This is a genomic window from Telluria sp. RB2R28 (genome assembly GCF_059685835.1).
Map to the genome: position 1 here is coordinate 1 of NZ_JCASIK010000007.1, position 115,343 is coordinate 115,343.

A 115,343-nucleotide genomic window follows, 5' to 3' on the forward strand; every position below is an offset into this window, starting at 1 on the left:
TGCCCCGCGCTGCCGTTCGACTTGCATGTGTAAAGCATGCCGCCAGCGTTCAATCTGAGCCAGGATCAAACTCTTCAGTTCAATCTCTGTTTGTTGGCATTTCTGCCACCCTACCTTGCGGCAGGGGTCGCTCACTCAAAATACTGACCGTTATCTCATTGCTGAGACAACGTATTTCTTTTTTGTGAACATTTGATAATTTAAGTAATCAAGAACCGAAGTTCTTGGCACCTTCATCAAACGCCCACACTTATCGACTGTTAATTTTTAAAGAACTTTATCTGGTACTGCCTTGCCGCATGGTGCGAATCGTTTTGTTCGCTGCAGCAGAGAAGAGAGATTATGCTGCAATCCTACAATCTCGTCAACCCCTTCTTTTCGCTTCGTCTCAGATTTCTCTGTAGACCTTGCTCTCGTAACCACTTGATTACGTTAACATTTTCGGTCAGTGCCGAAGCGGAGGCGAACTATACCAAACCTGTCGTGCAGTCCGCAAGGGACTACAAGGAAAAGATTTTGTCCTACAAAAGCCAGTCGATCGGCAGCCAGCCCAAACCACGTACGACAGCCCGCTTCCACCACGTCGTTCCCGGCTCGACGTCATGCCGGACGATCTTGCCGTCACGGCCCTCGAGCCAATAGATATTCCCCTTCTCATCCAGCAGCACTTCATAGGCGCGCATCGGCAAGGTCTCGTCCAGCGTCGTACTCAGCCGATGGGCCAGCTCGACGCTGTCGATCACCATCCCCATTTCGGTATTCAGGTGAATCGAGCGCTGGTCGAAGTTGAACGAGCCGACGAAGATGCGGTTACCGTCCACACCAAACGTCTTGGCATGCAGGCTCGCATCCGAACTGCCAAAGCCGGCGCCACTGCGCTTCTTTTGGCGCGATGGCTCGTCGGTCGATGCACGCCGCAATTCATACAACGCCACGCCGGCCTCTAGCAGCGGTTTGCGCCACTTGGCATAGCCCGCATGGACGGCAGAAACGTCGGTTGCCTCGAGCGAATTGGTAAGTACCCGGATTTTTGCGCCCTTCTTGGCCATCTCGATCATTGCGGCCGCCCCATCCTTGCCCGGCACGAAATACGGCGAGACCAGGTCCAGATTGCGTTCGGGCTGGCCAAACAACACCGCCAGTCTGGCCGCAATATTCTCATCCGGCGACGACTGGTTCAGCACCTTGGCCGGATCGTCGCTCAAGAAGCGCGCATGCGCCCATTCCAGCGGCAGCGTCCCGCTCATGACTTTGTTCAGGAATGCCGATTGTCCGATCGCATCCAGATATTCTTTGGTCTCGGCATCGACCGTGGCAGGCGGCGGCGCCTTCGCATCCTTCACCATCAGCGCCAGCGGATACGCCGACGGACAATTCCAGTACAGGTCGAAATCTGTGGAGACTTCCTTTACTACCGGACCGGTAGCGATCACGTCGAGGTCAGCGAACGAGATATCGCCGGCCGCGCCGAAATACTCGTCGCCCACATTCCGTCCGCCGATGATCGTGACCTTGTTATCGGCGGTGAACGATTTATTGTGCATGCGCCGGTTCATGCGCCAGAAGTCGGCGACCATGCCCAGCGGGCGCATCGAGCGGATACCGTTCGGATTGAACAGCCGCACTTCGATCTGCGGATGGGCGTCGAGCTGGGCCAATATCGCGTCGAGGCCACCCGTGTTGTTATCGTCCAGCAGCAGACGCACCCGCACGCCACGGTCGGCCGCCTTGCGCAAGGCGTTGAACATCAGCATGCCGGTCGTGTCATTGCGCCAGATATAGTACTGAACGTCCAGGCTGCGATCGGCCGCCTGCGCCAGCACGGCGCGCGCGGCGAACGCATCGCGCCCGTCGGGCAGGCTGTGAATGCCGACCAGGCCGGGATGCGCCGTGGTCAGTGGCAACAGCGCCTGGCCGAGCCGGGTATTGTCCGTATCGGTCAGGGCCGTGCTGGCAACGCGCCCCTCGAGCGGCGGCAGCGTTGAGCAACTTGACAGCGTCAATGCGCCTGCAAGCAGCGCCGCTGGCACCAGCAGCCATAATTTGGCGCGCTTCTTCATGGTTCAATGTCCTTCGAAGTCAGGTTTGCGCTTTTCAAGGAATGCCGACATGCCTTCTTTCTGCGCAGGGGTGCCGAAACCGGCATGGAAGTAGCGGCGTTCGTAGGCCACGCCCTGGCTCAGCGTCATCTCGTAGGCCTGGTTGACGCAATCCTTGATCTGCATGGCAACCGATACGGGCATGTCGGCAATGCCCTGGGCGATCTTGATCGCCTCGTCCATCACATCGGCCGCCGGATACACGCGCGAGACCAGCCCGGTACGCTCTGCCTCGGCGGCGTCGATCATGCGCGTGGTGAGCAGCATGTCCATCGCTTTCGACTTGGAAATCGCGCGCGGCAAGCGCTGGGTGCCACCGGCGCCCGGCGTCACGCCGACCTTGATCTCGGGCTGTCCGAACTTTGCGCTGTCGGCGGCGATCAAAAAGTCGCACATCATCGCCAGCTCACAACCGCCACCCAGGCAATAGCCCGAGACCACGCCGATGACCGGCTTGCGGATATCGAGGATGTGTTCCCAGTTACGGCCAATATAGTTATTACCGTAGGTTTCCTGGTAATCGTATTGCGCCATGGCAGCAATGTCGGCGCCGGCAGCGAAGGCTTTCTCGCTACCCGTCAACACGATGACGTTGATCGCCGGATCCTGGTCGAACGCACGCAGCGCATGGCCCAGCTCGTTCATCATATTGTCATTGAGCGCATTCATCGCCTTCGGACGGTTCAGCCGTACCACGGCGACCTTGCCGTGGTTCTCGATCAACAGGTCAGCATATTCCATGGGACACCCTCATCTGGTTGGATAGTATCGTCGCGATTGTAGCGCTTTCCGTGTACGTCAACTACAGCGGCCCGATCGACCGGCATGCATGCGACGTCGCCCATCACGGCCCTGCAGGCGGCAGCACGACCGGCAATTCCGGGCAGCCCATGGCCTGGCAACCATTGGGCAATGTCCGCAGCCAGGTCACGATCGACTCCACTGACACGGTCTGGATCCTTCCCTTCCAGCGCAAGCTGGACGGATGGTCGTCAAACGCAATATTCGCCTTCGAGATCCGCGCGCCCAGGCGCGTCATCGTGCCCAGCGCCAACTCGGTTGGCTGGTAGCCGTTCGACGCCAGCCAGGCCTGCGCCGTGGCGCGGGTCGTCGTGGCACCCTCGGGTGCGATGGCGTAGGCCAGCATTTCCAGGATCCAGCCGTTCGAATTCTGGTAGCGCGTGCTGAACGGATAGGCAGCCAGGCTGTAGTGGGGCTCGTGGTAGTCGCGCGCCTTCGTGCCAAGCAGTGCATTCTTGAGCCGGGCTTGCACGGCGGGCGCCAGGCGCCATAGCCCGGCCTGGTAACGCACTGGCGCGTCAGAGAAGAAATTGATCAGCCCTTCGTCGTACAGCGCCGATGTCGTCGTACCGCACGCATTGAGCTTGTGCACCACCGACCAGGCGCCGGCCGGATGCGTGCGCACGGCGAACGCCGCGTGCGAATAGGTCAGCCGGTAGGCCGACAGATCCTGCCCCACGCGCGCGATCAGCACGACGTCGTCGCCGATGCCTTCGAGCGCCGTGCGTGTGAGATCGGCCATCTGCATGCTGCGCACCACCAGTTCTGGCGAAGCGACCTCCTCCTCGCAAGGCGTGCCGGCCAGCGCCACCGGCACCGCCAACGCCAGTGCGGCCGCAGCAACGGCGCGGCGCATCCTAGCTGCGCGGGCGCGAGTGGGCCATGCCGGTGCCTGGTTCGGCCAGCAGGGCAATCGTCGCCTTGCCTTTCTTGACGGCATAGCCCGCCTTGCCGATCGCTTCGATATCAATGCGATCGCCGGCCATGAGTGCCTCGTTCTGCGCGATCCGGGTCTGGATCGCCATATCGATTTTCAACTGCTGGTCGTCGCTGCGTAGTTCGAGCGCAGTCTTGTCGCCCTCGGGCCCGACCGCCGCGACGCTCCAGCGTTTGGAGACATCGATTGCGGCCTGCGAGCCTTCCGCCACTTGCTTCGCGCTCAGATAAACCACACTGAACGGCACCAGCAGCACGATGCTGCCGACCGACAACACGGCATCGGAAGGACCAGGCGCGGCGGCCTGGCTGGGCGCGGCGATGGCAGCGGCAAGGGTAATGGCAAGGAAGGAATGCAGACGCATGGGTAAAACCTGTCAAAAATGAAAGCACCACCACGTCACCGCGCATCAACCACAGCGAAAAATTGCAACGTGGAAATTGAATCAAAAGTCAGAGTAGCCCGATTCCCCTATTAATGCAACGACAGGTTCACTTCGGCAACAACACCCACATCGTTCCGCTCTGTTTCATCAGCCCGGCATTTTCCGTTGCCTCCGCCCCGAAGCCGAAGAAGAAATCGGCCCGCACCGCGCCGCGAATCGCGCCGCCCACGTCCTGCCCCATCACCAGACGCTGCAGGGGCGCGCCATCCTTCGGCATGGTCGTCGACAGCCACACCGGCGCACCCAGCGGCAGGATGGTGCGGTCGATGGCAATCGAGCGGCCCGGCGTGAGAGGCACATTGAGCGCGCCGCGCGGCCCGACGCCCGGGTCGGCCACCTTGGTCTCCGTAAAGAAGATATAGCTCGGGTTCACATTCAACAGTTCCTGGCGTCGCGACGGATTGGCCGCAATCCAGGCCCGGATCGACTGCGCCGACACCTGGTCCGGCGTCATGATCCCCTGCTCCACGAACCAGCGCCCGATCGCTTTATAAGGATGACCATTCTGGTCGGCATACCCCACGCGCACCGTTTCGCCGGAATCGAGCTTGACGCGACCCGAACCCTGTACCTCAAGGAAGAACGCATCCACCGGATCGCTTACCCACAGCAACTCCTTGCCGCTCAATGGCGCGCGGTCGATGTCGGCGCGGCTCTGGTACGGAATCACGGTCTTGCCGGACAGCCGGCCCCGGAGGCGCCGGTTTTGCAGATCGGGATAGATGCTGCCCAAGTCGACCGTGACCAAATCGTCCGGCACCCGGTACAGCGGCGTCTGGAACGCCCCGCCCCGCTTGCGCGCGCCATACAGCATCGCTTCGTAATAGCCGGTGATGAGGCCGGTATCGGCGCCATCCGGATTGCGGACCTGATTCGGCACGAAATAGGTCTCGAAGAAGCGGCGCACGGCTGCGGCGTCCTTCGCGTCAACCGCGCCGGCCGCCGCGCACGGCGTCTTCCACGGCGCCTGGCGCGACGCCAGCACGCTGCACGATTGCAGGAAGGCCGGCCAGGCCTGACGCACGTCGTCCTGCTGCCAGCCCGGCAGCGCGGCAAAGGTGGTGGGCGTAAGCGGTACTGTCGGCGCTGGCGGCTGAACCGGCGGGGGCGCCACCACCACCGGCCCGACCGGCGGCGGCATCGTGACCGGCGGCGGCGCGGATGGCGCCGTCGGCTTCGGTTCGGTCGAACAGGCGCTCAGCAGGCTGACGAGCGCGATCAGGACGGGTACACTGCGGCGTATTGTATACATGGGAACCATGGGGACCGATATGTGGATCTTGATGGTGGAAGCCGGCGTCGCGCTGTTCCTGTTCGTGTTCATCGTCTGGTGGACCATGTTCGCCGGCCGCAAAGACAGCGACCGGGACGACGGCGACGACACCCCCGCCCCGTAGGATCAGTGCAGGGAGCGCGGCGGCGACAGCACGAATTCGGGGATGGTCGCCTCGAAGCGGTGGCCATCTTCGGCCACGCAGAAGTATTCGCCGCGCATCGAGCCCTGCGCGGTGCCCAAGTGCGTGCCGCTCGTGTACTCGAACTGCTCGCCAGGCGCCAGCAATGGCTGGTGGCCAACCACGCCCAGCCCTTTGACTTCCTGCATCTGGTTATTGGCGTCGAGAATCACCCAATGACGGGAAATGAGCTGGGCAGGAATACTGCCGGTGTTCTTGATCGTGATCGTGTAGCTGAACACGAACTGGCTCCGGTCCGGGTCGGACTGCTCCGCCAGGTATTGCGTTCTGACGGTGACAGCGAAATCGTAGGCGGGCATCGAGGTTCCTTGCGTGATCGTGGACCCGGCCGCTGCGCCATTCGCAGGGGCCGGCGCGCCATGTGGCGCAAATAACAATCATACCGCCTGTGGCCGCCAAGCGCCGACGCGCCACAGCGGCGCCAACGCTGGAGGCGCCAGCGCGACCGGCGTAGAATAGCGGATTCCCATCAAAACACGCATCGTCGCCCCATGACCACCTACCGCATCGCTCCCAGCATCCTGTCCGCCGATTTCGCCCGCCTCGGCGAAGAAGTGCGCAATGTCGTTGCCGCCGGCGCCGACATCATCCACTTCGACGTGATGGACAACCATTACGTCCCAAACCTGACCATCGGCCCCCTAGTCTGCCAGGCGATCCGCCCGCACGTGGACGTGCCGATCGACGTGCACCTGATGGTCAAGCCGGTCGACCGCATCATTCCCGATTTCGCCAAGGCCGGTGCCAACATCATCACCTTCCACCCGGAAGCCTCCGAGCACATCGACCGCACGCTGCAGCTGATCCGCGATCACGGTTGCAAGGCCGGCCTGGTCTTCAATCCGGGCACGCCGATGCACTACCTCGAGCACGTGATGGACAAGATCGACATGATCCTGATCATGTCGGTCAATCCAGGCTTCGGCGGCCAGTCGTTCATCCCCGAAGCACTGAAAAAAATCGCCATCGCGCGCCGCCTGATCGACGAGTCGGGCCGCGACATCCTGCTCGAAGTCGACGGCGGCATCAAGGCCGAGAACATCGCCGCCGCAGCAGCTGCCGGCGCCGACACGTTCGTGGCCGGCTCGGCCATCTTCGGCAAGCCCGATTACAAAGCCGTGATCGACGCCATGCGCGCCGAACTGGCCACGGTCGCGCGCTGATGCGGGCCGGCGCTGCAGGTATCCGGGCCGTCATCATCGACCTCGATGGCACCATGCTCGACACGGTGCCCGATTTCGAGGCGGCACTGAACGGCATGCGCCATGACCTCGGCCTGGCGCCGATCAGCCAGGCCATCATCAAGCCGCTGGTCGGCAAGGGTTCCGAAAAGCTGGTGCGCGACGCGCTGCTGCTCGACTGGGATGCCGCGCGGGTCGATGCGGCGTACGCCGACGCGATGGCCGGCTACCAGCGGCATTACCTGGCCATCAATGGCGACCGCAGCACGCTGTATGACGGTGTGCTGGACGGCCTGGCGGCGATGCAGGCGCTGGGCCTGCGCCTGGTCTGCGTGACCAACAAGCCAATTGCATTCGCACTGCCGCTGCTGGCCCAGAAAGGCCTCGCGCCGTATTTCGAGCACGTGTTCGGCGGCGACTCGTTCGCCAAAAAGAAACCGGACGCCATGCCGATGCTGGGCGCCTGCGCGGCGCTGGATATTCCGCCAGCGCAGGTGGTGGCGATTGGCGACTCGTCGAACGACGCCGAAAGCGCCCGCGCCGCCGGCTGTTTCGTGCTCACGGTCCCGTACGGCTACAACCACGGCCGTCCTGTACAAGAAATTCAATCCGATGGTATAGTGGATTCGCTGCTGGATGCAGCACGCCGCATCGGCGCGCACAATGCAACGGCCAGCCTAACCAACTAACTTCTCTCACCATGTTTTTCACCAAAAAACTCACTGTCAACCAAACCGGCGCCCCTGAGGCCTGGGTCTGGCGACGCTGGCAATCCTGGGCTGACTAAGCCGTACCGATTGCTGCCGGGTGTGCGTGCGACTGCACGCCACCGGCGGGTTTTTTGAAGCACACCACCGCCCTCTTCCCCCGTGGCGGTCTGGAGAAAACATGACCGAACTCGAATTCAAGTCCCTGGCAAACCAGGGCTACAACCGCATCCCCCTGATCGCGGAAGCCTTCGCCGACCTCGAAACCCCGCTCACGCTGTACCTCAAGCTGGCGCAATCGCAGAACACCGGCAAGAACACCTTCCTGCTCGAATCGGTGGTGGGCGGCGAACGCTTTGGCCGCTACTCGTTCATCGGCCTGCCAGCCCACACGCTGCTGCGCACGACCGGCAACCTGACCGAGATCGTGAAAAACGGCGAAGTCATCGAATCGCACGAAGGCAATCCGCTCGACTTCATCGAGCAATTCCAGGCCCGCTTCAAGGTGGCGCTGCGCCCTGGCCTGCCACGCTTTTGCGGCGGCCTGGCCGGCTACTTCGGCTACGACACGGTACGCCACATCGAACACAAGCTGGCCTCAACCACCCCGCGCGATGAACTGGGCCTGCCCGACATCCAGCTGATGGTGACCGAAGAACTGGCGGTGATCGACAACCTGTCGGGCAAGCTGTACCTGATCGTGTACGCCGACCCGGGCCAGCCCGAAGCGTATTCGCGCGGGCGCCAGCGCCTGAAAGACCTGCGCATGATGCTGCGCCGGAGCGTCGACGCGCCCGTCACGTCGGCCTCGGTGCGAACCGAATCGGTGCGCGACTTCAGCAAAGAGGATTACCTGAAGGCGGTTGCCAAAGCCCACGAATACGTGATGGCCGGTGACCTGATGCAGGTGCAGATCGGCCAGCGCATCCGCAAGCCGTACGTCGATTCGCCGCTGTCGCTGTATCGCTCGCTGCGCTCGCTGAACCCGTCGCCGTACATGTACTACTACAACTTCGGCGACATGCAGATCGTCGGCTCGTCGCCCGAGATCCTGGTGCGCAACGAGACGCTGCCCGAGGGCGGCCGCAAGGTCACGCTGCGCCCGATCGCCGGTACGCGCGGTCGCGGCGCGACGCCGGAACGCGACGCCGCACTGGCAGCCGAACTGCTGGCCGATCCGAAGGAAGTGGCCGAACACGTGATGCTGATCGACCTGGCGCGCAACGACATCGGCCGTATCGCCGATACCGGCAGCGTCAAGGTCACCGACCGCATGGTCATCGAAAAATACTCGCACGTGCAGCACATCGTCTCGAACGTCGAGGGCAAGCTGAAAGACGGCATGTCGAACCTGGACGTGCTGCGCGCGACCTTCCCGGCCGGCACCCTGACGGGCGCGCCGAAGGTGCGGGCGATGGAAGTGATCGATGAACTCGAGCCAGTCAAGCGCGGCATCTACGGCGGCGCCTGCGGCTACCTGAGTTTCGGCGGCGAGATGGACGTGGCGATCGCGATCCGTACCGGCGTGATCAAGGACGGCAACCTGTACGTGCAGGCCGCCGCCGGCATCGTTGCCGATTCGATCCCCGAGATGGAATGGCAAGAGACCGAACACAAGGCGCGCGCCGTGCTGCGCGCGGCCGAGCAAGTGCAAGATGGCCTGGATGGAGAGTTCTGACATGCTGCTCATGATCGACAACTACGACTCGTTCACCTACAACATCGTGCAGTACTTCGGCGAACTGGGTGAAGACGTGCGCACCGTGCGCAACGACGAAATCACGCTCGAAGAGATCGCGGCCATGAAGCCCGACCGCATCTGCATCTCGCCGGGCCCGAAGGCGCCGAAGGATGCCGGCATCTCGCTCGACGTGCTGCGCGAATTCGGCGGCAAGCTGCCGATCCTGGGCGTGTGCCTCGGCCACCAGGCCATTGGCGAAGCGTTCGGCGGCAAGGTCATTCGCGCCAAGCAGGTCATGCACGGCAAGACGTCGACCATCGCGCACATCGGCGAAGGCGTGTTCCAGGACCTGCCCAGCCCCTACACCGTGATCCGCTACCACTCGCTGGCGATCGAGCGCGCTTCACTGCCGGCCTGCCTCGAAGTGACCGCATGGACCGACGACGGCGAGATCATGGGCGTGCGCCACAAGACGTTCGACATCGAGGGCGTGCAGTTCCACCCCGAGTCGATCCTGTCCGAGCACGGCCACGCGCTGCTGAAGAACTTCCTGACGCGCTGATGCGCCCATGCATGCGCGCCGCATCCGGCGGCGCCATGCCCAAACCACGTTTGCACACTGGACCCATCATGGCGATCACCCCACAAGAAGCGCTGCTGCGCTGTATCGAACACCGCGAAATTTTCCACGACGAGATGCTGTCGCTGTTCCGCCAGATCATGTCGGGCACGATGTCACCGACCATGGTCGCGGCGCTGACCGTCGGCCTGCGCGTGAAAAAAGAAACCATCGGCGAAATCACCGCCGCCGCGCAAGTGATGCGCGAGTTCTCGACCAAGGTGCCGATGGCCGACACCACGGGCCTGCTCGACATCGTCGGCACCGGCGGCGACGGCGCCAACACCTTCAATATCTCGAGCGCAGCGATGTTCGTCGCCGCCGCCGCCGGCGCACGCGTGGCCAAGCATGGCGGGCGCAGCGTCTCGTCGTCGTCCGGCAGCGCCGACCTGATCGAGGCGTTCGGCGCCCATATCGACCTGACGCCCGAACAGATCGCGCAATCGATCGCGCAGACCGGGATCGGCTTCATGTTCGCCCCGAACCACCACGCCGCGATGAAGCACGTGGCGCCAGTGCGGCGCGAGCTGGGCGTGCGCAGCATCTTCAACATCCTGGGCCCGCTGACCAATCCGGCCGGCGCGCCGAACATCCTGATGGGCGTGTTCCACCCCGACCTGGTCGGCATCCAGGTGCGCGTTCTGCAGCGCCTGGGCGCCCAGCATGCGGTCGTGGTCTGGGGCCGCGACAATATGGACGAAGTCTCGCTGGGCGCCGGCACCATTGTCGGTGAACTGGTCAACGGCGAGATCCGCGAATACGAAATCCACCCGGAAGACTTCGGCCTGCAAATGGTCTCGAGCCGCAACCTGAAGGTGGCCAACGCCGAAGAATCCAAGGCGCGCGTGCTCGAAGCCTTGCGCGGCGAGCCCGGTCCGGCCCACGACATCGTCGCGCTCAATGCCGGCACCGCGCTGTATGCCGCCGGCGTGGCCGACTCGATCGGCGCGGGCCTGGAGCAGGCACGCGCCGCCATCGCCTCGGGCGCGGCGGTCGCCAAGCTCGAACAGTTCGTCCAGGTCACGCGCCAGCTCGGCGCGGCCAACTGATACCGAAAGCACCAGCATGTCCGACATCCTCGACAAGATCCTGGCCGTAAAGGCCGACGAAGTGGCCGCCGCGCGCAAGCACCGCGATCTGTACAGCCTGCGTAATGAGGTGGAAAGCGATGGCGATGCGCGCCGCAGCCTGCGCGGCTTCGAGCAAGCCTTGCGCGCGAAGATCGCCGCAGGCCAGGCCGGCGTGATCGCCGAAGTCAAGAAAGCCTCGCCATCGAAGGGCGTGCTGCGCGCCGACTTCCAGCCGGCCGCCATTGCGCAAAGCTACGCTGAACATGGCGCGGCATGCCTGTCGGTGCTGACAGACGTGAATTTCTTCCAAGGTTCGAGCGAGTACCTGCGCCAGGCGCGCGCCGCCTGCGAGCTGCCGATCCTGCGCAAGGATTTCATGGTCGACCTGTACCAGGTCTATGAAGCGCGCGCGATGGGGGCCGATGCGATCCTGCTGATCGTGGCGGCGCTCGACCACGGCCTGATGGCCGAACTGGAAGCCTGCGCGCTGGAGCTGGGGATGGACGTGCTGGTCGAAGTGCACGACGGCGCTGAACTCGACGCGGCCCTGCAACTGCGCACGCCGCTGGTAGGCATCAACAACCGCAACCTGCGCACGTTCGATGTCACGCTCGACACCACGCTCGGCCTGCTGTCGGCGATCCCGCCAGAGCGCCTGGTGGTTACCGAATCGGGCATCCTCGGCCCACAGGACGTGCAGCGCATGCGCGATGCAAACGTGCACGCCTTCCTCGTTGGCGAAGCATTCATGCGTGCCGAAAACCCGGGTCAGGAACTGGCGCGCCTGTTCGCGTAAAAAATTGTAGGATGAACGGGTTCAACGAAACTTGGTGCGCCACGAATCAGGCTAAATCAAACGCGTGGGCGGCACAGCCGCCCACGCTTCGAACACTGTTCGCGTAGGGTGGACGGGTCTCCCGTCCACGCGTTCAACTAAACGATGAGCGCTCAGCGAACATTACACGGCGCCGGCGCCGCGTGACTACCATCATGCTGCGTACGCGTCGTGCAACGCTTGCAGAACCGGCGGTTGCGCAGGTGCGCGTAGAGCAGCATGAAACCGCTGAGGACAGCGACAGCCGCTTCGGCATGCTCGCCCAGCAACGGGCTGACAATAAACACGGCCGCCAGAAACAGCGCCAGACCGGCGCAGCCGATCAGCAGCGTCGTCTTGTCGCGGTGCCGCAGATAGCCGGGCACCAGCGCCAGCAGCACCGGCAGCGTGATGGCTGCGATCAGCGTGTCGTGGAACGTATCGTGCGCGTGCGCGAGCCCCAGCATCGGAAACGCCAGGATCACGAGCGGCATCGCCAGGCAATGCAGCAGGCACAGGACGGATGCCGTCATGCCGGCGATATCGCCGAATTTGATCAGTGCGGTCTTGGTCAGAGCGTTCTTGCCTGGGTGATTCATAGCCCTGTTCCAATCATTATTAGAATCTAATGATAACCCATTATCGTTAGCGATTCAACGTGCATGACGAATCGTGCGTGCGATACCAGAGCCCAAAAGACAAACGGCGCGCGGCAGATTCTGCCGTGCGCCGCTGTGAGCTATGCAATCAGCGTCAGAACATCACGCGAATCCCTGCCGTGATATTGCGGCCGGTAAGGGGCGCCGCATTCTTGATGAACGACGTGTGGCTGAACGCCAGCTCGTCGGTCAGGTTGTTCAGGCGCGCATAGAACTGCGTCGGCACGCCGCCGATGCGGGTCGAGTAATGGGTGCCGACATTGAGCATGTTGTAGCCGCCCGTTTCGGTCTCGTACTCGGCCAGCTTATCCTGCTTGCCGACGCGGTACAGCTCGACCATGCCGTGCCAGCCGTTCCAGTCGCCATCGAACTTCACGCCGATGCGGCTGGCCGGGATGCGCGGCAGGTTGCGGCTGCCGTCGCCACCATCGAAGCGGGCGCGCACGTAGTCGCCGAACACCGTTGCGCTCAGGCTGGACGACAGCTTCTGGCGAAGTTCGCCTTCCACGCCGGTAAACAGCGCGTCGCGCTGCGTGTACTGCACCAGCTGGAAGCCGTCCTGGCTGTCCAGCGTGCGCGCATAGATATAGTTGTCGACCTTGTTGCGGAACGCGCTCACCGAGAACGTCGTGTCGCCGTCAAACTTGCGCAGCGTGAGGTCGACGTTGTTCGAGGTTTCCTTGTCCAGGTCCTGATTGCCGATCTCGTAGGTGGCCGTGGCCAGGTGGGCGCCGTCCGCATACAGTTCCTCGGCGGTCGGCAGGCGATGGCTGCGCGAGAGCGACGTGCCCAGCGAATAGCCCGGCGTGAGCTTCCACACCGCGCCAACTGACACCGACGTGCCGCGCGCATCGGTGTCAAGCAGGCCTGGTGCATCGACCTCGATGTCCTGCCACTCGTGGCGCAGGCCAGCCTCGAAGCGCCAGTCCTGCAGCTTGTATTCCTCGGTGAGGAACGCCGCATGCTTTTTGGTGAGGGTCGGAGGCACGTACGCTTCTTCGCCCAGCGCCGAGAAATCGCGGCGCGTGGTCTGCAGGCCGAACACGCCGCGCACACCGGCGATCGGCGCGTGCACCGCCTCGAGGCGGGCATCGATGCCCTTGTTGCGGAACGAGGTCGAGACCACGTTCTCTTCCAGCTCATCGTGGACGTACTCGGTGAACGAGACACGCATGCGCACACGCTCGATGCCGGCCACCGGATTGCGGTACTCGCCGCGCACGTCCCAGCGCTCGCTGTCGAGTTTCACGACCGGCACTTCACTGTGCTCGTGTTCGTGCTCATGGTCGTCGTCATGACCTTCTTCCTCGTGGTCGTGACCCTCTTCTTCTTCATGACCGCCGCAGTGCAGCTGGGCGCCATGCGGATGGCAGCCTTCGAATTCGTGGTTGTGGCCCGGGATCCCGTATTCGGTGCGCTCTTTGGTGAAGGCCGCGCCAAGGTAGCCGTTCTTGCCGATCCACGACAGGCCGACCGTGCCGGTCTCGCCTTCCTTGTAGCTGCCCAGCACGCGGCGGCCATCGACCCAGTCCTTGCCGACGCGGTAGTCGCCCGCATCGCGCTTGACGCCTTCCAGGTGCAGCGCGACATTGCTGCCGGCCGCCGTGGTGAATTCGAATGCACCGGTCTTTTCGCGCGCCGCCGAATTGGCGCGGATTTCGGCGCTGCCTTCCAGGCCGTTTTCCGGCATCGCCGTCGGGATCTTGCGGTCGATGATGTTGACGACGCCACCCACCGCGCCGCCGCCATAGGCCAGCGCCGACGGGCCGCGCAGCACTTCGATGCGTTCGGCCAGCACGGGCTCGAACGCAACGGCGTGATCGGGGCTGATGGTCGAGGCATCCTGGATCTCGGCGCCATCCGACAGGATTTTCACGCGCGGGCCATCCATGCCACGGATCACCGGGCGGCTGGCGCCGGCGCCGAAGTGGCTCGACGTGATGCCCGGCTGGTGGGCCAGCGTTTCGCCCAGCGTCGATTCGCGTGCGCGCACCAGTTCGGCGCCGCCGAGCGAGGTCACCGGCGTGATCATGTCGTCGTGTACCACGCCCAGGGCGCTGGCCGACACCACCACGGTTGGCACGCTGTCCGGATCGGCCGCCATGCGGCCAGTCGTCTGGGCGTGGACGGCCAGCGGCGCGCTGAAGGCCAGCATCAGCGCCAGGGTCAGTGGCGTGCGCTTGCAGGTGAAATGCGACATGGTGAAATCCTTGATGATGAGATGAACGGCAGGCGGCAGGTCACCGGGCGCGAACGCGTCTAGTGATAAGCCATTATCATTAACGTCGAGATGATAGGCCATTATCAATAAGGATTCAACCCCCTTCTGGCCGAAGAGTCGCGCTTTAAGGTATTCTTCGGCTATGCAACGCAATACACGTCAAAAATCAGCCATCCTGCACGCGATCGAGCATGCGCGCCGCCCATTGTCGCCACAGGAGATCCTGGCGGAAGCCAGCCAGGCCGTCAGCCAGATCGGCATGGCCACGATCTACCGCAACCTCAAGTCGCTGGTGGACGACGGCGCGCTGAAGGTCGTCACGCTGCCGGGCGACGGCGCCCGCTACGAATCGACCAGCGTGGCCGAACACCATCACCATCACTTCCAGTGCACCAACTGCCAGCGCGTGTTCGACGTGCACGCCTGCCCGGGCGACATCGACCACATGGCCCCGAAAGGCTTCAGCGTCGAGCGCCACGAACTGACGCTGTACGGCCGCTGCGCCGATTGCATCAAGGCCGCGCCGTAACAGCAGCGCGGCCCGTGAAGGGCCGCGTCATCCTTCTTATTTACCCAGCACGTTCAGCACCGCCAGCGTCATTGCCTGGGCGCTCGTCTTGATCGACGGCTCCGGCACCGGCGCGTAGAACGGCGAGTGGTTGAAGGCGATCGGCTTGCCGCCGGCCTGTTCGGCCGCGGCGACATCCTTCGGGTCATACACGCCCGTAAAGAAGAACATCGATGGCACGCCTTCGTTCGCGTACAGCGAAAAGTCTTCGCTGGCCGTCATGGCCGGCATGCGATGGGCCTTGTCGGCGCCGAACGCTTCCTTGAATATCACTTCGGTCTTGTTGACCAGTTCCGTGCTGTTGACGATCGCCTGGCCGCCACCGCCGATCTGCATCTCCGGCTTCGGTGCGCCCGCCATCGCGGCCGACCCTTCCGCCACGCGGCGCACGCCTTCGAGCAGCTTGGCCCGTACCTGCGGGCTGTATGAGCGGATGGTGCCGCGCACCTGGACGCTGTCGGGGATGATGTTGCCCACGGTGCCGCCCTGAATCGAACCGATGGTGACGACGCCGAATTCCTTTGGATCCTTTTCACGGCTGACGACCGTCTGCACATCGACGACGAAGCGCGCCGCGATGGCGATCGGATCGACGGTCTTGTCGGGCGCCGAACCATGGCCGCCGCGGCCCTTGAAGGTGATCTCGAGCGAGTCGGAATTGGACGACACCGGGCCGTCGTTGTAGCCGATCGTGCCATGCGCCAGCGGCCACGAATGCAGCGCGAACGCGTAGTCGGGTTTCGGGAAGCGCTTGAACAGGCCATCGTCCAGCATCGCCTTGGCGCCGGAGACGATTTCTTCGGCCGGCTGGCCGATGAACACGAGCGTGCCCTTCCACTGCCCTTTCAATTCGACCAGCGTGCGCGCGGTGGCGAGCCAGCTGGTCATGTGGATGTCGTGGCCGCAGCTGTGGGTCACGAAGCTGTCGCGGCCTTCGCTGGTGGTGCGGGCGCGGCTGGCGTACGGCAAGCCGGTTTTTTCTTCCATCGGCAAGCCATCCATGTCGGTGCGCACCAGGACCGTGGGGCCAGTGCCGTTCTTGAGCACCGCGACGATGCCGGTCTTGCCGACCTTCTCGGTGACGGTGAAGCCGAGTTTGCGCATCTCGGCGGCCAGCTTGCCGGCGGTACGCACTTCCTGGAAGGCGATCTCGGGATGCGCGTGCAAGTCCTTGTAGATCGTGTCGAGCCACGGATACATGGCGTCCACGCGCGTGACGACGTCGTTCTTGAGCGGCGCGGCCGGTTGGGCCAGGGCGGAGGTTGCGGACAGTGCCAGGAGCGTCGTACAGGCTGCGGCGGCGATGCGGGTCAGGATCGGCATGGGCTCTTGCGGTCGTGTTGAACAGGCCACAACGATAGCATGCTGCGCTGCGATCCGATGCGGGCGGCGGGTCGTGCCCGCCACCCGGTGCGACTAGACGGCGCTCGGTCGCTTGAGCGCTGCCGGCTTGCGCCCTGCCGCTGCCTGCGACAGCGTGATCACCGGCACGCGGTCGCCCTGCAGCGTGACGTCGAACGCCATCAGTTCATCGCGCCGGAAAGCGTGCACCGGCACCCGGTCGCCGACGCGATAGCGCGCCAGCAGCGCATCGACATTCGACGGATTGCCGTTCACGCGCAGCCCGTCGATGGCAATGACCACGTCAAGCGCCGACAACCCGGCCAGGTGCGCGGCGCCGCCTTCATGCACCTGCGTGAGCCTGGCGCCCAGCGGATCGCGCCCGATGCCGGCGTCAAGCGACGCCTTGCCGGTCTTGCGTTCGTCAACCAGCTTGACGCCGAACGGCGCGTACAACTTGGCCAGCGGCAGGTCTTCCACGCCGCGCACATAGCGCTCGAACAGGTTCCTGAGTTTCAGGCCGCTGACTTCATCGAACAGCGCTTCGACTTCGTGCTCGGTCACGCCGCGCCCGACGCTCGGATAAAAATCGCGGCCGAAACGCTCCCACAACGCCAGCATCACGTCGTCGAGTGACTTCGCCCCGCCCGTCTTGGCGCGGATCGTCAGGTCGAACGCCAGCGCAATCAGCGAACCCTTGGTGTAGTAGCTGATGATCGCATTGGGCGAGTTCTCGTCCTGGCGGTAGTACTTGCTCCAGGCGTCAAAGCTCGACTCGGCCACGCTCTGCTTCAGGCGCCCGCTGCCGCGCAGCACGCCACATATGGATTTGGCCTGCAGCTTGAAATACGTCGTTTCACCGATGATCCCGGCGCGTACCAGCATCAGGTCGTCGTAGTAGCTGGTAAAGCCCTCGAACAGCCACAGGAGCGGCGTGTAGTTCTCGACCTGCAGGTCGTACGGCGCGAACACGGCCGGCTTGATGCGCTTGACGTTCCAGGTATGGAAGTACTCGTGGCTGCACAGGCCCAGGAACTGCAGATAGCCTTCGCCCGGTTCGCCGGGTTTCTGGTTCGCCGTGGTGGGCAGGTCGGCGCGCGCGCAGATCAGCGCGGTCGAGGCGCGGTGTTCGAGGCCGCCGTAACCGTCGCCCACGGCCATCGTCATGAACACGTAACGTTCAAGCGGGGCGCGCTTGGTCAGTGGTTCGAAGAAGACGATCTGGGTTTCGCAGATGGCTTTCAGGTCGGCCTGCAGGCGCGCCATGTCCAGGTTGGGCACGCGGCCCGTGATGACGATGTCGTGCGGGATGCCGTGCGCCTCGAACGTCGCCAGTTCGAAGTCGCCCATCTCGACCGGGTGGTCGATCAGCTCATCGTAGTTGGCCGCGCCGTAGGTGCCGAAGCCGTAGCGCTTCGCGCCCGCTTCTTTCATCGAGGTCGCCACGCGCCAGGTGCGCGCAGCTGCATCGGCCGGTCGCTGGATGTCGACCTGGTGCGCCGTCGCTTCCTGCCCCACCACGCGCAGGAACACGCTGGTGCCGTTGAAGAAGCCGTGGGTCTGGTCCAGGTGCGCGGCGCGCACCGACAGGTCCCATGCGTACACCTCGTAGTGCAGCGTCAGCGGGCCGGCGCCTGGTGCTGCGCGCCACGTGTGCTTGTCGAGTTTTGTCAGCGCCACCGCGGCCCCGGCCCGCTCGGCGCGGATACGCACGATATTGCGCGCGAACTCGCGGATCATGTAGCTGCCCGGGATCCAGGCCGGCAGCGCGAAGGTCTGCCCGTCAGGATCGGGATTGGCCACCGTCAGCGTGACGTTGAACAAGTGACCGGCCAGGTCCCGCGGGACGATGGTGTAGAAAATTGCGCTCTGTTTTTTTTGCGATGGCTTTTTCATGATCTGGGGTTGGTCTCGGGTCGCGCCGTATGGACAATAGTGTAAGCGGATTCAGGCTGGCAGATCGCCTTGGGTATCGATGTCGCGCAGGATGCCGGGGTCGGGCACGGCGACTGTGGTCACCGGCCTGCTCGCGAGCAATCGCCGCGCGCCCTGGTCGCCGTCCAGCGCCAGCAAGGCCTCTTGGTGGATCGCGCCAAACGCGACCGGATTGCCACGACGGCCATCGAACAGCGGCGCCGCAATCCCGGCGCCTTCATCAATTGCGCGCACCAGCGCCTGCAGCGTGGCTTCAGTCACGAACGGCATGTCACCCAGCGCCACCAGCCAGCCGCCAGCGCCATGCGTATCAAGAGGCGCATGGCGGATCGCATGCGCCAGCGACAGGCCCATGCCGCTGTCGGCGTCCGGGCACACGGTGACGGTGCAGCCAAGCGCGCGCAGCGCATCGGCCACGCCGCCATCGCTTGGTGGCACCACCGCCACCACATGCGGCAGCACCGCCAGCAGCTTGCGCGCGCTGGCCACGACGACGAAGTCGCCGCCCGGCAAACGCTGGAGCAGCTTGTTGCGCACACCGGCCGGATCGAAACGCCGGCCGCGCCCTGCGGCCAGCAGGATGCCGGTGAGCGTGCTGCTGTCGCGCGGCGGCACGCCGGTTACTTCCCGGCCTTGCCTTCGAGCGAATCGAACTTGCCTTCGAGCGCCTTGAGGTCGATCGCGCCCGGGATGCGCGAGCCATCGGCGAAGAAGATCGCCGGCGTGCCGGTGATGCGCAGCTTCTGGCCCAGGGCGAGCACCTTCTCGTTCGGCGATTCGCACGCAGCCGGCGTGGCCGGCGGCACTTTACCGGCGATCATCCAGTCATCCCAGGCCTTGTTGCGGTCGGACGCGCACCAGATGTTCTTCGACTTCACCGACGAATCCTCGGACAGGATGTTGTACATGAAGGTGTAGATCGTGACGTTGTCGATCTCCTTGAGCGTGGTCTGGCGCAGGCGCTTGCAGTAGCCGCAGTTCGGATCTTCGAACACCGCGATCACGCGCTTGCCGTTGCCCTTGACCTGCTTGAGCGCCATCTCGAGCGGCAGGTCAGAGAACTTGATCTTGTTGACTTCATCGATGCGTTCGCGCGTCAGGTTGCGCGAGCTTTTCACGTCGTACACCTGGCCGATGACGAGGTACTCGCCCTTCTTGTCGGTGTACAGGATGTCGCCCGCGACGCGTACTTCGTACAGGCCCGAATACGGGGTTTCCTTGACGGACTCGATCTTCGCGCCGCTCAGGCGTGGCTCGAGCGCCTTCTTGATCGTCGATTCGACGTTGGTCTGCGCATCGACGCACGATGCGAGAAGGCCAGTCGCCAGCAGGACGGCGATCTTCATTTTAAGCATGCTTGTATTCCTCAGATTGATGACTTGCCCATGGCATGGGCCATCAGGCGCCGCTTCAGTGCCGGCATGTTATTGAGCAGGTTCAGGCCGATATTCCGGACCACGCGCAGCGGTTCCAGGTTCGCGCCGAACAGGCGTTCGAGTCCGTCGGTGGCCAATTGCATCAGCAGGACATCTTCCTTGCGCTTGCGGGCGTAGCGCGCCAGCACCCGCTCGTCGCCGATGGCGCGCCGCTCTTCGCGGTCACGCACGATGGCCAGCAGGTCGACGATGTCGCCAAACCCCAGGTTCATCCCATGGCCGGCCAGCGGATGCACGGCGTGCGCAGCGTCGCCCACCAGCGCCACGTGCGGCGCCACCATCGCATGCGGCTTGATCAGCGCCAGCGGCACGGCGGCCACGGCGTCGGGCTGCAATGGCCGCAGCGTGCCGAGTTTGTCGTCGGCGTATTCGCCAAGCCGGATCGCCAGCTCGCCCAGCGACTCTTCCATCAGCGTGGCGGCCAGGGTTTCCGGCGCCGACCACACGAGCGAGACGCGGTTGCCCGGCAGCGGCAGCAACGCGATGATGCCGTCCGAACCCGTGAACCACTGGTGCGCAACGCCGTGGTGCGGCTTGTCGCAGGCGAAGTTGGTGACGATGGCGCTCTGGTGGTACATGCGGTAATCGACGCCGATATCGCACTGCCCGCGCACCCACGATTCGCGCCCGTCCGCGCCGACCAGCAGCGCGCACTCGACACGGCGCCCGTCTTCGAGCCGCACGGCGGCGCCGCTGTCGCTGCAGGTGAGCTCGCAGGCACGGCCTTCGACCCGCTGCACATTGTGCGCGAAACGGAGCGCGGCATCGAGCGCGCCATTCAGGTTCTGGTCTTCGACGATCCACGCGAGCGTGCCGACGCGGGCGCCGAAGGCATCGAAGCCCAGGCTGCCGCCATCGGCGCCGTCGCCATGCACGTCCATCGCATCGACCGGCGCGATGCGCGCCATGTCGAGGGCGTCCCATACTTTCAGTGACGACAGCAGGTCGTGCGCCGTGTGGTTGAGCGCATACACGCGCACGTCCCACGGTCGCTCGGCTGCCGGTGGAGTCGCTGCAGCGGGCGCCTGCCGGGCCGGCGGCGCCAGCAGCGTCACGCTGTGGCCGGCCTGGGCGAAGCCGAGGGCTGCCGTCTTGGCGATAGCGCCATTGCCGACGATGCAGACGTCGGTCCGGATGGTAGAGGTCGTGGGCGTGGTCATGAAGGCATTATAGCGATATGCCGGTGCCGGGGGCCGGGCGGCGGGCTCGCACCCGCGCAGGTGAGCGGGACAGGCCGATGCGCCCGACAGCGACGCACAGACAACGTTTGCGCTGCCGCGCGCGCAAGAGCACTTGCGCAACTGAAAAACGCTGGCTATAATCGTGCCTCTCTTGGCCTGGTAGCTCAGTTGGTAGAGCAGAGGATTGAAAATCCTTGTGTCGGTGGTTCGATTCCGCCCCGGGCCACCAAGAATTCAGCAACACGCAAAAAACGCCACCACCGAGTGGCGTTTTTGCATTCCAAGGCCACTCATGCATACCCTTCCGCCCTGCCCCCTCTGCCAATCGGCCTACACCTATGACGACGGCGCCGGCCAATACGTCTGCCCGGAATGCGCGCACGAGTGGCCGATCGCGGGCGCAGCTGCCGCTGAGACCGTGCGCGTCTACAAAGATGCGTCGGGCAACATCCTCCAGGACGGCGACACCGTCACCGTGATCAAGGACCTCAAGCCAAAAGGCTCGGGCGGCGTGATCAAGCAGGGTACCAAGGTCAAGAACATCCGCCTGGTCGATGCTGACCACGATATCGATTGCAAGATCGATGGCTTCGGCGCCATGAGTCTGAAGACGGAGTTCGTGCGCAAGGTGTGATGGCGTGGCGCTATAAACCATGCGACACCATTGCGGCTTTGTCATTATTCTGGGAGCCTTCAAGATCACAAGAGGTTCCCATGTTTGCCAAGTCATCGTTCCTTGCCGCGTGCGCTACGCTCGCCCTGTCCGGCCTCTGCGCCGGGTCGGCATTGGCTGCTGACGCCGCCAGGCCATTGCAGCCGATCGAATCGCTCGCGGTGCCCCGCTATATGGGCGTCTGGTACGAAATCGCCAAGTTCCCGAACGAATTCCAGAAAAAATGCGTGGGCGACACCAGCGCCACCTATAACCTCGACAAGGACGGCCGGGTCAAGGTCATCAACCGCTGCCGCACGGCAGACGGCAAGATCGATACAGCCGAAGGCGTCGCGCGCCAGCCGGGCGCGGCCACGTCGCCCAAGCTCGAGGTGCGCTTCGCACCGGCGATCCTGTCGTTCATCCCGATGGTGTGGGGCGATTACTGGGTGATCGATCTGGACAACAAGTACCAGCTCTCCGCCGTCAGTGAGCCCAAGCGCGAATACCTGTGGATCCTGTCGCGCACGCCCCAGGTCGCCCCCGCCGAATACAACGCCTTGCTGGCACGCCTGAAGGCCCAGGGCCTGGACACCTCGAAACTCGTGCTCACCCCGCATACGGTGGCGCCGCAAGCCGCGCAGTGACCGGCCGGTGAAGCGATTGGTCATGCGCGCGGCCCTGTGCGGGCTCGGCCTGCTGACATCGATCGCGCCAGCCTGGGCCCAGCCCCTTGCTGCCGATCCGCTGGCAGCGCTGATCAATGCTTACCGCGCCAACCCGGCCGACTGCGACGGCGCACCCGTCGCACCCGTGACGCCGCTGGTCGCCGAGCCGGCCCTGGCGCAGATCCGGATTGGCTTCGGGACCTTCATTGAATCAGCCCTGGCGCAGGCCGGCTACGCCGCCGATAACGCGGATTCCGTTGACGTCACCGGTCCGGAAGATGCCGTGGCCGCCATGAAGGTGCTGCAGCAGAAGTACTGCAAGGTGCTGCGCAGCGAACAATTCTCGGCCGTGGGCAGCTACCGCGAAGGCGCAACCTGGACCGTCGTGCTGGCCCGCCCGGCGCCGCCCTTACCATCGACCACCTACCCGGACTGGCGCGACGCTGGCCGCGCCATCCTTGAGGCGGTCAATGTTGCACGCGCCAGCGCCCGCATGTGCGGCGACCGCGCGTTTGCGCCGGCGCCGCCCTTGCAATGGAACGCGGTGCTGGGCGAGGCCGCGCTGGCCCACAGCCGCGACATGGCCACCCGCCGCTACTTCAACCACTACGCACAGGACGGCAGCGACCCGGCAGATCGCGCCACACGCGCCGGATACCGCTGGCACCGGCTGGGCGAAAACATCGCCTTCGGCCAGCACTCGCCACAGGAAGCTGTCGACGGCTGGATCGACAGCCCGGGGCACTGCGCCAATATCATGCAAGCGGACTTCACCGAGATGGGCGCGGCCTACGGCGTTACGGCCGACCGGCAGGCGGGCATCATTTACTGGACCCAGGTGTTCGGCACGCGGCGGTAACGTTGCACCAACGCGCGCCTGCCCCGCTTTCGACCCTGTTTCAACCCCAGGCGCGCTCTTCGTCAACGCTGCTTCGGCTAGACTTGCCTGCACCATGACCCTGATCGCCACCCAACCACACCTCGGCCTTGTCTGCATCACCGTCTCGAAAGAGGTGCGGTATCGCACGATCACGCGCAAGCGCCTGCTCGACCTGTCCGAAGAAGGTCAGCAGCGCGCGCTGGAAGACATCTACCGCGACAATATCCAGACGCTCGACAACGCGCTGCGCTACTGCGAGCGCGAAGGCATCAAACTGTACCGGATGCCGTCATCGATCTTCCCGTTCGCCGACGAGCCGTTCGGCCTGGCGATTCTGGAAAAATTCAAGGAAACGCTGGGCCGCTCGGGCCGGCGCGCGACCGAACGCGGCATCCGGCTGGTGATGCATCCCGACCAGTTCGTGGTACTGAGCTCGGATTCGGAGAACGTCGTCGCCAACAGCGTCAAGATCCTGCAGATGCACGCCGACATCATGGATTTGCTGGAGCAGCCGCGCTCACCGTGGGCCCTGCTCGAAATCCACGGCGGCAAATCCGACCGCGAAGACCAGCTGGTGGCCCGCATCGCCGAACTGCCCGAGGCGATCCGCAGCCGCCTGTGCCTGGAGAACGACGAATACGCCTACAGCGCCGACGAGATCCACGCCGTCTGCGTGCGCGCGGGCATCCCGATGGTGTTCGACGCCCATCACCACATCGTTCACGAAAAGCTCGACAGCTACGATCACCCGAGCGTGGCCGAGACGCTGGCCAAGGCCCGTGCGACCTGGCCCGATCCCGCGCACCAACTGGTGCACATTTCGAACGGGCGCGAAGGCTTCAACGACCGCCAGCATTCCGACCTGATCTCGGTGATGCCGTCGTCCTACCTGCAGGCGCCGTGGATCGAGATCGAGGCCAAGCACAAGGAAGATGCGATCCGCGGCCTGCACGGCTGGTGCGAGAAAGTCACGCCCGCCACAGCGTAGTCGTTCAGCCGGCGCGCAAGGCTGACACGCTTTCCAGCCACGGCACCAGCACATCGGCCAGCGCCTGCGGCGCTTCGATCGGGATCATGTGGCCGCTGTCCTCGATGATGGCAAAGGTGGACCCGGCAATCCCCGCATGCAGTTCCCGCGATTCTTCCAGGCTGCGCAGGCGATCGTGGCCGGCCGCGACGATCAGCGTCGGGCAGCGGATATGGTCCAGCAGATGCAGGTCGCCGGGGCGCTCGACCATCGACTGGTTACGAAACGCCTCCGCCCCCAGCCGCACACCCATCTGGCGTACACGCTCGATCAGCGCGTCGTCGCCCGCATTTTTACGATGCAGCGACGTGGCGATCGCGGTGCGGCTCAGGCCCGCGAACGACACCGACGGTGCCGAGCGTGCCACCGAGCGCTTGCCTTGTTTGACCGCATCGGTATCGGGCCGGGTCGAGCTGGCGATCAGGGCCAGCGCCTCCACCCGTTCGGGCGCCTGGCGCACGATCTCGCGCGCGACATAGCCGCCCATTGAAAAGCCGATGAGGATGAACGACGGCGGCGCATCGCGCAGCACGCGCGCGGCCATTGCTTCGAGCGACGTGTCGTGGCGCAGGTCGGCATGCACGAGCGGGCCGAATGGCGCGAGCGGTGCGAGCAGGTCGTCCCACAGCGTGTCATCGGCCATGTAGCCGGGTACCAGCAGAATCGTCATTGTCCTGCTGCTCAGGTATTGCGCATCTGCGCCTGCGACACATTGCTGCCCGGCGGGACGCTTTGCGTGAGCCAGACATTACCGCCGATGGTCGACCCGGCGCCGATGGTGATCCGGCCCAGGATGGTGGCGCCGGCATAGATGACGACGTCGTCCTCGACGATCGGATGCCGTGGAATACCCTTGACGAGGGCGCCGCTGTCGTCAACCGGGAAGCGCTTGGCGCCCAGCGTGACCGCCTGGTACAGGCGCACGCGCTCGCCGAGGATCGCGGTTTCGCCGATCACGACGCCGGTGCCGTGGTCGATGAAGAAGCTGCCGCCGATCTGCGCGCCGGGGTGGATGTCGATACCGGTGAGCGAGTGGCCGATATCGGCCACCACGCGCGCCAGGAACGGCACGCCCAGGCGGGTCAGGCAATGCGCGATGCGGTGGTACAGGATGGCGATGGTGCCGGGATAGCACAGCATGATCTCGGCGACCGAGGTGGCAGCCGGATCGCCCGCAAGCGCAGCCTGTACGTCCGACACCAGCAATGCACGTAAACCAGGCAGGCGGGCCGCGAACTCGCGCGTGATCGCGCGGGCACGCTCGGCCAGCACGAGGTCTTCACGCTGGGCATCTGCACCGGACGCGTCGGACGGCGCCGCCGGCGAGAAGCGCAGCGCACGCCGCACCTGCTCGACCAGCCGGTCGAGCGCCACGTTGAGCGTATCGGCAACGTAGTAGTCGATGCTCTCGTCGTTCAGGTCGGGGCGCCCGTAATGCGTGGGAAACAGCGCGGCCGACAGGCCATCGACGATCTGGCGCAGCACCTCGCGCGACGGCAGTTCGCGCACGCGCCCCTGGTGACGGATATTGTGGGTCGACTCGCGCGACGTGCGGAGTGCATCGATGACGGGACCAAGGTGCCACTGCACCGATCCACCTTGGTATGGGAGTTCGCTGTTCATTTGCCGAGCCTAGCGGGTTTGCATGGTGATGCCACGATTTTATGGGTATTTCGGCAAGCGCGTTTGTCGGACTACTTTTTCACCGGGTCAGCAGATCGCGGATCACCACGGCTGACCTTGCCGCGCGGCAGTTTCTAAGGCAACATCAGCACTCGCCCAGCCACTTGTATTGATTGCAACCATGAACCTGCCCTCCCACCAGCTCAGCATGACAGTGCTGATGACGCCCGACACGGCCAATTTCTCCGGCAACGTCCACGGCGGCACCATCCTGAAACTGCTCGACCAGGCAGCCTACGCCTGCGCCAGCCGCTATGCCGGGCGCTACGTGGTGACGATGAGCGTCGACCAGGTGACCTTCCGCCAGCCGATCCATGTCGGTGAACTGGTGACCTTCCTGGCCGCAGTGAACTTTACTGGCCGCAGCTCGATGGAAATCGGCATCAAGGTGATTGCCGAGGACATCCGCAGCAAGGCCGTGCGCCATGTGAACAGCTGCTTTTTCACGATGGTGGCAGTGGGCGACGACAAGAAGCCGGCTTCGATCCCGCCGCTGGTCCCGTCGACGCCGGATGAAGTGCGCCGCTTCGAGGAAGCCAAGGGGCGCCGCGACCTGCGCCTTGCACTCGAGCGGGATCATGCGCGGCGCATCAGCAGCAAGGGTTGAGGATCGGCGCGGGAGGATTGTCTGCTTGCCACAAACGCTGCTATAATTGCGCGCTCTTGGCCTGGTAGCTCAGTTGGTAGAGCAGAGGATTGAAAATCCTTGTGTCGGTGGTTCGATTCCGCCCCGGGCCACCAAGAATATCGTTCACGCAACGCCCACTCATGCAAGTGGGCGTTGTTGTTTCTGGGATCCGCATTCCTTGTAAGCGGTCTATCTTCAGCTAAATCCTAACTACAGAGCAAACGTCCAGTCGTCCGATGATTCCTTCATCGCCTTTGAGTCGCGGCGTCCATATAAGATGATCAAATTGTCTCGACGTCCCGCTGTCGATTCCCCGCTCTGACGTGCGCCAATATTTACTAGATAGATAAACGCCACAAATATATCAAAGGCAACCATGCTATATTTACATCTCGCAATCTTTTGATAAATCTTTGAGGATTCTTCGTGTAAACCTATGTCGACACTACTGACTACAGAGTCCTTAGAAGCGAAGCAAACGCGCCTATGCCAAGCCGTCGAGGCGTATAGGGCAGGTACCGAAATAGTCATCGAAGAAGCTGACGCTATGGAAGCATCTCTTGAGACCGAGGATCATGTCGGATATGTATACATGGTGCGCCATACGCCAACTTGGGACGATGAAACCTATGAGTACGTCGGCGAGACTGCACTCCATATCCAAGTACGCCTAGACCTGCACTACAATGCGGCCTTCTGCCAGAAAACGCAGAAGGCTGGTTTAACTGTCGGCGGACTTCACCATGCCATGATGCGGGAGTACCAAGCAGATGCTGAAAACTACAGGTCGCACTTCACTATCGATCTGATTCGCACTACTACCGGCCCGCAGGCACGGAAAGTTGCAGAAGTAGAAGAAGTTTCCAAACTCAAGGCGCGTACTACCAGGCATTACAACTTGGCCGATGGCGGCGGCAACCGGCCTCCGCATTTGCGACATGGGCAACCAGTTACCCTGGTTATTGGTGCGGAAGTTTTTCATTTTTCATCGAAAACCGCTGTTTGGACTGCTCTAGATGACGCTAACTGCCCATATCACAAGAAGCTCTTAAGACGCAGAGGCCCGGTCACTGTCAAAGCTCGATCCCGCTGGCTGCTGATCGAGAAGGTAGGAGGTAGTAATGCGCAGATGCTTGGGCTTGAGCAGTTGTCACCAGTTTCCCATGCAAAGACAACACCAAAAAGGGTTGCAGGGCAGGCACCGAAAGATATCTGGCAGCGGTTTCACCCGGGATCGCCGTATACCCCACGGGGTGATTTGCGCAATCAGCTTGAACTCCAAGCAAAGTCAGCTGGTATTGCTAATGAGCTTTTGGCAACGCGCACATTGCGTGCCCGCTATAGTGCCGGTATCAGCACGCTCCAGGAAGCGTGGAATCTTCTCTTGGAAGCGCCGCAAAATCCAACGCAAATCGAAATCGAGTTGCCTGGGATGGGGCCAGAATCTCGGACGTTGTTTGAATGGGGTAAGTTTATTGAGCAGTCCTACACTGGCCCGAAGGCTCTGACAATCAGCGCCCATCACATCCAGACTAACTTGCGCAATGCGCTAAAATATCCCAAGACCTTGACAAACGATAGGAAATTGCATGCCTTAGGACTGAAGGTGTTGGCCAGAAGCCGCCGGGCGAAACGCGAGATATTTAATACGAAGGCGCCAACGCCAAGGCACTTCGTCCCAGCAGAGTTCACGAACCCGTTGACTGGAGTAACGGAGCAGTTCGAATCAACAGCTGCGATGTGTGAAAAGTATGGGGTCAATCCGGTGGTTTATTACAGCAGGCGAAAAGATGGCTGGCGCGATGCCGAAGCGTTATACGTGGTAAAGCGCAAACCATTCGTTCGTGCTCGTAAAGATCAACGAGCAGCCTACGAAGCTTGGATTGCCGAACTGTCCTCGCTTGAGCATGCGGCGCTGAACAGAGAAGGTTACTTGTAAGAAGAATCGAAAAATCTTTATTTTTAGAAAACCCGCTACGGTGAATATGCGAGGCGAAGATTAAAAATCCTCGTGTCGGTGGTTCGATCCCGCCCCGAGCCACCAAGAATATTTTTGAGCCAAAGCCCACTCATGCAAGTGGGCGTTCTCGTTTTTGGAGTTGGCAGCTCTCAGCTCTAACCGATTTCGGTATGCCAGCATGGCTCTCGAACATAGGCAACTACTCGAATTGCTGCCGTCCTTGTTGACCTTTAATTCCCCGCTGAAGAGTCTGGAAAATTTCCGTAATTCTATTAGCAGCGAATCGAGGTGGCACTTGAATATTGCATGAACACAGTATCAACAAGCGCAAAAATAATGAGGTCCGTATGTCAGGTGATTAAATTCTACCCCGTGCCATCAAAAAGTGCTTAGAAAAAGCGCCCACTCATGCAGTTTTTTTCACTTCCCGTGTATAAGCTCCTACGGCTTGCTCGCTGTGAAGTGCACGAATATCACCGCTCTGCAGCAACTGTCTAAATCGTCCATTGATTCGATCTCGCCCATATCCCGCACCCGGTCTGTCGCAACGATGCTTCTTAACCGAAAAGGAATCATACCGCGAGCACAAAGTGCCTGAAACCGGACCTCGCCTCACGGCTGTCTTAGCCAAACGGGAATTCAGAATTAGAGCCAAAGTGCAAGGCCCAGCGCATTACTTTGGCCAAAGAACTGGGTGCTGCTGCACACTACCGAACACAGGCTCGACGACTTTGAGTGGCCCCAAAAATGCATTCCATTTTGTAGTCACTGAAAACGCACGTTCAAAGAAAATTTTAGAGTTGCGTCAGCCATGTTGAAATCGCAATCATAAAAAACACCGTAAACCAGAAAAATGTATTGTTCCGGTCGATTTTCGCCAAAAAGCGCGCGGCCTGTATTGGGAACACTACTGCAAAAACAGAAATCAGAAATACAGGGACTGTGACGGCCCAAGTGACGACGTAGTAAACGCTAAAAGTGGCAAGAAATATTAGAGAAATAGCACCGCCGATAGCAAGTGGGCTTGACACCTCCGGAATGCTGAAGTGAAGCGTTGCCGCTAGCTGCACAAACGGAAGAGATAGTATTTTCGCAAATGGCGTACGAAAAATTAGATCAAAAATACCTAAGATAAGTGGGCCAAAAATTATCAGCGCATTTTCTCTCAAAAACTCCACAACGGTATTTTTGTGATCGATAACCCACTTTATGGAGAACCAACCCATAAAGAAAAAAGAAAACCCCCAGAATAGAGGAAAAATTGTCTTTGGGTGTGACTGAGAAAATCGTTGAACAAAAAAAAGACAGGCGAACAGAAATACGCTTCCCCACCCATAGAATTTACGAAGAAACTGAAGTCCGTTCTTGATTGTGGTGTCTTCAAGTCGGTTATTCAGTTTTGAGTAATGTCCTTCGATTGCAGATAAAAATTCATCAATCTTTGGATTCCTTCTGGCTTTTTCGCCAACCCAATAAACACTGATTAGAACGACTAGAAGAGTCAGAGCAATCTTTAGCATAAAAATTAATCGGTTAAATTATAGTGGACACTATGTTGGCATTCATAAATTTTAACATGCCGCCCCATAAAAATTCGAATGAGCCAACTGCCAAACGATTTATTGGAGTTGGCAGTTAGCATTAGAGCGAGATTCCCATAACGTTCTAGTGATCCGTCGTTCGACTGGATCATTGAGTGGCGCGGCAAAACGCGCTGCTATTCGATACGATAACGGTCGTTCATACATTAGCACAATAACGCTGCGCTGGGCTGGACTGGGCAGTACCCGCAACGCTTTCATCCAACCTGGTTAGCCTCAGCAAGATGCTTACGTGGAGCGCTACATCAGGACGGTTCGCCACGATTGGTTTGCCCATCATCTGTTCGAAATGCTCGACGAAGTCCAGAACTTTGCTACTCGCTTTGTGAAGCAACAATAACAGTAAACATTGCCCTCGACGGTATCACAAAAAAACAGACACTGGTACTCTCCGCATAATCTGTGCTCTCAGCGTACTCAAATATGGATTGCCGGGACTTTGATGTTTGTAAGGGGAATACGGTATGGGCCAGCAGAACAGTTGGGCGATGTGCCAACGTGTCTGCCCGCGTGTTGTATCAGCGACGCTCCATGGCGAACCAGCAGGCTGTAAGAGAGCCTCGGCCCAGCAAACTGCTGGTGTGGTGACAGATGCGACGCGACGCGGAGATCGAAAATCCTTGTGTCGGCAGTTCGATTCTGCCAAAGCCACTAAGAACAGTGCTTACCTAACGCCCACTCATGAAACTGGACGTTTTTTTCTTACTGTCGAATTCTCCGTGTCCGGTCTATTTTCGGTTGACCTCTTTCTGCTGGGAGTGACTTGACATTCAGGACTCGGTCTAGTCCGGCATCCTGCCAATCTTTTCCAACAGAAAATCGATAAAAATCCTGATCTTTAGGGTAAGGAAATTCGATTTCGGCTAGACGAGCCAAACGGCTGTCTGCCCGTCGACCTTGAAGTCGGGCAGGACACGCACCAGTGAGACATGGCTAATTTCCTTGCGAATGATCCGTAGCACATGCATGGAAATACCTGCCCCTCCGGTGGTGGGGCTCCATGCTTGGCATGAAGATGGTGAGAGAAGGCTTTAGTGTGGCGGGAGGCGATATCGACATTGAGACGGCAAACCACGTTTGGGCGGCGTGCTCAGAAGAATTCGCAGTGGCTTTCGGCCCCTATTTCGGTAACGACACGGGGCGCTTTCCTCGCCACATGTCGCTGCGCTGGATCTGCAAAACCCTTAGGAAATCATCCGAGTTTTCGCGGCGACGCTAGCCGCAAAGGTCCTACCGCATAGACTAGACCAAGCGGGCTTTCTGGCATCCGCTATCTTTGTGTCAGACGCAAGAAATAATTTCCCTGACCAGTTCCCAAGAGAAACAAATATGCTATCGTGAAATTTCAATGTCACCCCATCGCGCGACCGTCAACCTGTCGCAGCGGCGATGTTCCGTTGGAGAATCGTCATGAGCGAGTTATCGTCTTTTTTTCAAGCAGTAAAGTTGCCCGTCATTTCAGAAGTCGCCCACGCGTTGATCAAAACGCTCGATGACGAGGATGCGTCGGCTACCCAAATCAGCGCGATCATCGCGCGCGACCCTGCCCTCACCGCCAAACTGATGCGCCTGGCCAATAGCGCCCGCTTCGGCGCCGCGCGTGGTGTAACGTCACTCGACGACGCCATCGCGATGGCGGGCCTTGGGCACGTACGCACCCTGGCCCTGGCTGCCTGCTTCGCCGAAACCTTCCCGGACCTGCCGGGCCTCGACAGCGACGAGTTCTGGAAAAGCAGCATGGCCTGCGCCGGCTACGCCAAGTGGCTGGCCGTCTGCCTGGGCGACGATGCCCAGGATGCCTGGCTCGCAGGCATGATGATGCGGCTTGGCGAACTGCTGATCTACCAGGCGGCGCCGACAACCTTTGCCGAGATTGAGGCGCAACCCCACCTGCCGGGCGGCCGGTGGGAACGCGAAACACGCCTGCTGGGCTTTTCGGAGGGGCACATTACCGCCGAACTTTGTCGTCGCTGGAATTTCCCGGTCGTCATCGTGAACGCATTAGAAAGCGCATCCGATCCAATGGCCGCCCACCCGTTCAGCAAACTCGGGGCAATCATCCACCTGGCCAGCCTGCTGGCCGACACGCCGAGCGACGATCCGGCCATTCTCGAGGGCTTGCCGCAAGACGTCGTCACCGCGTTACAGCTGAACCGCGAGTGGATGCACAAAAAGTTTCCATCTCACGCATCCTTCTCGGCCGCGCCATGAATCGCCGGGTCTGGCAAATCGATCGTGGGGGAGACAGCGCGATTCAGGTTGGCGTGTTTCATACCCACGCCGGTTTCGCAGGGTTACTCCCTTGTCACCTCAGCGCCGGATAGGTATAGGTCGAGCCGATACCGAGCGGGATATCCAGCGCCCAGAAGCCGAGCAGGAACATGGTCCAGAGCGTTAGCAATGCCAGCGAGTACGGCAGCATCAGGGCAATCAGCGTGCCGATGCCGGTCGATTGCACATACTTACGGCAGAAGACAATGATCAGCGGGAAGTATGGCAGCAGTGGCGTGATGATGTTGGTCGAGGAATCGCCCACGCGGTAGGCGGCTTGCGTCATGTCCGGCGACACACCCAGTTCCATCAGCATCGGCACCATCACGGCCCCGATCAAGGCCCATTTGGCCGACGCCGAACCAACGAACAGGTTGACCATGCCTGTCAGCAGGACGATGCCTGTCAGCGTCACGCCCATCGGAAAGGCCATTTCCTTGAGCCACAATGCCCCCTTGATGGCGACCAGCGCGCCCAGATTCGACTGACCGAAGGCATGGATGAACTGCGCACAGAAGAAGGCCATGACGATGTAGTAACCCATGCCGCTCATGGCGTGGCTCATCCCCTTGACGATGTCGCGGTGGCTCTTCGCGGTGCCGGCGACGTAGCCATAGACCACGCCAGGGATAAGGAAGAACATGAAAATGAGCGCAACGATCGACTGCATCAGTGGCGCCGACGAGTGGGTCAGTTCGCGCGTATCCGGGGAGCGCCATGCCGAACCTTCCGGCATGAATGAGAACACCAGCAGCGCCAGGCTGGCCAGCATCGCAATACCGGCCCAGCGCAGCCCTTTGATCTCATTGGCCTGCAAGGCATCCATCTTCGGCAGGCCGGCAGGATCGCCGTCGACCGGCGTCGTCTTGTTCAGGCGTGGCTCGATGACCTTGTCGGTCAGGAACCAGCCAATCAGCACCACGAGGAGCGTCGAGGCCGACGTGAAATAGTAGTTGTTGAGAGGGTTGATCACGAGCGCAGCAGCGGCCGGGTCGGACGACAGGCGCGCGGCCACTTGCGTCAGCCCGGCCAGTAGCGGATCCAGGCTCGATGGAACGAAGAAGGTAGCGGAAAAGCCGCCAGAGACGCCGGCGAAGGCCGCCGCAATACCGGCCAACGGATGGCGGCCCGCTGCATAGAAAATCACCGCGCCCAGCGGGATGACGAGTACATAACCGGCATCGACGGCGACATGACTGAGCACGCCGACAGCAACCAGGACCGGGGTCAGCAATACTCTCGGCGTAATCGCCAGGATCTTGCGCAGGCCGGCGTTGATGAAGCCGGTATATTCCGCCACACCCAACCCCAGCATCGCCACCAGAACCACGCCCAGTGGCGGGAAGGTGACGAAGATATTGACCATCTTCGCTGTGAAGTCGGTCAGGGCTGCAGGCGCCAGCAGGTTCTTGACCTGGATTGCCTGGCCAGTGCGTGGATCGATCTCGTTGAAGACCAGGCCGGACATGGCCCAGGACAAGGCCCATACCAGGGTCAGCAGCAGTGCGAACAAAATCGCCGGATCGGGCAGCTTGTTGCCAGCCACCTCGATGACACTCAAAATACGGTTCAACCCACCCGGTTTCTGGGCAGTTATCTGTTTATTCATCGTGGCCCTTAACTGACAGAAATGCCCTGTCGATAATTCGATTCACAGAAGCAGCAGCAAGCAAGCGGGACGGTGCCAGAACAAAGCCTGCCCGTTTTGCATCCCCGACCTATGTTACGCATAAGCTGGACGAAGGAAAAGCACTCTAGCCGCCGCGGCACGGTCGTAACGGGCGGGCGGCTTTGTCAGTATGTATCGCGCAAGTGTATGCTCTTGCCATGCCTACTGTCCCAGGAAGGTGCGCCATGACTGCCCCCACCCAACCATCCCGCCGCGCAGCCCGGCCAGGGCGCACACGACAGCTGATCGGCCTTGCCTGCGTCCTGGGGCTGTCGCTGGCGCTGCTGCCCGCAGCCAGCCACGCGGTCGAAGAACCCGCCTACACCATTGTGCGGTCCTACCCCGCGTTCGAGATTCGCCAGTACGCGGCCTACACCGTTGCCGAGGTGGTGATGCCGCCGCCCGCCGATGATGCGGGGAACCGCGCCTTTCCCATTTTGGCTGGCTACATCTTTGGCAAGAACAAGGGCGAACGCAAGCTTGCCATGACCGCCCCGGTGACCCAGGCGCCGGTCCCGGCCAAGCTGGACATGACGGCGCCCGTGACCCAGAGCACGGGTCCCGATGGCATCCTGGTGCAGTTCGTCCTGCCCAGGGATATCAATATGGACAATGCACCGCTGCCGCTCGATCCGCGCATCAGGCTGCGCGAAGTGCCGCCCGCACAGGTCGCGGTGCTCCGGTATTCCGGCTTCTGGTCGCAAGCCAATTACGACAAGCACCTGGCCGAACTCCAGGCGGCGCTGCGTGCGGCCAATATTCGCTGGACGAGCGAACCGGTGCTGTCGCGCTACAACAGCCCGATGACGCCATGGTTCATGCGGCGCAACGAGATCTGGCTGAAACTCGACTGAACGGCGCCGCGCCAGCGCCTGTTACCGGCGCGCGGGCATGCGCCTCCATTTGACCAGGCCGGCAACAGTGAACACCAGCGCCAGGCCGAGCAGCATGGCAAGCTCCATGCGCACCTCGTGCAGCGAGGCGCCCATCTGGTTGGTGGCGACGAAGCCCTGGATCGCCGCAGTCGACGGCAACAGCGCGCCGAGTGCGCGCAACGGCAGCGGGATGGCGCTTGCCGGCCAGGTCAGGCCCGACAGGAACATGATGGGCAATGAGGTGGCAACCAGCAGTTGCATGCTGCGCTCGCGGGTGCGGAAGAACATGCCGATCAACATGCCCAATGCCGCCACGCTATAGGCGAACAGCAGGGTCAACATCGCCGTGCCGACCAGGTTGCCGCCGCGCGGATAATCCTGCCACCAGAAGACGAAGCCGAAAAAGTACAGCGCATTGAGCACCACGACCAGCGCGAATGCACTCAGGGCGCCGCAATACGAGGCCGTGTCCTGCCCGTAAGGGAAGGATTTGTCGCTCGACCAGCTGCCGAACAACAGCCCGATCCCGAGCAAAAAGGTTTGCTGCATGACCAGCACCATGACCCCAGGCACGACATACGAGGCATAGCCTTCGCGCACATTGAACAGGGGCAGCGCCTCGACGGCCAGCGGCTGGCGCGCCGCCTCGGCCTGCATGCCGGACGGGGTCGCCGCGCCCAGGCGCTTGAGCTCGATACCGGCGGACACCGTGCCGGCGACCTCGGCCAGGCCGTTCAGGACTACCTTGTTCAGCAAAGGATAGGAACCGTGGCCGCTGACCTCCACTTCGGGCGGCATGCCGGCCAGCACCTTGCGGCTGAAGTCGGCGGGAATGAACATCGCGCCTGCAGCCTTGCCCTGCCAGATCAGCGCCTGCGCATCTTCGGGCCGCGTGCTGACGCCGGCCACGACCAGGCCAGGGTGCGCCCCGGCATAGCGGATCAGCTGGCGCGACAGGGCCGACTGGTCCTGGTCGACCACTGCGACCGGCACCCGGCGCACCGTCTCGGTGCTATAGGGCAGCGGGTAGAAAAACGAATAGATGATGCCGGAAATGAAAAACAGCAGCAGCGCCGCCTTGTCCCGCAGGATGGCTTGCCAGGTCAGCATGAACGCGCCCCAGGCGCGGCGCGGGGCGCTCATTGCTTGCCCCAGGTGGCAGGCTGGTGCATGCGACGCGCCAGGCGCAGCCAGGCAGCTACGCCCAGGCCGAGCGTAAAGGCCAGCAGGATCGCCAGGTGTGCCAGGTTGTAGCGCAGCGGCGCGCCTCCTGTCCAGGTGTTGTTCAGCATGTGCAGATAGTGTGTCAGCGGCAGGGATTCGGCCCAGATGCGCGCGCTCAGCGGCATCGACAGCAGCGGAAAGCCCTGGCCGGCGAACGCGAACGCGGGCGCCGTGATGAAGGCGCTGGCCGACAGCGCCGCGCGCAGCGATGAGGTGAAGACGGCGATCGCCGCGCCAAGCGCAAGGCAGGCCGTGATGAAGAGAGCCGTGCCTGCCAGCATGGCCGTGGCGCTCCCCTGCACCGGCCAGCGCAGCATGACGCCGAACAAGACGAACAGCAACAGCGCATGCACGGCGAAGCAGGCACAGGGAATGAGCAATTTTCCTAGCAGGGCCGTAGCAGGCTTGCCGTGGGCGGCGGCCAGCCATTCGGCCACCGTGGCGGCGCGAAATTCGCGGCCAATCGCCGTCACCGCCGCCAGCGTCACGAACATATGCAATAGCGTAAAGGCCACCGGCAGCGCAAGCGACGGGATGTAGCTGCCGTTTTCATTGAACAGCGTGCTGATGCGGGTCTGCACCGGCTCGATCTGCACGCCGGCCTGGCCGGGACCGGCGCCGCGGCGCGCGCGCGCTTGCAGTTCGATGCCCGCCGACAGGGTTGTCACCACGGCGCGCACGTCACGCGTCATGCTGCCCGAATGGGCCGAAAACTGGGCGTTATAGGCCCACTGGAGCTTGGCACCGCGGCCCGCAAGCACCGATTCCTGCAGATCTGCAGGAATCGACACCAGGCCGAATGCCTCGCGCGCGCTGATCAGGCGCAACGCCTCGGCCTCGTTGTCTGCGACGAGCACCACGTTCAGTCCGGGCGAGGCGTCGAGCATGCGGATGAGGTTGCGCGAGACGGCGCTGTGGTCGCGGTCATGCACCACCAGCGGCAGGTCGCGCGCCACGCCGGCCGAGAAGATCCACCATGTCAGCAGATAGAGCGCGAGCGGGATCGCGCCCAGCATGGCGATGTCCCACGGATCGGCGCGCAGGCGCGCCCATTCGCGCCGCAAGGACGATGCGATGGCGTTGCCGGATCGGGTCATCGGTTGGGCTCAGTGATCGAACACGACCGTCATTCCCGGGCGCAGTCCGGGCACCGGGGCAGTCGGGCGCAGCCTGACCTCGAAGGTACGCAGATCGGTGCCGCCCGGGCGCGCCGCGCGCCATGTGGCGAAGGCCGGCAAGGCGGACACCGTGGTGACCTTGAACTGGACCCGTGTATTGAGCGCGGGGATGGTGGCCTGATGCACCGAACCCTGCGCATACGCCTTGAATGCATCTTCGCGCACGGCAACCACGGCCCATACATCGGCCAGGTCGACCAGGGTAATGACGGGAAAGCCCTGCGGCGCCAGCTCACCGGGCTGGATCGCGAGCTTGGTCACCTCGCCTGCGGCGGGCGCCGTGATGCGCGTCTCGTCGAGGGCGGCGCCTGCTTCGTCCGCCACGCCGGCCACCTGCCGCGCCTGCGCCTCGGCGGCCTGGCGGTCTTCGGTGCGGGCGCCCTGGCGCGCCAGCGCGTACTGGGCCCGGGCGGCGGTGGCCAGCTCGCTCGCCGAGCGCGCCTGGGCTTCGGCGTCGTCGCGTTTCTGGCGCGCGACGACACCTTCGGCATACATCGCCCCGATACGCTCGAACGTGACCCTGGCGAGCCTGGCGCCCGCCTCGGCGCGCTCCCAGTTGGCGCGCGCGGCGACGATTTCTTCGGGCCGCGCGCCGGCCTGCACCTTCTGGCTGGTCGCGCGCGCCGCATCGCGGGCGGCTTCGGCCTGCGCCACCTTGGCCCGCACTTCGGGGCTGTCGAGCTCGAACAGCAGATCGCCGCGGGCGACACGCTGGCCCAGCTGCACATGGACCTGGCCAACCCGCCCCGGCACCTTCGAGGCCACATTGATTTCCTGCGCCTCGATCTGGCCCTGGAGCGGATCGCGGACCGGCTGGAAGGCCAGGTACAGGCCCCAGCCAAGCAGGGCGAGAATGACGATGCCGGTGCCGCCGGCAAGCAGGCCTTTGGTGGAAGGTTTTGCCATGGTACTTATTCTTTCGTGAGGTCGACGATGTGCGTGGCGGTCCGGGACAGCGCGCTCAGGCGCTCAGGCTCGCCGCTGGTGCCGAGCAATTTGGCCAGCGCCATGACGTAGTCGTAGCCGGCCTGGGCGCGCTCGAGGGACGTTTTGGTGTAGTTGAGCGACGCATCGGCGACATCGGTCGACGTGGCCTGCCCGTTCTGGAACCCCACCTGCGCCAGGCGCTGCGTCTCGGCCGCCAGCTCGATTGCGGACCCCATCGCCAGGTAGCGCTGGCGGGCATCCTCCATGGTGCGCCACTGGCTTTCAGCCAGGGTCGGGATATCGCGCCCGGCCTGCTCTGCCGCGACCTCGACGCGCTGCTGCTCGAGCCGGGCGGCGGCGGTCATTTTTGCGCGGTCGATGCGCTCGACCAGCGGGACGCTGACCGACACCCCGACCAGCCAGTTGGCGCGGCTGGAGCTGCCACGGTTGAGGTTATAGTTGGCGATCCCGATGACGGTCGGGCTGAATTCCCGGCCCTGCAGTTGCAGGGCGCCGTCCGCCTGTTTGCGCTTGCCTGCAATTTGTTTCCAGGCCGCGTTCGACGCCATGGCCGCATCGATGAACGAGGCCAGCGAGCCCGGCGACTCCGCATGCACGAACAGCGGCGTGGTCGGCGTGACGGCGCCGTGCGCGTCAAGCAGGCGGCGCAGCGCGAGCTGCGCGATCTCGAGGTCGCTGCCCGCCTTGGCCGCTTCCCTGACCGCATTGTCGACGGCGACATCGGCTTTCAGGCGCTCGACCTTTGCGATCAGCCCGCTACGCTCCATCTTGCGCGCCATGCGCTGGTGTTCTTTGGCAAGCTCTGCCGCCGAGCTGCGCAACTGGCTGGCCTTGGCGGCAAGTTGCACTGTGAAATAGCGCTGCGCCAGCTGGATCGACGCATCGTCCACGGCCGCCTGCACGCTCGCGTGGGCTTCGTCCGCGCGGCCGGCTGCGATCTGCTTGACCGCATCGAGGCGCCCGCCCGTGTAGAGCGGCCATACCGTGTTCAGGCCGAGCGAATGCACGTTGAACACGCGGTCGACATTGATGGCCGGCGGGATCTCCGGCAGGTTCAGGGCTGGCAGCGGCGGCAGCGAGTCGAGCACCGGGTTGGCCAGTTGCGTAATGGCGCCAGTGTCGACGCTGAGGGTGGTCGAGACCCGCCCGGCAAAGCCGGACAGACGCACATCCGGGCCATCGATGCGGCGCAGCGCCTCGGCCTGCAATTGCCTGGCCTGGAAATCGAGCCGGGCGCCATTCACCGCACCCGCACTGGTTTGCATCCGGCGCAGCGCCTCGGCATAGTCGATACCAGTATCGGCCCGCGCGGGCAGGGTCAGCGCCACAAGCGCGGCGGCTGCGATTGCCCCGGGCAAAATAGCCTTCACTTTCATGCATTGCTCCGGTGTTCAGTCGTCGATCCGCCCTCGTCGGGGCGGATGCTGTTGCTGGTCATGCATCTTGCATGACTGGCATCATGGACGTAATGATAACGCCTCAAGCGTATTGACGGCTACCTGCTTGCGTTCACCGTTCAGGCTGGCGATTATCCTAACGGACGCAGTCGTTATGCACGCTGCGGTACGCTTGCAGCCTACGCACACCCGTGCGATGGGAGATCGACCATGCATCACATTCGCTGCGGCACCGGCAAACCATTGCTTCTGATTCATGGCCTCGGTGGTCATTGGCAGAGCTGGAATCCCATCCTGGCCGATCTCGCGACCCGGCGTGAAGTCATCGCGGTGGACCTGCCCGGCTTTGGCCAGACGCCAAAGCTGGCCGGCGAAACCTCGATCCGCACGCTGGCGGATGAAACTGCGGCCTTCCTCCATGCCCAGGGCTTGACCGGCATCGACGCAGTCGGCAGCTCGATGGGCGCGCGACTGGTGCTGGAATTGGCGCGCCGCGGTGGCGTCGTTGGGGGCGTGGTGGCGCTCAATCCAGGCGGGTTCTGGCAGGGATGGGAGCGTCATGCATTCTTCAGCTCGATTTACTTGTCGATCCGGCTGCTGCGGCTGCTGCGCCCCGTGTTGCCGGCGGTCTGCGCCAACCCGATTGGCCGCGCGCTGTTGCTGGCGCAATTTTCTTCCCGGCCAACGAAGTTGGCGCCGGACATCGTGACCGATGAATTGTGCAGCTATGTGGCCTCGCCGGTGTTTGACGAAATGCTCGCTCAGCTCGCGTATGGCGAGGAGCAGCAAGGCGCGCCCCGCAACAGCATCACGCAGCCGCTCGTCATTGGTTGGGGACGACGTGACCGGGTCTGTTTCCCATGGCAGGCGAAGCGGGCACTGGCCTTGTTTCCGGATGCGCAACTGCACTGGTTTGATCGCTGTGGCCATTTCCCGCATTGGGATGCACCGGCGGAAGCCGCGCAGCTGATTCTGAGCGCACTGGCCGGCACGCACGCCACTGCTGCTGCCGGACTTGCTTATGCGGGCGATGGGCCCCATCTTGAACAATCCCTGAGTCTGCAACTGCCCGCCCGCTGATGTTTACGGCACGACACGTCGATGTGTCAATCAGCGTCATCCGCGCCGTTGCCGGGCTCCGTTGAATGCAGCAGTGCTGGTGGGCTGCAACGCTGTCATTTGCCAAAAACAGGGCAGGTGCGACGGCGAATGCATCAACGTGGGAAGATAGACGTTATCGACTCATGACTCATCCAAGCAAAGGACATCAATGACACAACAAACTGAAACCGCGATCCTGGCCGGAGGTTGCTTCTGGGGCATGGAAGATCTGCTGCGCCGCATGCCTGGCGTGCTGTCCACGCGCGTCGGCTACACCGGCGGCGACGTACCCAACGCGACCTACCGCAACCATGGCACGCACGCGGAAGCGCTCGAACTGGTGTTCGATCCAAGCCAGATCAGCTATCGCCGGATTCTCGAATTTTTCTTCCAGATCCACGATCCGACTACCCCGAACCGCCAGGGCAATGACCGCGGCATGAGCTATCGCTCCGCCATCTATTATCTCGACGATGCACAAAAGCAGATGGCCGAGCAGACCATTGCCGACGTCGACGCATCCGGCCTCTGGCCCGGCAAAGCTGTTACCGAGATCGCTGCAGCAGGGCCTTTCTGGGAAGCCGAACCGGAACACCAGGATTATCTGGAGCGCATTCCGAACGGATACACCTGCCACTTCATCCGCCCGGACTGGAAGCTGCCCTCGCGCCAGGAATCGACGTAATCCCGGTACCGCCCGGGCATGGAGTTGCCAGACGAGGATGCAATATCCTCGGGTCGGTAACTCCATGGAAAAGCTGATGTAGCGACGTCAAGTTACACCGTATCCGCTTGATCCCGACCATCGGTTGCACGCTGAAGCGGAACTCCAACAGATGAACTTCAGTCCAAAAAGGACGTTCATTCCGGAGGTGCAACCATGAGATCTGTCTTGAAGTGGCTGGGTGCGTTGAGTTTGGCGGTTCTTCTGTCGTCCTGTGGAAGCAGTGACGACGATCTCGGCAATGTGGCCGAGGTCGCTCAAAAAAATGGTTTCACAGCATTGCTGGCGGCAGTGGACAAGGCAGGCATTGCCAGTACATTGACCGCCGCAAATGCCGACCTGACGGTTCTGGCCCCCACCGATGCGGCCTTCGGCGCACTGGCGACACAGCTCGGCTTTGCCAACGCCGGCGCCATGGTGGCAGCCCTGCCAGCGGCCGACTTGGGCAAGATACTGCGCTACCACGTAATCCCCGGCGCCAGATCCTCGGCGGCGCTAAGCACTGCCGGCGCAACCCTGGCGACAGCCTACGTCTTCGACGGCGCAGCTGCCCGGCTCGCACTGAACACGTCATCCGGCGTGGCATTCACCGACGCCGTCCTGGCCAGGGCCAGCGTGACGACGGCCAATGTGTACGCCGACAACGGCATCATCCACGGGATCGACAAGGTCCTGATACCACCCGGCGTGCTCAATGTCGTGCAGATGGCCCAGACCAATCCGGCATCTTTCAGCTCGCTCGTCGGCGCAGTCGTGGCAACCGGTCTGGCACCTGCGCTCAGTGCAAGCGGCCCCTTTACGGTCTTCGCACCCAACAATGCCGCATTCGCCTCGGCGCCCACGGGCCTGACAAGGTCACAGCTCACGTCGGTCCTGACCTACCACGTGTTGCCGGCACAGGTCCTGTCTACTGCCATACCGTTTGGCACGCCGGTGGCCACGCTGGCGACGACAGCCCTCGACGGGTCAACGGTCGCGGCCCAGACCATCACGATCAACCGCAATCTGACGATCACCGACACCACGACGGTGCCGGCCAGCATCCTGGTAACGGACGTCCGCGCCAGCAACGGCGTCATTCATGTCATCGGAAAGGTGTTGATTCCTAGATAGGTGCACGTCCAGCCATGGCAGCGCTGCAGCGGCTAGTCCAGGACCGGGCGCAGACCAATCAAGCAATACAGACTAAGCGGCGTGCCTGTACTGACGCTGCCGGCTGCCAGCGTCCATGACGTTGACGACACCCTTGCGCCCGGCGATACTCGTTGCTCTTCGACCAATGCAATGCACACTGCATGCCTGTCATCGGTCCCTGACGCGAATAACCTGGAGCGCGCATGCCGCCTGTTTCTGCTGCCATGATTACCAACGATGCCGTCGTCTTCGGCATGCTTGCCGCCATACTCGGCACCGTCCTGTGGACCGCAGCGCGTCCGGACGGTTTCTGGAAAAAGTTCTACAGCTATGTACCCGCCCTGCTGCTGTGCTATTTGCTGCCTTCGCTGCTGAACACGCTTGGCGTCATCGATGGCGCGGCCTCAAGCCTCTACCCGATGGCACGCGACTATCTGCTGCCCAGTTCTCTCGTGCTGCTGTGCGTGGCAATCGACTTCAAGGCGATCGTGCGGCTCGGTCCCAAAGCGATCATCATGTTCCTGACTGGCACGGTCGGCGTCATGCTCGGCGCCCTCGTGTCGTTCGAAGCCATGCGCGTGATCCATCCCGAGACGGTGGCCGGCGACACCTGGCGCGGCATGACCACGGTGGCCGGCTCCTGGATTGGCGGCGGCGCCAACCAGGCCGCCATGCGCGAGGTCTTCGATGTGGATGCCACGATGTTCGGCCAGTTCGTCGCGGTCGATGTATTGGTAGGTAATTTGTGGACCGCCGTGTTGCTGTTCCTTGCCAGCCGCGCCCACGTATTCGATCGCTGGACAGGCGCGGACCTCACGGCGCTGAACCGCTTGCGTGACAGCATCGAGCAATACCAGGCGCAGCACGCGCGGATCCCGACCACGGCCGACATCATGGTGATCCTTGCCATCGGCCTGGGCGCGACCGGCCTGTCCCATTTCCTGTCCCAGCCGCTGGTTGCGTGGATCGCATCCCTGCCAGCCGAGTGGCGCCTGCAGGATTACAGCCTGACGTCGGGCTTTTTCTGGATTGTCGTGATCGCTACCACCATCGGTTTGCTGCTCAGCTTTACCAAGGCCCGCACGTTCGAAGGCGCCGGCGCGTCGCGCATCGGGTCAGTGATGCTGTACGTGCTGGTGGCCACGATCGGCATGCAGATGGACCTGAGTGCCCTGGTCGATCGCCCCTGGCTGTTCCTGCTCGGCTTTATCTGGATCGCGTTCCACGGCGGCCTGATGATCCTGATGGCCAAACTGATCCGTGCACCGCTCTTCATGATGGCGGTGGGCTCACAAGCCAATATCGGCGCCGCAGCATCGGCGCCCGTGGTTGCCAGCGCCTTCCACCCGGCGCTCGCGCCGGTCGGCGTGTTGCTCGCCGTGCTGGGCTATGCACTGGGCACCTATGGCGCCTACATCACGGGGATTTCCCTGCGCGCGATTGCTGGCGGGTAAACACGGGCCGCTGGCGCGCGCGGCTTAAGGATGACCTCATTAGCGGGCTGTTAGAATTTGCGACAATCTTTCTCTCTTTATTTGCAGGAGTACTCAAATCCTCGGCTTTCTCGTCAAACTGGCCATCGGCAAGCCAAAACTGGTGCTGGCCCTGGTGGTGGCGCTGCTGGCAGTGTTGGCTGGCACGATCACCTATACCGGCTACCTCGTCATCGGGGTAGTGGCCGGGTATCTCGGCACGGGCCGATTCGTGGCCGGCTTGCTGCTTGGTATTCTGTTTGCCAGGTTTCCTTCGGTTAGCCAGGGCAAGCTGCGCCTCGTTGGCCTGCTGCCCAAGCCTGTCCGCCGGCCACTCATGGTCACCCTGGTCGCACTCTGCCTGCTGCACTTCGTGTGGCAGGGCGACTACGTACCAGCATTGTTCACCGGGTTTGTGACGGCGTTTCTTCTTGCCTTCCCCTGGTTGCGCAAAACCCTGTTCGCTCGGGTGTCTTCGTCGTTCTCCAGGTTCATGCCTGGCCAGCGCCCGCCTGAGCGCAACGACGACATGGTGATCGAGGGTGAGTTCAAGGAGCGCAAGGACTAAGCGGCTGCGCTCCCCCTTGCAAAAGCCGGGAACGCGTTCAGGGTGTGCAACCGCATCCCTGTTGCATGCAACCCGTATGGCCCACAGTGGTATGCTTCGCCCTTAAACTCCGAAGCCAATGCCATGACCAATAAAAAACAGCCTTCCGCCCGCCAGCCAGCCGAGACACCCGCCGGCCGGGTAGAAAACCCCTTCCTGGACGTCGAGTTTTACCAGCGCATGCGCGACTACACCGAGCGCGATGCCGCCTTTTCGAAGGAACTGAAGGCCATCGGCGACAGCGGCGCAGGCAAGCACAGCACCGACATTCGCGAGGCGCCGTCACTGGCATTGCTGCGCGCCGTCGTCAAGAAAGGCTTGTCGCTGGAGACCATGTTGGGCCGCATGACGCAGGGTGTGGAACTGGGTTTGTGGGAACCATGGATGAGCGCCTTCGGCATCGAGATCCGCGGCGTCAACTACGCAAAAGCAGAGCAGCGCAACGCCCGCCTGGCGCTCGACATGAGCCTGGCGTGCAAGGTCAATTCGGTGTTTGCCAATGCAGGCGTCGTCAACTGGCGCAGCCTGGTGGCGCAGGATTGCGCGCAGATCCAGATCGACAAGCCGACCGAGAAGTCCGGCGCCAAGGTGTACGCCATCTTCTTCCTGGATGCGCCAGAAAAATGATTTTTAACAGCGTGATGCGTACCATCTGATCATTCAACCGGCCCCGCCACCAAGAGCCCCCCATGGACCGACGCCACTTTCTGGCCGCACTGGCGGCATGCGCAGCGCCCGTTGCCGGGGCCGCGACATCACCATGGCCGCTGCTGCAGCGCGGTGGCTACGTCATCCTGATGCGCCATGCTGCTACGGTGCCTGGCATCGGCGATCCGCCCGGTTTCAAACTCGGCGTATGCAGCACGCAGCGCAACCTGTCCCAGGCGGGTCGCGCGGACGCCACCAGGATCGGGGCAGCCTTTCGCAAGCACGGGGTGCCAGTCGGCCCGGTGCTGTCGAGCCGCTGGTGCCGCTGCGTCGACACCGCCCGGCTCGCGTTTGGCCGGGTTGAGCCCAGCGAGATGGTCGATTCGATGTTCCAGGACGACGACGCGGCGCGCGAGCGCAAGCTGGCGCAGCTACGCGTCTATCTGGCGGAATACAAGGATCCGGGCAACCTGGTGCTGGTGACCCATGACGTGAACATCCGCGCACTGGTCGGCAAGTACGTGGAACAGGGCGACATCGTCATCGCCACGCGCAGCGCCGATGGCGCCCTGCGCATCGAAACGACAGTGCCAGTGGCGCAGCTGACGGGCTGACAGGCCCTACCAGGGCAATTCGGCGCCGTTGTACGACCTGAACGAACCGCTGTCGGCCGGCGTCAGCGCATCGAGTACCTGCAGCATGTCGGCAGCAGCAGCCTGGGCCGGTCGTCCGATGATCTCGCCCCGAAACGGTTTAGATAGCCGTGAATTCACGGTGCCCGGATGCAGGGCGACCAGCACGCTGTTCTTCTGCGTGCGCGCCACTTCGATCGCCGCGGTTTTCACCAGCATGTTCAGGGCCGCCTTCGAAGCACGGTAGCTGTACCAGCCACCCAGGCGATTGTCGCCAATACTGCCCACCTTGGCGGACAACATGGCCATGATGGCGCGCTCGCCCGCCAGCAACGGCACGAAATAACGCATGACCAGCGCCGGACCAAAGGTGTTCGCCATGAAGGTCGCCTGCATCTGCGGATAGTTCAGGTCGGCCAGACGCTTCTCGGGCATCGTTGCGCCGTCGTGCAGCACGCCGGTCGCATTCACGATCAGGTGGTAGTGCGGGCCGCTGGCGAGCGCCTGCGCCGCCGCGGCGACACTGGCCTCGTCCGCGAAGTCGATCGCGGGCGTCGAATGGCGGTGCAGCCCCCGCACCGAGGCGCAGCGCGGCGACTGTTCCAGCAGATCGACAAAGGCCGTGCCGATCGTGCCCGAGGCGCCGATGACCAGCGCATGAAATTGATCCGGCAAACTGTTCATCATGATGTCGCGCTCCGCCGTTGTCTGTGCATCGAGTGTACCGAAAGCAGGTCGTGCCATCGCCATCATGCGACGACAACGACGGGTCAATGCGCGGGCTGACCCGCGCTGCTGCGCGAATCATGCCCTGGCAGCCCCATGTTATTCTTGCATCGCCCCGACCACCACGAGACCCCATGACCCGCTCGCTTCCCCTGCTCCTGTGCACCCTGGTGTGCGCCGCCCTCCCCGCCATTGCCCAGGTCAAAACGCCGGCCACGCCGGAAAAAATGAACCAGTTGTACGCCGCCTACTGGGAAGACTACCTGCGCGAAAATCCAATCGCCGCGACCTTCAACGGCGACGCGCGCTACAACGACCGCTTCGGCCCCGTTTCGTCGGCCGAGGAGCGCAAGCAAAGCCGCGCGCTGTCGGAAAAATATCTCGCCGCCAGCGCCAAGTTCGATCCGGCGCCGCTGCCGGCCGAAGACCGCATCAGCTATGACCTGCTGCGCTACCGCCTGCAGCAAGTCCTCGACGGTCTGCGCTTTCCGTCCGACCTGGTGCCGGTGGACCAGTTCTCAGGCTTGCACCTGATGATGGCCCAACTGGGTTCCGGCGCCTCGACGCAGCCGTTTCAGACCGTTCAGGATTACGATAACTGGCTGGCGCGCGCTGCCGGCTATGCCCCGGCGGTCGACAACGTGATTGCCGACATGCGCCTCGGGATCAAGCAGGGCATCGTGATGCCGAAAGCGTTGATCAGCCGCGTCTTGCCGCAGCTCGAGAGTGTCGGCAGCGACGACCTGGCCACCAGCACCTATATGGGCCCGGTGAAGAAGTTCCCGGCCTCGTTCAGCGCCGCCGACAAGGCGCGCCTGACGGATGCGTACGGCAAGCTGGTGCGCGAACAGCTCGCGCCGGCCAACCGCAAGCTGCTTGCGTTCATGCGCGACACCTACCTGCCAGCCGGGCGCACGACGGCCGGCATCGGCGCCCTGCCCGGTGGCAAGGAATGGTATGCGTTCCGCGCGCGCCAGTCGACCACGACCGACCTGACGCCGGCGCAGATCCACGACATTGGCCTGTCCGAAGTCGCGCGCATCCGCGCCCAGTTCGAAGAAGCCAAGGTGCGTGTGGGCTTCAAGGGCACGCTCAGGCAGTTTTTTGACCACCTGAATAATGCGCCCGAGCTGCGCTTCAAGTCGCGCGAGGAAATCCAGGCGGCGTATGAAGGCGTGCGGCCGCAGGTCGAGGCCAAGGTGGGCCAACTGTTTGCGAATGTGCCGAAGGCGCCGTTTGAAATCCGCCCGGTCGAAGCGTTCCGCGAAGTGAGCGCGGCGCCGGCGTCGTACCAGCGCGGCTCGGTCGACGGCAAGCGGCCCGGCATCTTCTATTACAACGCCTACAAGCCCGAGACGCGCACCCGCTTCACCACCAATGCGTTCTTCCTGCACGAAGCAGTTCCCGGCCACCACTTCGAGCGCAGCCTGGCGCAGGAAACGACCGGCCTGCCGGCCTTCCGCCGCTTTGGTGGCAGCACCGCGTTTTCGGAAGGCTGGGGCCTGTACAGCGAAATGCTGGGCCAGGAAATCGGCATGTACGACGACCCGTGGCAATGGATCGGGCGCCTGACGGCCGAAATCTGGCGCGGCGTGCGCCTGGTGGTCGATACCGGCATCCACGAGAAAGGCTGGACGCGCGAACAGGCCATCGCCTACTTCATGGACAACGTGCCGCAGAACGAAGTGACGGCCGTGCAGGAAGTCGAGCGCTATATCGCGGTGCCGGGCCAGGCGCTCAGCTACAAGATCGGTGAACTCAAACTGCGAGAACTGCGCGCACGCGCCGAAAAGACGCTGGGCAAGGACTTCGACCTGCGCGCTTTCCATAACGAGGTGCTGTCGCACGGCGCGGTGCCGCTCGACGTGCTGGAAGCGGCGACCGATCGCTGGATCGCGGCGCAGAAGAAAGACTGAAGGACTGGTGCGACGCCGGCCGATGCGCCTCGCTCAGGCGCTGAACTGCAGCTCGACCCGATCGATGACATGGTGTACCTCCTGCATCGGCACGGGCGGGCTGAAGAAATAGCCCTGGCCGATGTGGCAACCATGCTTGAGCATCCAGTTCATCTGGCTCTGCGTCTCGATGCCTTCGGCCACCAGCGTCATTTTCAAGGCAAGGCCCATGGCGATGATGGCCTCGGTCACCTTCTCGGCGTTCGGATCCTGCAAAAGATTTTGTGTGAACGACTTGTCGATTTTCAGGCACTGCAACGGCAACTGACGCAAATAACTGAGTGACGAAAAGCCGGTACCGAAGTCATCCAGCGAGGTCACGATACCATTGTCGTTCATGCCCTTCAATACGGTCTGGGTCAGCTCGAGTTCGCGCATGATGCTCGACTCCGTCAGCTCGATTTCCAGCGCGTCGGGCGCCACGTGATATTCGTCGAGCAATTGCAGCACATAATCCGTCAAGTCGGGCGACAGGATATCCGCGATCGAGAGATTGATCGCGATCGGCAGCGGCGACCGGCCTGCATTCTGCCATTGCGCCTGCTCGGCAATGACAGTGCGCATGACCCAGCGATCGATCCCGATGATCTGGTTACTGCGTTCGGCGATGGGGATAAATGTCGTCGGACCATTCTGGCCGCGTGTAGGGTGGTTCCAGCGCACGAGTGCTTCCAGGCCCACCACTTTATGGGTGGACAGGTCGACCTTCGGTTGATAGACCAGTGCGAGCTGGTTGTACTCCACGGCATCGTGGAGGTCGCGCTCGAGCAGGAACGAATCAAGGTGATGCGACGCCATCGACAGCTCGAACACGGCGCTGCGCGAACGGCCCAGGGATTTGGCCTGGTACAAGGCCAGGTCGGCATGGCGCAGCAATTCGCTGATGGTCGTGCCGTGAACAGGCGGGATGGCGATACCGACGGAGATGCTGAGGCGCAAACGATGCTCGCCGACTTCGAAGGGACGTGTGACGGCCTGGTGCAGCTGCTCCGAAAAAATCATGCTGGACGTGGCGCTGGGGGAAGGAATCTGTAGCAGCAGCAGGAACTCGTCCCCGCCCAGCCGCGCCAGCAAGTCAAATTCGCGGGTGACTGTTTTCAGCCGCAAGCCCAGTTGCTGCAGTACCAGGTCGCCCGTTGCATGGCCGTAGGTGTCGTTGATGTTCTTGAAGTGGTCCAGGTCGAGCAGCATCATGGCGCAGTCGTAGTCACCGTCCTCGAGGCGCTGTGTGATCGCCTCCTCGATCGCGTGCCGGTTATACAGACCGGTCAGATGATCGTGATGGGCGCGCCAATGCAGCTTTTCCTGCAGTGTGCGGTTGACGTGCGCCTTGTGGACTTCGCTCAGAACGCGCAGGAAATCCTGCAGCGCATCGGCTTCGACCTGCGTCCAGGGTTCGGCACGACCCCGTACCAGCTCGCGCCACAAGGCAAAGGAGCGCCGGGGCTGCAGGCGCACCATGCCATCGGGAGAAACCACTGCATCGCCTTTCTCGGGCTTGCCACCCCAGCGCACTTCGTGCCGGTGTTCGGGTCGGCCCAGGCAGGCGAATGTCAGATCGGGCTTGGATCGCTGAACCAGCAGCAGGCCGGCAGTGTCGGGCAGCAAGGCAAGGGCACGTTCCGGCGACGCGAGCAGATCGGTCTCCATCAGAAGGCGGGGGCGGATCGTGGCTTTGCCGAGCTTCTCTTCGATCTCGTCGAGTATGCCCTGCGCAGGGCCGTGCTGCCGTGCGCTGCCGCTGGCATAGGACAGTGCGCCGATCCGCACGCCCAGGCTGCTCGCACCGAAGGCTTGAAGGATTTTGGGGGCCCAGGCATCGAGCACTGCCGGCAGGTCGCCACGCTGGATCGCAGCCTGGTGAAATGCGTTGATCAGGCGGTCGAGGGAGAGGCGCCGCATCATGGCCTCCATGCCCGACAGGGCCTCGATGCGCATGTTGGTGATGTCGCCCAGCAAAGTGCACACCTGGCGCATGCCCTCCCTGATCTGGTGGGGCGGGGTCTTGGGCATGTCGTGATGGCACGCGATCAACCCCCACAATTTGCCATCGCAAACGATCGACACAGTCAGGGTGGCCTGCACCGCCATATTGTGCAGGTAGGCCAGATGCGCCTCGGACGGTCCGCGCAGCATGCAGTGACTCTGGTCGAGCATTGCGCCATCGGGCAGGACGGGCGGCACCAGCCGGTCCATCGGTGCATGGACGTCTGCCACCACCCGCAGCTTGTTTGACAGGTATAGCTGGCGCGCCTGCAGCGGGATATCGCTGGCGGGGAAACGCAGTCCAAGGTACTTCGGCTGGCCACCGGGCGAGGTAGATTCGGCCACCACTTCGCCGCAACCATCCGGCAGGAACCGATACACCACGACGCGATCGAACGCTGTGAACGACTGGACCAGTTCGGCACATTCCCCGAAGAACGTGCCAAGCCTGTCGGCACGACGCAGCCGCGCAATCACGCCGGCGAAGTCGGCAAACATCCGGCTTTCGGTCGAGGCGCTGTCGGTGGCCGGTTGGACAGGCAACCACTCGAGGATGGCCAGTCGACCCCTGCGGTGGCCAAGGCATTCCCACAAAGGTGCTGCAGGCACTGCCGTCTGCGGAGCGCAGGGGCCATCGTGTGCGAGCCGCAGGCGCCAGGGCAGCACCAGTGGCCCGGTTTCAGGCAGTGTGCTGAAATCGGGCATGCCCTGCGGATCCGGAAACAAAACCCAGTCGGCAACCGGCTGCCCGATCAGCGCGCCGGCATCGTGCAGTTGCGGCACATGGCGCACGACCCCTTCCGATACCTGAATGATGCGGCCACTGTCCACAGCCAGCACCATCAGGAATCCGTACGACTGCACGGTGCCCAACAGGTGAATCGGCTCGAGTGCACAGGTCTTTTCAAACTCGTCCGTGATCAAGCCATCAGGGTCATCGGAGTTCATGTTCTCTCCTGCAGCATTGCACCAGGTCGGCGGTGACGCGTGGCATCTGATGTGACACGCCAATCGGAACAGGGGCCAAACATCTTGGATCGGTTCGACAGGTGTTAGTTCTATCGCAAGATCAACGACATGCGTCGGCCGACGTCGCACGCCTGCACACACCTGGCAAGTCCTCGCCTGCGTGCGTACAATCTGCGCATGAAAATGCGGAAAAAATCCGAGCTGCCGTCTAAAATCTGCGCCCACTGCGGGCTTGCGTTCGCGTGGCGCAAGAAGTGGGCGCGCGACTGGGACCAGGTCAAATACTGCTCGGAACGCTGTCGGCGCACGACAACATCGGCAACCCGGCGCGATGGTCAGGATCAGGGGTGAGCGCCGGTCACGCTGCGTGAATCAGTGCGCGAGCTCACCGCGCGCCAGCATGACGGCCACCTCGCGCCCGACCACCGTGCGGCGGCCATCGCGGCCGACCACGGTGGCCGTCACCTGGTAGCGGCCCGGCGCCGAAAAGCCATGCCAGGCCGTTGCCTGGCCTGCGCCCCCCGCCCCGACCATTACGCGAGCTGAGCCGCCGCTGCCGTCGCCCCACGACCATTCGACGCTGTGCGTGCCGACCCGGTCGCCATCGACCCAGGCCACCGACGCCTGCAGCATCGCCCCAACCGCGACACTGCGCGGCACCTCCAGCGGGCCGAGCGTATGCCCGCACCTGCATCCACGATCAGGCCGTAACAGCACCAGTCCGGCATTCGAGGTGGCCACGATCGCGCCACTGTCGTTGATCGCCAGCGCGTGCTCCAGCACCAGGCCGGGCGGCGCATGGCGCAGGGACCGATTCAGGTCGCGCATGCCATTGTCGGCGCGCCACACAAAAGCGCGCATGACCCCAGCCCCATCCTCGGCAAAGCCGACGATCTGCCCCTGTGCATTGACATCCTGCGCTACGGACGTCTGGCCGCCCAGCGTACCCAGCTCGCGCATGCCGCCCTGGCGCGTCCACGACATTGCGCGCTGGCGACCGTCCGCATGGCCGATCGCGCCCGCGATCTGCAGGCCGGGCGTCATCGCATTCACCCATGCCGACGTGCCAGGACCCGTGCCCAGATCGACCATGCCGGTAGAGCGGGTCCACAGGAACGGGCGCTCGCCGGCGGCGTCTTGCGACGCGAGCCGGTTGCCCGCCACTTCGCCCCCTGAGCCGACGGCTACCGGCGACGATTCGATGCTGCCGAGCGTATCGATATCGACCACGCCGCCCGAACGCGTCCAGACAAACACTCGCGTGACGTCGTCGTCGATCGTGGTCACGCCGGCAATCAGGCCGGCATCGTTGAGTACCCGCCCGGCCGCAGGCGCCGGGATGGCGGGCGTGACGCCCAGGTCTTCGAGGCCGCCCGCCATGCTCCAGCGGAAAGGGTGCCCGGCAGCGCCGAACGCGCCGGTCACGACGCCATGGTGGTTGATGGCCCAGCCGTATGAACGGCCACGACCGGGCTCGGCGCGGATATCGACCATGCCGCTGCCTGCGCTCCAGAAGAACGCGCTCTCGATGCCTTCTTCTTTGACCGACGTGCCGGCGATCTGCCCTGCATCATTCAGGCCATTCACATACACAGTATGGCCGCCCGGCGAACCGATCTGCCGCACGACATGGCCATCGTAAAAGAACCCGGATGTGCTGTTGTCGTTGGTGAGCGAGAACGCGACCTGCCCGGCGGCATTGATGTGCGGATAGGCCGCGATTGTCCCTGAGCCCAGATTGATCACGCGGTAAGCGGCCTGCGTGCGGCCGGCATCAGCAGCACCGGATCGCGCCTGGGCTGGCGCCACAACGACGGTCCCCAGCACCGACAGCAGCACCAGCAGACCCGGCCAGGCCCGCAGGGCGGCAGCGCCGGCAATCGACAACAAGATCATTGAAATTCGCATGGATTCTCCGGTCAGTGATGAACGCCTGGCCGCTCGACGGCGCTGTCAGGAACCGGCACCGATCATGCCCGGTGCAGAGCGCGTACGCCAGCGCGCGACAGGAAATGACGTCGCCGTTTGTGCTGGGCCAATGGGCTGTATGAAGACCAATTGATTCCCAATACGACGACAGTACCGTTGCCGCCACATTGCGCCAATCCGTCGCGATCGGATGTCGACTGACGGAACCTCGCACCAATCCAGGTGTCCCACCATCACTTGCGGTCTTCCACACGCCACCACGTTGTTTACCGGTGTTCATTGATTCCTCATATCGCGCTAGCGGGAGGGCACTATGCAGCACATCACGAACTGGAGCGAAGCCATGCTGGGATCGCTCACCGCGGCAGCGTCCATGTTCTTTGCGGCCGTGCCGCGGCTATTCGGCTTTGCCGTCGTCCTGGTCGCGGGCTGGCTCATCGCCTCGCTCATCGAGAAAGGCGTGGTGACGGTGCTGCGCGCCGCGCGCTTCAATGTCATGGCAGAGCGCGCCGGTGTGGCCAGCTTCATCCAAAAAAGCAATATGAAGGGCGACGCCGCCGGCGCAATTGGCGCCATCGCCCGCTGGTTCGTGCGGCTGATCGCGCTGGTCGTGGCGTTCGACGCGCTTGGCCTGGCGGCCATCTCGAACATCCTGCATCAGCTCCTGATGTGGCTACCCAACCTCGTCGTGGCGCTGGTGGTGCTGGGCATCGGTGGGCTGGCCGCCAATACCCTGGGCAATCTGGTCCAGGGCGCGGCAGCCAAGGGCGGCCTGGGCAGTCCCGCCATGCTGGCCAAGATCGCGCGGTATGCCGTCTGGGCATTCGCAGCCATGGTGGCGATCAACCAGCTCGGCATCGCGACGTCGCTCATCAATATTCTCGTGATGACGACCTCCGGCGCGATCGCGCTGGCACTCGGCCTGTCATTCGGGCTGGGCGGTCGCGACACGGCTGCAATGATCGTGCGCCGGTGGTATGACCGTGGCCAGGCGAATGCGCCGCAGATCCGCAGTACAGGCGATGTCGCCGCCAATCAGGTCAACATGCTGGGCCGTGCTCCCAGCGCCGAGCGCCGCACCGCCATGGCGGATCGCCGCGCGGGCAGCCGCGCCTGATGCTGCGTGTGGCCCTGACTGGCAACGACCAATCCTCTGGAGAACACGATGAAAACCTACGGCGCCGAGTTTCTCGGCACATTCTGGCTGGTGATGGGCGGGTGCGGCAGCGCGGTGCTGGCTGCCGCATTTCCCGAACTGGGCATCGGCCTGCACGGCGTCGCCCTCGCCTTTGGCTTGTCTGTGCTCACGATGGCGTACGCGATCGGCCATATCTCGGGTTGCCACCTGAATCCGGCAGTCTCGATCGGCCTGTGGGCCGGGGGCCGCTTTCCCGCGCACGAGCTGTTTCCTTATATCGTGGCGCAGGTCGCCGGTGGCATCCTCGCCGGCGGCGTGCTGTATGTGATTGCCAGTGGCGCCCCTGGCTTTGACAGCGCCAATGGCTTTGCTGCCAATGGCTACGGCGATCATTCGCCAGGCGGTTATTCGCTGCTGGCCGGGCTGCTGAGCGAAGTGGTCATGACCACGTTCTTTTTGCTGATTATCCTGGGGGCGACCGACCAGCGTGCTCCCAAAGGGTTTGCGCCAGTGGCAATCGGTTTCGCGCTGACCCTGATTCACCTGATTAGCATCCCTGTGACCAACACGTCCGTCAATCCTGCGCGCAGCACGGCCGTTGCCGTGTTTGCCGGCGACTGGGCCGTGGGGCAGCTGTGGCTGTTCTGGATCGCGCCGATCGCCGGCGCATTACTTGGCGCCGCGCTCTACCGCGTCATTGGCGCGCAAGCGCCGGTATCTGAACCGGTCGACGCGCCCGCCTACGGTCATGTGGAGCGCCGTCAGCGGCAAGTGCGTGGCGGCGGGGGCGGCCGTGAGCAAGGCCAGCATTTACGTCCGGGTACCTGATCGACCGGGGCGGCGAACCGCCGGGCAGCCAAGCCACGCCGTCTTTCGACGGCGTGGCTTGTTGTTTTTTCTGCACATTTTTTAATGCAATTGGTGCCCGCGCCAGGGGCGTAGCAGGCGCGCATCGGAGGGGGCGCACACGATATGAGGCATTGTCTTACATGATGAAACCCGCATCGCATTTACTGTTAGATTGTTAATACACCTTCACCCCAACTCTTCTATCAGTGCTGCCATGAAAACCTTTCACTGCGACAAATGTTCGCATCAGATCTTCTTCGAGAACACCCTCTGCTTCAATTGCGAAAGCACCCTGGGCTACCAGCCTTCCCAACGCTCCATCAACAGCTTCGAGCAGGCTGAAGACGGCCTGTGGCGTAGCCTGAACCGCAAGGATGAAGGCAAGCTCTACAAGCAGTGCAGCAATTATGTAGAGCACAATGTGTGCAACTGGATGCTGCCGGCCGACGACCCGCATGAGTTGTGCGAAGCATGCCAGCTCAATGTCGTGATCCCGGCGCTCACGTCAGAGAAGAACCGCATCCTGTGGTCGCGCCTGGAAACCGCCAAGCGCCGCCTGCTGTTCTCGCTGGCGCAGCTGAACCTGACCCCGGCCTCGAAAGAAACCCAGCCCGACACCGGCCTGGCATTCCAGTTCCTCGAAGATGGCGTGACTGACCAGTGCGTGATGACCGGCCACGACAATGGCCTGATCACGCTGAACATCGCCGAAGCCGATCCGGCCGAGCGCGAGCGCACGCGCGAACAGATGCACGAACGCTATCGCACGCTGCTGGGCCACTTCCGTCACGAAAGCGGCCACTATTATTTCGACCGCCTGGTGGCCGATACGCCATGGATCGACAGCTACCGCGCCCTGTTCGGCGACGAGCGACAGGATTATGGCGAAGCACTCAAGCGGCACTACGAGAATGGCCCGGTCGCCGATTGGGAAGAGCGCTTCGTCAGCAGCTACGCCGCATCGCACCCGTGGGAAGACTGGGCTGAGACCTGGGCCCACTACCTGCACATGATCGATACCCTGGAAACGGCTCACTCGTGCGGGCTGTCGCTCAAGCCGGCCAAGGCCGACGAGCCGGAACTGGACAAGATCACGCTGCCGACAAAGTCCGGCGCGTTCGAAGAAACGCTGAGCGACTGGTTCGCGCTGACCTACGTGCTCAATAGCCTGAACCGCAGCATCGGCATGCCGGATTCGTACCCGTTCAAGCTCAGCACGCCTGTGCTGGAAAAGCTGGAATTCGTGCACAAGGTCGTGCGTGATCAGATGGGTAAGCCGTCGCTGGCTGCGCAGGCGGCGCAGGCAACAGCGCCTGTCCCGGCACCGGCAGCCTCGGCAGCACCAGCACCAGCCCCTGTCTGATCCGGCGTAGGGTGGACGGCTACGCCGTCCACGCGTTCAAATCAACGTGATTTTGTGGCGCGCCAAGGATCGTTGAACGCGTGGACGGGAAACCCGTCCACCCTACTGGCGGGGGGCACCGTCAACCCGGCGCCCCCTCCAGCAACTCCACCGTCACCTGCATCTCATGCAGCGCCAGCGCCGGCCCGAACTGCGTAAAAATCGCCACATCGGCTGCATCGCGCCCATACCCTATCGTCACGCGGCCGCCGCGCGGCCCATCCTGGCTCGCATCGAACGTATACCAGCGCCCACCCACATATGCCTCAAACCACGCGTGCAGGTCCATCGGCACCAGCCCGTGCAGATACCCGGCCACGATCCGCGCCGGAATGCTCAGCGCGCGGCACAGCGCAATGCCCAGATGCGCCAGATCGCGGCACACGCCTTCGCGGTATTCGTTGACCTCGGTTGCCGCCATCTGGGTGTGATTCGCTGCGGGATTGAAGCGCACCTCGCGCCGGATCCAGTCGGTGATGCAGGCCACCTGGTCGTAGCCTGGCGCAACGCCGGCCACGATCGCGCTGGCCATCTCGGCAAACCGGTCGGATTCGCAATAGCGGCTCGGTAACAGATACAGCAGCACGTCCGCCGGCAAGGTTGGTACCTCGTCGAACGGCGCACCGGGTGCAACGCTGATGACCTGGTCAGTCAGCACGTCGGCCGAGGTCTGGATCGAAAATTCGCCGGGCGGCGCCGTCAGCCGCTGGCACAGGTTGCCATAGGCATCCGTATATTCAAGCACTTGCACGCTTGGCGTGAGCGTATAGGATTCGCGCGCCACCCATTGCTGCGCACCACTGCGGGGACGCAGCATCAGGATGAATGGCGTGGCGTATTCGACGCTGAAACTGAGCTTGCAACCGGTTCGCAGCCACATCGCAGGCCCGCCTTCCTTCGTTAAAGTGTGCGCACCGTCATGACGCACCCTAGCCATGACGGTGCGCCGCGCCATGGTTTGGTGCGCGAGTCGGTCAACGCGTCTGCGACTGGGTCTGCGTCTGCGATGAGGTCTGCGATGACGTTTGCGACTGCGTCTGCGACTGGGTCGGCGCCGGCACAGGCACTGGCACAACCTCCGGCAACTCCGGCGCCACGGGCAGCAGGAAGTCGCGTCCGATGCCGTTGCCCAGCTCGCCAATACAGGCCAGGAACTTGGTCAGGAATTCGTGCAGGCCTTCGTCGAGGATCTCGTTGATCTCGGCCGACTTGAGCGACGCATGCAGTTTTTCCGCCAGCCGCTCGGTATCGTGCGACAGCTCATTGCGCACATCCTGCAGCACGGCCACGACGGCGGCCATGCAGGCCACCAGCGAGCGCGGCATCTTGCCTTGCAAGATCAACAGCTCGGCCACGCGCGTCGGCGTGATCGCGTGGCGGTACACCTTGCGATACGTCTCGAACGCAGACACCGAGCGCAGCAGCGCCGCCAGGTAATAGTATTCGCCCTGCGCGCCTTCCTGGATCGTGTCCGACGCCAGGAACCGGAACTTCACGTCGAGGATCCGCGCCGTGTTGTCGGCCCGTTCCAGAAAGGTACCCAGGCGGATGAAGTTGAACGCTTCATCCTGGAACATTGTGCCCAGCGTGACGCCGCGCGACAGGTGCGAGCGGTACTTGACCCATTCCAGGAACTGGCCAGGATCGCGTTCGAACATGCGCTCGCTCAGGTGCTTTTGCAGCACGAGCCAGGTGGTGTTCTCGGTTTCCCAGACTTCGGTGGTCAGGGTGCCGCGCACGGCGCGGGCATTCTCGCGCGCGGCGCGCAGGCAGCTGGCGATCGACGACGGATTGTCCGGGTCGCGCACCATGAAGTCGATGACGTTCTTCTGCGTCAGCGCGTCGTACTTGGCGTCGAACTGGGCTTCGAGTTCGGACACGCTCAACATCGTGCGCCAGCCCTGCTGCTCGGCCTGGACCGATTGCGGCATCAGCGAATACTGGACGCGCACGTCGAGCATGCGCGCCGTGTTTTCAGCCCGCTCGGTGTAGCGGGCCATCCAGAACAAATGATCTGCGGTGCGGCTCAACATGCTAGTTCTCCAGTATCCAGGTGTCCTTGGTGCCGCCGCCCTGCGACGAATTGACCACCAGGGAGCCTTCTTGCAACGCCACGCGGGTCAGTCCGCCCGGCACCATCGACACGGTCTTGCCCGACAACACGAACGGGCGCAGATCGATGTGGCGCGGTGCAATGCCCGATTCGACATAGGTCGGGCACGCCGACAGCGCCAGCGTTGGCTGCGCGATATAGCCGTCCGGGTTAGCCAGCACGCGGCGGCGGAAGTCTTCGATCTCGGCCGCCGTCGAGGCGGGCCCGACGAGCATCCCGTAGCCGCCGGCCCCGTGCACTTCCTTGACCACCAGTTGCGGCAAGTTCGCCAGTGTGTAGTCCAGATGCTCTTTTTTGCGGCACTGGTAGGTCGGCACGTTGTTCAGGATCGGCTTTTCGCCGAGGTAGAACTCGATCATGTCCGGCACGAACGGGTAGATCGACTTGTCGTCGGCCACGCCGGTGCCGATCGCATTGGCCAGGCCGACGCGGCCGGCGCGCACCGCGTCGAGCAGGCCCGGCACGCCCAGCGTGGATTCGGGGCGGAACGCGCGCGGATCGAGGTAATCGTCGTCGATGCGGCGATAGATGACGTCGACCTGTTTCGGGCCGCGCGTCGTGCGCATGTAGACGGTGTCGTTGCTGACATACAGGTCTTGCCCCTGCACCAGCGCCACGCCCATTTGCTGAGCCAGGAACGCGTGTTCGAAGTAGGCCGAGTTGTGCATGCCGGGCGTGAGCACGACCACGGTCGGATCGTCGCCGCCATGCGGCGCCACGGTGCGCAGATTGTCCAGCAGCAGGTCGGGATAATGGTCGACCGGCGCCACGCGGTTGCGTGCGAACAGCGCCGGAAACAACCGCATCATCATCTTGCGGTTTTCCAGCATGTACGACACGCCCGACGGCACGCGCAGATTGTCTTCCAGGACGTAGAACTCGCCCTCGCCGGCGCGCACGATGTCGACGCCGGCAATGTGGGCGTAGATATCCAGGGGCACATTAACGCCCTGCATGGCCGGCCGGTACTGCGCGTTATTCAGGATCTGTTCGGCAGGAATGACGCCCGCCTTCAGGATGTTCTGGTCGTGGTACACATCGTGCAGGAAGCGGTTCAGCGCGGTCACGCGCTGCACCAGGCCGGCCTGCAGTTTGGCCCACTCGGCGGCGTTGATCACACGCGGAATGATGTCGAATGGGATCAGCCGTTCCTTGCCGGCGTTGTCGCCGTACACAGCAAACGTGATCCCCACGCGTTGGAAGTTCAGCTCGGCTTCCGCCCGCTTCTGCTCGATCAGATGCGGGGGTTGCTGGCCGAGCCAATCCGCGAATGCCTGGTAATGAGGCCGCACAGTTGCCCCATTGGAATACATTTCATCGTAAAAGTTCGACATCATTGCCTCCTGTGCCAGAATACTAACAAGAAACGTGCCAGCCACCCCGTCCGACTCGCAAGTCAAACGAACGCAGGTATGAATCATGCTTAAATGCTTCTATCTTGCGCCCACTCAGTTGTACGCAAATTAACACGACCAAATTCAGTGCGCCGGCATCAATCGCGCCCTCATTGAAAGGCACTACCGCATGGCTATCCGCGTTGCGCTTCATCACAAGACCAGCTACCGTTACGACCGTCTGGTCAATCTGTCACCGCATGAAGTGCGCCTGCGTCCGGCGCCACATGCGCGTACACCGATCCTGTCGTATTCGTTGACCGTCCTGCCAAAAGAGCATTTCATCAACTGGCAGCAAGACCCGTACGGCAATTACATCGGCCGCTTCGTGTTCCCCGAACAAACCGACGTGCTCGAGTTCACGGTCGATCTCGTTGCGGACATGACGGTGATTAACCCGTTCGACTTCTTCGTCGAAAAGTATGCCGAGACCTTCCCGTTCGCCTACCCGGACCTGCTGCAATCGGAACTGAGCCCGTACACCAGGTCGCAAGAGCCCGGACCGCTGCTGGCCGAGTGGGTCGCCGGCGCGCGGCGCGACCTGCTGGCCCAGCCAATGGGCACGAACGACTTTTTGGTGGCCATCAACCAGCGCCTGCAGCGCGATATCGCCTACCTGCTGCGGATGGAGCCGGGCGTGCAGGAGCCCGAAGACACATTGCAGAAGCGCTCCGGCTCGTGCCGCGATACCGGCTGGCTGCTGGTGCAGATCCTGCGCGAGATGGGCCTGGCGGCGCGTTTCGTGTCCGGCTACCTGATCCAGCTCACCGCCGACCAGGAAGCGCTCGACGGCCCGAGCGGCACCACCGTCGACTTCACCGACCTGCACGCCTGGACCGAGGTGTATGTGCCGGGCGCCGGCTGGATCGGCCTCGACCCCACCTCGGGCATGCTGGCCAGCGAAGGCCATATTCCGCTGGCCTGCACGGCCATGCCGTCGTCGGCCGCACCGGTCACGGGCTTTACCGACAAGGCCGAGGTCACGTTCGTCCACGAAATGACGATCACGCGCATTCACGAAGATCCGCGCGTGACCAAGCCGTACACGGAACACGACTGGGACAAGATCAACCGCCTGGGCCAGCAGGTCGATTCAGACCTGGTGAACCAGGACGTGCGCCTGACGCAGGGCGGCGAGCCCACCTTTGTCTCGATCGACGACATGGACGGCGCCGAATGGAACACGCTGGCGCACGGCGACAAGAAGCGCGAGCTGGCGGGCAACCTGATGCACCGCCTGAAGAACCACTTTGCACCGGGCGGCATGATCCATTACGGCCAGGGCAAGTGGTATCCGGGCGAGCCGCTGCCACGCTGGGCGCTGAACATCTTCTGGCGCGTCGACGGGCAGCCGATGTGGTTCGATCCGTCGCTGTTCTCGGACGAGCACATCGACGATGGCTACGGGAGCGAGGATGCCGGCCGCTTTGCCGCGGAGCTGGTCAAATCGCTTGGCCTGCCGGCCGGCAGCGCTATTCCCGCCTACGAAGACGTGCTGCTGCAAGCCCAGCGCGAGCAGGCGCTGCCGCGCAATCTCGATCCGCTGGACGCCGACCTGACAGCCCCGGAAGAGCGCCGTCGCCTCGCGCGCCTGCTCGAACGGGGCCTGGGCCAGGTGACCGGCTACGTGCTGCCACTGAAAGCCCGCGAACACGATCCATCCGTCATGCTTGGCACCAGTTGGCGCACGTCGCCGTGGCCGCTCAAGCGCGAAAACCTGTACCTGATCGAGGGCGATTCACCGATCGGCCTGCGCCTGCCGCTGGCCACGCTGCCGTGGGTGCTGCCCGAAGAGCGCGATCCCGATTTCGATGTCGACCCGTTCGCGCCGCGCGGCCCGCTCCCGGTCGGCAAGAAGGACCGGCGTCCGGTCCTGAGCGTGGCGCCCGGCAAATCGACAAACAAGGCAACGGCTGCACCGGCTGACCCGGAAGCGCGCGAAGTCATCCACACCGCGCTGTGCCTCGAAGTGCGCGCGGGCCGCCTGTACATCTTCATGCCGCCGCAAAAGCGCATCGAGGATTACCTGGCGCTCGTCACAGCGGTCGAGAACACGGCCGCCAAGCTGAAGATGAAGCTGCGCATCGAGGGTTATGCGCCACCGCGCGACCCGCGCATCAAGCTGCTCAGCGTCACGCCCGATCCGGGCGTCATCGAGGTCAACATTCATCCGGCGGCGAGCTGGCATGAGCTGGTCCACAACATGACGACGCTGTATCAGGAAGCGCGCCTGACCCGCCTGGGCACCGAGAAATTCATGCTCGACGGCCGTCACACGGGCACCGGCGGCGGCAACCACGCGACGCTGGGCGGCGCCACGGTCGAAGACAGTCCGATGCTGCGCCGGCCGGACCTGCTGAAAAGCCTGATCACGTACTGGCAGATCCACCCAGCGCTGTCGTACCTGTTCTCGGGCACCTTCATCGGCCCGACCAGCCAGGCGCCGCGCGTGGATGAAGCGCGCGACGACAACCTGTACGAACTGGCGATCGCCTTCCAGCAGATGGACAAGGTGCTGCCGACCATGCACCCCGGCGACAAGCCGTGGATGGTCGACCGCCTGCTGCGCAATATGCTGGTCGACCTGACGGGTAACACGCACCGCTCGGAGTTCTCGATCGACAAGCTGTATTCGCCCGACGGCCCGACCGGCCGCCTGGGCCTGGTCGAATTCCGCGCCTTTGAAATGCCGCCGCATGAGCGCATGAGCCTCTTGCAAATGCTGCTGCTGCGCGCCCTGGTCGCGCGCTTCTGGCGCCAGCCGCTGCAGGCCAAGCTGGTGCACTGGGGCACGGCGCTGCACGACCGCTGGATGCTGCCGCACTTCGTCGCCCAGGATATCCGCGACGTGGCGAAAGACCTGCGCGCGGCAGGCTATGCGTTCGAGGACCACTGGTTCGAGCCGTTCATCGAGTTCCGCTTCCCGCGCTTTGGCACCGTTGTCTACGAAGGCGTCGAGATGGAACTGCGTCAGGCGATCGAGCCGTGGAACGTGCTGGGCGAAGAAGTCAGCGCCGGCGGCACCGCTCGTTACGTCGATTCGTCGGTCGAGCGCATGCAGCTGCTGGTGCGCGGCCTGACCGACGGGCGCCATGTGGTGTCCTGCAATGGCCGCATGCTGCCGCTGCATCCGACCGGCGTGCCGGGCGAATACGTGGCCGGTGTGCGCTTCCGCGCCTGGAGCCCGTGGTCGGCGCTGCATCCGAGCATCCGGGTGCAGGCGCCGCTGGTGTTCGACCTGGTCGACACCTGGAACGGGCGCTCGATCGGCGGCTGCACCTACCACGTCGTGCATCCGGGCGGGCGCAGTGAAACCGGCTCGCCGGTCAATGCCAACGCCGCCGAGGCGCGCCGCTTTGCCCGCTTCTGGCCACACGGTCACACGCCCGGGCCATTCACGGTGTATAAGGAAGACCTCAATCCGAGCTTCCCGATGACCCTCGATTTGCGCTGGCAGCCGATGTAAGCTGGCATTCGTTTCAACCGTAAAGCTGCACGCCAATGCCCAATCAACTGCTTGCCCACTATCTGGCCGCACCGGATGGTTTCGATGAAATGCTGGGCGCCGACAAGGCGCCGCGCGCGCACTGGCGTGCGATGCTTGCCAACCTGGAGCACGAAGCACCGGACATGATGCGCCAGCGTTTCGAGATGGTGGCGCGCCAGGTGCGCGAAAACGGCGTCAGCTACAACGTGCTGGCCGACGCCGGTACCAGGCCGCGCAAATGGGACCTGAACGTGCTGCCCCTGATCCTGCCGCACGAGGAATGGAGCGGCATCGAAGCGGCCGTGATCCAGCGCGCCACCCTGCTCAACAAGATCCTGGGCGACGTGTATGGCGAGCAGGCGATGCTGCGCGAAGGCTTGCTGCCATCCGCCCTGATCCATGGCCACGCGGGCTTTCTGCGCCCGTGCCACGGCATGCGCCACCACGACGACGTGGCGCTGCATTTCTATGCGGTCGATCTGGCGCGCGCGCCCGACGGCCGCTGGTGGGTGATGGCCGACCGCACGCAGGCGCCGTCGGGCGCCGGCTACGCACTCGAAAACCGGTCGATCATCGCCCCCACCTTCCCCGACCTGCTGCGCGAACTGAAGGTGCAGCCGGTGTCGCCGTTCTTCCGCACCATGCACGACAGCCTGGTGCACTGGGGCCGGCTGTGCGCAGCCCATGGCGACAAGCCGGCGCCGCTGCGCGAGGGCGAAATGCCGCTGATCGTGCTGCTCACGCCGGGCCCGCGCAGCGAAAGCTATTACGAACAGGCCTATCTGGCGCGCTACCTGGGCCTGACCCTGGTCGAAGGTGGCGACCTGACGGTGCGCGACGGCGTGGTCTTCATCAAGACGCTCGCCGGGCTGCACCGGGTGCACGTGATCATGCGCCGGGTCGACGACGAATCGTGCGATCCGCTCGAGCTGCAAAATTCGCTGCTCGGCGTGGCCGGCCTGACGCAGGCCGCCATGCGCGGCAATGTGGTGATCGCTAACAGCCTCGGTTCGAGCCTGCTCGAGTCGGGCGCCCTGCTCGGCTTCCTGCCGGCGCTGTCCAAGCGCCTGCTGGGCGAGCCGCTCAAGATGCCCTCGGTGGCGACCTGGTGGTGCGGCGAACCGGCCGCGCTCGAAACCGTGATCGCCCGGCTCGATCGCCTGGTCATCAAGCCAAGCGGCGCGATGCCGGGCCAGCCGGCCGTGTTCGGCCAGGATCTCGACGGCGAGGCGCGCGCGGCGTTCATTGCCAACCTGCGCGCCAATCCCAACCATTACATCGCCCAGGAACTGGTGCGCCTGTCGCAGGCACCGGTGTGGAAGGATGGCCGCGCACCTGGCCTGCAGGCGCGCGCGGTGGGCCTGCGCGTGTTTGCCTGCGCCACGCCGAATGGCTATGTCGTGATGCCGGGCGGCCTGACCCGCGTGGCCACCGGGCCCGATGCGCGCGTGCTGACGATGCAGATGGGCGGCGCCAGCAAGGACACCTGGGTCCAGGCGCGCGCGCGCGTTGAAACGCATCGCCTGCAAAAGAGCAGCATCACGGGCGAAGACCTGGTGCGCGAAGACAGCAACCTGTCGAGCCGGGTGGCCGAAAACCTGCTGTGGTTCGGCCGTCATGCCGAGCGCAGCGACAATATCTGCCGCCTGCTGCGGGTGGCGCTCAATATCCTGTTCAATGTGCGCTTCGACCAGCGCGGCGCCGAGTGGCCGACCGTCGAGGCGCTATGCATCTGGTTCGGTTTGCTGGACCCACAGCGCAAGCCGGCCGCGCCGGGCACCCCGGCCGTGGTGGGCTCGGCCAAATTACCGGGCACGGCCAGCGCCCTGCCGGCCCCGATCTTCACCGATGCCGAGATCGAATCGGCGCTGCTGCTGGCAGTGGTCTCGCCGGCCGTTCCGGGCCTGGCGCGCCAGCAGCAGCAATTGCACCGGATCGCCGGCCAGCTACACGAACGCTTCTCGGTCGACAACTGGCGCGCCCTGAACCGCATGGTGCAGCCGGTCGCACCGCCTGGCGAGCGGCCGTCGCAGTCGGGCGTCATGACGATTCTCGACGATGCCGCCGCGGCGCTGATGACGCTGGCCGGCTTTGCCCTCGACGGCATGGTGCGCGACCTCGGCTGGCGCTTCATGTCGATCGGCCGGCGCCTCGAACGCCTGCAATTCCAGGCGCTCGTGCTGCAGCGCGCACTGGCGATGGACGAAAACGGCAATCTCGACTGGGTGCTCGAACTGTCCGACAGCATCATCACCTACCGCGCCCGCTACCGCGCCCAGCCCGAGTGGCTGCCAGTGCTCGACCTGCTGCTGCTGGACGAAACCAATCCGCGCTCGATCGTGTTCCAGTTGAACGGCATCATCGGCACGCTGGGCAAGGTCACGCAGGCGCAGGGCGCCGGGGGCCTGGACCTGCTGACGCCACTGAAGGCCGAACTGACGGCGCTCGATCCGGGCGTCGATCTGAAACACGGCAACGCGCTACTGAGCGACCTGCTCAGCCGCATCGGGCAAGCCAGCGCGGCCTTGTCCGAACAGATCGGCGTCCAGTTTTTCAGCTATACCGCCAACGGCCGGCAAAGGAACCGTACCTCATGACCGATTTGCTGCCGGGTGCCGTCGGCGCCGATGTGATTGCGCGCTATCGCGTGGTGCACGAGACGCGCTACAAGTACAACAGCATGGTGACGCTGTCGCAGCAATACCTGCATCTGACGCCGCGCTCGTTTTCATGCCAGCAGACCGAGTCGCACCTGATCTGGCTCGACCCGGTGATCAACGACAGCAACGAGGGCGTCGATTACTTCGGCAACATCACGCGCCACGTGGCGCTGACCGTGCCCCATGACAGCCTGCTGGTGCATGCCGAATCGACGGTCTCGCTGCGCGCGCGCTACACGCTGGCGCAGATCGCCGGCACGCTGTCGTGGGAAAGCGTGCGCGACATGATGGGCAAGGAAAAAAGCGCGGCCACGCTGGAAGCCTGCCGTTACCTGTACGCGTCGCCCCATGTCGCGCTGTTCCCCGAACTGGAAGCGTATGCGCGCGAGAGCTACCTCCCGGGCCGGGCGCAGCTCGACGCGGCGCTCGACCTGACGCACCGGATCTTCGACGACTTCGAATTTGACAGCAAGGCCACCGACATCTCGACGCCGCTCGACCAGGTGCTGCGCGGCCGGCGCGGCGTGTGCCAGGATTTCGCGCAGTTGATGATCGGCTGCCTGCGCAGCATCGGCCTGCCGGCGCGCTATGTCAGCGGCTACATCCTGACGCACCCGCCGGAAGGCAAGCCGCGCCTGATCGGGGCCGATGCGTCGCACGCATGGGTGTCGGTGTTCTGCCCGACGCTGGGCTGGGTCGATTTCGATCCGACCAACCGGTGTCTCGTGCAGCATGAACACATCACGCTGGGCTGGGGGCGCGACTTCAGCGACGTGACGCCGATGCGCGGGATCGTGCTCGGCGGGGGCAAGCAGGAGCTTGACGTGCAGGTAACGGTGACGCCGCTGCCGCTGGTAAGTTGATGATCCATAGGTAGCCAAGATCACAGCCGGGGTCAGGTCTGACATTTGGACACGGACTCTTCCTTAATCTCTTCGCCAGGGATCTTATAGATAGGTTTTTGTCGAGCTCGTGTCTGAATGTCAGACCTGACCCCGATTGTGGAGAATGTCAGACCTGACCCCGATTGTGGATTCCAGGGATCTTATAGATAGGTTTTTGTCGAGCTCGTGTCTGAATGTCAGACCTGACCCCGATTGTGGATTCTGTCTGAATGTCAGACCTGACCCCGATTGTGGATTCGATTGTGGATGCGCGGCATCGTGCTGGGTGGCGGCAAACAGGAGCTCGACGTGCAGGTGACGGTGACGCCACTGCCACTGCCGCTGCCACTGCCCGGCGCGGCGCGATGTGAACGCCACAGCGGCCATGCCCCTTGTGGACATGGCCGCTGCAGTCCCTTTACATCGGCAATTCCGTACCGCGGTAGCCGATCACGCCTTCGCCACTGTAGGTCATGCCGCCATGCAGGTTGTTACCCTGGTTGCCGGACGTGACATTGAGCGCCACGCTGTGCTGGCCAGCGCGGCAGCCGATCAGCCAGACGCCGCCCGGATGCCATGCCGACGACGTGTCGCCCCACTGGTTTTCGACCTGGTAGTTGTTGCCGGCGACCGCAGTGGCGCGCACGCGGATGGGGCCTTCGCCCGCATACGTCATGGTGCCGGTCAGTGTCTTGCCGCCATCGATCGACGTCAGGTCGACCGCGAGCACGGCCTGGTCGCGGCAACCGAGCACGGAGATGCCGCCCTGGTGCCATGGCGCGAACCCGCCGCCCCACTGGTTTTCGACAGCGTACACGGCGCCATCGCTCGCCTGGCTCTGGAAACCGATCGGTCCTTCACCGCTGTAGGTCATCGTCCCCTTCAGCGTGGCGCCGTTGTCGCCCGACTCGACATGGATGGCGACCACGCTCTGGCCAGGACGGCAGCCGATGACCCACGTCCCGCCCGGATGCCACGGGGCCGACGAACCGCCCCACTGGTTTTCGACGATATACGTGTTGCTCTGAGTCAGCGTGGCGCGAAAGCCGATGGCGCCTTCGCCTGCGTATTTCATTTGGCCGGTGAGCGTTTTGCCGTTGTCGCTCGACGTGAGGTCGAGCGCCACGACGTGCTGACCGGGCCGTGCGCCAATGATCCACATGCCGCCTTCATGCCACTGCGCCGAAGTCCCGCCCCACTGGTTCTGCACGTGATGCAGATTGTTCATGGCCTTGCTTGTTTTGGACATGCCTGACTCCTTCTTGACCTGCGCAGCAGAACGGCGCTGCCCCGATGATGCGCAGGCTGGCTGCGCCTGACGACCCTGTCGATGGTGTAGTTTTGAAGTGAATAAACATCCTGAGCGGACTTTATTTTGCGCTAGTCAGCTGCCCGAATTGCTATCAGATCAGCAAGCTTTTTCGAAACCGGACTACTCCTACGGATGTCTTTCGCGATTGCCTGAACGGGCATCCCATACACATGACGCCGCACCCGTATTGACACGCCAGATTTCCAGATCAAATGTCATTTAGAATATGTTCATGGAATACACTGTCCGCGCCCCGATTGCCAACTTCACGGACCTGCTGCTCGACGCCGTCTGCATGGTCGACGCCGGCGGGCGCTTCGTGTACGTCAGTGCGGCCGGTGTCAACATCTTCGGCTATACACCGCAGGAGATGATCGGCATGCGCGTGGTCGATCTGGTCGCCCCCGCCGACCGCGAGCGCACGCTCGCTGCGGCGCAGGACATCATGAATGGCCATGTCCATACCGACTTTGAAAACCGTTATGTGCGCAAGGACGGCAGCATCGTCCATATCATGTGGTCGGCGCGCTGGTCCGAGGCCGACCAGCTGCGCGTGGCCGTTGCGCGTGATGTGACCGCGCTGAAGCAGGCGCAGGCGATGCAGTCGGTGCTGTACGCGATTTCAGAAGCGGCTCACGCAAGCGATGACCTGGCAGACCTGTTCGAGCGCAGCCACGCCATTGTTCACGAGCTCCTGCCGGCCTGTTGCTTTGCGGTCGCCTTGTGCGACACGACCGGCCAGGACATCGCCTTCGCCTACCTTGTGGACGACGGCGCCCCGTGTGACGCAGCGCTGATGCCGCTGCTGTGCGAGACAGTGGCGCAGTGTGCTGCGCCACTGCTGCTCGCCCCCGATGCCCAGGATGGTCTGCCGGCGCCATTGCAGGCCGCAGCGGCAACCCTGGCAGGCGGCGCACTGGCCGTGCCAATGACCACGCCCGACGGCGTCGTCGGCGTCATCGCGTTGCGCAATGGCCCGGATGACGCGCCGTACCGGACGCAGGACCGCGATTTACTGGTATTCGTGGCCGATCAGCTCGCCGCCGCCATCGGACGCAAGCAACTGCATGCGCAACTGCGTTTCATGGCCCTGCATGACGAGCTGACCCGCCTGCCCAACCGGCGCCTGTTCCACGACCGCCTCGACACCGCGCTCGCGCATGCCCGGCGCCAGCAGGAGCGCCTGTCGCTGCTGTTCATCGACCTGAACCGCTTCAAGCAGGTCAACGACAGCTTTGGTCACGCCTGTGGCGACCGCTTGTTGCAGGAGGTCGCGCGCCGTGTCTCTGCCTGCCTGCGCAACAGCGATACGCTGGCGCGCCTGGGCGGCGATGAATTCGTCGTTTTGCTGGAAGACATCGTGCTGGCGGCCGATGCCGGGCTGGTCCTGGACAAGATCCACCTGGCGCTGGCGGCGCCGGTCGATCTGGGCGACGGGCACCGGCTGCAGATTTCCGTCAGCGTCGGTGTCGCGCATTATCCCGAGCACGGCGGCAACCGTGAAGAACTCATCGCGCATGCGGACAAGGCGATGTATGCCGCCAAAGCGGTCGTAGCGCTTGCCGGGTCAGCGGCGCATCAGCCGGCCTGATCGGCATCCCTGCGGCCCAGGCCCGGCCCCAGGCCCATGGCCATGCCACCACCGCCGCCACCATCGGCATTGCCGCCGCCATTGCCACCTCCCCGGTTACCGCCCGCCTCGCCCTTGCCGCGCGCTGCGCCGCCCTGGGTGCGCGTCGGCCCCTGCAGCGGAATCAGCACATCGGCGGGCATCGGCCCCAGGTCCAGCGCGCTGCGGATGAAGCCGCGCAGGCTGATCACCAGGTCTGCCGTGTGGATCGGCCGGCCGGCTGCCATGTCGGCCGCAGCCTGCCCCGCCAGCCGGCAATGTTCTTCGGTGCCCAGTAACAGGATGTCCGCCAGCGCGGCTTCGACGGCGTCGCGCATGCGGCGCGACCGTTCGGAGCTGAAGGTTTCCCCGGCCACTGCCGTGTCGGGCTCCCCGGCCCGGGCGCGCTCATGCAGGTCGCGCAAATGGGTCGGGTCGACCGTCAGCTGGCCGGTGAACGAGCCGCCCAGCGTGCGGTAGGCCGCGATCAGCGTCTTGAGCCGCTCGTTGATCTGGCGGTTCATGCGCTCGCGCCGCTGCTGGATCGTCTGCATGATGATGAGGCGAATGCCCACGCCCAGCAAGGTGATGACGGCAAGTCCGATGATGGTCGTCATCGCACCTTGCCACGAACTGAAATCCATGGAACGCATGCTTGCCTCGACAAAGTCTGGAGGATGCCAGTGTACCGATTCGGCGTTCGCCACACGCCGGCCAGCAGTGCGTGTGTGTGACGATCGCGTGGCCGTGTAACCGCGCCGTTGTCATACCCCTGTCATGACAGCATCCGATGATGGTGCACAGTGAGCACCGGCAGGGTTGATATGCCGGTCCGGTCAACGGCATCGGGAGCGCTGCACATGTACAACAGCGATAAACGGCTTCTCATTCTCGACGCGGATGGCACCACCATCGATGCATTTTCCGCGATCGCCATGGCCTTCGGCCAGCACGGCTGCGTGCTCGGCGCCGAAACGGCATTCCAGAAACGGCACCACCTGCTCAAGTACGTGGGCGGCCTGAAGCAATTCCCGTCGATTATCAAGAAAAACCTGCGCAAGAACAGCCGCGCCAAACTGGTCGACACGCTGACCGACATTTACCGGCAAGAAGCCCGGCTGTATGACGGCATCCCCGACCTGATCCGCGAACTGATCGCAGCGCCCGGCATCACGGTGGGCATCGTCACGCGCAATATCACGATCGAGCCCCTGGAAACGCTGCGCCAGCTGTTCCTGCGCCACGATATCGATATCGGCGCACTGGATTTTCTGGAGCATATTCCATTGAAGGACAAGAAGACGGCGTCGTTTCGCGCCGTGCGCGAGCGCTTCGGCGTCAATCCGGCGCGCGGCTATATCTGCGGCGACGAGCACAAGGATTTCACGGCGGCGGCCCATACCGGCATGCACCCGTTCATGGTCTCGTACGGTTTTGAAGACTACGATCGCCTGACGAACAAGTTCGCCATTCCGCCGGAGCTGATTTCGCGCACGTCGGGCGAGTTATGCGATCGCGTGCGCCATGCGCTGGACCTGGTTCAGGCGCCGTACCAGAACAGCACTGCGCTGACGGCGCCGAACAGCCAGTAATCGATCGGCGCACCCAGCGCCCAGCGCTTGTGCCACGCCACGTGCACCTGCTTGAAGCGGCGCCAGCCGAAGGCCGGATTGATGACGAACCACAGATAATCCTCGACGATCCAGAACAGCATGATCGACGCCATGGTCGTCGCCTCGAGCTGCCACGACCACTGGCCCATGAAGAACAGCGGGAAGTGAAACACGAGGCCGATGAACGAGAACATCCACAGGTGGTAGCCGGTCAGCGCGCGGCCGCCCCAGAAAATGTCGAGCAGCAGATGCTCCTCGATGCGCCAGGTTGGCAGGTTCGCAGCCCAGCCGGCCTCGCCTTCGATTTCCACTTCCACGCGCGCGAACAGATACGCCAGCGCCAGCACGGCGCACACGGTCGCCACGAGCCGGGCGCCATCGGCTAATTCAAACATGGGCGACATCACTTTTGCGGGCGGCCTGCACCAGGACGGTTTCGACGACGTGACGCGCAGCCTGCGGGCGGCCAAGGGCGCGTGCACAGGCAGCCATCCTGGCGAGTTTTTCCGGGTGCGCCATCAGGTAGCGGATGCGGTAGCCGAGCGTGGCCAGGTCGACCGCTTTCAGCGCGGCGCCGTGCTCGAGCAGATAATTGGCATTGTGTTCTTCCTGGCCCGGGATCGGCGCGTTGACGATCATCGGCACGCCCATCGCCAGGCATTCGGCCGTGGTCGCGCCGCCCGGCTTGGTGATCACCAGGTCGGCGCACGCCATCAGGCGTTCGACGCGGTCCGTGTAACCCTGCGGCGCCAGCCGGTCCGGGAAGCGCACGGCCAGCTGCTCCAGCGCGGCCAGCTCGGCAGCGTTCTTGCCGGCCAGCGCGATCAGCTGAAAATTGCCCGGAATCGCCAGCAACTGCTGCGCCACACGGTGCAAGCCGCCCAGGCCGGCGCCCCCGCCCATCAGCAGGAAGGTCGGCAGCGCCGGATTCAGGCCCAGTGCTCTGGCGCAGTCGGCGCGGTCGTGGGTGAGGGAAAACGCCGGCATCGTGGGAATACCAGAGACATAGATGGCATGCGCGGCGACGCCCTGCTCGTGCATGCGGAACGCCACCTCGTCGTTGGCGGCAAAATAGCCGGTGACGTGCGGCTGCAGCCACATGCGGTGCAGGTCGAAGTCGGTGACTTGTACCCAGAGCGGGCACGTGAGTTTTCCGGCGGCGATCTGTTGCGACAGTACTTCGGCCGGCTGGAAATGGGTACAGATGATCGCGTCGGGTTTCAGTACCGCGATTTCATCGATCAAGGAGCGGCACGCCTGCCGTTCGATCCGGCGCCGCAGCCGACTGACCAGGCCATCCGGCTTGGCCGCATCGGTCCAGCGGTAGATGTAGCGCCACAGGCCCGGCGCGCGCGTGATCAGGCACAGGTAGAACCCGGTGTAGACCTTGCGCAGCAGCGGTGTGGCAAACGCCATCGCATCCAGGTGAATGACGGTGGCGTCGGGATGGTCGGCTGCGGCGCAGGCACGGATGGCCTCGGCAACCCGGGTGTGACCGGCGCCAGCCGGGACGCTGAGCAGGACGATGGTCTTGCCGGCCATGCTGCGCTGGAGTTCGCCCTCTTTCACGAGGGGCGCTTTCCGGCCTGCGCCAACGCTGCCATCCGGTCAGGCGAAGATTTCTGCTTCATGCACACTCCATCGCAACGTGATGCGACAGAGTGTGAAGGCCGATTATGACCCGGCCATGACGCCTATGCAGTTAGACGACGCTGTTCCACGGCTTGGACAGGCGCATCGCGCAGTTGATCAGGCCAACCATCGAATACGTCTGCGGGAAATTGCCCCACATTTCGCCCGTGTCCGGATGCGTGTCTTCCGACAGCAGGCCCAGGTGATTGCGCGCCGCCAGCATGGCCTCGAATACAGCGCGTGCTTCGTCCTCGCGGCCGATCCGCGCCAGCGCATCGATGCGCCAGAACGTGCAGATATTGAAGGCCGTTTCGGGCTTGCCAAAGTCGTCCGGCGCTTCATAGCGGCGCATGTACGGGCCGTCGCACAGCGACTTTTCCAGCGCGTCGACAGTGGCGACGAAGCGCGGATCCATCGGATCGATGAAGTTGATCTCGGCCATCAGGAGCACGCTGGCGTCAAGGTCGCGCCCGCCCAGGCTTTCGGCAAACGCCTGGCGCTCTTCGCTCCATGCTTCAGTCAACAGACGATTGCGGATGATTTCTGCACGTTCGCCCCAGAACGTGGCGCGCTCGGGCAAGTTCAGTTCTTCGGCGATCTTGGCCAGGCGGTCGCAGGCTGCCCAGTTCATCAGCACCGACGAGGTGTGCACACGGGCGCGCGTGCGCAGCTCCCACATGCCGGCGTCCGGTTCGTCGTACAGGCGGAACGCCTGTTCACCCACGGCTTCGAGTTGCACGAACTCGGCATGCCCCGCACGGCGGAACAGGCGGTGATCGAAGAATGCCTGCGCCGCGCCGAGCACGATATTGCCGTACACGTCGTGCTGGAAGTGCTCCTGCGCCTGGTTGCCCACACGGACCGGCCCGTTGTTGCGGTAGCCGGGCAGGTGCTCGATGATCGATTCGGGCAGCTCTTCTTCCAGCCCGATGCCGTACAGCGGCTGGATATGCCCGCCCTTGGCGCGCGCCACGACATTGCTCAGCCAGCGCAGATAGTCTTCCATCGTGCCGACTTCGGACAGGCTGTTCAGCGCCCGGATCACGAAGAACGCGTCGCGCAGCCAACAGTAGCGGTAATCCCAGTTGCGCTCACTTCCCGGTGCTTCCGGGATGCTGGTCGTCATCGCGGCAATGATCGCGCCGGTGTCTTCGTACAGCGACAGCTTCAGCGTGATTGCGGCGCGGATGACGACATCCTGCCACTCGAGCGGCAAGGCCAGGCGGCGCGACCAGGTGCGCCAGTACGAAATCGTCTCAAGCTCGAAGCGATGCGCGGTGTCCTTGATGCCGTCGGCCAGCGTTTCGTCCGGCCCGAGCATGAAGTTCAGCGGCCGGTCGAGCAGGAAGAACGACTCGGACATCACGTAATTGAGCGACGCGTCGGTGTTCAGGCGCAGCGTCTGGTCGGGACCGACATAGCGGATGTGGTGGCTGCCCTGCGTGATCTCGGGCTTCTTGGCGCCATACTGGAAACGCGGACGCATGATCACGCGCACACGCACCCCGCTGCCCAGCGGACGCACGCGGCGTACCAGCATCAGGGGCCGGAACATGCGGTCGCGGCTCAAAAAGCGCGGCGCGAAGTCGGTGATCTCGATGCCGTTGCCGCCGCTGTCGAACAGGCGCGTGCGCAGCACCGCCGTGTTCGGTTCATACACTTGCTCGCTGCGGGCGAAGTCTTCCAGCTCGACGCTCCACAGGCTGCCCTTCTCGCTCGGATCGAGCAAGGCATTGAAGACCGGGTCGCCGTCAAAGCGCGGCAGGCAGCACCAGACCATGCGGCCCATGCGATCGACCAGGGCGCTGAAGGCGCAATTGCCGATCACGCCGCAATCGAGCGAACCGGTAGGGTCGATCGTGCCCCGTGCTTCGAGGGCGTTCGGTAGTGCTGTACTCATTGTCGACTCGTGGGAATCATCATTCATGGGATATGTCCTTTCCAATGGTTGGCGCGGCGGCCGCTTGCGACAGTACGATGCGCAATTGTTCCGCCGACGCGATGCGGCACTGGGCCACGGTGGGGCCCGGGCCGACCTTCAGGCCGATCCCGCCAATACTTTGTACTTGTGCAAATCCTGCTTCATCGGTCGTGTCGTCGCCGATGAACAGGGGCCGGTAGCCGGCAAACGGCGCTTCGGCCAGGAAGTCGCGGATCGCCGTACCCTTGCTGACGGCGTTCGACTTGACCTCGACGATCATCTTGCCTTCCATGAGCAACAGGCCCGGGCTGGCGTCCACCGCCACGCGCATCGCGTCCGTGCACAGCGCCTGCAGCTCGGGTGCCTGGCGGAAATGCAGCGCCAGCGCGCCGTGCTTTTCCTCGACCCACAGGTCGGGATGACGCACCGCCAGCCCCTGCGCGGCCTGGCGCACCAGGGCGAAGTCGGGCGGTGTCAGGCGGCGCACGACGCCGTCGACGCCACGTCGCTCCATGCCATGCACGCCGGCCGCAGGGAACGTCAGCGGCGCCAGCAGTTTGTCGAGCTCGTTGATGGGGCGGCCGGACACGAGGGCCAGCCGCCCTTTCAGGCGCGCCTGCAGCAGCGGCAGCGCAGCGCGCAGCATGTCGGTGACGATTACCTGGTCGGGCAGCGGCGCGATGTCGACCAGCGTGCCGTCGAAGTCGAGAAATAGCGCGCAATCGGGCGCGGCCAGCAGGTCGAGTGCGGCCTGCAGGTTGTCAGTCGCAGCGGTCATGCTTCCCCCCTGCGCACACGGTCCTGGCTGAGCGAGACGATGCGCGACTTGACGCGCTCGCGCTGGCGCAGCCGCGCTGCATCCTGCAGCATGCGCCCGGCCCAGCGATACACGTTGAAGTCGCGCACCCGGCGGCGCATGCTGCGCATCCGTTCGCGCTGCTCGTCGCGCGGCATGCGCAGCGCCTGGTACAGCGCTTCGGCGCCTTCTTCGATGTGGTACGGATTGACGATCAGCGCTTCATGCAGCTCGCGCGCCGCGCCGGTGAACTGGCTCAGGATCAGCGCGCCGCCTTCATCGTCGCGGGCGGCAATGAATTCCTTGGCCACCAGATTCATGCCGTCGTGCAGACTGGTCACGCTGCAAACGTCCGACGCGCGGAAGTACGTGCGCAACTGGCGCTGTTCGTGGTGCTCGGTTTTCAGCACGATCGGCAGGTAGGTGCCGCTGGCGTAGCGGTCATTGATCCGCTGGGCCAGGGCCCGCACACGCGTTTCCAGGTTCTGGTATTCGTCCAGCGACGAGCGGGTGGGCGCGGCGATCTGCACGAACGTGAACTTGCCGATCATTTCAGGATACAACTCGAACATGCGCTCGACTGCTTCGAAGCGCTCGACGATGCCCTTGGTGTAGTCGAGGCGGTCGACGCCGATGCCCAGCAACTGGTCGGCCGGCAGCGACAGCGCCTGGCGAATCTCGGCGCGGCAGGCGGCGATATCGGGTTCGCCCGGGATTTCGTCGGGCCAGGCGATGGAAATCGGATAAGGCTTCACCTGCGTCAGCTGGTTGCCGTAGCTGACGGTCGAGGCTTCGTCTTCGATGCGGGTTTCCAGGTAGCGGTCGACCGTGTCGAGGAAATTCTTGCGGTGGAATGGCGTATGGAAGCCCAGGATCGTGCTGCCCAGCATGCCGTCGAGGATTTCTTCGCGCCATGGGCAGATGCCAAACGACTCCGGATTCGGCCATGGGATGTGCCAGAACGTGATGATGGTTGCCTTCGGCAGCACCGCACGCACCATGCGCGGCAGCAGCGCGAAGTGATAATCCTGCACCAGCACGACCGGGTTGTCGGAGCGCGCTTCGGCGATCACGGCGTCGGCAAAGCGCTGGTTCACGCGCACATATTCAGCCCAGTCGGTCGAGCGGAACACGGGGCGCACGTGGGCGATATGGCACAGCGGCCACAGGCCCTCGTTGGCAAAGCCATAGTAATAGCCCTGCTCTTCTTCCTTCGACAGCCAGACGCGGCGCAGCGTGTAGCTCGGGTTGTCGGGCGGGACCGGCACGTGGTCGTTGGCGTCGACCGTCTCGCGATCGGCCGAACCGGCGCCATGCGCGATCCAGGTACCGGAGCAGGCGCGCATCACGGCTTCCACCGCCGTAACCAGGCCGCTGGCAGGACGCTGGACTTTCACGCCATTGGGCGTGGCCACGTGGATGTAAGGCTCGCGGTTGGACACCACGAGGATCTGGTCACCGGCCAGGTCCTGGTTCAGCAGCAGCTTGAGCGTTTCTGGACTCCAGGTCGTTGACTCGACCGGGCTGGCGGCCAGCTCGCGCTGGTAATCGTTGAGCATGGCGCGGAACTCGCTGGCCAGCGGCGCCATGTCGCCTTCAACCGGCGCCGCCGGGGCCGCATCGCGGCGTGGCGAGCGCGGCAACAGTTCGCCGCGCAGCATTTCACGCATGCCGGCCACCCAGCCGTGCCAGCTCAGGTGGGCGATGATCACGGTGATCAGCGAGATCGCACCGGCCATCAGCACGAACAGGCCAAGGATGTATTTCTTGGTGTCAGCGCTGCGGCGTTCGATGAAGCTCATGTCCTGCACCAGCACCAGGCGGCCGGCAGAGACGCCGTCCTGCAGCAGTTCGCGCGTGGAGACGTGGACTGGACCTTCCGCCAGGCGTACGACGGGATTGGACGTCGCACCGTCTTCCTCGTTGCTGACCTGCCCGTCACGGCAACCGAGCGTGGCCGGATAGGTGGAAGTCTTGTAGAGCAGGATGCTGTCGGTCGAGCACAGGGCCAGCGCATACAGGCGCTCGTCCTGGATCGCGCGCTCGAACGCGTCGTTGATGCGTTCGCCCGAGCCATCTTCGAGATAGGTCAGCAGAGGCTGTTGCAGCGTGCTCGACACCAGACGCGAGCGCGTGTCCAGGTCACGCACGAACCAGCGCTGGGTGAGGTTTTCCATCCACGGAATGGCAAAGTACCCGAATAGCGCCAGCACCAGGGCGAGGGGGACAATGAACCGCAGGGATAATTGGATTGATCTGAAGCGCATGAAGCTCTTTCAATGGGACGAAGACGCCGACCGATTGATTATAGCTATCTAAAAATTATCTTGTCGCTATGGCATGCAACGGTGTCGAACCGGTTGGGATCGTCCTTCAACCAGCGTCTTGACGGCTAAAATAACGAAAAACATCTTCACTGCCAAAACAGCAATCAAACCTACCTTATAGCAACAAAATAGCGCGTATTCATAAAATGAAAAATAAAGTGTCGTTATTCATGTGGCAATCGTATGAAATTTGTCGGGAAATCTTACAATTGATTACGAAATTTTCATCTTGAAAAATATTCTTCATAGAAATCAACGTCTTGTTTTGCTGGCACGTAATATGCATTGACTCCCATGGTCGTCGAATAATCGTTACGACATCCGATACAGGGGCTGTGACACGAATGCAGCGCCGTTCATCGTACACACTTGGAGCGCATCAGAATGAAGAAAGCACTTGTTGCATTGCTGGTTTCCGGAATGATGTCCTCGGCGTTCGCCGGGGTCGTGATTAAAGAAGGTTTCGATGATGTAAATAGCCTCCAGAGCAAGGGCTGGATTCTGGAAAATAACAGCACTCCTGGCGGCGCAGCGCCGGGCTGGTTCCAGGGCAACACCGGCTTCGTGTCGCAGAATGGCGGCGATTACAGCTACGCCGCGTCGAATTACAACGTTGCCGGTGAAAATGGCATCATCAACAACTGGCTGTACACCCCCGAATTCTCGACCGCGCTGGGCGCAACCGTCTCGTTCTGGCTGAATGCCGTCGACGAAGCCGGCTTCAGCGACAGCTTCTCGTTCGGCTACACCGGCGCCGATGGCGTCCTGGTCAGCCTGATGCCGGCCTTCACCGTCTCGACCGACGGCTGGACGCAATACACCGCGAATATCGCTGCCGCAGCAGGCATGACCCGTTTCGCATTCCAGCACACCGGTGCGCAAGCCACGTCGAACTATGTCGGCCTCGATACGCTGTCGATCTCGGCACCTGACGCCGCCGAAGTGCCGGAACCGGCCAGCATCCTGATCCTGGCCGCCGGCGCCATGGGCCTGGTTGCCGCACGTCGCCGCAAACGCGCCTGAGCGCTCCACGCCACGTTGTCCGCCGAAGCGCGCTGCGCTTCGCACCTTTTGCATCGAACAGGTTTTTCCAGGAGAGTGTCATGTTCCAGAAACAACAAACCGGCCTGCGCGCACTGCGCGCCGCCGGCATTGCCTTTGCCCTGATGGGTTTCGCCGGCCAGTCCGCCCTTGCCCAGGAAGCAGCTGTCGTCTCGAATGAATCGCTGACCGTCGTGCGCGACGCCGAAACCGGCAAGCTGCGCGGCGCCACCCCTGCCGAAGCAGTCGCGCTGAAAGCGCAGTCTGTCAAGGCAATGGCACGCATCGCACCAAAAGCAACCCTGCAAAAATCCCACAGCAGCGGCGCGCGCGGCGCCCGCCTGACCGACGAATTCATGACCACGTCGGTAGCAGTTCGTAATGCCGATGGCAGCATCACCGTCACGCACGGCGACACCCAGAATGCCGATTCGACCGGCCACGTTCACACCATTACGCCTGTCACGGAGTAATCATGCGCACCCCATCCTTCTCGCTTACCGCTGCACGCACCGTGCTGGCCACCGCCAGCATCCTGACCTGCATCGCCGCACAAGCTGCAACCATCACCATCCAGAGCCGCGATCCAGCCGGCTTCGGCTTCAACGATCCGACCCCGGTGGCGCCGGTTGGCGGCAATACGGGCACGACGCTCGGCCAGCAGCGCATGAACGTGTACCGCCACGTTGCCGATATCTGGGAACGTAATCTCCAGAGCAATGTGACGATCACTGTGTCGGCCGGCTGGGAAGCGCTGACCTGCACCGCTACCTCGGCCACGCTGGGCAGCGCTGGCGCCTGGAACATCTGGAATAACTTCCCAGGCGGCAAGCCAAATACCTGGTATCCAGCAGCACTGGCCAACAAGCTGGCCGGCGTCAACCTGACCGCTGGCATTCCTGATGACGGCACCGGTTACGGCAACGTCGACATCAAGACCCAGTTCAACGTGAACCTCGGCCAGCCGAACTGCCTCGCAGGCAGCAGCTTCTACCTGGGTCTGGACGGCAATGCCGGCGGCCAGGTGAACTTCGCAGCAACCCTGCTGCACGAACTGGGCCACGGCCTGGGCTTCTCGGTCGTCAGCGTGCAGACCTCGACTGGCTACCGCATCAGTGCGGATGGCTCGGCGTATGTCGCCAATGGCGGCCTGCCAAGCGTCTGGGAAGAGTTCATGTACGACAACACGGCCCGCAAGAACTGGCTGAACATGACGTCGGCCGAACGCCGCGTCTCGGCCATCAACCCGCTGGGCCTGGCCTGGACCGGCGCCAACTCGGTCGCCGGCGCCAGCATTCTGCGCTCGCAGCCAATCCTGAAAGCGGCAACGCCAACTGGCGTGCTGCCAGGCATCAACTATTCGGCGTCGGCCTTCGGCCCGACCCTGCCAGCCGTCGCCTCGCTGGGCGCACTGGCCACGATCACGCCGCAGGCCGGTGAAGCCGGTCCTGGTTGCGAGCCATTCAATGCCGCCAATACCGCAGCGGTCCGCGGCAAGGTGCCGATCATCAGCCGCGGCGCGTGCGGTTTCGCCGTCAAGGTGAAGAATGCGCAAAATGCTGGCGCGGTCGGCGTTCTGCTGGCCAATAACGTTGCTGGCGACATCGCACCGGGCGGCGCCGATCCAACCGTCACTATCCCGTCGGCCGGCATCACGCAAGCTGCTGGCGATGCGCTGAAAGCCGCGGTCGCTGCTGCCAAGCCATACGGTACGCGTGCGCAGCCTGGCGTGGTGATCGCGTCGCTGGCCACGGATCCAACCCGCAAGGCCGGCGCCGATGCCCTCGGTCGTCCGCTGCTGTACACCCCGTCCGTACTGGCGCCAGGTTCGTCGGTTTCGCACTGGGACGTGACGGCATCGCCAAACCTGCTGATGGAGCCAAGCATCAATTCGGACCTGACCCTGTCGGTGTCGCCACCGCAGGATCTGACGCTGCCACTGCTGAAGGATATCGGCTGGTAATTGACTGTTGACGAACACGGCGCGAAGGCGCCGTGATGTACGGATACAGGCTGCGTGCCATGCGCAAGCGAGTTGAACGCGTGGGCGGGAAACCCACCCACCCTACGGCATCGTAGCACCGACGCACCGTGATATCTGAATACAAAAACGCCACCTTGCAAGGTGGCGTTTTTGTTTGCTGCGAACGATCGTCGATTAGAAGATCAGATACAGAATGACCAGTACAACAACCGGGATGCCCAGGAGCCAGCCAATGAAGAATTTACCCATGATAATGTTCCTTCCGTGTTTGCAGTGTCGATGGATGTATCTTGCGCCCCATGGCGTTTCCGTTCAGTACGCTACTGCACGTCCACCAGTAAATTGATCCATTTGGTATCCGGCATCTCATCAGGCGCGCACGGCAGGAACGCGGTGCGACGTGGATTTTTTGACAGGGCTATACTTAAATCATCACTTGTCGCCAGGCAGGGGACGCGGTCCGATGCTGTGCATCGTTCGTGTTTGCCATTGCCGGCGATGGCCTTCATGCGCATCGCGCCAGCCGGGGCCCAGGCTCCGCAGCGCCAGATGCGCCCACTCACCATTCAATCAGGGGACTCTATGCCTACAACCTGGATTATCGCGGCCAATGCCGGTCGTGCACGTATTTTTGCCGATGCCAAATCTGCCAAGTCGCTGCAAGAAGTGGAAGACATGGTCAATCCTGCTGCGCAGCAGCGCGTGAGTGACATCGTGACCGACCGGCTGAGCCCGCGGGCGGCCGGCAATAGCGGCCACAGTATCGGTGGCGGCCAGGGCGGTGGCTTCGAGCACGCGGCTCAGGCAGGCGCGCCGGGCAGCGACTATCAGCCAGCCGTCACGCCGGCCGAGCACGAAGCGCAAAAGTTTGCCAAGGACGTCGCCGCGTACCTGTTGCAAGGCCAGCAGAAAGGCCAGTACCAGCGTCTGATCGTGTCCGCATCGCCCGAGTTCCTGGGCCTGCTGCGTACGGCAATCGATCCGCAGGTCAAGGCGCTGATCACGCATGAGCTCAACAAGGATTACACGCACTCGAGCGGCCACGAATTGCGCGGCCAACTCGCGGCGCATCTCGAAAAAGCCTGAGGTCGAACGACCGCAAGGTTGTTTCACCCCTGACAGGCCCGCCATTCCGGCGGGCCTGTTGCGTTATGGCCGTGCGTGTTCGACCGGCGAGAAGATCGCGCGCAGGTCGTCGGCCCCGATGGCCGGCGCCAGCTCGGTGTCCCCCGCCAGCAGGGCATTGGCCAGATCGCCTTTGCGGCGCTGCATGTCCTGGATTTTTTCTTCCAGCGTGCCGCGCGCGATCAGCTTGTAGACAAAGACCGGCTGCGTCTGGCCAATGCGCCAGGCGCGGTCGGTGGCCTGATTTTCGCTGGCCGGGTTCCACCAGGGATCGTAGTGGATGACGGTATCGGCCGCCGTGAGATTGAGGCCCACGCCGCCGGCCTTCAGGCTGATCAGGAACACGCCCACCTGCCCCGCCTGGAACGCAGCGACCGGCGCGGCGCGATCGACCGTGCTGCCGGTGAGTTCGACGTAGGCGATGCTGCGCGCGTTCAGTTCATCGGCAATCAGCGCCAGCATGCTCGTGAACTGTGAAAACACCAGCACCTTGCGCCCTTCGCTGATGAGCGTATCGAGCAATTCCATCAGCGCCTCGAGCTTGGCCGAGCCACCGGCTGCGCCCGTCTTGAGCAGGCGCGGATCGCAGCACACCTGGCGCAGCTTGAGCAGCGCTTCGAGAATCACGATGTGGCTGCGCGCCAGGCCCTTGCGGTCGATTTCGTCACGCACCTTGCGGTCCATCGCCACGCGCACTGTTTCGTACAGGTCGCGCTGCACGCCGCCGAGTTCGACCGGCAGAATGATCTCGGTCTTGGGCGGCAGTTCGGTCGCTACCTTGTCCTTGGTCCGGCGCAGCATGAACGGTTTCAGGCGCCGCACCAGCAGGTCCTTGCGGCCCATGTCGCCGCCCTGCTCGATCGGTTTGCGAAACACGGTGTTGAAGCCCCGCTCGTCGCCCAGCAAGCCCGGCATCAGGAAATGGAACTGCGACCACAATTCACCCAGGTGGTTCTGCACCGGCGTGCCGGTCAGGCACAGGCGATGGCGCGCGTCGAGCAGGCGCACCGTCTGCGCCGCCTTGCTGCGGCTGTTCTTGATGTACTGCGCTTCATCGAGGATCAACAAGTGATAGCGGTGGCCGCGCAGCGCCACTTCGTCACGCCCGAGCAGCGCGTAGGTGGTCAGGACGACATCGGCGTTGCCGATGCCATCGAACAGCGCCGTGCGCTCCTTGCCGTGCAACAGCAGCACGCGCAGGCCAGGCGTGAAGCGGGCCGCTTCGGCCTGCCAGTTGGGCATCAGGCTCGTGGGCGCCACGACCAGTGCCGGGCGGTCGAGCCGCCCCGCTTCTTTCTCGACCAGGATGTGGGCCAACGCCTGGATCGTCTTGCCCAGGCCCATGTCGTCGGCCAGGATGCCGCCGAATTCGTACTCGCGCAGGAACTGCAGCCAGGCCAGGCCGCTGCGCTGGTAGGGCCGCAGGTCGGCCTGCAGGCCAACGGGCAACGCGACCGGCCGGATGCCGTCGAAATCGTTGAGCTTGCGGCCCAGTGCACGCAGGCGCTCGCCGCCCATCCAGCGCAGGTGCGCGGCGCGCTCGAGTTCGGCCAGGCGCGCCGCATCCATCACCGGCAGGCGCACCCGGCTGCCCATGCGCTCATTGAAATACAGCTCGCCCAGCGTGACCAGGATCGGCTTGATGCGGCCCCAGGTCACGGCCACGCGTGTCTCGTCGTCGAGCTCGATCACCAGGTCGCCCTCGTCGGCGCGCGTGGCCAGGACCACCGGGTCGAACTCCTGCGGCGCGGCGCGGATCATCTTGAGCAGCAAGGGCAGCAGCGCGTGCCGCTGGCCATTCACGACAATGCCCAGCTCGAGCGCGAACCAGGCTTGCCCGCCCTCGCCTTCCTCATCGAGTTCGGCATACCAGTCATCCACCTCGGCCAGGTGGTAGCGATAATCGCCTTCGATCTCGACCTGCCAGCCGGCCGCCTCCAGGCGCGGCAGCGCGTCGCGCACAAAGCCGACCCAGGCCGCCTCGTCGGCAAGCTGCAAGGCGCCGGGCAGCTCCAGCAGTGGCGAGTCGGGTGGCGGTTCGGCAAACCCGAGCCCGGTCAGCAGCGCGCGCGCCGCTGCCTCGAGCGCGGCATCGCGCACGATGAGCTGGACCCTGGTGTTCTCGACGCGGCGCAGCACCGGCCCGTCGTCTGGCTCCGCGATCCAGCCATCGTAGTCGAACATCAAGGTGGCATGGTCGTACCAGCGGTAGTCGCCGCGCTGTCTCGCCAGCATGCTGTCGAGCACCAGCAGGGGCACCGGCGCCACGTCGCTGCGCTCATTGGTTTCCAGCACCTGCGGCAGCGGGAACACCCCATCCAGACCAAGCTCGGCCATGCGCGTCGCCACGCTGGCGCGCTGCTCCGGCCACAGCAGCGGCGCCTGCTCCACCGCGCCGAGCAGCATCTCCAGCGGCAAGGGCGCCAGCAAGGCCGGCAGCGTCAACTCCCCGATCAGGTCGCCATCGATGTAACAGGCCGGCTCGGTTGGCAGTACCTCATCGGGAATCTGCTGTTCGCGCGCGCCGCCGCCGGCAAATTGCCAGCTCAGCTGAAGCGCATCGGGATCGCCGTCCAGGGGATGCCAGTCGATCACGGCCGCGCGCTTCGGGCCGGCCAGCAGCGGCGCCACCCGGCCACGTGCCAGATCCTCTGGCGTGTGGGCACGCAGCAGCCGGTCTTGTGCAACCAGTTGCGCCAGCAGGCGGGCGCCCAGCGCGCCTTGCGGCCGCGCGACGCCCAGGCCGCCCGACGCAGCCGCCAGGCCGGCAAACTGCCGCAGCAGCTCGACGTCGCCGGTCGCGATCCAGGCTGGTGGATCGCGCAGCAGGCCGTGATGGTTGACGTCGCTGGAGCTGGCGCCGATGCCGCCGCGCTTGCCCTGGCGGCCCTTGCGCAGATGCAGCCGGGAGTGGCCGTGCAGATCCGGCACCAGGACCCAGGCCAGTATGGTCACTGCGCCCGTGCCCGACAGCGCCGGCTGCGTGATCTGGCTCAGCTGCGAGAGCTGCATGAGCCAGTGCTGCGCGACGGCGTTGGCCGCGCCGGGCGCCTGCCGGGCTTCGCGTTCGCGGCACTCGATGTCCTTGATCAGGACTGACACCACGTGCTTGCAGTTGTAGCCGACGGGGCAGGTGCAACGACCGTCGAAGTTGATTTGCTCGCGGCGCGTGAACACGCGGATGGTCTGATGGTAGGTCGCCCCGCCGCTGCCGGCGACTTCGCCAACCAGCCGGTCGGCCTGCCACTGCGCGACCAGGACATGGCCGTCATCGGCGTAATCGTGGCCACGCTGCAGGGCGCCGGGGTCGAAGTTGTGCGTCAGGTCGGCGTAATCGTAATGCATGGGCAAATCGGTCAATCATGGCGGCGAAGCCACCATTATCGCCCGAACACGTCAGTTCTTACTGCGCGACGACCTTGATCTGCTCGACGTCCACGGTGGCGTCGCCGAACATCTCCTTGTCGAACTCGCCGGTGAGTTCCACCAGCGTGTTGTGATCGACCGTCACGCCGGCCGGAAATCGATCAGCGTCGATCTCGACGGTGATCTTGCCGCTGGCATCGGTGAACTCGTAGTTCTCGTCGCCCTTGTGGCTGGTGAGCTTGCCTTTGAGCCGCACGTACTGGTCGTCCTTGCCGTTGGCCAGCAAGTCCTTGGCGGTCATCAACGGCGCGCCCGATGGGCCGGCGTAGCCCGATGGTACGGCCTTGGTGGCCGGGGCGGCAGCCGGGGCTGCGGCCGGGGTTGCAGCCGGCGTTGCCGTCTGGGTTGCAGCGGTCTGGGCAACAGCGACGGCCGAACCGGTGATCATCAGGGCGATGCAGGCGATGTGCGAAATACGTTTCATGGTCAAGTCCTCGGTAGTTGGTGGGTCGTTGCCTGCACAGCGTTGGCAGGCACAGACGCATTACACCGGCGGGACATTAAACCGATCTTAAGGACGCATCGAAGTCCAGCATGACACCCAGGCCGCGTCCGTCCAGGCCTGTGCCGAAGGCCAGCGCGATGCCGTGCAGGTCAACGATGCGCCGGACGATCGACAGGCCGAGCCCGCTGCCTGGCTGGCCCTGCCCGAGCACGCGAAAGAACCGCTCGCTCAGGCGCGCGCGGCTGGCCGCGTCCACGCCCGGGCCATTGTCGCGCACAGCAATGCGGTCGAATCCGCCGTACCGGCGCGCATCGATCTCGATGCGGCTGCCGTCCGGGCAATAGCGCAGTGCGTTGTCGAGCAGGTTGCGCAGCACGATGTCGAGCATCTGCGGATCGGCCTCCACGTGGTCCAGCTCGCAGTGCACGGCGATGCGGATGCCGCGCGCCGCTGCTTCCTGCGCATGCGCGCCCACGAGGCGCTCGAGCAGCGCCGGCAAGGGCACCGGCTGGCGCACCAGTTGTTCGCGCGCCAGCGGGTCCAGACGCGCCAGCGTCAAGAGGCTGTCGACCAGCCCGGTCGTGCGCGCGATATCGTGGCGCAGCTTCTGGAACGGCGCGGCCAGTTCGGGATGCTGGCGCTGCAGCAGTTGCACATGCATGTGCAGGCCCGCCAGCGGTGTGCGCAGCTCGTGCGCGGCGTCGGCAGTGAAGCGGCGCTCGGCCTGCAGCGCCGCTTCCAGGCGGCCCAGCACGCCATTGAGCGCCTGCACGATCGGCAGTACTTCGCGCGCCTGGCCGGCGGTAGGCACCTGCGTCAGGTCGTGCGGCGTCTTGGCCGCGATGGTCGCTGCCGTCTGGCGCAACGGTTTCAGAATGCGCCCGGTCAGCACCCAGCACACGAGCGCCAGCAGCAGCAGGAAACCCAGCACGGGCAGCCACAGCGATTCGGCCAGCTCTTCGAGGATGTCGAAACGCTTGCTCTGCTGCTGGCCGACCTGGACCTCGACGCTGCGCGCGGCGTCGCGCACGACGAACACGCGCCACGGATCGCCGTTATTGCGCACGTCGGCGAAGCCGTCCTGGTCATCGAAATCCGTCACGAACGGTTGCGCAGGCGCGCCGCCGGTACGCTGGACGACGCGCCCGTGGGCCACGATCTGGTACTGCATGTCGACCTTGCGGCCAGGCCGGCTCTCAAGCCCCGGCCGCAGCAACAGGCCGCGCTCGTTCCAGTCGGTGGTGGCGGCCATGATCATGTGGCCCGATTCCTCGAGCGCATCGTCGAACACGTCATTGGTTTCCTGCCAGGCGATGACGGTGACAATGCCCAGGCTGGCCAGCCACAGCACGGTGCTGGCGGCCACGATGGCGATCAAGAGGCGCCGACGCAATGACCACGGCTGCACCGGCGAATCATTCACCATCGGTCTTCATCCGGTAGCCCAGCCCGCGCACAGTAACGATGCTGTCGCTGCCGAATTTCTTGCGCAGGTTGTGCACGTAGACCTCAATCGCATTGCTTTCGACTTCATCACCCCAGCCATACAGCGTTTCTTCGATCTGGGCCCGGGTGACGATGCTGTTCTTGCGCAGCAGCAGCGCATACAGCACGTTGTACTCGCGCGCCGTCAGCGCGACGGGCACGCCGCGCAGGCTGGCCGCCTTGGTATCCAGGTTCAGGGCGATCTCGCCGTGCACGAGGTCATTGCTCACCTGGTTCGCGCCACGGCGCACGGCCGCGCGGATACGGGCCGACATTTCCTCGAGTTCGAACGGCTTGACCAGGTAGTCGTCGGCGCCCAGGTCCAGGCCTTCGACGCGATCGGCCAGGGCGTTGAAGGCCGTGATCAGGATGACGGCCACGCCATTGCCGGCCGCGCGCAGCTGGCCCAGCAAGGCGTCGCCGGACAGGCCCGGCAAGCCGCGGTCGAGTAGCACGCAGTCGTAGCGATGGGTCATCAGGGCCGTCTGCGCCGAGTCGCCGCGCTGGACCCAGTCAACAGCGTGGCCATCGAGACGCAACCAGGCCTGGATGGTGTCGCCAAGGGAGAGGTCGTCTTCGACGAGCAGAATGCGCATGGTATGGAATCAATAGATGGAATGACTTACCTTGCCATGCTTGCGCGGCAAGATGAACCGAATCTTAAGGCATCGGAGACGCGAATGAGAATGCGTGAGTTTTCAGCGATACCGATGCCGTAGACTGGCAATTTTCCACGTTCGACTTCACGCCATGAGATTCCGACTTGCATTGACTCGCTTTACCACGCCGGCAGCGTCGCTGATAACGTGCCTCGGCATGCTGGCAACCGGCTCGGCGCTGGCTGCCGAAACCAATTTCTGTACATCGATGTGCGAATCGACGCAGCGCGAATGCCGCGCCGAGGCCAGCTCGGGTGGCAAGGAACGCTTCGTGCCACCGCCTGAGACCGCTGCCCGTAATCCGTTGGCGCGAACGGCCGAGGGTGCAGTGCCCGGCCAGGGTGCACGCGCCCTGCAGGCTGCAGGCGACACGCATCGCCGGCTCGACCGCGCTGGCGCCTGTGACAAGGCGTATCAGCAGTGCACACGCAGCTGCCTCATCCAGACCGCGACGAAACAGCAGGCTGCACCGGCGCAGCGCTGATCCTTGGCACAACGCAGGCGTTACGCTTTCTTCAGCGCCGACGCCTTGTGCGCCGCCTCGGCCCCGGTCTTGTCACTGACCACCAGGTATTCCGGATGCTCTTTCGATGCCGCGACATGGTGACTCTTGATGTCGGTCGGCGCCGTCAATTTTTTCTTGACCTTGCCGGTGACCGTGCCCTGGGATGACTCCCATTCCACCTTGTCACCGGCCTTGAACGTCGTCGTCATGGCCCTGCTCCTTTCAGCAATGACGTGAACCGGGACGCCCCGGTTCACGTTGAAACTTACTGACCTGGCTTGAGAATCACCTTGGTCCAGCCATCAGCACGCTCATCGAACTTCTTGTACGCGTGCGGCGCTTCGTCCAGCGACAGCTCGTGCGAGATGATCTGCGACGGCTTGGCGCGACCGGCATGGATCAGCTTGGCGAGGCTGCGGTTGTACGCCTTGACGTTGGCCTGGCCGTTGCCGATACGCTGGCCCTTGAACCACAATTTGCCGTAGTCGAACGCCAGCTTGCCTTCCTTGGCCAGCTCGTCTTTCGCACCCGGATCTTCCGGCAGGAACACGCCCACCACACCGATACCGCCGGTTGGCTTGACCGCTTCGACCAGATTGTTCATCGTCAGGTTCGGCACTTCCTTGCCGTGCTTGTCGCAGCACTGGTAGCCCACGCATTCGCAACCGCAATCGGCGCCCTGGCCGTCCGTCAGTTCCTTGATCTGCGCGGCGCCGTCGCCTTCGATGTCATTGATGCCGATCGCGCCCATCTTCTCGGCCAGTGCCAGGCGGTCCTTGTTCGGGTCAACGACGAACACGCGGCTCGCGCCCTTGAGGAAGGCCGACATCGCCGCCATCAGGCCCACCGGACCGGCGCCATAGATGGCCACCGAGTCGCCCGGCTTCATCTGCGCCAGTTCGGTTGCGTGATAGCCAGTCGGGAAAATATCCGACAACATCACGTAATCGTTTTCCTTTTCTTGCGCATCCTTTGGCAGCACCAGGCAATTGAAGTCGCCATATGGCACGCGCAGCAGTTCAGCCTGGCCACCGCTGTACGGACCCATGCCGGCAAAGCCGTAGGCCGCGCCCGCGCTGCCCGGATTGCAGGTCAGGCAAAAACCGGTCAGGCCGCGCTCGCAGCTTTCGCAAAAGCCGCAACCGATATTGAATGGCAGGCAAACCATGTCGCCGACCTTGACGCGGTCGACGGCCTTGCCGACGGCGATGACTTCACCCATGTTCTCGTGACCGAGAATGCGGCCTGTTTCCATGCTGGTGCGACCTTCATACATGTGCAGGTCGGAGCCGCAGATGTTGGTGGTCGTGATGCGCACCAGCACATCGGTCGGCTTCTCGATCGTGGCGTCCGGCACGTTCTTGATCTGGACATCGCATGGTCCGTTGTAGACAAGAGCTTTCATTGGGTTCCCTTCGTGAGGCGTTCGGTGAATAAAACACCTACTTTGGGAGCCGCACGATTGATGCTCTGTTCGCCAGGTCACACACCGCGGGGCTGCGGCGCATGCGCCTACGTGGCATTGCCGGTCAACGCGCCAAGTCGATAACCACAAGAAATTTGACAGCGCGCCAGAGCACCTGTGCCCAAGAAAAACGGCCAGCCCGCAACTGCGGCTGGCCGTTCGTATCGTACGAAATAAACGCTTACTTCTCGACGATCTGGCGCACTCGGCGGCGCAGTTCGCGCTCCTGTTTCTCGTGCGCTGTCCAGTCTTCGCGCACCCCGCGCCATAACGAGATCAGCATCAGGATGATGACCAGCGAAAACGGCACGGCAAACACGATGGTCGCCGTCTGCAGCGCCTTCAGCCCGCCTGCCAGCAACAGGCTGATCGCAATACCGGCGATCAGGCCGCCCCACAACAGCTTGCTGCGGGTGGACGGATTCGGATTGCCGCCACTACTCATCATGCTCAGCACCAGCACGGCTGAATCGCCCGACGTGACAAAGAACACCACCACCAGCAACGTGGCCACGCCCGACATCAGCGTGCCGAACGGCATCGCTTCGAACATCGCGAACAGCGCAGTGGCCGTGTCCGCGCGCACGGCGTCGGCAATCGGGATCTGCTGCCAGATCTGCATGTGCAATGCAGTGCCACCAAAGATCGAGAACCAGATGAACGCGGCCAGTGTCGGCGCCAGCATCGTGCCCAGGATAAATTCACGGATCGTGCGGCCACGCGAGACGCGGGCGATGAACAGGCCCACGAATGGCGACCATGAAATCCACCAGGCCCAGTAGAAGATGGTCCAGCTGCCGACCCAGGTGCTGTCGCGGAACGGCGTTGCGCGCAGGCTCATGCGGACGAACTCGGTGACGTAGTTGCCCAGAGTGCTGGTCAGTGTGTCGATGATCGCCACGGTCGGGCCAAGGATGAACACGGCCAGCGCCAGCAGCGCAGCCACGGTCATGTTGGCGTTCGAGAGCAGCTTGACGCCACGCGCCACGCCAGTAACGGCCGAGCCCAGGAACATGACGGTCGCCAGCACGATGATGCCGATCTGCGACGCTTCGCTCACTTCCAGGCCAAACACAGTGTTAAGACCGTTGTTGATCTGCAGCGCGCCCACGCCAAGCGATGCTGCCACGCCGAAGGCGGTTGCCACCACGGCCAGGCCGTTGAAGAACCCGCCCATGTGCTTGACGATCGGCCATGGCAGCGCGTCCGTCACGGTGCTGACCAGGGCGACACCGCCGCGCCGGTACTGGAAGAAGGCGATGGCCAGGGCCACGGCGCTATATACGGCCCACGGGTGAATACCCCAATGGAAGAAGGTGTAGCGCATGGCGGCGCCCGCTGCTTCCGGCGTGCTCGACACGGTGCCGGGTGGCGCTTCGATGTAGTGCGAGATCGGCTCGGCCACGCCGAAGAACACGAGGCCGATGCCCATGCCGGCGGCAAACAGCATCGAAAACCAGCTGCCGAGCGCGAATTCCGGCTCGTCGTCTTCGCCGCCGAGTTTCAGGTTGCCGTAACGGCTGAAGGCGAGGAACGCGACGAACACGACCATGCCCAGCACGACCCAGAGGTAGAACCACCCGAAATTGCGGGTGACGGTAGCAAGTGCGGTCTCGAACAGCGGACCCATGGTGTCGGGTGAAATGACACCCCACAGAACAATGGCGAGGATGAAGCCCGCCGATAATGCTGTCTGCATAATTTCTCCAGAGACAGAACGCGCGGGGCGTTGTGATAGTTAAATGACCACGCAATTGTAAGTGATTTGTAAATTTGCTGCGCAGCAACAATTCTCCCGTGCTAGCTGTCCTGACATGCCATTATTGTATTTTCCAGGCTACACATAGTTCGCCATGGCAGCGGGTTTGGTCGCATAATTCATGAACGCTGTCATGACGAGCCGCGATATGCCACCGACCCACGCCGCCCTTACGCACCGCACGCCACCTGCTACCGCCTGCGTGGCGCCGCGGGTGCCGGTCTCGCGTCTGTCGCGCCTGTACGAAGTCATGGACCTGATGCTCGACTCGGTCGGCGATCCGCTGGCCCTGGGCAGCCTGGCCGCGTCAGCCAGTTATTCGAGCTACCACTTCGACCGCATCTTCCGTGAACTGACCGGCTTTTCGGCGGTGGAATACCAGCGCAAGCGGCGCCTGCGCCGCGCCGCGCACCTGCTGCGCCACGAGCCGGACGTGCCGGTCGGTCGCATCGCGCAGGATTGCGGCTTTCCGTCCAACGCAGCGTTCGCCAAGGCCTTCCGCCAGCAGTTCGGCATGCCGGCCAAATCCTGGCGCGATGGCGGCTGGCGCATCTATATGGATGCCCAGGTCGGGCGCGAAAGCGATGTCAGTTTCTTTGTCGCCGAGCCGGGCGAACTCACCGCGCTGAACGCCCCTTACTGCGCTCCCGTGCCGGGCAGCGTCGCCGCGCGCGTCACGCTGCGCCAGTTACCGGCCTTGCAGCTGCGCTACCAGCGCTTCTTCGGCCAATCCGGCGCGGCGCTGTCGCTGGCCTGCAATGCCTTCATCTGCGCACAGGAAAGCGCCGGCATCCCACGCGGGGCGCCGTGGTACGGCGTATTCGACGAAGATCCGGGTTTTACGGGCGAGCGCGAATACTGCTACGACTTCGGCTTCGACGCCGGCGTGCTGGCCGACCCGGGCCTGGGGCTGCGCGTGCTGCCGGCAGGGATGGTGGCGCTCCTCGAATTTCACGGCGAGTGGCCGCGCTTTCGGGCGATGTACGAAGACTGGCTCGAGCACCAGAGCGTGTGGCGGCTCGATGCGACGCGGCCCCATGTCCAGAAGGTCGCACGCACCGAAGATGGCGGGTGGCAGGGCTGGCTGGCCCTGCCGGTCAAGCGGCGCTAGTTGTTCTCCACCGCGTTATCCGGCGCTTCGATGCGCATGAAGCGGCTCAGCACCAGCACCGGCAGCGCCGCCACCAGCACCCACAGAAAGAAATCGCGATAACCCAGCGCCTGCTGGATGTCGCCGCTGATCGTGCGAAACAACACAAAACCCAGTTGCATGAAGCCGGTCCCCAGCGCGTAGTGCGCCGCCTGGTACGGGCCGCTGGCGACCACCTGCATGATGAACAGGATCACGCCGACAAAGCCGAAGCCATAGCCGAACATCTCGAGCCCCAGCGCACCCACGATCAGCGGCATCGAGACAGGCTGCGCGTCGCTCAGGTACCAGAACACGGCATTGGGCACGTTCATCGCCAGGATCAGCAGCGGCAGCGCGCGCTTGAGGCCCAGCCAGGCCGTGAAGTAGCCACCGGCAATGCTGCCGACCAAAAAGGCCGCGGTGCCGACCGTGCCATACACCCAGCCCACCTGGGCGGTGCTCAAACCCAGGCCACCGGCCGCGCGCGCGTCGCGCAGGAACAGCGGGCCGATCGACTGGATCTGCCCTTCCCCGGCGCGAAACAGGATGATGAACAGGATCGCCATCCAGATGCCCCGCTTGGCAAAGAAGGTCTTGAACACGTCGACCAGCGTGGCCTGGACATCGCGCGCATGACGGATCCGCCCCGCGAGCTTGGGCGTGGCGGGCAGCGCATGCCAGTGGTACAGGCCCAGCGTCACCATCAGGCCGCCAAGCAGCAGGAACACGACGGTCCAGGCAGAAGCGATGCCAAAGCGTTCTTCGAGTTCGCCCGCCAGGATCAAGAGACCGCCGAGCGAGAGGAACTTGGCGGCGTTGAAGAAGGCGCCCTGCCAGCCGGCATACGCTGCCTGCTCGCGCGACGTCAGGCTGCTGATATAGATGCCGTCGGCGACGATGTCGTGCGTGCTCGACGCCAGCGACACGATCGCCAGCAGCGCCAGGCACACCGCAAACCACATGGGCAGTTGCAGGGCCAGCGCGACGAGGGCCAGGCAGGCGCCGCCGAAGATCTGGCAGGTGACGACGGCCATGCGCCGGCTCGGCGCCAGTTCCAGGAACGGACTCCACAGCGCCTTGAAGGCCCAGGCCAGGCCGAGCAGCCCTGTCCAGCGCGCGATCTGGTCGTTCGGCACGCCCATGCTCTTGAGCATCTGGCCGGCGACCAGCGCCACCGCATAGAACGGCAAGCCCTGCGCCAGGTACAGCGTGGGCACCCACGACAGCGGGTGGCGCCGTGGCGCATGGTTGACCGGAGCAGCGACCAGCGTCTCGTTCATGGCGATTCCAGATTCAGGGTGACGATGCGGCTCACGCGACCGTGCGTGTCGATGCTGGCCAGTTTCACGATGCGCACGCCGCGCACAGGCACCGGGTCGGCGTAGCGCGGGCTGGTGGTATCAGGATCGGTGCCATCGACAGTGTAATGCAGGCCCAGTCCGGGAAAGGCGATATTCGCCTGCAGCATGCCGTCCTCCACGCGGGCGCCCGGCGGCGGCAGGCGGTAGTGCCAGCCGTGTCGATCAAGGCGCGGCAATTCGCGCCGCCCGAGGCGGTTGGCGAATTCATTCCAGTCCGGCCTCGTGTCCTGTGGTGACCACGCGCGTTCGGCCAGGCCGAGCAGGCGTGGCATGGCGAGATACTCGAGCCGCGCGCGTGAGCGCACGTTCTCGCCCCAGAGCTGGCCCTGCAAGCCCGTGACGCCAGCGCTCGGCGCCAGATCGAATGCGTCGCGCGTGCCGACGAAACCGGCCCAGTAGTAGCCCGGTTCCAGCGGATGCTTGGCGTGCGCAAAATCGAAATACAGGCTGGTGGCATTGGCCAGCACGACGTCGAAACCGGCAGCGGCCAGTTCGGTCGCGCAATCGCGCTCGTGCGGCAAGCCGCCGTTGTTCCAGACATAGACATGGAAGTCGCGCCCGGCCTGGCGCCGGTCGGGCGCCAGCACGCCATCGGCCCCGGGCCTAAGCGCCGTTTCTTCCCAGCCCGCAAACGCGATGCCATGACGCGCCAGGATCGCGCGGCAGCGCGCCTGGAAGTCGTCGCGCAACGCGCGCACATCCGTCCACCCACGCGCGCGCATGCTGGCCTGGCAGACGGGCGAACCGACCCAGGCGCCGCCAGGGACTTCGTCGCCGCCCGTGTGCAGCACGGTCAGCGGCACCTCGGCCTTCCGGTACAGCGCGGCCACCTCAGTGACGACGGTGTCGATGAAACGGTCGACCGACGGCAACGCGATGCACATCACATTGTCGTGCCACAGCTGCACCGATTCATAGGCCGATGTGTCGGCCGGATCGCTGAGCAGATATTCTTCGGCGCCGGCCAGGTCACCCGCCACCATCAGGCGCGCATGCCGCACGCGCATCGCTTCGACCGCCGCGCGTGCGTGGCCCGGCAGATTGAATTCGGGGATGACGTCGATGTGGCGCCCTTTCGCATGGCGCAGGATCGTGACGAACTGGTCGGCCGTATAAAAACCGCTGCCGCTGGATGCATCGACGGCGGCGCCGGAGCCGAACGACGGTGGCAAACACGGTCGGCCCGGGTGCGCAACGCCACGCTGCGCGCCGATGGTGGTCAATTCCGGCAAGGCGGCAATCGCCAGACGCCAACCCTCATCGTCGGTCAGGTGAAAATGGAAGCGATTGAGTTTATACGCGGCCATGCAGTCGAGCAGGCGCAGCACGGTGTCGACGCCGGAAAAGTGGCGGGCAACATCGAGCATCATGCCGCGGTAGGCGTAGCGCGGCGCATCCTGCACTGATCCCAGCGGCAGCGCGCCATCGGGCGAGACCAGCTGCGCCAGGCTTTGCAGGCCGTTGAAGACGCCGTGGGCGCTGGCGCCCGTGAGCACCACGCGCTGCGCATCGATGTCGAGCGAATACGCTTCATGCCCTAGTTCAGCGACCGGCCCGATGGCGAGCGTCACCGCGCCCTCGCCCGGCGGCAGGTCGGCCAGCAGCGCGCGCAGGAACCACACTTCATTGTCCAGCCCTGCCCCATGCACGATCGACGCGTCGCGCCCCAGACGATACTGGCCACCCGTGAACCGCGCCGAGCGTGGACGCGGCGTGATACGCCCGACCTCGTCCTCGGGCAGGTACGACAGCGCCGCGTTCTGTGCAAAGCGCCAGGCCGCATCGGCGGTGGGTACGGCGTCGCCCCGGTTGCGGTGCCGCTGCTCTGGCCGCACGAACGGCGCGATGACCGGGTCGCCCAGGTCGACGGCCGCGCCGCCCTGCCCCGGCAGCAAATAAAACCCCAACGGCGCATCGGTGATGCTGATCGCCCAGTGCAGCGCTTCGTAGTCGAGCGTGTGCGTTTGCCCCGGCAACCAGGCATCGCCCCCCGGCATCGACAGCGCAAACAGGTCGCCATTGACATGCGCGATGGTGTAGCCGGCACTGACCGTCTCGGCCAGGATCTTGCGGCAGGTGTTGAAGCACAGCGTCCAGCCGGATGCGATGGGCTCGCAGCCATCGTTGCGCAGCACGAGGCGCGCGGCAAACGCGTCGTCGCGTATGAAATTGCTCAGGCATTCCCAGGCGATGTGGATCGCCGGGCCGCCATCGGATCGGTCCGTCATGGGTGTCCATTTGGATGCGGGGCGGCCAAAGCCGCCCCTGGGCTGATTACAGCTTGCCGCGCAGGCCGAGGTAGAAGGTACGGCCGTTCGAGTAGAAGGCGCGTGGCCGGTCCTCGTTTTCGGCGTACATCTTGATGGTCTCGTTGGTGAGATTGAGCGCGTCGAACGTGAGCGTGAAGCGGTCGCTCAGCTTGACGTTAATCGAGCCGGCCAGCGACGGCATGTCGTCCACGTGCTGGCTCGCGCCGCGGTCCACGCCGGCCTTGTACTTCGAGCGCCAGTTGTAGGCCAGCCGCGCCGAGAAACGTTCGTTCTCGAAGTAGCCGGTCACGTTGTAGGTATTGCGCGACGAGTTGATGAGTTCACCGCCATCGTCGAGCTCACCATCGGCGAACGTGTAGTTGACCAGGAAGCCGAAGTCACGCGCCACCGGCTGCTGCCAGCTCAGCTCCACGCCGCGATTGCGCCCGCTCGTGTTGTACGGCGACGTGATCTGGTATTCGGTCAGCGTGCTGCGCTTGTTGTTGTAATAGGTGCCGGTCGACGTGCCCTGCGCCACGATCGAGCGCAGGTCCATGTAGAACAGGCCCGCCGACAGCAGCGCCTTTGGTGCGTAATACCATTCGGCGCCGATGTCGAAGTTGGTCGAGCGCACCGGCTCGAGGTTGACGTTGCCGCCGTTGCCACTCAGCGCGTCGTCGTTGAGCGAGACCGAACCGCCCAGCGCGCTGTAGTCAGGGCGCGCGATGGTCTTGGCCAGCGCCGTGCGCAGCACCAGGTCGGGCGTCACGTTGTACTTCAGGTTGGCGCTTGGCAGGTAATCGCGGTAGGTGCGCTTGAACGTGGTCGGGGTGTAGGCGCCGAAGGCCGAACCGGTGATCGGCGCCGGGCCGCCCGGCAGATTGACGATCGTGTTCTGGCGCGTCTCGACGGCGCGCAGGCCGACATTGCCGCTCCAGCCGTCGCCGCCGAAGTCGACCATGCCGTACAGCGCGGCCGTCTTCTCGCCCACTTCGAATTCGTTCATCCAGTTATGGCGCAGCACGTAGTCGAGCAGGCGGTTGCCGGGGATCGCACCCCAGGCGCCCAGTGCCGCGCCGTCGTACTTGAAGTAGTTCGACGCGACATTGCCGCCCAGGTCATTGGCGAAGTCGCTCGGGTACAGCTGGCCGTTCCAGGCCGGGCCCGGATTGGTAAAACCCAGCGGGCCGGGACGGGTTTCCAGCGGATGCTCGGCATTGCGCTGGTGATCGGTCCAGCGCGCGCCAAAGCGCACGGCCTGGAACGTTGGATTGTCCAGGCGCAGCTCGCCGTCGAGCTGCGCATACTGTTCCTTGTCGACCGACTGCGATTCACCGCCGCCGGCCCAGGCGGTCGAGCCAGGCGAGACCGTGTTGCCGCCGGGGTAGCTGACCGACGCCGGCGAGAGGCCGTTCAAGCCATACACCATGCCGCCATCGACATTGTTCTGGTAGTAGACGTCGTCGCGGTCCCAGCCCACGCCGCGGGTCTTGCCGAGCTTGCCCGAGAGCGAGAAGCGCTCGTTGACGCGCCACTTGCCGTTGAAGTCCAGATACCACGATTCGCCGCCCGCATCCGGGCGGTAGATGTTATCGACCTCGCCCGCGTTGCGCGTGAATTCGGCCCCCACCAGCGTGTTGTTGCGCACGACCGGGTTCAGTGGAATCAGGTTCAGGCTGTTGATCGAGTTGGCCGGCGCGGCCAGCCAGTTGGTGTTCTGGTGCGGCGCTTCGAGCTTCGAATAGAAGCCGTTGACGTCCAGCGTCAGGTCGCGGTTCGGGCGCACCTCGATGTCGAACGCGCCGCCTTCGCGCTTCTTCTCCTGCTCGAACAGCGCGGCGCCGATGAAGGTCGGCACGACCACGCCGGCCAGCGCCGGGTTGGCGAGCGCCGCCGCGCTGGTCGCACTGATCGGGGTGTAGCCGAGGATTTCCTGGCCATCGCGCCGCACGGATGATTTCTCGGAGAATCCCTGGATCAGGATGCCGGCCGTGTTGGCGGCGTTTTTCCAGTTCACGAGGCCCGACAGATGCGGCTTGGTCTCACCGGACAAGTCGTTGTAGTTGGCCTGGACCGAGCCTTCGACGGTCAGCTGCTGGCGGAAGTCGAGCGGGCGGCGCGTGATGACGTTGATGGCGCCGGAAACGCCGCCTTCGACCAGATCGGCCGTCGGACTTTTCTGGACCACGATTGAGCCGACCAGCTCGGACGGCAGCAGCGAGAAGCTGCTCGAACGGCCGACATTGCCGCCGATCTGGTTCAGCACGAACCAGTCGCCGGTGCTGATCGCGTGGCCGTTGAACAGCGTCTGCTGCAGGCTCGGGCTGGTGCCGCGCAGGCTGACGCGGTCGTTTTCGCCGAAGCCGCCTTCGCCGCCGGCGGACGATTGCGTGTTCACGCCAGGCAGGCGGGAGATGGCGTCGGCCACGTTTTTATCAGGCATCTTGCCGATGTCTTCGGCCGTGACCACCTCGACGACGGCGTCGCTGTCGCGCTTCTGGCGCAGCGACTGCTCGAGCGCAGCACGCACGCCCGTCACCACCACGGTCTGCGGCGCCAGCACCGGCGCTTCCTGCGCGCCCGCCCCGCTCATCGCCAGGATTGTCACCGCCGCTGCGATCGCGGTCCGCTGATACTGCCGTGCCTTCAACTCATTCATGTGCGCTCCAAAAAACCAGGTTGGCTATCGGGTGTTAGAGAGCGCATTGTGGTGGCATCCGGGATGCCGTGTTTGTCAAATCTTGCTATCCGGAAGAGGAATTCATCACACTGACATATGACTGTGGCAGCAGATTCAGGGCGCCGGGAACGGCACCAGCGCCAGTCCGCGCTTGAGCGCATCGAAGCAGGCCGGGTCAAGCGCGGTGCCGACGGTCTTTTCCATCATCTCGAGCGCCTGCGGGATCGGGATCGCGCCGCGGTACGGGCGCTCGGCGGTGATGGCGTCGAAAATGTCGGCGGTGGTGATGATGCGCGTCTCGAGCCGGATGTCGTCCGCATGCAACCCGCGCGGATAGCCATTGCCGTCGAGGCGCTCGTGGTGAGCGCCGGCAATCGACGCCAGTTCGGCGAACGCCGCGATGCGGCCGAGGATCGTTTCGGTGTATTCGGCGTGCTGGCGCACGGCGGTCCATTCATCGCGGTCGAGCGAGCCTGCCTTGTCGAGCACGCTGTTGCTCACGCCCAGCTTGCCGACATCGTGCAGCAGCGCGCCGCGCTTGAGCCAGCGGCGGCGCTGCGCCGACAACCCGAGCGCCTCGCCGATCATGTCGGTGTACAGCGCCACGCGTGCGCTGTGGCCGCTCGTGTACGGGCTCTTGGCGTCGACCACCTGGCCGAAAGCGGTGGCGATATCGTCGAGGTAGTCTTCGTCGAGCGCAACTTCGTGGCCGGCCGGTTCCAGTGCGAAGACGGCGCGATCCAGGTCCGGCGCGGCCAGCTTGCGCCAGAACGCATCGTCCAGCGCGACCTGCTCGAACGCCGCCACCAGCCGCGGATCGAACCAGCTGCCGGCCCGCGCCGTGGCTTCGTGCAGCGCGGCCTCGCGCCCGCCATCGGTGTGGAACACGTCGATCACTTGCGCCAGCAGCGCGATGCGCGCATACACGGGGATTGCGTCGCCCGCAAGCTGGGCCGGCTTGCCCTTGCCGTTGACATGCTCGTCGAGCGAATAGATGCCTTCTGCCACGCCCTCCGGAAAGCGCAGCAGGCGCGCGATGTCGGCGCCGCGCTGGCAGCGGGTGGCGATCAGGCCCTGGGCGATCTCGGGGCCGTCACGCAGGATCGTCATGACGCTGCGGAACCGTTCGGCCAGGCCGGCTTTCAGGCCCGTATGCTTGAGCACGAAACCGAGCACCTGCGGCAGGCTGTCGCCTACGGTCTTGAAGCTGCGCTTGAAGTCGAGGTCGTCAGTCATGTACAGCTCGCAGATGCGGGCCGCGTTGCTGCTGCAGCCCAGGTCCTTGAGCAACAGCGTGTAATACAGTTCCCACAACTGGTCGTCGTTCAGGCCAGCGACGCGGCCAATGTGCATCCCGATCCAGCAGCAGCGCACGCAGTGGCCAGCCGGCTGGCCTTCGGTAATGTCGAGCGCATAGCTCAGCGCGCCGATCAGCTCGGAGAGCTTCATGGCGCTGGGGGCCAGCATCTCCTGCGGCGCGTCGGGGTGCATCATAATTAGTTCCGTGTGGCAATAATTATGAATGGTACGCCACAACATCCGTGGATAATCACCACGGCCATAATATTGGCAAGCGATGCGGCGCGGATACCACAGATGAGCCTGGCACTGCATGGTCGTTCCGTAAACGACAACACCGGCGCGAGGCCGGTGTTGTGCTGGTGGCGGCTAAGCCACCCTTATTGCTGACGCATTGCTGGTGCTATCAATAACCGCGGCCGGTGGTGCCGGTGGTACCCGTACCGGTGGTGCCAGTGCCGGTACCTGTGGTGCCAGTGGTACCGGTAGTGCCAGTACCTGCGGCGCCGCTGGTGCTGCCGGTCGTACCGTTGCCCATCGTACCGGTCATGCCGGTGGTGCCGGTGGTGCCGGTAGCGCCGCTGGTGCTGCCCGTCATGCCGGTGGTCCCGGTGGTGCCAGTCGCGCTACCGGTTACACCGGTCATGCCACTGTTACCCATCGAGCTGCTGGCGCTACCGGTCACACCCGTAGTGCCGCTGGTGCCGGTGCGGCCCGTGGTACCTACCGTGCCTGCACGGCTGTCGACAACGCCTGCCGAGCCGGTGGTGCCGGTCATTGGCTTGGTGCTGCTGCGACGGTCGTTTTGCGGCGTCATGCTGCTGGTGCCGGTCGCGCTCATCGACGAGCGGCCCGTCGCATCCTGCATGCTGCTGCCGGTCTGGCTACCAACCTGGCCCGAGGTACCTGCCATGCCAGTGCCCGTGCTCGTGCCCGTCGCAGTACCGGTACGGCCCGTGGCACCTGCCGTCGTGCTCGTTTGTGCGTGGACTGCAGTGGCACCCAGCATGGCAACGGTCAGTGATGCGCCGATCATTCCTTTGAGTAGCTTATTCATGGTGTTCTCCTCAATTGTTTTGTATCGCGTGCCCGACACATGATTGCGTCAAGTCATGAATCGAGTGTACGGGCACCGTCAATATGGGCGCGCACAATACCGCTCGGAAATATTAAATCGTCGCCCAACAGCATGCAATTTGTCGCCAAATGCAGGCATTTTTTTGATTATTGTTGAGCTGACAATGCCGCCTCTGCCGAGAGTGTTCCGAGCTCGGCGTAGAGTGGCAGAATGCTGTTGCGGTCGTCCGGATACACCCGGTTGGACAGGAACACGTAGAAGCTGCGCGACTGCGGATCGATCCACAAAATGCAGCCGGTAAAACCCGTGTGGCCGTAACTGCCGCGCTGGTAATGCCGGCCGCGTGGCCGCCGCGCAAACGGCGAATCGATGTCCATCCCCATGCCGCGCAGCGCGGTGATGCCCGGTGGCGACTGTGCGGTGCACAGCAGGCGCACGCTGTCAGGATGCAGCACACGCACGCCCTCGAGTTCACCGCCCGCAAGCAGCATGCGGGCAAAGCGCGCGACATCCCGCACAGTCGAGAACACACCGGCCGAGCCGGCCACGCCACCCATCCGGCGTACTGTCGGATCGTGGACATGGCCTTGCAGCACGGCGCCCGGTGCCAGATCGCGCTGCGCCTTGGACATGCTTGCATCGACATCCACCGCGCCACGCTGTGTGGGCGCAATCGTCCGCCCGTCGCCGCGCGCCAGCGGCCGATAACCGGTGTCCGGCATGTCCAGCGGCGCAAAGATGCGCTGTCCGGCAAACACATCCAGCGGCACGCCGGACACGCGTTCGATCAACAGGCCGAGCAGGATGTAATTGATGTCCGAATAGCGAAACACACTGCCCGGCAGATGCGTCACGCGCTCGAGCGAGGCCAGCAGCAGCGCCGCTTCCTTGCCCTGCCACACCGGCGTGGCCGGCAGCCCGGCCAGCAAGCCCGACGTATGCGTCAGCAACTGGCGCACCGTGATCGCATCCTTGCCGCCGCCCGCGCACTCGGGAAGGTAGCGCAGCAACGGCGCTTCGAGGTCGATCTGCCCGGCCTCGTGCAGCAGCAGGATTGCCGGCGCCGTGACCAGCACCTTCGTCAGCGACGCGACGTCGAACACGGTGTCGACGGTAACGGGCGCGGCTTCCGGCCCGAAGTCCAGCCGTCCGTATGCGCGCTCGGCATGCGCTGCGCCCCGTTCAAGCCGGTACACCGCGCCGGGCAGCGAGCGGGCTGCGACAGCAGCATCGATGGCAGCGTCAGTTGCGGCGAGATGATGGGCGTTGAAGCCTGTTTGCACGCTCATGACGACATATTGTATTGACAAGCGGCCAGTGCAGTTTTGGGCACCCTTGCACGCGTTTTTTCGCATCGGCGTATCATTGTTCCATGATCCCTTTATCGATACTCGACCTCTCGCCGATCGTTCAAGGCAGCGATGCGGCAACTTCCTTCAAAAGCTCCCTCGACCTCGCCCAGCATGGCGAACGCTGGGGCTACAACCGTTACTGGCTCGCCGAACACCACGGCATGCCGGGTATTGCGAGCGCCGCTACCGCGGTACTGATCGCCCATGTTGCGGCTGGCACGTCCACGATTCGCGTGGGCGCCGGCGGCATCATGCTGCCGAACCATGCGCCGCTCGTGATCGCCGAACAATTCGGCACGCTCGAATCGCTCCATCCGGGCCGGATCGACTTGGGCCTGGGCCGCGCACCTGGCTCCGACCATACCACGGCGCGTGCACTGCGCCGCAACCTGGCGTCGGACGCCGACGAGTTCCCGCAGGACGTCGTGGAACTGATGGATTACTTTGCGGGCGCAAGCCGCCGCCAGGTACAGGCCGTGCCGGGCGCCGGCCTGAACGTGCCGCTGTGGATTCTCGGTTCGAGCCTGTTTGGCGCGCAACTGGCGGCGCACCTCGGCCTGCCGTATGCATTCGCGTCGCACTTCGCGCCGCAAATGATGATGCAGGCGATCGACATGTACCGCAGTAACTTCCGTCCATCGGCGCAGCTGGCCGAGCCGTACGTCATGCTCGGTTTCAATGTGTTCGCGGCCGACACCGACGAAGAAGCGCATCTGCTGGCCACCTCGATGCAGCAGGCGTTCGTGGCGCTGCGTACAGGCAATCCAGGCAAACTCAAGCCGCCGGTCAGCGGCTACCTGGAAGCGCTGGACACGCCTGAGCGCATGATGCTCGACAGCGTACTGGCCTGCTCGGCGATCGGCTCGCGCGACACCGTGGCCGCCCAGCTGCACGCGTTCATCGACAAGACCAAGCCGGACGAGATGATGATCACGTCGCAGATCTACGACCACGCAGCCCGCCTGCACGCGTACGAGATCACGGCCGATATCCGGCGCAACAGCTGACCCCAGCACCGATGTTTCAACGATAAAAAAGCCCACCCGGCGCGTGCCGGGTGGGCTTTTTTACGTTCGTACCACGTGATTACAACGCCTTGCCATCCGCATCAATGCGGCGCACCTCGCCCAGGTTCAGCGCGCGCACGTCCTTCTCGACCTTGCTCATGTCCCCCACCACGACCCACACCAGGCGATCGCTCAGGAAGCTGCGCGCAGCGAGCGCATTGGCCTGCTCGGGCGTGAGCGCCAGCGCCTTCTCGGTGTAGGTGTTGTAGTAGTCGTCCGGCAGGCCGTATTGCACGATGGTCGTGTAGGCGCCGCCCAGCTGGCCGGCCGTCTCGAAGCTGCCCGGCAAGCGCAGCGTGCGGTTGTCCTGCGCGAATTTCAGCTCGGCGCCGGTGATCTGGCGCTCACCCGCCACGCCCTTGTATTCGCGCACCAGTTCCTTGAGCGCATCGCCGGTCTTGTCGGTCTGCACCGGCGAAATGCTCATGAACGTGCGCTGGCCGACGGCCGGCTGCAGTAGGCTGCGTACGCCATACGACCAGTGCTTGTCTTCACGCAGGTTCATGTTGATGCGCGAGCTGAACGTGCCGCCGAACACGTCGTTGACGATTTCCAGCGGCAGCGACTCGGGGCTATTGCGCGGCGGCGCCAGTTGCGCGCCGACGATCACGCTTTGCAGCGCGCCCGGCCGGTCGACCAGGTACACGAGCGGCTTGCCTGGCGCGGGCACGGTGGCGATCACTTTCTTCGGCACCTCGCCGCCCTTCCAGCCGCCGAACGTTCTTTCGAGCATCGGCGTGATCTCGGCCAGCGTCGTGTCGCCCACGACCAGCAGCGTTGCGTTGTTGGGCTTGAACCAGGTCGCGTGGAAATTGGCCAGGTCGCCCCGGGTCATGCGGCCCACGGCGTCCTCGGTGCCGTTGGCGGTGCGCGCATACACGTGACCCTGGCCGTACATCAGCGCCGGCACGACGCGCAGCGCAATACCCTGCGGATCGACTTTCTCGCGTGCGATCGCGGCCAGACGGTCTTTCTGCAGGCGCGCGAATTCGTTCTGCGGAAACGCCGGATTGCGCACCAGGTCCGCGTACAGGCCAAGCGCCTGCGGCAGCGTCGCCTTGAGCGCATTCATGCCGACAAAGGCGCCATCGAGATTGATGCTGGCGCCAAAGGTCGCGCCCAGGCGTTCGAGTTCTTCGCCGATCTCGAGCGACTTGCGGGTGGCCGTGCCTTCTTCGAGCATGCGCAGCGTGAGGCTGGCCACGCCCGGCAAGGCGGTGCTGTCGGCCGAATAACCGCTGTCGACCATCATCTGCAGGTTGACGACCGGCGCTTCATGGCGCTCGGCCAGCACCACCTTCAAGCCGTTGGACAGCGTGACGCGCTGCATTGGCGGCAATTTGAGGGACATCGCCTTGCCGGCAACCGGTTCCTTGCTGCGATCGAGCCCCGTATCGGTGGCGGCCAGGCCGGTCGGGAACGGATCGATCTGCAGCACGTAGTCGCCGTCGCTGAGCCAGTCGTTCATCGCCTTTTTCACCGTGGCCGGGGTGGCGTCCTTGATGCGCTGGAGGTAGACCTTGTAGCAGTCCGGATTACCGGTGAAGGTCTGGCACGAGGCCAGAAGGTCGCTCTTGCCGCCGAAGCCGCCGACGCGCTCGATCATGCGCGTGTACTGCGCCAGGATCGTGGTCTTGGCCAGGCGCAGCTCGGCGTCCGTCGGGCCGTTCTTCATCAGCGCGCGCAATTCATCGTCGGCAGCCTGCTCCATCTTCTTGACGTCGGCGCCGGGGCGGGCCGTCAGCGTCATGTCGAACTGGCCGCCGATTTCCGACGAATCGTCGCTTGCCGTGGCGCTGGTGGCCAGTTGATCCTTGTAGACCAGGCGCTTGTACAGGCGCGACGTCTTGCCGCCGCCCAGCACGCGCGCGCCCAGGTCGAGCAGCGCTTCTTCAGGCGTGTTCGCGCCCGGCACGTTCCAGGTGCGGTAGATGCGCGTTTGCGGCACGCGGTCCTGCGCCAGCGTGCGGTGCGTGTCGGTGCGTTTGGCGATCCAGGCATCGTGCTTGGCCAGCGGCGGGCCCGGCGGAATCGCGCCGTAGTATTGCTCGACTTTCTTGCGCGCTTCTTCGGGCGAGATGTCACCCGACAGCACCAGCACCGTGTTGTTCGGGCCATAATTCTGCTTGAACCAGTCCTGCACGTCCGTCATCGAGGCCGCGTCGAGATCGGCCATCTTGCCGATCACGGTCCAGGAATACGGGTGGCCGACCGGATAGGTGTTCTCCACCAGCAGCTCGTAGGCGATGCCGTAGGGCTGGTTCTCGCCCTGGCGCTTTTCGTTCTGCACGACGCCGCGCTGGATATCGAGTTTCGTCTTGTCGACCGTGCCCAGCAGGTAACCCATGCGGTCGCTCTCGGCGAACAGCGCATAGTCGAGCATCGAGGTCGGCACGTTCTGGAAGTAGTTCGTGCGGTCCTGGCTGGTGGTGCCGTTCAGGTCAGTCGCGCCGACCTGTTCCATCGCATTCAGGTAAGTCTTCTTGAAGTTGTCGCTGCCGCTGAACATCAGGTGTTCAAACAGGTGGGCAAAACCGGTCTTGCCCGGTTTCTCGTTCTTCGAGCCAACGTGGTACCAGGTATTCACGGCCACCACCGGCGTCTTGCGATCTTCGTGCACCAGCACGGTCAAGCCGTTCTTGAGCGTGAATTTGGTGTACTTGATGTCCGGGATCGGGATGTCCGGCGTGCTGGCTGGGGAGACTGGCGCGGCCTGCAGCGTGGATACACCGAACATCAGCGCAAGCGCTGCCGCGAGGTAAGTGGTGCGACGAACGAGAACTGCCATGCTGCGCCTCCTGAATGGGTCGGGAAAGAACCATTCTAGGCACGTTTCAGTTAGTCAACAAACAAAACAGCGTATGCATGTCTCACGGAGAGACAAACCATGCGGGGCGCATCGTGCGTTACGCATGGAGCATGGGATCGCGAGCGTGTGAGCCTTGTTCGTCGGCCCGCACATGGCCGGTTTTCGGATCGAGCGCCAGGCCCTGCACAGTGTGGTAACCGTGGCTGTGGATTCTGGCCAGGCGGTTGAGCTGCGCTTCGGCCGCGCCGCTCCCAACCGGCTTGCCGGCGTCAGCATACGCAAATCTCCCAAAAACAGTTAAATACTTGACATCGTAGCTGAAATGTCGCGATTTTCTGTACATTGCATGCACGATTGCGGCAAATGGCGTATCATCGATTGCTCACTGAACCAGCGCAAGGACTCCCTTCAATGATTCAACGACGTACCATCCTCAAAAGCGGTCTCCTCCTCGCAGCATCCTCCCTCAGCCTTCCCACCCTTGCCAAAAATTCATCGATTGCCACCGGCGATTGCTGTCTGCGTTTCTACAATACGCACACGGGTGAAAAGCTGACGAGCACGTTCTGGGAGCAAGGCGAGTTCATCCCTGATGCGCTGGGCGACATCAACAAGGTGCTGCGCGACCACCGCACCAACAAGATTGCGGACATCGATCCGGAACTGCTTCTGCTGCTCGGCCAGCTCAATGGCAAGCTCGGCAACAGCAAGGAATTGCACATCATCTCGGGCTACCGCGCGCCGGAATCGAATGCGTTCCTGCGGGGCCATGGCAGCGGCGGCGTCGCCAAGCGCAGCCTGCACATGGAAGGCAAGGCCATCGACATCCGCCTGCCGGGCACCGACCTGCGCCATCTGCAAAAGGCGGCCATGTCGCTCAAGGGCGGCGGCGTCGGCTATTACGCCAGCTCGCAGTTCGTCCACATGGATACCGGCCGCGTGCGGTATTGGTAATCGGTTGATGCGGCCGTCCATCGTCCGTGTCGTTGCCGGACTGGTCATGAGCGGCCTGTTCGCGGCTGCAGGCCTGCCGGCGCATGCCGCCGGCCAGAACACCGTCACCGTCAAGTCCACCCGCGACCCGGTCGACAAGTCGTACCGCAAAATGATCCGCGGCATGGAACGCTTCGAGCGCGAGCGCGCCTTCGCACCAAATGCGACCCTGCGCTTCCAGCTGCTGCCGCGCCTGCCGAACGTCGACATGCGCGGCATCACGCTGCGCGTGGCGGGCGATACCGTATCGGTGCCCGTCCCCGTCGACGACAACAATTTCTTTGTCCTGCCGCGCAACGGGCAAGCCTTGCAGGAAGATGCCGCTGTGCTCGCCAGTCGCAAGACGGCCAGCATGACCTGGCGCGCGCGCATTGAAACGCCGGGCATCCCGGCCGGCATGCGCCGCCTGGGTGACCTGCGCCTCGAATGCCGCGTGGGCAAGGAAGCTGGCCTCGTCTCCAACAGCTCGCCGCTGTTCGGCTGGATTTCGGATGCGCTCGATTCGCCCGAAGGCGTCTGCACGAGTCCGGATGGCAATTACCTGTTCTTCGCCGAGCGCCCGATCTTCGCGGTCACGCTGCGCGCTGGTGAACGCATTGAGACGCTGCCGTTTTCGATGCTGTATGCCGGTGGCGACCAGACGCCCGACATGCTGCCGTTCTGCGATTGCCAGGTGCTGCTCGACCGCACCTATTACGTGCCGTTGTGGGATGCCAGCTGGCCGGACGACACGCTCGTGGAATTCACGTATATGGTCGATGAACCAGTTGGGATGACGCCATGAGGGCGCCTTTGATCCTGTGCGCTGCTCTGCTGGCTGGCTGCGCCACGCAGAATGCCGCGCCGCCCGGCGCGCAAGTACCTGCCGAGCAGCTGCAGCAGACCGTGGTTGCCGGCCAGACCACCAGGGCGCAATTGCTGGCTGCCTTCGGGCCGACGAAAAACGTGCGCTTTGACAGCGGCTTCGAGACCTGGGTCTACCAGTCGCCGGCGGGCGACGGCCGGTTTGCCGAATTTGTCGTGCTGATCGATCCGGCCGGCGTGGTCGCCAAAACACGTACGCGCGCGCCAGCCCCGGCACCCTGATTGTTTTTTGTTAGGCGCAGTCAACGTTAAATAGAGACTAGCTTTGAACTGACGAGTAGTCCAATGGTCCAACCCCTGCCCCCAGCGTCAGGAGTCGATCATGAAAGCGCCACGTTTCAAGGGCTGGTTCGCAAAACTGCCTTCGTTGAACCAGCCGCAGCGTCGGCAAGTGCTCGATGCCCTGCATCCTGCAGCCGGGCTCGATCAGGTGGTTGCGCTCATCACTGAGGTCAGAGCGCCAGACCGCTGCTGCCCCAGATGCGGCAACGAGCACTGCTACCGGCATGGTTTCGCCAACGACTTGCAGCGCTACCGTTGCTGTTCCTGCGGCCGCACCTTTAACGACCTCACCGGCACGCCGCTGGCGCGGCTCAGGCACAAAGCCAAATGGCTCGCGTATTCGCAGGTGCTGCTCGATTCACTCCCTGTGCGCAAGGCGGCAGATCGGGTCGGTGTACACCGCAATACGGCCTTTCGCTGGCGACACCGCTTCCTGCACTGGATCAAGCTCGACCGGCCTGCGGCGCTTAATGGCATCGTCGAGGCTGACGAAACATTTCTGCTTGAATCCCAGAAAGGTTCGCGCACGCTCAATCGCCCACCGCGCCACCGCGGCGGCCATGCTGCCAAACGGGGTATTACCAGCGAACTGGACTGCATCCTGGTCGCGCGCGACCGCGAAGGGCGCACGGTCGATGCCGTCACCGGGCGCGGTGCGCTAAAGGCTGCGCAGCTTGAGCGTGACTTGCTACCCAGGCTCGATAGGCAGGCCTTGCTCGTCAGTGACAGCCATCCTGCCTATCGCGCCTTTGCACGCAAGCACAGGATCGCGCACGAGACGGTCAACCTGCGCGCCGGTGTGCGTGCGAGGCGTCTGGGCAGCCTTGCCATCCACGTGCAGAACGTGAACGCCTACCATCAACGCTTCAAGGGCTGGCTACAGAGCTTTCGTGGCGTGGCATCGCGCTACCTGCCCAACTACCTGGGCTGGCGCTGGGCGCTGGATGGAAAGCGGATTATTTCGCCAGAACAATTGCTTCGCATTGCTATCAGCGTCATCAACAGATAACGCTGACTGAGCCTTTGTTAACGAGTGACGCGCAAATGTGTCATACCTAACAAACGGTACCCATCAATTCTGCCATTCTGGTTGCACCTATTCACCAGCGGAGAATTTCATGGCAACTGCAATCGACGACAATCTGAACGACTGGCTACGTGACGCCCATGCAATGGAAGAGCAGGCAGACAAGATGCTCAACGCGCAAGCGGACCGCCTCGAACACTATCCGGAGCTGCGCGCGCGCATCGTGCAGCACATCGAAGAAACGCGCTGGCAGCGTAGCGTGCTGGACGAGATCCTGGCGCGCCGCGACATCAGCAATTCGGTGGTCAAGGATATGGGCGCCAAGCTGATGGCCTTTGGCCAGGCCGTGGGCGGCATGACCGTCAGCGATGAAGTGGTCAAGGGCGCGATGGCCGGCTACGTGTTCGAGAACCTCGAAATCGCCACCTACACGTCGCTGATCGCAGCGGCCAAGGCGGCTGGCGACAGCGCCACTGCCGCTTCGTGCGAACAGATCCTGGTGCAAGAGAAAGCAATGGCAGCCTGGCTGCTGGAGCACCTGCCGCAAGTCACGCAAGCCTTCCTGACGCGCTCGGCAACCCCGGGCGTGGAAGCGAAAGTATAACTCCCGCACCACCCGCGGTCGAGACGGCGCAGCATGCGTGCGCCGTCTCGACCGCAGCGCTGATCACTGGCACAATCCCCACAGTGCTGTCGCTATCCAACGCGACTGTCTGCCCATCACCAGGATGCGCCCATGCCCCGCGTACAACTCGACTTTCCCGACGACCAGTTCTACTTCTCGACCGTACTCACGGTGCGGGCCACCGACATCAATGCGGCGAACCACGTCGGCAATGAATCGATGATCGCAATGGTATCCGAGGCCAGGTCGCGCTTCCTGTTCGAGTTCGGCGTGCCGGAAACCAGCCTCGATGGCCCCGGCATCATTGTCACCGACCTGGCCACCATCTACCGCGCCGAAGCGTATCGCCGCGACGAACTGCGGTTTGACGTGGGCGTCATGGACTTCAACAAGTATGGCGGCGACCTGATCTACCGGATCACACGGCCGCGCGACCAAAAGCTGATTGCCATGGCCAAGACCGGCTTTGTGTTCTACGACTACAAGGCGGGCCGGGTATGCCCGATGCCTGACGACTTTCGCGCCAGGTTCGAGCGTGTCAACCGGGTCGATTAGGCCAAAGAAAAACGGCGCCCTGATGGGTGCCGTTTTTCTTTGTAACCAGCTGGCGTAGGGTGGACGGGTTTCCCGTCCACGCGTTCAACCCGACTGTGCACACCACGGAGCCAGTTCAACCCGACTGTGCACACCACGGAGCCAGTTCAACCCGACTGTGCACACCACGGTGTCAGATTAATTTGAACGCGTGGACGGCGCAGCCGTCCACCCTACGATTTCGCAGGGTGCGCAGCCAACCTTCAGCCGCCGCGCTTCTTGCCGATGATCGTTTCATCGAACCACTCATCGATCATGCGCTTCTCGGCGCGCAGGCTGTCGTTGTCGCTGAAGCGGCCGATGCGCTGCATGTAGTTCATGTCGGCCAGGCGTGCGTCGCCGCCCTGGAGCACCTGCCCATTTTGCGTCAGCGAATAGCGCAGGTTAATGATCGGCCAGTCGGCCGTGCCTTTCAGGATGCGCAGATCGCGCCCGTTACTGACATTCGGGTACTCGCGGCCGGCCAGGTCGATGTCGGTAACTTCGATCACCAGGTCCTGACCCGCAGGGAGTTTCTCGCCAAGCTTGGTGAAGTACGTGCTCAGTTCTTCCAGCACCTGCTTGCGCTCCCACGGGGCAAATGGCAGGTCGGCAAATTTATCGGACTCGATGTAGGTGACGGTCACGCCTGCCGAGGCGGCGCCGGCGGCCAGCGCGAACAGGCCTGCCAGGGCGGTTTTTATCAGGGTGGATTTCATTGTTGCCTCTCCTTCTGTATGCGTCTCGTATGCGGTCTTCGCTAACCAATATACGCCGCTTCGCACTGTTCTGCTCATCTCGAAACGTTGGAACTTGTATCCAAATGTTAGGTCCCGAACATGACCAAAAGATGGTGCCATATAAGAATGCATCAAGGAGGCCACCATGCCAGAAGGTCCAACGCTGTACATGCTCAAGGAACAGACGACGCGCTTCGTGGGGCAAACCATCGTGCGCGCCAGCGGCAACCTGAAGACGCTCGATCCGGCACGCCTCGTGGGCCAGCGCATCACCGGACTGCATACCTGGGGCAAGCACTTCCTGATCGAGACGCCCGACGTCATCCTGCGCGTCCACTTTCTGCTGTTTGGCACCTACCGCATCGACGAGGACCGCGACAAGCCGCCGCGCCTGTCCATCGGCGTGGAGGACGGCGGCGCCATGAATTTCTATGCCTGCGCGATCCGCGAGATCGACCGCGCCACCTTCGACGCTTACGACTTCAGCGCCGACGTGATGGGCGCGACCTGGGACCCGGTCAAGGCGCGCAAGAAGCTGCGCGCCGCGCCCGACATGCTGGCCTGCGACGCCCTGCTCGATCAGGAAATCTTCTCGGGCGTGGGCAATATCATCAAGAACGAGGTGCTGTTCAGGATTCGTGTCCATCCCCTCTCGACGATGGGCGCGCTGCCCGCGCCCAAGCTGCGCGCACTGGTGGACGAAGCGCGGCAGTACAGCTTCGATTTTCTGGGCTGGAAAAAAGCCTTCACGCTCAAGGAGCACTGGCTGGCCCACGCCAAGAAGATCTGCCCGCGCTGCGATATCCCCTATTCCAAAGCCAAGCTCGGCACCTCCGACCGGCGCAGCTTCTACTGCGAGCGTTGCCAAAAACGCTATACCTGACGCGTCCTGTCACCTCACTGCAACATCCTGACTGGCCCACGGGCCAGTTGTTACATCCCCCTCTCACAATTTAATATTGCTTCTTGTTAAGGGTCATGCGCCGTACTACAATCACTTGACTCCAGGCTACTTTTGTTGTGAAAAACATAGTCTGTTCGCTAAACCCTGGCCTCCCTCCACGAATCGGAATCGCCCATGTCCTTCTTGTCGTCCGCTGCGCCCAAACTCGCACCCTGGAAAGTCTTGCTGGTGGACGACGAACCCGATATCCACGACATCACGAAGCTGACGCTGACGCGCTTTCGCCTCGACGGTCGTGCGCTTGCCTTCGTACACGCCTATAGCGGCGCCGAAGCCAAGGAAATCCTGGCGCGCGAGAAAGACATCGCACTGGTGTTTCTGGACGTGGTGATGGAGCGCGAAGACAGTGGCCTGGAAGTAGCGCGCTGGATGCGCCAGGACCTGGACAACCAGTTCACCCGCATCGTGCTGCGCACCGGCCAGCCCGGCCAGGCGCCGGAAGAACGCGTGATCGTCGACTACGACATCAACGACTACAAGGAAAAGACCGAACTCGATCGCACCAAGCTGTTTACGACGACGTTTGCTGCGCTGCGCGCCTACCGCGACATCATGAAGGTCGAGGAATCGCGCCGCGTCCAGCAAACCTACCGCGAGGGCCTGGAACGCGTGATCGCCGCGTCCGCCCACATCTTCCAGCAACGCAACCTGAAGGACTTTGCCAATGGCCTCTTGCTGCAGGTCGTGGCCCTGCTGCGCCTGGAGCAAAGCATGCTGCTGCGCTTGAAGGCGGCCAGCGTGATCACTGGCCAGAGCCAGTACGAAGTACTGGCCCAGATCGGCGACATGGAAGGCGACGAGATCGGCCCGGAACTGGTGGCCCAGCTGGACGACGCGCGCCACAACCGCATTTCGCGCCTGCACGGCGACACCTATGTCGGCTACTTCCCAAACAACAGCGGCAAGGCGTCGCTGCTGGTGCTCAAGGGCGTGGATGAGATTTCGGACATCGATGCGCAAATGCTGGAGGTGTTCTGCTCGGGCGTGGCCATCGCGTTCGACAATATTTTGCTGAACCAGGAAATCACCGATACCCAGGCCGAGCTGATCCTGCGCCTGGGTGACGTCGTCGAATCGCGCTCGCACGAGGCGGGCAACCACGTGCGCCGCATGTCCCAGGTCTGCTACATGCTGGCCCAGGCCTCGGGCATGCCCGAAGACGAGACAGCGGTGCTGATGCACGCCGCGCCGATGCACGACATCGGCAAGATCGCCACGCCCGATGCGGTGCTGCTCAAGCCGGGCAAGCTGACTGACGCCGAGTGGACCATCATGAAGCAGCACCCGACCGTGGGGCTGCAGATCCTGGACGGCTCGCAGCGCCCGATCCTGAAGGCAGCGGCGGTGATCGCGCACCAGCACCATGAAAAATTCGATGGCACAGGCTACCCGCAAGGACTGCGCGGGCAGGACATCCACCCGTACGCGCGCATCGTGGCGGTGGCCGACGTGTTCGACGCGCTGAGCCACGCGCGCTGCTACAAGGAAGCGTGGCCGGCCGCC

General features: G+C 63.6%; 99 protein-coding genes, 2 tRNA genes, 1 rRNA gene and 1 pseudogene (1 of these 103 running past the window's edge). 51 read left to right on the plus strand and 52 right to left on the minus strand.

The features are described 5' to 3' along the window. The 6 genes from AC56LV_RS21235 to mltA all read right to left on the minus strand — a co-directional run. Positions 1-81, minus strand: a 16S ribosomal RNA gene (locus tag AC56LV_RS21235); the annotation flags it as partial. Positions 82-521: 440 nt separating this feature from the next. Continuing rightward, positions 522-2,060 (minus strand): phospholipase D family protein, encoded by a 1,539-nt coding sequence (locus AC56LV_RS21240; RefSeq protein ID WP_499560521.1) that lies wholly within the window; start codon positions 2,058-2,060, stop codon positions 522-524. A gap of 3 nt (positions 2,061-2,063) precedes the next feature. Next, on the minus strand, positions 2,064-2,840 hold the full coding sequence (locus tag AC56LV_RS21245; protein WP_499560523.1) for an enoyl-CoA hydratase: 777 nt from the start codon (positions 2,838-2,840) through the stop codon (positions 2,064-2,066). 103 nt (positions 2,841-2,943) lie between these two features. Further along, positions 2,944-3,756: a DUF2145 domain-containing protein gene (locus AC56LV_RS21250; RefSeq protein WP_499560525.1), complete on the minus strand. Its 813-nt coding sequence runs from the start codon at positions 3,754-3,756 to the stop codon at positions 2,944-2,946. A gap of 1 nt (position 3,757) precedes the next feature. After that, positions 3,758-4,201, minus strand: coding sequence for a hypothetical protein (locus AC56LV_RS21255; RefSeq protein ID WP_499560527.1), 444 nt, complete (start codon positions 4,199-4,201; stop codon positions 3,758-3,760). A gap of 127 nt (positions 4,202-4,328) precedes the next feature. Beyond that, a complete protein-coding gene (gene mltA / locus AC56LV_RS21260; protein WP_499560528.1) occupies positions 4,329-5,534 on the minus strand; it encodes a murein transglycosylase A in 1,206 nt (401 codons plus the stop codon). Between the two features lie 19 nt (positions 5,535-5,553). Between mltA and AC56LV_RS21265 the strand changes: the two genes are divergently transcribed. Beyond that, entirely contained in the window at positions 5,554-5,679 is a 126-nt protein-coding gene (locus AC56LV_RS21265) for a hypothetical protein (protein ID WP_258837389.1), read from the plus strand. Positions 5,680-5,681: 2 nt separating this feature from the next. On the opposite strand, the gene apaG is transcribed toward AC56LV_RS21265, so the two are convergent. Continuing rightward, the gene (gene apaG / locus AC56LV_RS21270) at positions 5,682-6,056 is read right to left on the minus strand and encodes a Co2+/Mg2+ efflux facilitator ApaG/CorD (RefSeq protein ID WP_183553774.1); all 375 of its coding nucleotides are present in this window, start codon (positions 6,054-6,056) and stop codon (positions 5,682-5,684) included. A 192-nt stretch (positions 6,057-6,248) separates the two neighbouring features. On the opposite strand from apaG, the gene rpe reads away from it, so the two are divergent. The 6 genes from rpe (at position 6,249) to trpC (ending at position 11,811) form a co-directional block, all read left to right on the plus strand. Further along, the gene (gene rpe, locus AC56LV_RS21275) at positions 6,249-6,920 is read left to right on the plus strand and encodes a ribulose-phosphate 3-epimerase (protein ID WP_183553776.1); all 672 of its coding nucleotides are present in this window, start codon (positions 6,249-6,251) and stop codon (positions 6,918-6,920) included. Further along, on the plus strand, positions 6,920-7,627 hold the full coding sequence (gene gph / locus AC56LV_RS21280) for a phosphoglycolate phosphatase (protein WP_499560530.1): 708 nt from the start codon (positions 6,920-6,922) through the stop codon (positions 7,625-7,627). The genes rpe and gph overlap by 1 nt, the downstream gene beginning before the upstream one ends. A 199-nt stretch (positions 7,628-7,826) precedes the next feature. Then, positions 7,827-9,323: an anthranilate synthase component I gene (gene trpE / locus AC56LV_RS21285; RefSeq protein WP_499560532.1), complete on the plus strand. Its 1,497-nt coding sequence runs from the start codon at positions 7,827-7,829 to the stop codon at positions 9,321-9,323. A gap of 1 nt (position 9,324) precedes the next feature. Then, entirely contained in the window at positions 9,325-9,888 is a 564-nt protein-coding gene (locus AC56LV_RS21290; RefSeq protein WP_183553782.1) for an anthranilate synthase component II, read from the plus strand. Between the two features lie 68 nt (positions 9,889-9,956). Continuing rightward, a complete protein-coding gene (trpD, locus tag AC56LV_RS21295; protein WP_482897248.1) occupies positions 9,957-10,994 on the plus strand; it encodes an anthranilate phosphoribosyltransferase in 1,038 nt (345 codons plus the stop codon). A 16-nt stretch (positions 10,995-11,010) separates the two neighbouring features. Further along, on the plus strand, positions 11,011-11,811 hold the full coding sequence (gene trpC, locus AC56LV_RS21300) for an indole-3-glycerol phosphate synthase TrpC (protein WP_499560534.1): 801 nt from the start codon (positions 11,011-11,013) through the stop codon (positions 11,809-11,811). Between the two features lie 152 nt (positions 11,812-11,963). Here the strand turns inward: trpC and AC56LV_RS21305 are convergent, their stop codons facing one another. Next, positions 11,964-12,428, minus strand: a complete 465-nt coding sequence (locus tag AC56LV_RS21305; protein ID WP_499560536.1) for a MerC domain-containing protein — start codon at positions 12,426-12,428, stop codon at positions 11,964-11,966. A 154-nt stretch (positions 12,429-12,582) separates the two neighbouring features. Further along, entirely contained in the window at positions 12,583-14,688 is a 2,106-nt protein-coding gene (locus tag AC56LV_RS21310; protein ID WP_499560538.1) for a TonB-dependent receptor domain-containing protein, read from the minus strand. Positions 14,689-14,851: 163 nt separating this feature from the next. On the opposite strand from AC56LV_RS21310, the gene AC56LV_RS21315 reads away from it, so the two are divergent. Further along, on the plus strand, positions 14,852-15,238 hold the full coding sequence (locus AC56LV_RS21315; protein ID WP_258837384.1) for a Fur family transcriptional regulator: 387 nt from the start codon (positions 14,852-14,854) through the stop codon (positions 15,236-15,238). Between the two features lie 36 nt (positions 15,239-15,274). On the opposite strand, the gene AC56LV_RS21320 is transcribed toward AC56LV_RS21315, so the two are convergent. From AC56LV_RS21320 to AC56LV_RS21340, 5 genes are all read right to left on the minus strand, one after another. Continuing rightward, positions 15,275-16,600, minus strand: coding sequence for an amidohydrolase (locus AC56LV_RS21320; RefSeq protein WP_499560540.1), 1,326 nt, complete (start codon positions 16,598-16,600; stop codon positions 15,275-15,277). Positions 16,601-16,693: 93 nt separating this feature from the next. Continuing rightward, positions 16,694-18,514: a M61 family metallopeptidase gene (locus AC56LV_RS21325; RefSeq protein WP_499560542.1), complete on the minus strand. Its 1,821-nt coding sequence runs from the start codon at positions 18,512-18,514 to the stop codon at positions 16,694-16,696. A 51-nt stretch (positions 18,515-18,565) separates the two neighbouring features. Then, complete coding sequence (locus AC56LV_RS21330) at positions 18,566-19,168, minus strand: nucleotidyltransferase family protein (protein ID WP_499560544.1); 603 nt, start codon at positions 19,166-19,168, stop codon at positions 18,566-18,568. A 5-nt stretch (positions 19,169-19,173) separates the two neighbouring features. Then, a complete protein-coding gene (locus tag AC56LV_RS21335) occupies positions 19,174-19,908 on the minus strand; it encodes a DsbC family protein (protein WP_499560546.1) in 735 nt (244 codons plus the stop codon). A gap of 11 nt (positions 19,909-19,919) precedes the next feature. Next, the gene (locus tag AC56LV_RS21340; RefSeq protein WP_499560548.1) at positions 19,920-21,149 is read right to left on the minus strand and encodes an FAD-dependent monooxygenase; all 1,230 of its coding nucleotides are present in this window, start codon (positions 21,147-21,149) and stop codon (positions 19,920-19,922) included. Positions 21,150-21,323: 174 nt separating this feature from the next. Here AC56LV_RS21340 and AC56LV_RS21345 point away from each other — a divergent pair. The 5 genes from AC56LV_RS21345 (at position 21,324) to uvsE (ending at position 24,358) form a co-directional block, all read left to right on the plus strand. After that, positions 21,324-21,399 (plus strand) — tRNA-Phe (locus tag AC56LV_RS21345). Positions 21,400-21,462: 63 nt separating this feature from the next. Then, positions 21,463-21,804 (plus strand): zinc ribbon domain-containing protein YjdM, encoded by a 342-nt coding sequence (locus AC56LV_RS21350; RefSeq protein WP_499560550.1) that lies wholly within the window; start codon positions 21,463-21,465, stop codon positions 21,802-21,804. Between the two features lie 80 nt (positions 21,805-21,884). Then, on the plus strand, positions 21,885-22,469 hold the full coding sequence (locus AC56LV_RS21355; RefSeq protein WP_499560552.1) for a lipocalin family protein: 585 nt from the start codon (positions 21,885-21,887) through the stop codon (positions 22,467-22,469). Between the two features lie 22 nt (positions 22,470-22,491). After that, entirely contained in the window at positions 22,492-23,349 is an 858-nt protein-coding gene (locus tag AC56LV_RS21360) for a CAP domain-containing protein (RefSeq protein ID WP_499560554.1), read from the plus strand. A 94-nt stretch (positions 23,350-23,443) separates the two neighbouring features. Beyond that, positions 23,444-24,358 carry a UV DNA damage repair endonuclease UvsE gene (gene uvsE / locus AC56LV_RS21365; RefSeq protein ID WP_499560556.1) on the plus strand — a complete coding sequence of 305 codons (915 nt, stop codon included), beginning with the start codon at positions 23,444-23,446 and terminating at the stop codon, positions 24,356-24,358. A 4-nt stretch (positions 24,359-24,362) separates the two neighbouring features. Here uvsE and AC56LV_RS21370 read toward each other — a convergent pair whose 3' ends face one another. Continuing rightward, complete coding sequence (locus tag AC56LV_RS21370) at positions 24,363-25,067, minus strand: alpha/beta fold hydrolase (RefSeq protein ID WP_499560558.1); 705 nt, start codon at positions 25,065-25,067, stop codon at positions 24,363-24,365. An 11-nt stretch (positions 25,068-25,078) separates the two neighbouring features. Then, a complete protein-coding gene (gene epsC, locus AC56LV_RS21375) occupies positions 25,079-26,020 on the minus strand; it encodes a serine O-acetyltransferase EpsC (RefSeq protein ID WP_332530455.1) in 942 nt (313 codons plus the stop codon). Between the two features lie 181 nt (positions 26,021-26,201). Here epsC and AC56LV_RS21380 point away from each other — a divergent pair, with 181 nt between their 5' ends. From AC56LV_RS21380 to AC56LV_RS21390, 3 genes are all read left to right on the plus strand, one after another. Further along, positions 26,202-26,687 carry an acyl-CoA thioesterase gene (locus AC56LV_RS21380; RefSeq protein ID WP_499560560.1) on the plus strand — a complete coding sequence of 162 codons (486 nt, stop codon included), beginning with the start codon at positions 26,202-26,204 and terminating at the stop codon, positions 26,685-26,687. 58 nt (positions 26,688-26,745) lie between these two features. Further along, positions 26,746-26,821: transfer RNA gene (locus tag AC56LV_RS21385), tRNA-Phe, on the plus strand. Positions 26,822-27,255: 434 nt separating this feature from the next. Continuing rightward, positions 27,256-28,647, plus strand: a complete 1,392-nt coding sequence (locus AC56LV_RS21390) for a hypothetical protein (RefSeq protein ID WP_499560562.1) — start codon at positions 27,256-27,258, stop codon at positions 28,645-28,647. Positions 28,648-29,462: 815 nt separating this feature from the next. Here AC56LV_RS21390 and AC56LV_RS21395 read toward each other — a convergent pair. Next, entirely contained in the window at positions 29,463-30,188 is a 726-nt protein-coding gene (locus AC56LV_RS21395) for a hypothetical protein (protein ID WP_499560564.1), read from the minus strand. A 307-nt stretch (positions 30,189-30,495) separates the two neighbouring features. Here AC56LV_RS21395 and AC56LV_RS21400 point away from each other — a divergent pair. Both AC56LV_RS21400 and AC56LV_RS21405 read left to right on the plus strand, forming a co-directional pair. After that, positions 30,496-30,609: pseudogene (locus AC56LV_RS21400) on the plus strand (integrase core domain-containing protein); the annotation flags it as partial. A gap of 1,106 nt (positions 30,610-31,715) precedes the next feature. Beyond that, positions 31,716-32,480: an HDOD domain-containing protein gene (locus AC56LV_RS21405; RefSeq protein WP_499560566.1), complete on the plus strand. Its 765-nt coding sequence runs from the start codon at positions 31,716-31,718 to the stop codon at positions 32,478-32,480. 94 nt (positions 32,481-32,574) lie between these two features. Here AC56LV_RS21405 and AC56LV_RS21410 read toward each other — a convergent pair whose 3' ends face one another. Next, a complete protein-coding gene (locus AC56LV_RS21410; RefSeq protein ID WP_499560568.1) occupies positions 32,575-34,113 on the minus strand; it encodes an AbgT family transporter in 1,539 nt (512 codons plus the stop codon). A gap of 281 nt (positions 34,114-34,394) precedes the next feature. Here AC56LV_RS21410 and AC56LV_RS21415 point away from each other — a divergent pair, with 281 nt between their 5' ends. Beyond that, positions 34,395-35,063 carry an SOUL family heme-binding protein gene (locus AC56LV_RS21415; protein ID WP_499560570.1) on the plus strand — a complete coding sequence of 223 codons (669 nt, stop codon included), beginning with the start codon at positions 34,395-34,397 and terminating at the stop codon, positions 35,061-35,063. A 21-nt stretch (positions 35,064-35,084) separates the two neighbouring features. On the opposite strand, the gene AC56LV_RS21420 is transcribed toward AC56LV_RS21415, so the two are convergent. From AC56LV_RS21420 to AC56LV_RS21435, 4 genes are read right to left on the minus strand one after another with little or no spacing between them, the layout of a single operon-like run. Further along, the gene (locus tag AC56LV_RS21420) at positions 35,085-36,227 is read right to left on the minus strand and encodes an ABC transporter permease (protein ID WP_499560572.1); all 1,143 of its coding nucleotides are present in this window, start codon (positions 36,225-36,227) and stop codon (positions 35,085-35,087) included. Beyond that, positions 36,224-37,405: an ABC transporter permease gene (locus tag AC56LV_RS21425; RefSeq protein ID WP_499560573.1), complete on the minus strand. Its 1,182-nt coding sequence runs from the start codon at positions 37,403-37,405 to the stop codon at positions 36,224-36,226. The genes AC56LV_RS21420 and AC56LV_RS21425 overlap by 4 nt, the downstream gene beginning before the upstream one ends. Positions 37,406-37,414: 9 nt before the next feature. After that, positions 37,415-38,392 carry an HlyD family secretion protein gene (locus tag AC56LV_RS21430; RefSeq protein WP_499560575.1) on the minus strand — a complete coding sequence of 326 codons (978 nt, stop codon included), beginning with the start codon at positions 38,390-38,392 and terminating at the stop codon, positions 37,415-37,417. A 5-nt stretch (positions 38,393-38,397) separates the two neighbouring features. After that, complete coding sequence (locus AC56LV_RS21435; protein ID WP_499560577.1) at positions 38,398-39,810, minus strand: TolC family protein; 1,413 nt, start codon at positions 39,808-39,810, stop codon at positions 38,398-38,400. A 231-nt stretch (positions 39,811-40,041) separates the two neighbouring features. Between AC56LV_RS21435 and AC56LV_RS21440 the strand changes: the two genes are divergently transcribed. The 7 genes from AC56LV_RS21440 to AC56LV_RS21470 all read left to right on the plus strand — a co-directional run bounded on the left by AC56LV_RS21440 (position 40,042) and on the right by AC56LV_RS21470 (position 46,131). Next, positions 40,042-40,911, plus strand: a complete 870-nt coding sequence (locus AC56LV_RS21440; protein ID WP_499560579.1) for an alpha/beta fold hydrolase — start codon at positions 40,042-40,044, stop codon at positions 40,909-40,911. 190 nt (positions 40,912-41,101) lie between these two features. After that, positions 41,102-41,617: a peptide-methionine (S)-S-oxide reductase MsrA gene (gene msrA, locus AC56LV_RS21445; RefSeq protein ID WP_499456643.1), complete on the plus strand. Its 516-nt coding sequence runs from the start codon at positions 41,102-41,104 to the stop codon at positions 41,615-41,617. Between the two features lie 207 nt (positions 41,618-41,824). Continuing rightward, positions 41,825-42,769 carry a fasciclin domain-containing protein gene (locus tag AC56LV_RS21450; RefSeq protein WP_499560581.1) on the plus strand — a complete coding sequence of 315 codons (945 nt, stop codon included), beginning with the start codon at positions 41,825-41,827 and terminating at the stop codon, positions 42,767-42,769. A gap of 224 nt (positions 42,770-42,993) precedes the next feature. Next, positions 42,994-44,244 carry a DUF819 family protein gene (locus AC56LV_RS21455; protein WP_499560583.1) on the plus strand — a complete coding sequence of 417 codons (1,251 nt, stop codon included), beginning with the start codon at positions 42,994-42,996 and terminating at the stop codon, positions 44,242-44,244. Between the two features lie 142 nt (positions 44,245-44,386). Continuing rightward, a complete protein-coding gene (locus AC56LV_RS21460; protein ID WP_499560585.1) occupies positions 44,387-44,830 on the plus strand; it encodes an FxsA family protein in 444 nt (147 codons plus the stop codon). Positions 44,831-44,953: 123 nt separating this feature from the next. Continuing rightward, positions 44,954-45,496 (plus strand): hypothetical protein, encoded by a 543-nt coding sequence (locus AC56LV_RS21465; protein WP_499560587.1) that lies wholly within the window; start codon positions 44,954-44,956, stop codon positions 45,494-45,496. A 62-nt stretch (positions 45,497-45,558) separates the two neighbouring features. After that, on the plus strand, positions 45,559-46,131 hold the full coding sequence (locus tag AC56LV_RS21470) for a histidine phosphatase family protein (protein ID WP_499560589.1): 573 nt from the start codon (positions 45,559-45,561) through the stop codon (positions 46,129-46,131). A gap of 6 nt (positions 46,132-46,137) precedes the next feature. On the opposite strand, the gene AC56LV_RS21475 is transcribed toward AC56LV_RS21470, so the two are convergent. Next, positions 46,138-46,833, minus strand: coding sequence for an SDR family NAD(P)-dependent oxidoreductase (locus tag AC56LV_RS21475; RefSeq protein WP_499560806.1), 696 nt, complete (start codon positions 46,831-46,833; stop codon positions 46,138-46,140). 176 nt (positions 46,834-47,009) lie between these two features. Here AC56LV_RS21475 and AC56LV_RS21480 point away from each other — a divergent pair, with 176 nt between their 5' ends. After that, positions 47,010-48,791 (plus strand): DUF885 domain-containing protein, encoded by a 1,782-nt coding sequence (locus AC56LV_RS21480; protein WP_499560591.1) that lies wholly within the window; start codon positions 47,010-47,012, stop codon positions 48,789-48,791. Positions 48,792-48,824: 33 nt separating this feature from the next. Here the strand turns inward: AC56LV_RS21480 and AC56LV_RS21485 are convergent, their stop codons facing one another. Further along, positions 48,825-52,010, minus strand: coding sequence for a bifunctional diguanylate cyclase/phosphodiesterase (locus AC56LV_RS21485; protein ID WP_499560593.1), 3,186 nt, complete (start codon positions 52,008-52,010; stop codon positions 48,825-48,827). Here AC56LV_RS21485 and AC56LV_RS21490 point away from each other — a divergent pair. Then, entirely contained in the window at positions 51,969-52,136 is a 168-nt protein-coding gene (locus AC56LV_RS21490; RefSeq protein WP_499560808.1) for a DUF2256 domain-containing protein, read from the plus strand. The two genes, AC56LV_RS21485 and AC56LV_RS21490, sit on opposite strands and share 42 nt — an antisense overlap. A gap of 21 nt (positions 52,137-52,157) precedes the next feature. Here AC56LV_RS21490 and AC56LV_RS21495 read toward each other — a convergent pair whose 3' ends face one another. Further along, the gene (locus tag AC56LV_RS21495; protein WP_499560595.1) at positions 52,158-53,693 is read right to left on the minus strand and encodes a hypothetical protein; all 1,536 of its coding nucleotides are present in this window, start codon (positions 53,691-53,693) and stop codon (positions 52,158-52,160) included. Positions 53,694-54,027: 334 nt separating this feature from the next. Between AC56LV_RS21495 and AC56LV_RS21500 the strand changes: the two genes are divergently transcribed. The 3 genes from AC56LV_RS21500 to AC56LV_RS21510 all read left to right on the plus strand — a co-directional run bounded on the left by AC56LV_RS21500 (position 54,028) and on the right by AC56LV_RS21510 (position 57,064). Continuing rightward, positions 54,028-54,831, plus strand: a complete 804-nt coding sequence (locus tag AC56LV_RS21500; protein WP_499560597.1) for a mechanosensitive ion channel family protein — start codon at positions 54,028-54,030, stop codon at positions 54,829-54,831. 48 nt (positions 54,832-54,879) lie between these two features. Continuing rightward, complete coding sequence (gene aqpZ, locus AC56LV_RS21505) at positions 54,880-55,680, plus strand: aquaporin Z (RefSeq protein WP_499560599.1); 801 nt, start codon at positions 54,880-54,882, stop codon at positions 55,678-55,680. A 235-nt stretch (positions 55,681-55,915) separates the two neighbouring features. Then, the gene (locus AC56LV_RS21510) at positions 55,916-57,064 is read left to right on the plus strand and encodes a zinc-binding metallopeptidase family protein (RefSeq protein ID WP_499560602.1); all 1,149 of its coding nucleotides are present in this window, start codon (positions 55,916-55,918) and stop codon (positions 57,062-57,064) included. 121 nt (positions 57,065-57,185) lie between these two features. On the opposite strand, the gene AC56LV_RS21515 is transcribed toward AC56LV_RS21510, so the two are convergent. The 3 genes from AC56LV_RS21515 to AC56LV_RS21525 form a co-directional block, all read right to left on the minus strand. Next, on the minus strand, positions 57,186-57,983 hold the full coding sequence (locus tag AC56LV_RS21515) for a transglutaminase domain-containing protein (protein ID WP_499560604.1): 798 nt from the start codon (positions 57,981-57,983) through the stop codon (positions 57,186-57,188). A 94-nt stretch (positions 57,984-58,077) separates the two neighbouring features. Next, positions 58,078-59,136, minus strand: a complete 1,059-nt coding sequence (locus tag AC56LV_RS21520) for an alpha-E domain-containing protein (protein WP_499560606.1) — start codon at positions 59,134-59,136, stop codon at positions 58,078-58,080. A 1-nt stretch (position 59,137) separates the two neighbouring features. After that, entirely contained in the window at positions 59,138-60,550 is a 1,413-nt protein-coding gene (locus AC56LV_RS21525; protein WP_499560810.1) for a circularly permuted type 2 ATP-grasp protein, read from the minus strand. A 190-nt stretch (positions 60,551-60,740) separates the two neighbouring features. Between AC56LV_RS21525 and AC56LV_RS21530 the strand changes: the two genes are divergently transcribed. Genes AC56LV_RS21530 through AC56LV_RS21540 form a run of 3 tightly spaced genes read left to right on the plus strand, consistent with a single transcriptional unit; the run spans position 60,741 to position 67,620 of the window. Further along, positions 60,741-64,076, plus strand: coding sequence for a transglutaminase family protein (locus AC56LV_RS21530; RefSeq protein ID WP_499560608.1), 3,336 nt, complete (start codon positions 60,741-60,743; stop codon positions 64,074-64,076). 35 nt (positions 64,077-64,111) lie between these two features. Continuing rightward, a complete protein-coding gene (locus AC56LV_RS21535; RefSeq protein ID WP_499560610.1) occupies positions 64,112-66,694 on the plus strand; it encodes a circularly permuted type 2 ATP-grasp protein in 2,583 nt (860 codons plus the stop codon). Further along, entirely contained in the window at positions 66,691-67,620 is a 930-nt protein-coding gene (locus AC56LV_RS21540; protein ID WP_499560612.1) for a transglutaminase family protein, read from the plus strand. The genes AC56LV_RS21535 and AC56LV_RS21540 overlap by 4 nt, the downstream gene beginning before the upstream one ends. Before the next feature lie 439 nt (positions 67,621-68,059). Here the strand turns inward: AC56LV_RS21540 and AC56LV_RS21545 are convergent, their stop codons facing one another. Next, positions 68,060-68,890 (minus strand): lectin OAA family protein, encoded by an 831-nt coding sequence (locus tag AC56LV_RS21545; protein ID WP_499560614.1) that lies wholly within the window; start codon positions 68,888-68,890, stop codon positions 68,060-68,062. Between the two features lie 295 nt (positions 68,891-69,185). Here AC56LV_RS21545 and AC56LV_RS21550 point away from each other — a divergent pair, with 295 nt between their 5' ends. After that, entirely contained in the window at positions 69,186-70,544 is a 1,359-nt protein-coding gene (locus AC56LV_RS21550) for a diguanylate cyclase domain-containing protein (RefSeq protein WP_499560616.1), read from the plus strand. Here AC56LV_RS21550 and AC56LV_RS21555 read toward each other — a convergent pair. Further along, complete coding sequence (locus AC56LV_RS21555; RefSeq protein ID WP_499560618.1) at positions 70,532-71,215, minus strand: hypothetical protein; 684 nt, start codon at positions 71,213-71,215, stop codon at positions 70,532-70,534. The genes AC56LV_RS21550 and AC56LV_RS21555 overlap by 13 nt on opposite strands. 207 nt (positions 71,216-71,422) lie before the next feature. Here AC56LV_RS21555 and AC56LV_RS21560 point away from each other — a divergent pair, with 207 nt between their 5' ends. Beyond that, positions 71,423-72,154 (plus strand): HAD family hydrolase, encoded by a 732-nt coding sequence (locus AC56LV_RS21560; RefSeq protein WP_499560620.1) that lies wholly within the window; start codon positions 71,423-71,425, stop codon positions 72,152-72,154. Here the strand turns inward: AC56LV_RS21560 and AC56LV_RS21565 are convergent. The 5 genes from AC56LV_RS21565 to AC56LV_RS21585 all read right to left on the minus strand — a co-directional run bounded on the left by AC56LV_RS21565 (position 72,103) and on the right by AC56LV_RS21585 (position 78,791). Then, complete coding sequence (locus AC56LV_RS21565) at positions 72,103-72,570, minus strand: hypothetical protein (protein WP_499560622.1); 468 nt, start codon at positions 72,568-72,570, stop codon at positions 72,103-72,105. The two genes, AC56LV_RS21560 and AC56LV_RS21565, sit on opposite strands and share 52 nt — an antisense overlap. After that, positions 72,563-73,717, minus strand: coding sequence for an MGDG synthase family glycosyltransferase (locus tag AC56LV_RS21570; RefSeq protein WP_499560812.1), 1,155 nt, complete (start codon positions 73,715-73,717; stop codon positions 72,563-72,565). Before AC56LV_RS21570 ends, AC56LV_RS21565 begins: the two co-directional genes overlap by 8 nt. A gap of 160 nt (positions 73,718-73,877) precedes the next feature. Beyond that, positions 73,878-75,707: a glycoside hydrolase family 15 protein gene (locus AC56LV_RS21575; protein ID WP_499560624.1), complete on the minus strand. Its 1,830-nt coding sequence runs from the start codon at positions 75,705-75,707 to the stop codon at positions 73,878-73,880. Positions 75,708-75,726: 19 nt separating this feature from the next. Further along, on the minus strand, positions 75,727-76,506 hold the full coding sequence (gene otsB, locus AC56LV_RS21580; RefSeq protein ID WP_499560626.1) for a trehalose-phosphatase: 780 nt from the start codon (positions 76,504-76,506) through the stop codon (positions 75,727-75,729). After that, on the minus strand, positions 76,503-78,791 hold the full coding sequence (locus AC56LV_RS21585; protein WP_499560628.1) for an alpha,alpha-trehalose-phosphate synthase (UDP-forming): 2,289 nt from the start codon (positions 78,789-78,791) through the stop codon (positions 76,503-76,505). The genes otsB and AC56LV_RS21585 overlap by 4 nt, the downstream gene beginning before the upstream one ends. Positions 78,792-79,235: 444 nt before the next feature. Here AC56LV_RS21585 and AC56LV_RS21590 point away from each other — a divergent pair, with 444 nt between their 5' ends. From AC56LV_RS21590 to AC56LV_RS21600, 3 genes are all read left to right on the plus strand, one after another. After that, on the plus strand, positions 79,236-79,874 hold the full coding sequence (locus AC56LV_RS21590) for a choice-of-anchor J domain-containing protein (protein ID WP_499560630.1): 639 nt from the start codon (positions 79,236-79,238) through the stop codon (positions 79,872-79,874). A gap of 80 nt (positions 79,875-79,954) precedes the next feature. Further along, positions 79,955-80,365, plus strand: a complete 411-nt coding sequence (locus tag AC56LV_RS21595) for a post-PEP-CTERM-1 domain-containing protein (RefSeq protein ID WP_499560632.1) — start codon at positions 79,955-79,957, stop codon at positions 80,363-80,365. Positions 80,366-80,367: 2 nt separating this feature from the next. Next, on the plus strand, positions 80,368-81,855 hold the full coding sequence (locus AC56LV_RS21600; protein ID WP_499560634.1) for a PA domain-containing protein: 1,488 nt from the start codon (positions 80,368-80,370) through the stop codon (positions 81,853-81,855). Between the two features lie 341 nt (positions 81,856-82,196). On the opposite strand, the gene AC56LV_RS21605 is transcribed toward AC56LV_RS21600, so the two are convergent. Next, a complete protein-coding gene (locus AC56LV_RS21605; protein ID WP_499560636.1) occupies positions 82,197-82,385 on the minus strand; it encodes a hypothetical protein in 189 nt (62 codons plus the stop codon). A gap of 73 nt (positions 82,386-82,458) precedes the next feature. Between AC56LV_RS21605 and AC56LV_RS21610 the strand changes: the two genes are divergently transcribed. After that, the gene (locus tag AC56LV_RS21610) at positions 82,459-82,962 is read left to right on the plus strand and encodes a host attachment protein (RefSeq protein WP_499560638.1); all 504 of its coding nucleotides are present in this window, start codon (positions 82,459-82,461) and stop codon (positions 82,960-82,962) included. Positions 82,963-83,025: 63 nt separating this feature from the next. Here the strand turns inward: AC56LV_RS21610 and AC56LV_RS21615 are convergent, their stop codons facing one another. From AC56LV_RS21615 to AC56LV_RS21630, 4 genes are all read right to left on the minus strand, one after another. After that, entirely contained in the window at positions 83,026-86,346 is a 3,321-nt protein-coding gene (locus AC56LV_RS21615; protein WP_499560640.1) for a DEAD/DEAH box helicase, read from the minus strand. Positions 86,347-86,404: 58 nt separating this feature from the next. Continuing rightward, positions 86,405-86,851, minus strand: coding sequence for a YgiW/YdeI family stress tolerance OB fold protein (locus tag AC56LV_RS21620; RefSeq protein ID WP_499560642.1), 447 nt, complete (start codon positions 86,849-86,851; stop codon positions 86,405-86,407). A 76-nt stretch (positions 86,852-86,927) separates the two neighbouring features. Then, positions 86,928-88,298 carry an ATP-binding protein gene (locus AC56LV_RS21625; RefSeq protein ID WP_499560644.1) on the minus strand — a complete coding sequence of 457 codons (1,371 nt, stop codon included), beginning with the start codon at positions 88,296-88,298 and terminating at the stop codon, positions 86,928-86,930. After that, positions 88,288-88,953 carry a response regulator transcription factor gene (locus AC56LV_RS21630; RefSeq protein ID WP_183553903.1) on the minus strand — a complete coding sequence of 222 codons (666 nt, stop codon included), beginning with the start codon at positions 88,951-88,953 and terminating at the stop codon, positions 88,288-88,290. The genes AC56LV_RS21625 and AC56LV_RS21630 overlap by 11 nt, the downstream gene beginning before the upstream one ends. 154 nt (positions 88,954-89,107) lie before the next feature. Between AC56LV_RS21630 and AC56LV_RS21635 the strand changes: the two genes are divergently transcribed. Next, positions 89,108-89,500, plus strand: coding sequence for a hypothetical protein (locus tag AC56LV_RS21635; RefSeq protein ID WP_499560646.1), 393 nt, complete (start codon positions 89,108-89,110; stop codon positions 89,498-89,500). A 20-nt stretch (positions 89,501-89,520) separates the two neighbouring features. On the opposite strand, the gene AC56LV_RS21640 is transcribed toward AC56LV_RS21635, so the two are convergent. The 3 genes from AC56LV_RS21640 to AC56LV_RS21650 all read right to left on the minus strand — a co-directional run bounded on the left by AC56LV_RS21640 (position 89,521) and on the right by AC56LV_RS21650 (position 92,685). Further along, complete coding sequence (locus tag AC56LV_RS21640; protein WP_183553907.1) at positions 89,521-89,730, minus strand: hypervirulence associated TUDOR domain-containing protein; 210 nt, start codon at positions 89,728-89,730, stop codon at positions 89,521-89,523. Between the two features lie 56 nt (positions 89,731-89,786). After that, positions 89,787-90,926 (minus strand): glutathione-independent formaldehyde dehydrogenase, encoded by a 1,140-nt coding sequence (locus AC56LV_RS21645; RefSeq protein ID WP_183553909.1) that lies wholly within the window; start codon positions 90,924-90,926, stop codon positions 89,787-89,789. A 241-nt stretch (positions 90,927-91,167) separates the two neighbouring features. Next, the gene (locus AC56LV_RS21650) at positions 91,168-92,685 is read right to left on the minus strand and encodes a BCCT family transporter (protein ID WP_499560648.1); all 1,518 of its coding nucleotides are present in this window, start codon (positions 92,683-92,685) and stop codon (positions 91,168-91,170) included. Between the two features lie 193 nt (positions 92,686-92,878). Between AC56LV_RS21650 and AC56LV_RS21655 the strand changes: the two genes are divergently transcribed. Continuing rightward, positions 92,879-93,856, plus strand: a complete 978-nt coding sequence (locus AC56LV_RS21655) for a helix-turn-helix domain-containing protein (RefSeq protein ID WP_499560650.1) — start codon at positions 92,879-92,881, stop codon at positions 93,854-93,856. Here AC56LV_RS21655 and AC56LV_RS21660 read toward each other — a convergent pair. From AC56LV_RS21660 to AC56LV_RS21685, 6 genes are all read right to left on the minus strand, one after another. After that, positions 93,853-95,157 (minus strand): MFS transporter, encoded by a 1,305-nt coding sequence (locus AC56LV_RS21660; protein ID WP_499560652.1) that lies wholly within the window; start codon positions 95,155-95,157, stop codon positions 93,853-93,855. The two genes, AC56LV_RS21655 and AC56LV_RS21660, sit on opposite strands and share 4 nt — an antisense overlap. After that, positions 95,154-97,466: a family 20 glycosylhydrolase gene (locus tag AC56LV_RS21665; protein WP_499560654.1), complete on the minus strand. Its 2,313-nt coding sequence runs from the start codon at positions 97,464-97,466 to the stop codon at positions 95,154-95,156. Before AC56LV_RS21665 ends, AC56LV_RS21660 begins: the two co-directional genes overlap by 4 nt. 46 nt (positions 97,467-97,512) lie before the next feature. Continuing rightward, positions 97,513-100,146: a TonB-dependent receptor gene (locus AC56LV_RS21670; protein ID WP_499560656.1), complete on the minus strand. Its 2,634-nt coding sequence runs from the start codon at positions 100,144-100,146 to the stop codon at positions 97,513-97,515. 135 nt (positions 100,147-100,281) lie between these two features. Continuing rightward, positions 100,282-101,661, minus strand: coding sequence for an HD-GYP domain-containing protein (locus AC56LV_RS21675; RefSeq protein ID WP_499560657.1), 1,380 nt, complete (start codon positions 101,659-101,661; stop codon positions 100,282-100,284). A 211-nt stretch (positions 101,662-101,872) separates the two neighbouring features. Continuing rightward, positions 101,873-102,523 (minus strand): hypothetical protein, encoded by a 651-nt coding sequence (locus AC56LV_RS21680; RefSeq protein WP_499560659.1) that lies wholly within the window; start codon positions 102,521-102,523, stop codon positions 101,873-101,875. A gap of 167 nt (positions 102,524-102,690) precedes the next feature. Next, positions 102,691-103,833 (minus strand): serine hydrolase domain-containing protein, encoded by a 1,143-nt coding sequence (locus AC56LV_RS21685; protein ID WP_499560661.1) that lies wholly within the window; start codon positions 103,831-103,833, stop codon positions 102,691-102,693. A gap of 83 nt (positions 103,834-103,916) precedes the next feature. Here AC56LV_RS21685 and AC56LV_RS21690 point away from each other — a divergent pair, with 83 nt between their 5' ends. After that, positions 103,917-104,903 carry an LLM class flavin-dependent oxidoreductase gene (locus AC56LV_RS21690; protein WP_499560663.1) on the plus strand — a complete coding sequence of 329 codons (987 nt, stop codon included), beginning with the start codon at positions 103,917-103,919 and terminating at the stop codon, positions 104,901-104,903. A 79-nt stretch (positions 104,904-104,982) separates the two neighbouring features. On the opposite strand, the gene AC56LV_RS21695 is transcribed toward AC56LV_RS21690, so the two are convergent. Next, positions 104,983-107,751 (minus strand): M16 family metallopeptidase, encoded by a 2,769-nt coding sequence (locus AC56LV_RS21695; protein WP_499560665.1) that lies wholly within the window; start codon positions 107,749-107,751, stop codon positions 104,983-104,985. A 118-nt stretch (positions 107,752-107,869) separates the two neighbouring features. Then, a complete protein-coding gene (locus tag AC56LV_RS21700; RefSeq protein ID WP_499560667.1) occupies positions 107,870-108,115 on the minus strand; it encodes a hypothetical protein in 246 nt (81 codons plus the stop codon). A gap of 68 nt (positions 108,116-108,183) precedes the next feature. Between AC56LV_RS21700 and mepK the strand changes: the two genes are divergently transcribed. The 6 genes from mepK to AC56LV_RS21730 all read left to right on the plus strand — a co-directional run bounded on the left by mepK (position 108,184) and on the right by AC56LV_RS21730 (position 112,118). After that, a complete protein-coding gene (mepK, locus tag AC56LV_RS21705) occupies positions 108,184-108,726 on the plus strand; it encodes a peptidoglycan L,D-endopeptidase MepK (RefSeq protein ID WP_499560669.1) in 543 nt (180 codons plus the stop codon). A 46-nt stretch (positions 108,727-108,772) separates the two neighbouring features. Further along, complete coding sequence (locus AC56LV_RS21710) at positions 108,773-109,549, plus strand: hypothetical protein (protein WP_499560671.1); 777 nt, start codon at positions 108,773-108,775, stop codon at positions 109,547-109,549. Further along, the gene (locus AC56LV_RS21715) at positions 109,546-109,851 is read left to right on the plus strand and encodes a hypothetical protein (RefSeq protein ID WP_499560673.1); all 306 of its coding nucleotides are present in this window, start codon (positions 109,546-109,548) and stop codon (positions 109,849-109,851) included. Before AC56LV_RS21710 ends, AC56LV_RS21715 begins: the two co-directional genes overlap by 4 nt. A 100-nt stretch (positions 109,852-109,951) precedes the next feature. Next, a complete protein-coding gene (locus tag AC56LV_RS21720) occupies positions 109,952-110,920 on the plus strand; it encodes an IS1595 family transposase (RefSeq protein ID WP_499560675.1) in 969 nt (322 codons plus the stop codon). 109 nt (positions 110,921-111,029) lie between these two features. Further along, positions 111,030-111,542 carry a ferritin-like domain-containing protein gene (locus AC56LV_RS21725; protein WP_499560677.1) on the plus strand — a complete coding sequence of 171 codons (513 nt, stop codon included), beginning with the start codon at positions 111,030-111,032 and terminating at the stop codon, positions 111,540-111,542. Positions 111,543-111,674: 132 nt separating this feature from the next. Next, positions 111,675-112,118: a thioesterase family protein gene (locus AC56LV_RS21730; protein ID WP_499560679.1), complete on the plus strand. Its 444-nt coding sequence runs from the start codon at positions 111,675-111,677 to the stop codon at positions 112,116-112,118. Positions 112,119-112,360: 242 nt separating this feature from the next. On the opposite strand, the gene AC56LV_RS21735 is transcribed toward AC56LV_RS21730, so the two are convergent. Next, entirely contained in the window at positions 112,361-112,855 is a 495-nt protein-coding gene (locus AC56LV_RS21735; RefSeq protein WP_499560681.1) for a DUF3016 domain-containing protein, read from the minus strand. 166 nt (positions 112,856-113,021) lie between these two features. On the opposite strand from AC56LV_RS21735, the gene AC56LV_RS21740 reads away from it, so the two are divergent. Together AC56LV_RS21740 and AC56LV_RS21745 are read left to right on the plus strand one after the other, a co-directional pair. Beyond that, positions 113,022-113,759: a DNA-formamidopyrimidine glycosylase family protein gene (locus AC56LV_RS21740; protein WP_499560682.1), complete on the plus strand. Its 738-nt coding sequence runs from the start codon at positions 113,022-113,024 to the stop codon at positions 113,757-113,759. A 195-nt stretch (positions 113,760-113,954) separates the two neighbouring features. Beyond that, positions 113,955-115,343 carry the 5' portion of a DUF3369 domain-containing protein gene (locus tag AC56LV_RS21745; protein WP_332530532.1) on the plus strand. The gene runs 117 nt beyond the window's last position, so the window shows 1,389 of its 1,506 coding nt (coding positions 1-1,389); its start codon is at positions 113,955-113,957; its stop codon lies beyond the right edge, outside the window.

Bases quoted from the DNA above. Each gene is read 5' to 3' on its own strand.
- AC56LV_RS21415 (WP_499560570.1), top strand. From the start codon at position 34,395: ATGACTGCCCCCACCCAACCATCCCGCCGCGCAGCCCGGCCAGGGCGC.
- AC56LV_RS21605 (WP_499560636.1), bottom strand. From the start codon at position 82,385: ATGAAGGCCATCGCCGGCAATGGCAAACACGAACGATGCACAGCATCG.
- AC56LV_RS21685 (WP_499560661.1), bottom strand. From the start codon at position 103,833: ATGAGCGTGCAAACAGGCTTCAACGCCCATCATCTCGCCGCAACTGAC.
- AC56LV_RS21240 (WP_499560521.1), bottom strand. From the start codon at position 2,060: ATGAAGAAGCGCGCCAAATTATGGCTGCTGGTGCCAGCGGCGCTGCTT.
- apaG (WP_183553774.1), bottom strand. From the start codon at position 6,056: ATGCCCGCCTACGATTTCGCTGTCACCGTCAGAACGCAATACCTGGCG.
- epsC (WP_332530455.1), bottom strand. From the start codon at position 26,020: ATGAACAGCGAACTCCCATACCAAGGTGGATCGGTGCAGTGGCACCTT.
- AC56LV_RS21690 (WP_499560663.1), top strand. From the start codon at position 103,917: ATGATCCCTTTATCGATACTCGACCTCTCGCCGATCGTTCAAGGCAGC.
- AC56LV_RS21305 (WP_499560536.1), bottom strand. From the start codon at position 12,428: ATGAATCACCCAGGCAAGAACGCTCTGACCAAGACCGCACTGATCAAA.
- AC56LV_RS21430 (WP_499560575.1), bottom strand. From the start codon at position 38,392: ATGGCAAAACCTTCCACCAAAGGCCTGCTTGCCGGCGGCACCGGCATC.
- AC56LV_RS21590 (WP_499560630.1), top strand. From the start codon at position 79,236: ATGAAGAAAGCACTTGTTGCATTGCTGGTTTCCGGAATGATGTCCTCG.
- AC56LV_RS21535 (WP_499560610.1), top strand. From the start codon at position 64,112: ATGCCCAATCAACTGCTTGCCCACTATCTGGCCGCACCGGATGGTTTC.
- AC56LV_RS21455 (WP_499560583.1), top strand. From the start codon at position 42,994: ATGCCGCCTGTTTCTGCTGCCATGATTACCAACGATGCCGTCGTCTTC.
- AC56LV_RS21490 (WP_499560808.1), top strand. From the start codon at position 51,969: ATGCGGAAAAAATCCGAGCTGCCGTCTAAAATCTGCGCCCACTGCGGG.
- gph (WP_499560530.1), top strand. From the start codon at position 6,920: ATGCGGGCCGGCGCTGCAGGTATCCGGGCCGTCATCATCGACCTCGAT.
- AC56LV_RS21625 (WP_499560644.1), bottom strand. From the start codon at position 88,298: ATGGTGAATGATTCGCCGGTGCAGCCGTGGTCATTGCGTCGGCGCCTC.
- AC56LV_RS21245 (WP_499560523.1), bottom strand. From the start codon at position 2,840: ATGGAATATGCTGACCTGTTGATCGAGAACCACGGCAAGGTCGCCGTG.
- mepK (WP_499560669.1), top strand. From the start codon at position 108,184: ATGATTCAACGACGTACCATCCTCAAAAGCGGTCTCCTCCTCGCAGCA.
- AC56LV_RS21390 (WP_499560562.1), top strand. From the start codon at position 27,256: ATGGAAGCATCTCTTGAGACCGAGGATCATGTCGGATATGTATACATG.
- AC56LV_RS21350 (WP_499560550.1), top strand. From the start codon at position 21,463: ATGCATACCCTTCCGCCCTGCCCCCTCTGCCAATCGGCCTACACCTAT.
- AC56LV_RS21480 (WP_499560591.1), top strand. From the start codon at position 47,010: ATGACCCGCTCGCTTCCCCTGCTCCTGTGCACCCTGGTGTGCGCCGCC.
- AC56LV_RS21710 (WP_499560671.1), top strand. From the start codon at position 108,773: ATGAGCGGCCTGTTCGCGGCTGCAGGCCTGCCGGCGCATGCCGCCGGC.
- AC56LV_RS21525 (WP_499560810.1), bottom strand. From the start codon at position 60,550: ATGTCGAACTTTTACGATGAAATGTATTCCAATGGGGCAACTGTGCGG.
- AC56LV_RS21740 (WP_499560682.1), top strand. From the start codon at position 113,022: ATGCCAGAAGGTCCAACGCTGTACATGCTCAAGGAACAGACGACGCGC.
- AC56LV_RS21575 (WP_499560624.1), bottom strand. From the start codon at position 75,707: ATGAGTACAGCACTACCGAACGCCCTCGAAGCACGGGGCACGATCGAC.
- AC56LV_RS21465 (WP_499560587.1), top strand. From the start codon at position 44,954: ATGACCAATAAAAAACAGCCTTCCGCCCGCCAGCCAGCCGAGACACCC.
- AC56LV_RS21550 (WP_499560616.1), top strand. From the start codon at position 69,186: ATGGAATACACTGTCCGCGCCCCGATTGCCAACTTCACGGACCTGCTG.
- uvsE (WP_499560556.1), top strand. From the start codon at position 23,444: ATGACCCTGATCGCCACCCAACCACACCTCGGCCTTGTCTGCATCACC.
- trpE (WP_499560532.1), top strand. From the start codon at position 7,827: ATGACCGAACTCGAATTCAAGTCCCTGGCAAACCAGGGCTACAACCGC.
- AC56LV_RS21530 (WP_499560608.1), top strand. From the start codon at position 60,741: ATGGCTATCCGCGTTGCGCTTCATCACAAGACCAGCTACCGTTACGAC.
- AC56LV_RS21600 (WP_499560634.1), top strand. From the start codon at position 80,368: ATGCGCACCCCATCCTTCTCGCTTACCGCTGCACGCACCGTGCTGGCC.
- AC56LV_RS21290 (WP_183553782.1), top strand. From the start codon at position 9,325: ATGCTGCTCATGATCGACAACTACGACTCGTTCACCTACAACATCGTG.
- AC56LV_RS21475 (WP_499560806.1), bottom strand. From the start codon at position 46,833: ATGAACAGTTTGCCGGATCAATTTCATGCGCTGGTCATCGGCGCCTCG.
- AC56LV_RS21255 (WP_499560527.1), bottom strand. From the start codon at position 4,201: ATGCGTCTGCATTCCTTCCTTGCCATTACCCTTGCCGCTGCCATCGCC.
- otsB (WP_499560626.1), bottom strand. From the start codon at position 76,506: ATGACCGCTGCGACTGACAACCTGCAGGCCGCACTCGACCTGCTGGCC.
- AC56LV_RS21620 (WP_499560642.1), bottom strand. From the start codon at position 86,851: ATGAAACGTATTTCGCACATCGCCTGCATCGCCCTGATGATCACCGGT.
- trpD (WP_482897248.1), top strand. From the start codon at position 9,957: ATGGCGATCACCCCACAAGAAGCGCTGCTGCGCTGTATCGAACACCGC.
- AC56LV_RS21720 (WP_499560675.1), top strand. From the start codon at position 109,952: ATGAAAGCGCCACGTTTCAAGGGCTGGTTCGCAAAACTGCCTTCGTTG.
- AC56LV_RS21500 (WP_499560597.1), top strand. From the start codon at position 54,028: ATGCAGCACATCACGAACTGGAGCGAAGCCATGCTGGGATCGCTCACC.
- AC56LV_RS21340 (WP_499560548.1), bottom strand. From the start codon at position 21,149: ATGACCACGCCCACGACCTCTACCATCCGGACCGACGTCTGCATCGTC.
- msrA (WP_499456643.1), top strand. From the start codon at position 41,102: ATGACACAACAAACTGAAACCGCGATCCTGGCCGGAGGTTGCTTCTGG.
- AC56LV_RS21665 (WP_499560654.1), bottom strand. From the start codon at position 97,466: ATGACGGACCGATCCGATGGCGGCCCGGCGATCCACATCGCCTGGGAA.
- trpC (WP_499560534.1), top strand. From the start codon at position 11,011: ATGTCCGACATCCTCGACAAGATCCTGGCCGTAAAGGCCGACGAAGTG.
- AC56LV_RS21615 (WP_499560640.1), bottom strand. From the start codon at position 86,346: ATGCATTACGATTACGCCGACCTGACGCACAACTTCGACCCCGGCGCC.
- AC56LV_RS21555 (WP_499560618.1), bottom strand. From the start codon at position 71,215: ATGCGTTCCATGGATTTCAGTTCGTGGCAAGGTGCGATGACGACCATC.
- AC56LV_RS21730 (WP_499560679.1), top strand. From the start codon at position 111,675: ATGCCCCGCGTACAACTCGACTTTCCCGACGACCAGTTCTACTTCTCG.
- AC56LV_RS21335 (WP_499560546.1), bottom strand. From the start codon at position 19,908: ATGCTTAAAATGAAGATCGCCGTCCTGCTGGCGACTGGCCTTCTCGCA.
- AC56LV_RS21325 (WP_499560542.1), bottom strand. From the start codon at position 18,514: ATGAAAAAGCCATCGCAAAAAAAACAGAGCGCAATTTTCTACACCATC.
- AC56LV_RS21670 (WP_499560656.1), bottom strand. From the start codon at position 100,146: ATGAATGAGTTGAAGGCACGGCAGTATCAGCGGACCGCGATCGCAGCG.
- AC56LV_RS21725 (WP_499560677.1), top strand. From the start codon at position 111,030: ATGGCAACTGCAATCGACGACAATCTGAACGACTGGCTACGTGACGCC.
- AC56LV_RS21630 (WP_183553903.1), bottom strand. From the start codon at position 88,953: ATGCGCATTCTGCTCGTCGAAGACGACCTCTCCCTTGGCGACACCATC.
- mltA (WP_499560528.1), bottom strand. From the start codon at position 5,534: ATGTATACAATACGCCGCAGTGTACCCGTCCTGATCGCGCTCGTCAGC.
- AC56LV_RS21735 (WP_499560681.1), bottom strand. From the start codon at position 112,855: ATGAAATCCACCCTGATAAAAACCGCCCTGGCAGGCCTGTTCGCGCTG.
- AC56LV_RS21425 (WP_499560573.1), bottom strand. From the start codon at position 37,405: ATGACCCGATCCGGCAACGCCATCGCATCGTCCTTGCGGCGCGAATGG.
- AC56LV_RS21250 (WP_499560525.1), bottom strand. From the start codon at position 3,756: ATGCGCCGCGCCGTTGCTGCGGCCGCACTGGCGTTGGCGGTGCCGGTG.
- AC56LV_RS21655 (WP_499560650.1), top strand. From the start codon at position 92,879: ATGACGAGCCGCGATATGCCACCGACCCACGCCGCCCTTACGCACCGC.
- AC56LV_RS21695 (WP_499560665.1), bottom strand. From the start codon at position 107,751: ATGGCAGTTCTCGTTCGTCGCACCACTTACCTCGCGGCAGCGCTTGCG.
- AC56LV_RS21570 (WP_499560812.1), bottom strand. From the start codon at position 73,717: ATGGCCGGCAAGACCATCGTCCTGCTCAGCGTCCCGGCTGGCGCCGGT.
- AC56LV_RS21435 (WP_499560577.1), bottom strand. From the start codon at position 39,810: ATGAAAGTGAAGGCTATTTTGCCCGGGGCAATCGCAGCCGCCGCGCTT.
- AC56LV_RS21680 (WP_499560659.1), bottom strand. From the start codon at position 102,523: ATGAATAAGCTACTCAAAGGAATGATCGGCGCATCACTGACCGTTGCC.
- AC56LV_RS21320 (WP_499560540.1), bottom strand. From the start codon at position 16,600: ATGCCGATCCTGACCCGCATCGCCGCCGCAGCCTGTACGACGCTCCTG.
- AC56LV_RS21510 (WP_499560602.1), top strand. From the start codon at position 55,916: ATGAAAACCTTTCACTGCGACAAATGTTCGCATCAGATCTTCTTCGAG.
- AC56LV_RS21700 (WP_499560667.1), bottom strand. From the start codon at position 108,115: ATGTACAGAAAATCGCGACATTTCAGCTACGATGTCAAGTATTTAACT.
- AC56LV_RS21370 (WP_499560558.1), bottom strand. From the start codon at position 25,067: ATGACGATTCTGCTGGTACCCGGCTACATGGCCGATGACACGCTGTGG.
- AC56LV_RS21545 (WP_499560614.1), bottom strand. From the start codon at position 68,890: ATGTCCAAAACAAGCAAGGCCATGAACAATCTGCATCACGTGCAGAAC.
- AC56LV_RS21355 (WP_499560552.1), top strand. From the start codon at position 21,885: ATGTTTGCCAAGTCATCGTTCCTTGCCGCGTGCGCTACGCTCGCCCTG.
- rpe (WP_183553776.1), top strand. From the start codon at position 6,249: ATGACCACCTACCGCATCGCTCCCAGCATCCTGTCCGCCGATTTCGCC.
- AC56LV_RS21640 (WP_183553907.1), bottom strand. From the start codon at position 89,730: ATGACGACGACGTTCAAGGCCGGTGACAAGGTGGAATGGGAGTCATCC.
- AC56LV_RS21470 (WP_499560589.1), top strand. From the start codon at position 45,559: ATGGACCGACGCCACTTTCTGGCCGCACTGGCGGCATGCGCAGCGCCC.
- AC56LV_RS21360 (WP_499560554.1), top strand. From the start codon at position 22,492: ATGCGCGCGGCCCTGTGCGGGCTCGGCCTGCTGACATCGATCGCGCCA.
- AC56LV_RS21715 (WP_499560673.1), top strand. From the start codon at position 109,546: ATGAGGGCGCCTTTGATCCTGTGCGCTGCTCTGCTGGCTGGCTGCGCC.
- AC56LV_RS21565 (WP_499560622.1), bottom strand. From the start codon at position 72,570: ATGTTTGAATTAGCCGATGGCGCCCGGCTCGTGGCGACCGTGTGCGCC.
- aqpZ (WP_499560599.1), top strand. From the start codon at position 54,880: ATGAAAACCTACGGCGCCGAGTTTCTCGGCACATTCTGGCTGGTGATG.
- AC56LV_RS21395 (WP_499560564.1), bottom strand. From the start codon at position 30,188: ATGCTAAAGATTGCTCTGACTCTTCTAGTCGTTCTAATCAGTGTTTAT.
- AC56LV_RS21380 (WP_499560560.1), top strand. From the start codon at position 26,202: ATGAACCTGCCCTCCCACCAGCTCAGCATGACAGTGCTGATGACGCCC.
- AC56LV_RS21660 (WP_499560652.1), bottom strand. From the start codon at position 95,157: ATGAACGAGACGCTGGTCGCTGCTCCGGTCAACCATGCGCCACGGCGC.
- AC56LV_RS21440 (WP_499560579.1), top strand. From the start codon at position 40,042: ATGCATCACATTCGCTGCGGCACCGGCAAACCATTGCTTCTGATTCAT.
- AC56LV_RS21560 (WP_499560620.1), top strand. From the start codon at position 71,423: ATGTACAACAGCGATAAACGGCTTCTCATTCTCGACGCGGATGGCACC.
- AC56LV_RS21495 (WP_499560595.1), bottom strand. From the start codon at position 53,693: ATGCGAATTTCAATGATCTTGTTGTCGATTGCCGGCGCTGCCGCCCTG.
- AC56LV_RS21675 (WP_499560657.1), bottom strand. From the start codon at position 101,661: ATGATGCACCCCGACGCGCCGCAGGAGATGCTGGCCCCCAGCGCCATG.
- AC56LV_RS21265 (WP_258837389.1), top strand. From the start codon at position 5,554: ATGTGGATCTTGATGGTGGAAGCCGGCGTCGCGCTGTTCCTGTTCGTG.
- AC56LV_RS21420 (WP_499560572.1), bottom strand. From the start codon at position 36,227: ATGAGCGCCCCGCGCCGCGCCTGGGGCGCGTTCATGCTGACCTGGCAA.
- AC56LV_RS21645 (WP_183553909.1), bottom strand. From the start codon at position 90,926: ATGAAAGCTCTTGTCTACAACGGACCATGCGATGTCCAGATCAAGAAC.
- AC56LV_RS21515 (WP_499560604.1), bottom strand. From the start codon at position 57,983: ATGTGGCTGCGAACCGGTTGCAAGCTCAGTTTCAGCGTCGAATACGCC.
- AC56LV_RS21520 (WP_499560606.1), bottom strand. From the start codon at position 59,136: ATGTTGAGCCGCACCGCAGATCATTTGTTCTGGATGGCCCGCTACACC.
- AC56LV_RS21310 (WP_499560538.1), bottom strand. From the start codon at position 14,688: ATGTCGCATTTCACCTGCAAGCGCACGCCACTGACCCTGGCGCTGATG.
- AC56LV_RS21650 (WP_499560648.1), bottom strand. From the start codon at position 92,685: ATGCAGACAGCATTATCGGCGGGCTTCATCCTCGCCATTGTTCTGTGG.
- AC56LV_RS21585 (WP_499560628.1), bottom strand. From the start codon at position 78,791: ATGCGCTTCAGATCAATCCAATTATCCCTGCGGTTCATTGTCCCCCTC.
- AC56LV_RS21635 (WP_499560646.1), top strand. From the start codon at position 89,108: ATGAGATTCCGACTTGCATTGACTCGCTTTACCACGCCGGCAGCGTCG.
- AC56LV_RS21540 (WP_499560612.1), top strand. From the start codon at position 66,691: ATGACCGATTTGCTGCCGGGTGCCGTCGGCGCCGATGTGATTGCGCGC.
- AC56LV_RS21610 (WP_499560638.1), top strand. From the start codon at position 82,459: ATGCCTACAACCTGGATTATCGCGGCCAATGCCGGTCGTGCACGTATT.
- AC56LV_RS21315 (WP_258837384.1), top strand. From the start codon at position 14,852: ATGCAACGCAATACACGTCAAAAATCAGCCATCCTGCACGCGATCGAG.
- AC56LV_RS21595 (WP_499560632.1), top strand. From the start codon at position 79,955: ATGTTCCAGAAACAACAAACCGGCCTGCGCGCACTGCGCGCCGCCGGC.